This is a genomic window from Asticcacaulis currens (assembly GCF_028550395.1).
Classification (GTDB): Bacteria; Pseudomonadota; Alphaproteobacteria; order Caulobacterales; family Caulobacteraceae; genus Asticcacaulis; species Asticcacaulis currens.
Genome location: NZ_JAQQKW010000009.1, coordinates 1 through 114,329, shown reverse-complemented (window position 1 = coordinate 114,329; position 114,329 = coordinate 1). Strand labels below are relative to the sequence as shown.

The 114,329-nt window shown below is 61.9% G+C and carries 106 protein-coding genes and 1 pseudogene (1 of these 107 running past the window's edge); 75 read left to right on the top strand and 32 right to left on the bottom strand.

Features of this window, described 5'->3' with window-relative positions; genetic code table 11:
• Positions 1-181 carry the 5' portion of a catalase gene (locus PQU94_RS14685; RefSeq protein WP_272742186.1) on the bottom strand. Its footprint begins 1,286 nt before the window's first position, so the window shows 181 of its 1,467 coding nt (coding positions 1-181); its start codon is at positions 179-181; its stop codon lies off the left edge, out of view.
• 270 nt (positions 182-451) lie between these two features.
• Between PQU94_RS14685 and PQU94_RS14680 the strand changes: the two genes are divergently transcribed.
• Entirely contained in the window at positions 452-1,345 is an 894-nt protein-coding gene (locus PQU94_RS14680; RefSeq protein ID WP_272742185.1) for a DMT family transporter, read from the top strand.
• A gap of 89 nt (positions 1,346-1,434) precedes the next feature.
• Here PQU94_RS14680 and hemN read toward each other — a convergent pair whose 3' ends face one another.
• From hemN to PQU94_RS14645, 7 genes are all read right to left on the bottom strand, one after another.
• Positions 1,435-2,772 carry an oxygen-independent coproporphyrinogen III oxidase gene (gene hemN / locus PQU94_RS14675; protein WP_272742229.1) on the bottom strand — a complete coding sequence of 446 codons (1,338 nt, stop codon included), beginning with the start codon at positions 2,770-2,772 and terminating at the stop codon, positions 1,435-1,437.
• 203 nt (positions 2,773-2,975) lie between these two features.
• Positions 2,976-3,584: a hypothetical protein gene (locus PQU94_RS14670; RefSeq protein WP_272742184.1), complete on the bottom strand. Its 609-nt coding sequence runs from the start codon at positions 3,582-3,584 to the stop codon at positions 2,976-2,978.
• A gap of 17 nt (positions 3,585-3,601) precedes the next feature.
• Positions 3,602-4,909, bottom strand: coding sequence for a M48 family metallopeptidase (locus PQU94_RS14665; RefSeq protein ID WP_272742183.1), 1,308 nt, complete (start codon positions 4,907-4,909; stop codon positions 3,602-3,604).
• Entirely contained in the window at positions 4,909-5,637 is a 729-nt protein-coding gene (locus PQU94_RS14660; RefSeq protein WP_272742182.1) for a hypothetical protein, read from the bottom strand. The genes PQU94_RS14665 and PQU94_RS14660 overlap by 1 nt, the downstream gene beginning before the upstream one ends.
• Positions 5,638-5,798: 161 nt before the next feature.
• Positions 5,799-6,737, bottom strand: a complete 939-nt coding sequence (locus PQU94_RS14655; protein ID WP_272742181.1) for an alpha/beta fold hydrolase — start codon at positions 6,735-6,737, stop codon at positions 5,799-5,801.
• A gap of 26 nt (positions 6,738-6,763) precedes the next feature.
• The gene (locus tag PQU94_RS14650; RefSeq protein ID WP_272742180.1) at positions 6,764-6,976 is read right to left on the bottom strand and encodes a helix-turn-helix transcriptional regulator; all 213 of its coding nucleotides are present in this window, start codon (positions 6,974-6,976) and stop codon (positions 6,764-6,766) included.
• A complete protein-coding gene (locus PQU94_RS14645; RefSeq protein ID WP_272742179.1) occupies positions 6,973-7,362 on the bottom strand; it encodes a hypothetical protein in 390 nt (129 codons plus the stop codon). The genes PQU94_RS14650 and PQU94_RS14645 overlap by 4 nt, the downstream gene beginning before the upstream one ends.
• Positions 7,363-7,548: 186 nt before the next feature.
• On the opposite strand from PQU94_RS14645, the gene PQU94_RS14640 reads away from it, so the two are divergent.
• From PQU94_RS14640 to ybiA, 12 genes and pseudogenes are all read left to right on the top strand, one after another.
• Complete coding sequence (locus PQU94_RS14640; RefSeq protein WP_272742178.1) at positions 7,549-8,178, top strand: TetR/AcrR family transcriptional regulator; 630 nt, start codon at positions 7,549-7,551, stop codon at positions 8,176-8,178.
• Positions 8,175-9,110 carry an HlyD family secretion protein gene (locus PQU94_RS14635; protein ID WP_272742177.1) on the top strand — a complete coding sequence of 312 codons (936 nt, stop codon included), beginning with the start codon at positions 8,175-8,177 and terminating at the stop codon, positions 9,108-9,110. The genes PQU94_RS14640 and PQU94_RS14635 overlap by 4 nt, the downstream gene beginning before the upstream one ends.
• 182 nt (positions 9,111-9,292) lie before the next feature.
• Positions 9,293-10,210 (top strand): ABC transporter ATP-binding protein, encoded by a 918-nt coding sequence (locus tag PQU94_RS14630; protein ID WP_272742176.1) that lies wholly within the window; start codon positions 9,293-9,295, stop codon positions 10,208-10,210.
• Positions 10,211-10,301: 91 nt separating this feature from the next.
• Positions 10,302-11,432: an ABC transporter permease gene (locus PQU94_RS14625; protein WP_272742175.1), complete on the top strand. Its 1,131-nt coding sequence runs from the start codon at positions 10,302-10,304 to the stop codon at positions 11,430-11,432.
• A gap of 222 nt (positions 11,433-11,654) precedes the next feature.
• The gene (locus tag PQU94_RS14620; protein ID WP_272742174.1) at positions 11,655-13,268 is read left to right on the top strand and encodes a methyl-accepting chemotaxis protein; all 1,614 of its coding nucleotides are present in this window, start codon (positions 11,655-11,657) and stop codon (positions 13,266-13,268) included.
• A 132-nt stretch (positions 13,269-13,400) separates the two neighbouring features.
• Entirely contained in the window at positions 13,401-14,030 is a 630-nt protein-coding gene (gene pgsA, locus PQU94_RS14615) for a CDP-diacylglycerol--glycerol-3-phosphate 3-phosphatidyltransferase (protein WP_272742173.1), read from the top strand.
• Between the two features lie 230 nt (positions 14,031-14,260).
• Entirely contained in the window at positions 14,261-14,917 is a 657-nt protein-coding gene (locus PQU94_RS14610; RefSeq protein ID WP_272742172.1) for a flagellar basal body-associated FliL family protein, read from the top strand.
• Positions 14,918-14,964: 47 nt separating this feature from the next.
• On the top strand, positions 14,965-16,131 hold the full coding sequence (gene fliM, locus PQU94_RS14605; RefSeq protein ID WP_272742171.1) for a flagellar motor switch protein FliM: 1,167 nt from the start codon (positions 14,965-14,967) through the stop codon (positions 16,129-16,131).
• A 9-nt stretch (positions 16,132-16,140) separates the two neighbouring features.
• A complete protein-coding gene (locus PQU94_RS14600; RefSeq protein WP_272742170.1) occupies positions 16,141-17,043 on the top strand; it encodes a DUF6468 domain-containing protein in 903 nt (300 codons plus the stop codon).
• Between the two features lie 93 nt (positions 17,044-17,136).
• On the top strand, positions 17,137-18,003 hold the full coding sequence (locus tag PQU94_RS14595; RefSeq protein WP_272742169.1) for a MotE family protein: 867 nt from the start codon (positions 17,137-17,139) through the stop codon (positions 18,001-18,003).
• 341 nt (positions 18,004-18,344) lie between these two features.
• Positions 18,345-21,365 carry a tetratricopeptide repeat protein gene (locus PQU94_RS14590; protein ID WP_272742168.1) on the top strand — a complete coding sequence of 1,007 codons (3,021 nt, stop codon included), beginning with the start codon at positions 18,345-18,347 and terminating at the stop codon, positions 21,363-21,365.
• 131 nt (positions 21,366-21,496) lie between these two features.
• A pseudogene (gene ybiA / locus PQU94_RS14580) lies at positions 21,497-21,793 on the top strand (riboflavin biosynthesis intermediates N-glycosidase); the annotation flags it as partial.
• Here ybiA and PQU94_RS14575 read toward each other — a convergent pair.
• A complete protein-coding gene (locus tag PQU94_RS14575; RefSeq protein WP_272742166.1) occupies positions 21,794-22,432 on the bottom strand; it encodes a DsbA family protein in 639 nt (212 codons plus the stop codon). It abuts the pseudogene before it with no gap.
• 454 nt (positions 22,433-22,886) lie between these two features.
• On the opposite strand from PQU94_RS14575, the gene PQU94_RS14570 reads away from it, so the two are divergent.
• The 5 genes from PQU94_RS14570 to PQU94_RS14550 all read left to right on the top strand — a co-directional run bounded on the left by PQU94_RS14570 (position 22,887) and on the right by PQU94_RS14550 (position 26,525).
• Entirely contained in the window at positions 22,887-23,768 is an 882-nt protein-coding gene (locus PQU94_RS14570; protein ID WP_272742165.1) for an SPFH domain-containing protein, read from the top strand.
• A gap of 209 nt (positions 23,769-23,977) precedes the next feature.
• Positions 23,978-24,895, top strand: a complete 918-nt coding sequence (locus PQU94_RS14565) for a hypothetical protein (RefSeq protein ID WP_272742164.1) — start codon at positions 23,978-23,980, stop codon at positions 24,893-24,895.
• Positions 24,896-24,945: 50 nt separating this feature from the next.
• Entirely contained in the window at positions 24,946-25,929 is a 984-nt protein-coding gene (locus PQU94_RS14560; protein WP_272742163.1) for a nucleoside hydrolase, read from the top strand.
• 51 nt (positions 25,930-25,980) lie between these two features.
• Entirely contained in the window at positions 25,981-26,241 is a 261-nt protein-coding gene (locus PQU94_RS14555; protein ID WP_272742162.1) for a type II toxin-antitoxin system ParD family antitoxin, read from the top strand.
• Positions 26,241-26,525, top strand: a complete 285-nt coding sequence (locus PQU94_RS14550; RefSeq protein ID WP_272742161.1) for a type II toxin-antitoxin system RelE/ParE family toxin — start codon at positions 26,241-26,243, stop codon at positions 26,523-26,525. Before PQU94_RS14555 ends, PQU94_RS14550 begins: the two co-directional genes overlap by 1 nt.
• Positions 26,526-26,551: 26 nt before the next feature.
• Here the strand turns inward: PQU94_RS14550 and fliP are convergent, their stop codons facing one another.
• Entirely contained in the window at positions 26,552-27,358 is an 807-nt protein-coding gene (fliP, locus tag PQU94_RS14545) for a flagellar type III secretion system pore protein FliP (protein ID WP_343684682.1), read from the bottom strand.
• Positions 27,358-27,678, bottom strand: a complete 321-nt coding sequence (locus PQU94_RS14540; RefSeq protein WP_272742160.1) for a flagellar biosynthetic protein FliO — start codon at positions 27,676-27,678, stop codon at positions 27,358-27,360. Before PQU94_RS14540 ends, fliP begins: the two co-directional genes overlap by 1 nt.
• A 136-nt stretch (positions 27,679-27,814) precedes the next feature.
• Between PQU94_RS14540 and flgB the strand changes: the two genes are divergently transcribed.
• From flgB to cckA, 9 genes are all read left to right on the top strand, one after another.
• Complete coding sequence (flgB, locus tag PQU94_RS14535; protein WP_272742159.1) at positions 27,815-28,228, top strand: flagellar basal body rod protein FlgB; 414 nt, start codon at positions 27,815-27,817, stop codon at positions 28,226-28,228.
• 16 nt (positions 28,229-28,244) lie between these two features.
• Positions 28,245-28,667 (top strand): flagellar basal body rod protein FlgC, encoded by a 423-nt coding sequence (flgC, locus tag PQU94_RS14530; protein ID WP_272742158.1) that lies wholly within the window; start codon positions 28,245-28,247, stop codon positions 28,665-28,667.
• An 11-nt stretch (positions 28,668-28,678) separates the two neighbouring features.
• Positions 28,679-28,987, top strand: coding sequence for a flagellar hook-basal body complex protein FliE (fliE, locus tag PQU94_RS14525; RefSeq protein ID WP_272742157.1), 309 nt, complete (start codon positions 28,679-28,681; stop codon positions 28,985-28,987).
• Positions 28,988-29,191: 204 nt separating this feature from the next.
• Positions 29,192-29,389 (top strand): type II toxin-antitoxin system RelE family toxin, encoded by a 198-nt coding sequence (locus PQU94_RS14520; protein WP_272742156.1) that lies wholly within the window; start codon positions 29,192-29,194, stop codon positions 29,387-29,389.
• Positions 29,390-29,400: 11 nt separating this feature from the next.
• A complete protein-coding gene (locus PQU94_RS14515) occupies positions 29,401-29,787 on the top strand; it encodes a helix-turn-helix domain-containing protein (protein ID WP_272742155.1) in 387 nt (128 codons plus the stop codon).
• A 105-nt stretch (positions 29,788-29,892) separates the two neighbouring features.
• Entirely contained in the window at positions 29,893-30,156 is a 264-nt protein-coding gene (gene fliQ, locus PQU94_RS14510; protein WP_107870319.1) for a flagellar biosynthesis protein FliQ, read from the top strand.
• A gap of 42 nt (positions 30,157-30,198) precedes the next feature.
• Positions 30,199-31,005 carry a flagellar biosynthetic protein FliR gene (fliR, locus tag PQU94_RS14505; protein WP_272742154.1) on the top strand — a complete coding sequence of 269 codons (807 nt, stop codon included), beginning with the start codon at positions 30,199-30,201 and terminating at the stop codon, positions 31,003-31,005.
• A complete protein-coding gene (flhB, locus tag PQU94_RS14500) occupies positions 31,006-32,073 on the top strand; it encodes a flagellar biosynthesis protein FlhB (RefSeq protein WP_272742153.1) in 1,068 nt (355 codons plus the stop codon).
• A gap of 166 nt (positions 32,074-32,239) precedes the next feature.
• Positions 32,240-34,426 (top strand): cell cycle histidine kinase CckA, encoded by a 2,187-nt coding sequence (gene cckA, locus PQU94_RS14495; protein WP_272742152.1) that lies wholly within the window; start codon positions 32,240-32,242, stop codon positions 34,424-34,426.
• Here the strand turns inward: cckA and PQU94_RS14490 are convergent.
• Both PQU94_RS14490 and PQU94_RS14485 read right to left on the bottom strand, forming a co-directional pair.
• On the bottom strand, positions 34,404-34,934 hold the full coding sequence (locus PQU94_RS14490; protein WP_438263745.1) for a DUF6968 family protein: 531 nt from the start codon (positions 34,932-34,934) through the stop codon (positions 34,404-34,406). The two genes, cckA and PQU94_RS14490, sit on opposite strands and share 23 nt — an antisense overlap.
• A gap of 49 nt (positions 34,935-34,983) precedes the next feature.
• A complete protein-coding gene (locus tag PQU94_RS14485; RefSeq protein ID WP_272742150.1) occupies positions 34,984-35,691 on the bottom strand; it encodes a FadR/GntR family transcriptional regulator in 708 nt (235 codons plus the stop codon).
• Between the two features lie 505 nt (positions 35,692-36,196).
• Between PQU94_RS14485 and PQU94_RS14480 the strand changes: the two genes are divergently transcribed.
• Both PQU94_RS14480 and PQU94_RS14475 read left to right on the top strand, forming a co-directional pair.
• Positions 36,197-37,858, top strand: coding sequence for a GH35 family beta-galactosidase (locus tag PQU94_RS14480; RefSeq protein WP_272742149.1), 1,662 nt, complete (start codon positions 36,197-36,199; stop codon positions 37,856-37,858).
• A 133-nt stretch (positions 37,859-37,991) separates the two neighbouring features.
• Entirely contained in the window at positions 37,992-40,865 is a 2,874-nt protein-coding gene (locus PQU94_RS14475; RefSeq protein WP_272742148.1) for a glycoside hydrolase family 31 protein, read from the top strand.
• 230 nt (positions 40,866-41,095) lie between these two features.
• Here the strand turns inward: PQU94_RS14475 and PQU94_RS14470 are convergent, their stop codons facing one another.
• Positions 41,096-41,938, bottom strand: coding sequence for a DUF1365 domain-containing protein (locus PQU94_RS14470; RefSeq protein ID WP_272742147.1), 843 nt, complete (start codon positions 41,936-41,938; stop codon positions 41,096-41,098).
• A complete protein-coding gene (locus tag PQU94_RS14465; protein ID WP_272742146.1) occupies positions 41,935-43,311 on the bottom strand; it encodes an NAD(P)/FAD-dependent oxidoreductase in 1,377 nt (458 codons plus the stop codon). The genes PQU94_RS14470 and PQU94_RS14465 overlap by 4 nt, the downstream gene beginning before the upstream one ends.
• A 247-nt stretch (positions 43,312-43,558) precedes the next feature.
• Here PQU94_RS14465 and PQU94_RS14460 point away from each other — a divergent pair, with 247 nt between their 5' ends.
• The 8 genes from PQU94_RS14460 (at position 43,559) to dxs (ending at position 50,796) form a co-directional block, all read left to right on the top strand.
• Positions 43,559-44,197: a sigma-70 family RNA polymerase sigma factor gene (locus PQU94_RS14460; protein ID WP_272742145.1), complete on the top strand. Its 639-nt coding sequence runs from the start codon at positions 43,559-43,561 to the stop codon at positions 44,195-44,197.
• Positions 44,194-44,847, top strand: coding sequence for a ChrR family anti-sigma-E factor (locus PQU94_RS14455; RefSeq protein ID WP_272742144.1), 654 nt, complete (start codon positions 44,194-44,196; stop codon positions 44,845-44,847). The genes PQU94_RS14460 and PQU94_RS14455 overlap by 4 nt, the downstream gene beginning before the upstream one ends.
• An 80-nt stretch (positions 44,848-44,927) precedes the next feature.
• Complete coding sequence (locus tag PQU94_RS14450; protein ID WP_272742143.1) at positions 44,928-45,353, top strand: DUF2177 family protein; 426 nt, start codon at positions 44,928-44,930, stop codon at positions 45,351-45,353.
• A 54-nt stretch (positions 45,354-45,407) separates the two neighbouring features.
• Entirely contained in the window at positions 45,408-46,640 is a 1,233-nt protein-coding gene (locus PQU94_RS14445; protein WP_272742142.1) for an SAM-dependent methyltransferase, read from the top strand.
• Positions 46,641-46,906: 266 nt separating this feature from the next.
• Positions 46,907-47,509 (top strand): histidine phosphatase family protein, encoded by a 603-nt coding sequence (locus tag PQU94_RS14440; RefSeq protein ID WP_272742141.1) that lies wholly within the window; start codon positions 46,907-46,909, stop codon positions 47,507-47,509.
• A gap of 62 nt (positions 47,510-47,571) precedes the next feature.
• Positions 47,572-47,826: an exodeoxyribonuclease VII small subunit gene (locus tag PQU94_RS14435; RefSeq protein WP_272742140.1), complete on the top strand. Its 255-nt coding sequence runs from the start codon at positions 47,572-47,574 to the stop codon at positions 47,824-47,826.
• A 4-nt stretch (positions 47,827-47,830) separates the two neighbouring features.
• Positions 47,831-48,739: a polyprenyl synthetase family protein gene (locus tag PQU94_RS14430; RefSeq protein WP_272742227.1), complete on the top strand. Its 909-nt coding sequence runs from the start codon at positions 47,831-47,833 to the stop codon at positions 48,737-48,739.
• A 131-nt stretch (positions 48,740-48,870) separates the two neighbouring features.
• Complete coding sequence (gene dxs / locus PQU94_RS14425; protein ID WP_272742139.1) at positions 48,871-50,796, top strand: 1-deoxy-D-xylulose-5-phosphate synthase; 1,926 nt, start codon at positions 48,871-48,873, stop codon at positions 50,794-50,796.
• 41 nt (positions 50,797-50,837) lie between these two features.
• Here the strand turns inward: dxs and PQU94_RS14420 are convergent, their stop codons facing one another.
• Positions 50,838-51,239 (bottom strand): RcnB family protein, encoded by a 402-nt coding sequence (locus PQU94_RS14420; protein ID WP_272742138.1) that lies wholly within the window; start codon positions 51,237-51,239, stop codon positions 50,838-50,840.
• Between the two features lie 265 nt (positions 51,240-51,504).
• Here PQU94_RS14420 and PQU94_RS14415 point away from each other — a divergent pair, with 265 nt between their 5' ends.
• Positions 51,505-53,106, top strand: a complete 1,602-nt coding sequence (locus PQU94_RS14415; RefSeq protein ID WP_272742137.1) for an AbgT family transporter — start codon at positions 51,505-51,507, stop codon at positions 53,104-53,106.
• Here the strand turns inward: PQU94_RS14415 and PQU94_RS14410 are convergent.
• On the bottom strand, positions 53,088-54,170 hold the full coding sequence (locus PQU94_RS14410; RefSeq protein ID WP_272742136.1) for an alpha/beta hydrolase fold domain-containing protein: 1,083 nt from the start codon (positions 54,168-54,170) through the stop codon (positions 53,088-53,090). The two genes, PQU94_RS14415 and PQU94_RS14410, sit on opposite strands and share 19 nt — an antisense overlap.
• 386 nt (positions 54,171-54,556) lie before the next feature.
• On the opposite strand from PQU94_RS14410, the gene PQU94_RS14405 reads away from it, so the two are divergent.
• The gene (locus PQU94_RS14405; RefSeq protein ID WP_013478897.1) at positions 54,557-54,760 is read left to right on the top strand and encodes a cold-shock protein; all 204 of its coding nucleotides are present in this window, start codon (positions 54,557-54,559) and stop codon (positions 54,758-54,760) included.
• A 78-nt stretch (positions 54,761-54,838) separates the two neighbouring features.
• Here PQU94_RS14405 and gluQRS read toward each other — a convergent pair whose 3' ends face one another.
• Positions 54,839-55,666 (bottom strand): tRNA glutamyl-Q(34) synthetase GluQRS, encoded by an 828-nt coding sequence (gene gluQRS, locus PQU94_RS14400; protein WP_272742135.1) that lies wholly within the window; start codon positions 55,664-55,666, stop codon positions 54,839-54,841.
• A gap of 33 nt (positions 55,667-55,699) precedes the next feature.
• Between gluQRS and PQU94_RS14395 the strand changes: the two genes are divergently transcribed.
• The 12 genes from PQU94_RS14395 (at position 55,700) to PQU94_RS14340 (ending at position 67,774) form a co-directional block, all read left to right on the top strand.
• Positions 55,700-57,682 (top strand): M48 family metalloprotease, encoded by a 1,983-nt coding sequence (locus tag PQU94_RS14395; protein ID WP_272742134.1) that lies wholly within the window; start codon positions 55,700-55,702, stop codon positions 57,680-57,682.
• Positions 57,683-57,824: 142 nt separating this feature from the next.
• The gene (locus PQU94_RS14390) at positions 57,825-58,385 is read left to right on the top strand and encodes an HNH endonuclease (RefSeq protein ID WP_272742133.1); all 561 of its coding nucleotides are present in this window, start codon (positions 57,825-57,827) and stop codon (positions 58,383-58,385) included.
• A 44-nt stretch (positions 58,386-58,429) separates the two neighbouring features.
• Positions 58,430-58,747, top strand: coding sequence for a hypothetical protein (locus PQU94_RS14385; protein WP_272742132.1), 318 nt, complete (start codon positions 58,430-58,432; stop codon positions 58,745-58,747).
• Between the two features lie 440 nt (positions 58,748-59,187).
• Entirely contained in the window at positions 59,188-59,802 is a 615-nt protein-coding gene (locus PQU94_RS14380) for a hypothetical protein (RefSeq protein WP_272742131.1), read from the top strand.
• 194 nt (positions 59,803-59,996) lie between these two features.
• The gene (locus PQU94_RS14375) at positions 59,997-61,352 is read left to right on the top strand and encodes a replication-associated recombination protein A (RefSeq protein ID WP_272742130.1); all 1,356 of its coding nucleotides are present in this window, start codon (positions 59,997-59,999) and stop codon (positions 61,350-61,352) included.
• Between the two features lie 2 nt (positions 61,353-61,354).
• On the top strand, positions 61,355-61,846 hold the full coding sequence (locus PQU94_RS14370; RefSeq protein WP_272742129.1) for a hypothetical protein: 492 nt from the start codon (positions 61,355-61,357) through the stop codon (positions 61,844-61,846).
• A gap of 96 nt (positions 61,847-61,942) precedes the next feature.
• Positions 61,943-62,425, top strand: a complete 483-nt coding sequence (locus tag PQU94_RS14365; protein ID WP_272742128.1) for a DUF805 domain-containing protein — start codon at positions 61,943-61,945, stop codon at positions 62,423-62,425.
• Positions 62,426-62,564: 139 nt separating this feature from the next.
• The gene (locus tag PQU94_RS14360) at positions 62,565-62,828 is read left to right on the top strand and encodes a hypothetical protein (RefSeq protein ID WP_272742127.1); all 264 of its coding nucleotides are present in this window, start codon (positions 62,565-62,567) and stop codon (positions 62,826-62,828) included.
• 43 nt (positions 62,829-62,871) lie between these two features.
• Positions 62,872-63,771, top strand: a complete 900-nt coding sequence (locus PQU94_RS14355; RefSeq protein ID WP_272742126.1) for an RluA family pseudouridine synthase — start codon at positions 62,872-62,874, stop codon at positions 63,769-63,771.
• Between the two features lie 103 nt (positions 63,772-63,874).
• Entirely contained in the window at positions 63,875-65,581 is a 1,707-nt protein-coding gene (locus tag PQU94_RS14350) for a VWA domain-containing protein (RefSeq protein WP_272742125.1), read from the top strand.
• A gap of 94 nt (positions 65,582-65,675) precedes the next feature.
• Positions 65,676-67,145, top strand: coding sequence for a TadE/TadG family type IV pilus assembly protein (locus PQU94_RS14345; RefSeq protein WP_272742124.1), 1,470 nt, complete (start codon positions 65,676-65,678; stop codon positions 67,143-67,145).
• A 215-nt stretch (positions 67,146-67,360) separates the two neighbouring features.
• Positions 67,361-67,774 carry a DUF805 domain-containing protein gene (locus PQU94_RS14340; protein ID WP_272742123.1) on the top strand — a complete coding sequence of 138 codons (414 nt, stop codon included), beginning with the start codon at positions 67,361-67,363 and terminating at the stop codon, positions 67,772-67,774.
• A gap of 73 nt (positions 67,775-67,847) precedes the next feature.
• Here the strand turns inward: PQU94_RS14340 and lipB are convergent, their stop codons facing one another.
• Positions 67,848-68,597: a lipoyl(octanoyl) transferase LipB gene (gene lipB, locus PQU94_RS14335; RefSeq protein WP_272742122.1), complete on the bottom strand. Its 750-nt coding sequence runs from the start codon at positions 68,595-68,597 to the stop codon at positions 67,848-67,850.
• 42 nt (positions 68,598-68,639) lie between these two features.
• Between lipB and PQU94_RS14330 the strand changes: the two genes are divergently transcribed.
• From PQU94_RS14330 to PQU94_RS14310, 5 genes are all read left to right on the top strand, one after another.
• A complete protein-coding gene (locus tag PQU94_RS14330; protein ID WP_013478892.1) occupies positions 68,640-68,921 on the top strand; it encodes a FliM/FliN family flagellar motor switch protein in 282 nt (93 codons plus the stop codon).
• Positions 68,922-69,013: 92 nt separating this feature from the next.
• Entirely contained in the window at positions 69,014-69,370 is a 357-nt protein-coding gene (locus tag PQU94_RS14325) for an ArsR/SmtB family transcription factor (RefSeq protein WP_272742121.1), read from the top strand.
• The gene (locus PQU94_RS14320) at positions 69,357-69,845 is read left to right on the top strand and encodes an SRPBCC domain-containing protein (RefSeq protein WP_272742120.1); all 489 of its coding nucleotides are present in this window, start codon (positions 69,357-69,359) and stop codon (positions 69,843-69,845) included. Before PQU94_RS14325 ends, PQU94_RS14320 begins: the two co-directional genes overlap by 14 nt.
• Before the next feature lie 89 nt (positions 69,846-69,934).
• Positions 69,935-70,264: an endonuclease domain-containing protein gene (locus PQU94_RS14315; RefSeq protein ID WP_272742119.1), complete on the top strand. Its 330-nt coding sequence runs from the start codon at positions 69,935-69,937 to the stop codon at positions 70,262-70,264.
• 158 nt (positions 70,265-70,422) lie between these two features.
• Positions 70,423-70,971, top strand: coding sequence for a DUF3916 domain-containing protein (locus PQU94_RS14310; RefSeq protein ID WP_272742118.1), 549 nt, complete (start codon positions 70,423-70,425; stop codon positions 70,969-70,971).
• A 133-nt stretch (positions 70,972-71,104) separates the two neighbouring features.
• Here PQU94_RS14310 and groL read toward each other — a convergent pair whose 3' ends face one another.
• The 7 genes from groL to PQU94_RS14275 form a co-directional block, all read right to left on the bottom strand.
• Positions 71,105-72,748 (bottom strand): chaperonin GroEL, encoded by a 1,644-nt coding sequence (groL, locus tag PQU94_RS14305; RefSeq protein WP_272742117.1) that lies wholly within the window; start codon positions 72,746-72,748, stop codon positions 71,105-71,107.
• A 52-nt stretch (positions 72,749-72,800) separates the two neighbouring features.
• The gene (gene groES, locus PQU94_RS14300; RefSeq protein WP_013478704.1) at positions 72,801-73,091 is read right to left on the bottom strand and encodes a co-chaperone GroES; all 291 of its coding nucleotides are present in this window, start codon (positions 73,089-73,091) and stop codon (positions 72,801-72,803) included.
• Between the two features lie 277 nt (positions 73,092-73,368).
• On the bottom strand, positions 73,369-74,196 hold the full coding sequence (locus tag PQU94_RS14295) for an endonuclease/exonuclease/phosphatase family protein (RefSeq protein WP_272742116.1): 828 nt from the start codon (positions 74,194-74,196) through the stop codon (positions 73,369-73,371).
• A gap of 52 nt (positions 74,197-74,248) precedes the next feature.
• Positions 74,249-75,202, bottom strand: coding sequence for a TraB/GumN family protein (locus PQU94_RS14290; RefSeq protein ID WP_272742115.1), 954 nt, complete (start codon positions 75,200-75,202; stop codon positions 74,249-74,251).
• Between the two features lie 60 nt (positions 75,203-75,262).
• Positions 75,263-75,499, bottom strand: coding sequence for a helix-turn-helix domain-containing protein (locus PQU94_RS14285; RefSeq protein ID WP_272742114.1), 237 nt, complete (start codon positions 75,497-75,499; stop codon positions 75,263-75,265).
• A 1-nt stretch (position 75,500) separates the two neighbouring features.
• Positions 75,501-75,989 (bottom strand): hypothetical protein, encoded by a 489-nt coding sequence (locus PQU94_RS14280; RefSeq protein ID WP_272742113.1) that lies wholly within the window; start codon positions 75,987-75,989, stop codon positions 75,501-75,503.
• A gap of 148 nt (positions 75,990-76,137) precedes the next feature.
• A complete protein-coding gene (locus PQU94_RS14275) occupies positions 76,138-76,812 on the bottom strand; it encodes a hypothetical protein (protein WP_272742112.1) in 675 nt (224 codons plus the stop codon).
• Between the two features lie 130 nt (positions 76,813-76,942).
• Here PQU94_RS14275 and PQU94_RS14270 point away from each other — a divergent pair, with 130 nt between their 5' ends.
• From PQU94_RS14270 to PQU94_RS14190, 17 genes are all read left to right on the top strand, one after another.
• A complete protein-coding gene (locus tag PQU94_RS14270) occupies positions 76,943-77,620 on the top strand; it encodes a peptidylprolyl isomerase (protein ID WP_272742111.1) in 678 nt (225 codons plus the stop codon).
• 213 nt (positions 77,621-77,833) lie between these two features.
• Positions 77,834-79,468 (top strand): TldD/PmbA family protein, encoded by a 1,635-nt coding sequence (locus PQU94_RS14265; protein ID WP_272742110.1) that lies wholly within the window; start codon positions 77,834-77,836, stop codon positions 79,466-79,468.
• Between the two features lie 24 nt (positions 79,469-79,492).
• Positions 79,493-80,827 carry a TldD/PmbA family protein gene (locus PQU94_RS14260; RefSeq protein ID WP_272742109.1) on the top strand — a complete coding sequence of 445 codons (1,335 nt, stop codon included), beginning with the start codon at positions 79,493-79,495 and terminating at the stop codon, positions 80,825-80,827.
• Positions 80,828-80,902: 75 nt separating this feature from the next.
• Positions 80,903-81,646: a DUF4159 domain-containing protein gene (locus tag PQU94_RS14255; protein WP_272742108.1), complete on the top strand. Its 744-nt coding sequence runs from the start codon at positions 80,903-80,905 to the stop codon at positions 81,644-81,646.
• 48 nt (positions 81,647-81,694) lie between these two features.
• Positions 81,695-82,678 (top strand): AAA family ATPase, encoded by a 984-nt coding sequence (locus tag PQU94_RS14250; RefSeq protein WP_272742107.1) that lies wholly within the window; start codon positions 81,695-81,697, stop codon positions 82,676-82,678.
• Between the two features lie 4 nt (positions 82,679-82,682).
• Complete coding sequence (locus PQU94_RS14245) at positions 82,683-83,642, top strand: DUF58 domain-containing protein (RefSeq protein WP_272742106.1); 960 nt, start codon at positions 82,683-82,685, stop codon at positions 83,640-83,642.
• The gene (locus PQU94_RS14240; RefSeq protein WP_272742105.1) at positions 83,642-84,775 is read left to right on the top strand and encodes a BatA domain-containing protein; all 1,134 of its coding nucleotides are present in this window, start codon (positions 83,642-83,644) and stop codon (positions 84,773-84,775) included. The genes PQU94_RS14245 and PQU94_RS14240 overlap by 1 nt, the downstream gene beginning before the upstream one ends.
• Positions 84,772-86,871, top strand: a complete 2,100-nt coding sequence (locus PQU94_RS14235; RefSeq protein WP_272742104.1) for a DUF4175 family protein — start codon at positions 84,772-84,774, stop codon at positions 86,869-86,871. The genes PQU94_RS14240 and PQU94_RS14235 overlap by 4 nt, the downstream gene beginning before the upstream one ends.
• Positions 86,868-88,652, top strand: a complete 1,785-nt coding sequence (locus PQU94_RS14230; RefSeq protein WP_272742103.1) for a hypothetical protein — start codon at positions 86,868-86,870, stop codon at positions 88,650-88,652. Before PQU94_RS14235 ends, PQU94_RS14230 begins: the two co-directional genes overlap by 4 nt.
• Before the next feature lie 137 nt (positions 88,653-88,789).
• The gene (locus tag PQU94_RS14225; RefSeq protein WP_272742102.1) at positions 88,790-90,586 is read left to right on the top strand and encodes a histidine kinase famiy protein; all 1,797 of its coding nucleotides are present in this window, start codon (positions 88,790-88,792) and stop codon (positions 90,584-90,586) included.
• Positions 90,587-90,729: 143 nt separating this feature from the next.
• A complete protein-coding gene (locus tag PQU94_RS14220; RefSeq protein WP_272742101.1) occupies positions 90,730-91,737 on the top strand; it encodes a LacI family DNA-binding transcriptional regulator in 1,008 nt (335 codons plus the stop codon).
• A 77-nt stretch (positions 91,738-91,814) separates the two neighbouring features.
• Positions 91,815-94,715 (top strand): TonB-dependent receptor, encoded by a 2,901-nt coding sequence (locus tag PQU94_RS14215; RefSeq protein WP_272742100.1) that lies wholly within the window; start codon positions 91,815-91,817, stop codon positions 94,713-94,715.
• Between the two features lie 235 nt (positions 94,716-94,950).
• A complete protein-coding gene (locus PQU94_RS14210) occupies positions 94,951-96,372 on the top strand; it encodes a glucoamylase family protein (RefSeq protein WP_272742099.1) in 1,422 nt (473 codons plus the stop codon).
• Positions 96,372-99,380, top strand: coding sequence for a discoidin domain-containing protein (locus PQU94_RS14205; RefSeq protein ID WP_272742098.1), 3,009 nt, complete (start codon positions 96,372-96,374; stop codon positions 99,378-99,380). The genes PQU94_RS14210 and PQU94_RS14205 overlap by 1 nt, the downstream gene beginning before the upstream one ends.
• A complete protein-coding gene (locus PQU94_RS14200) occupies positions 99,377-100,108 on the top strand; it encodes a carboxylesterase family protein (protein ID WP_272742097.1) in 732 nt (243 codons plus the stop codon). Before PQU94_RS14205 ends, PQU94_RS14200 begins: the two co-directional genes overlap by 4 nt.
• 30 nt (positions 100,109-100,138) lie before the next feature.
• Positions 100,139-102,415: a beta-glucosidase BglX gene (gene bglX / locus PQU94_RS14195; RefSeq protein WP_272742096.1), complete on the top strand. Its 2,277-nt coding sequence runs from the start codon at positions 100,139-100,141 to the stop codon at positions 102,413-102,415.
• Entirely contained in the window at positions 102,416-103,696 is a 1,281-nt protein-coding gene (locus tag PQU94_RS14190; RefSeq protein WP_272742095.1) for an MFS transporter, read from the top strand. It begins immediately after the preceding gene.
• A gap of 41 nt (positions 103,697-103,737) precedes the next feature.
• On the opposite strand, the gene PQU94_RS14185 is transcribed toward PQU94_RS14190, so the two are convergent.
• Positions 103,738-107,202, bottom strand: a complete 3,465-nt coding sequence (locus PQU94_RS14185) for an EAL domain-containing protein (RefSeq protein WP_272742094.1) — start codon at positions 107,200-107,202, stop codon at positions 103,738-103,740.
• Positions 107,203-107,352: 150 nt separating this feature from the next.
• Here PQU94_RS14185 and PQU94_RS14180 point away from each other — a divergent pair, with 150 nt between their 5' ends.
• Together PQU94_RS14180 and PQU94_RS14175 are read left to right on the top strand one after the other, a co-directional pair.
• Positions 107,353-108,594 (top strand): TadE/TadG family type IV pilus assembly protein, encoded by a 1,242-nt coding sequence (locus PQU94_RS14180; protein WP_272742093.1) that lies wholly within the window; start codon positions 107,353-107,355, stop codon positions 108,592-108,594.
• A 9-nt stretch (positions 108,595-108,603) separates the two neighbouring features.
• Positions 108,604-109,218, top strand: coding sequence for a response regulator (locus tag PQU94_RS14175; RefSeq protein WP_272742092.1), 615 nt, complete (start codon positions 108,604-108,606; stop codon positions 109,216-109,218).
• A 6-nt stretch (positions 109,219-109,224) separates the two neighbouring features.
• Here the strand turns inward: PQU94_RS14175 and hfaB (PQU94_RS14170) are convergent, their stop codons facing one another.
• The 5 genes from hfaB (PQU94_RS14170) to PQU94_RS14150 form a co-directional block, all read right to left on the bottom strand.
• Positions 109,225-110,181, bottom strand: coding sequence for a holdfast anchoring protein HfaB (gene hfaB, locus PQU94_RS14170; RefSeq protein WP_272742091.1), 957 nt, complete (start codon positions 110,179-110,181; stop codon positions 109,225-109,227).
• Entirely contained in the window at positions 110,178-111,026 is an 849-nt protein-coding gene (gene hfaB / locus PQU94_RS14165) for a holdfast anchoring protein HfaB (protein ID WP_272742090.1), read from the bottom strand. Before hfaB (PQU94_RS14165) ends, hfaB (PQU94_RS14170) begins: the two co-directional genes overlap by 4 nt.
• Before the next feature lie 38 nt (positions 111,027-111,064).
• Positions 111,065-111,487 (bottom strand): holdfast anchoring protein HfaA, encoded by a 423-nt coding sequence (hfaA, locus tag PQU94_RS14160; protein WP_272742089.1) that lies wholly within the window; start codon positions 111,485-111,487, stop codon positions 111,065-111,067.
• A 58-nt stretch (positions 111,488-111,545) separates the two neighbouring features.
• The gene (locus PQU94_RS14155) at positions 111,546-112,187 is read right to left on the bottom strand and encodes a hypothetical protein (protein ID WP_497006777.1); all 642 of its coding nucleotides are present in this window, start codon (positions 112,185-112,187) and stop codon (positions 111,546-111,548) included.
• A 352-nt stretch (positions 112,188-112,539) separates the two neighbouring features.
• On the bottom strand, positions 112,540-114,329 hold a 1,790-nt coding region (locus tag PQU94_RS14150; RefSeq protein WP_272742087.1), incomplete at its 5' end, for a glycoside hydrolase family 2 TIM barrel-domain containing protein.

The window sequence follows — 114,329 nt, the reverse complement described above, 5'->3', positions numbered from 1 at the left end:
CGACGCGCTCCGGGATGCGTTCACGGTTCTGATGCGCCAGCTTTTCGATGAGCTGATAGTCCTGCATCAGAAGCGGCCCGCGCGGCCCGGCGCTCAGGCTGTTCTGATTGTCCGCCACCGGCGCGCCCGCAGTGGTGGTCATGGTCTTGCCGTGTATTACGGGGCACTTGCTCTCGCTCATCATCTTGTCTTTCTTAAGCCTTTTGCCCTCTGTGGGACGTAAGGCGACTATGGCGAAGCTACGGAAATAAATGAAATAGATAGTCTTTGAATTTTGAATAAGAAAAACTTTAGCGCGGGTGAGCGCCATGCTGACGGGAACTGGCAGGATAGATGCGGTGAATGGCACCCTCGCCACTGGACGTGCGATCGTTTCCACCGCAAGAGACGGGACGCTTGTTCGATGCGTTGCATACATCCTCCCATGCGAAGTGGGGGATTTGAGGTATTTATGTCTGTTGCCAGCCTGATACGTCTGTTGTCTCTGGCCGCCATCTGGGGCGGGTCGTTCCTGTTCATGCGCCTGAGCGTCGGGCCGCTGGGGCCGGTATGGCTGATCGCGATTCGGGTGCTGCTGGCCGCGGTGTTTCTGACCGGCGTGGGTATTGCGACGCGCCAGACGCTACAGATCAAGGGGTTTTACAAATATTTTCTGATCCTTGGCCTGTTCAATTCGGCGGTGCCCTTTGTGATGTTTGCCTTTGCAGCCGAGAGCCTGACGGCCTCTCTGCTGTCGATCCTCAATGCCATGTCGCCTCTGTTCGCCGTCATCATCATGGCGGTATGGTCGCGGCGCATACCCGATATAAAGACGGTGTGTGGTCTGTTGCTGGGGGTGGCGGGGGTCGGTGTGCTGGTCGGGCTTGATGCCACGCACCTCAGCGTGCGCGAAGCCATAGCGCTACTGGCGGGGCTGGTTGCGGCCCTGTGCTACGCCATTGCCTCGGTTTATGCCCGTCACGCGCCGCGCACGCCAGATCCGTTGTCGAATGCCCACGGCGGCATGTGGGCTTCGGTCGTGCTGATCGCGCCCTTTGTACCGGTCTTTGCCCCCTCAACGGCGCAACTGATGACGCTGACGCCTGTGGTGGTCGCCGGTGTGGTGGCGCTGGGCGTCGTGTGCAGCGGTATCGCCTATACGATCTATTTCCGCCTGATCAATGACATAGGCGCGGCCCCCGCCCTGACCGTCACCTTCCTGATCCCGGTCTTTGGCACGCTATGGGGCTGGCTGTTCCTGCACGAGGCGGTGGGCCTGAGCACACTGATCGGCGGGGCGCTTGTCCTGTGGGGTACGGCGCTGGTGGTCGGGTTCGACCCGCGCGCCCTGTTTAGAGCGAAATGATTTCTCCTGGACTCATTCCGTTCAAGCCGCCATTGAGGCGGTGGCCAAGGTGGCGAAGCCACCGCCCGGCGAGGGGCTAAACAAAAATCTCAGGCGACCTTGGAGTAACGGTTCGGCGCTTCGGATTGCCGCGCATAGGTGTCGAAGGCGCAGGCGACATTGCGCGCCAGCATCTTCAGCGGCGAATGGAAGCGCACACGGCGGTATTCGACGCTCACCAGACCCGCCGCCACAAAGTCGGACAGCCCGGCTATATCGGCATCGAGATAGTCCGCCGCATAGCCATGGCGTTCCAGTATGGCCGGAATATCGGCTTCGAAATAGCACATCAGGTCGCTGATCACCGCCTTGCGCAGCGTGTCATCGCCCTGATAGGCCCAGCCGCGCACCGTGGCCCAGTCGCCGGCCACAAGGCGGTTCTGATAGGTGGTCGATTGCGGGATATTCTGCATGATGCCGCCGTCCAGTTCCCCGATGGACGAGGCCCCCAGGCCCAGCAGATAGTCATTGGGCAGGGTCGAATAGCCCATAAAGTTGCGACGCAGCGTCCGCGCCTCAAACGCCCGCGACATCTCGTCGTCCGGCTTGGCGAAGTGGTCGATGCCGATGGCGCGGTAGCTGTGCGACGTCAGATAGTCCGACAAACGCAGGAACATGGCTACCTTCTCTTCGGTGCCGGGCAGGCGGGCTTCGTCAATCAGGGTCTGGTGTTTTTTCACCCACGGCACATGGGCGTAGGAGAAGGCCGAGATGCGGTCGGGGTCCAGTTCGGACACGTGGGCGAGAGTGGTGTCGAGGCTGTTCAAAGTCTGGCCCGGCAGGCCATAGACCAGATCAATGCCGATGCGATTGAGGCCATTGTCGCGCAGGTGGCCCATCACCGTCTTGACCTGCTCCAGCGGCTGGATGCGGTTGATGGCGGCCTGCACGACGGGATCGGTGTCCTGAATGCCCAAAGAGACGCGGTTGAAGCCGAAGGCGGCATAGGCCTTGATCTTGCTGAGCGTAACGCGGCGCGGGTCCAGTTCGATGGCGATTTCGGCGTCGGGCCGCAGGTCGAACGCCTGATGCAGGGCCTCAAAAAGGCGGCCCATATCAGCGGGTTTGAGCATGGAGGGCGAGCCGCCGCCGAAGTGCACGCTATGTACCGCCGGGCGAAAGCCCAGATGCGCACCGACCATTTGAATTTCGGCGACCAGCGCCCCGACATAGGCCTCGACCGGCGCGTATTTCAGCGTCGCGCGCGTATTACAGCCGCAGAAATGGCACATCTGTTCGCAGAAGGGGATGTGCAGATAGAGGGCAATGGGCTGATCCGGACGCAGGGACGAAAGCCAGCCCTTGTAGGTCTCCGGCGTCAGGGCCCCGAAATGATGCGCCGACGGGTAAGAGGTGTAACGCGGGGCTTCGCGTCCCATAAAGCGCATCACATCGTGCTCTTGCCACGATTTTTCTGGCCACGATTTTTGAACGAACGACGGAGTGGGAAATGCGGTGTCGGGCATGAGCAGCGTCCTGAAGCGGTACGGTCTGCTCTTACGCCGGTTTGCCCCAAGGCTTTATGTGGTTTTTCGTCGCAGCTTGCGAACTCTACCTCCCGGCCTCAGGCGGGGAGGTATGAGAAGGCGCGTTACGGCAGTTTGGCGCTGTCCATCGTCGCCAGCACATCTTTCAGACTCGCGTCGTAATAGTGTTCGGCCGGGGCGATATAGACGATGTAGTAGCCAAGGCCGCCCTTGGAGGCGGCCTGCGCCACGCCGCGCAGCAGCAGGCCTTCCGAGGTCTTGGCGGTAATGTCGAAACGCACGGCGCGCTGACCGTTCAGATCGACCGGTTTGGGTGCCGAAGCCTCGACCTTCTGATAATCGAGGGCAGCTAGCGAGTTGGTGACAAACTCGATCTGTTCCGAATAGGACATATTGGCCTTGCCGCGCGGAGCAGGGGCGTTTTTGTTGTCGCCTTTGGTCGGGTGGACCATCAGCGGGTCGGCAGCGCTCAGCCCTTCGGAGACAAACAGGCGATTGAGGCCCGGCCCGTCGATCGACAGGATTTTGACCTTCTTGGCGCGGCTGTAATAGAGCGGCGAGATGTCGGACCAGTCGCGGCTGAGGCTTACGCTGTATCCCGTGCCGACGGCCAGAGCCCCCTTGGGGGCCAGGGTCGCGCCGCCACAACCGGCCAGAAGCGCGGCCGCAAGCGTGGCGGCGGCGATGGTTTTCAGAGCGGTGAATTTACGCATGAGTGTCCCCCTATAAATCAGTTCTTGGCAGGTGCAGGCGGCGGGGCTGCGGGTGCAGACGTCGTCTTCAGGCCGTTAAGCAGGTCTTCGACCATCCAGGCGTCTTCCGCCTGAGGATAGGTCCTGAGATAGGTTTCGTAAGCCGCGATGGCTTCCTGCGTGCGGCCCATGCGGCGATAGACCTCACCCAGTTGCCGGCGGGTTTCCGGCGGCGCGTCGGGCAGGGCGGCGGCGTCGCTGTAGGCATTGGCGGCGGCCAGCAGGTCCTGAGACCCGAGATTGTCCTTGGCCCGCAGGCGATAGGCCTCACCGGCATAGAAGGTGAGCAGGCCGCGATCGAGGCCGTCCTGCTGGAGTTCACCGATCAGGAACAGGGTCTGGCCGTAGTCCTGACGGCGCAGATCGTCTTTCAGCCAGCGCCCGAGATAGGGGCGGATGTGGGTGCGATAGGCGGCGCGCTTCTCTTTTTGCACCTCATCGGAGTCGCCCTTGACCTTGAACCCATCGGCCTGCTGGCTGAGGGCATCGACGCGCTCGCTTTCCAGCGGGTGCGAGCCGAAGACATTGATTCGTCCGCCGCGTTTGCGCGTGCGCTCATAGTCCGACGCCTTGGTCTCGTCGATCAGATAGGTCCAGATGCGCACCGAGGCATAGGGATCGTAACCGGCCTTCAGCGCATAGCTATTGCCGAAGCGGTCGGCCTCGCTCTCATTGTCGCGCGAATAGGCGAAGTAGGACGCGATGGCCCCCAGATAAACCGCGTCGATCAGCCCGCCCGTCAGGTTCGATATGTCGCGGGCCGCCGAATAGCTGCCCGCATTGGCGGCGGCTCCGGCGCCGATGATGGCGATGACCATGCCCGCGGCGGCGGCGGCGTTCTGGTTCGACTTGACCGTCTCAAACGCTGCCGTCGAATGGTTGTGACGGTAATGGGCAAATTCGTGCCCAAGAACGAAGGCCACCTCATCCTCGGTCTGGGCCCGCAGCAGAAGGCCGGTCCACACCTCGGTATAGCCATTGGGGGCCATGGACGCGTTGAAGAAGGGGCGATCCATCACATAGAGGCGCAGGTCGCCTTTGTAATCTCCGGCCACCCGGTCCAGCACGCTGCGCACATAGGCATTGAGCGCTTCATCGTGATTGCGTTCCCCGGAAGTGCGGGCGTCGCGTTCGGCTTTTTTGGTCTCTTCCCAGATGGAAAATTCCAGCGTTCCGGCCACAGGCGTCTGGCCCGGCTGGCGCTCCGGATATTTGTCGGCGGCCACGACCGGTTGCGCGGCCGTCATCAGCAGCGCGCCGGTGAGAGCTGTGAGCGCGCGGCGCATCAGAGCGGCAGGTCCTTGAACAGTTTTTCGACCGCCGCCGTCGCCCCTTCGGCTTCGCGGATGTCGGTGCCAGAGGCCACCATGTTGAACTGATACCACACGATCTGACCGGTATCGAGATCGACCAGTGTGGACTGAAGGCCCTGACCGCCGAACTGCATCGGCCCGCCCAGAAGCGCCATGCCGACGTTCAGCGCCGCCTTGGCCGAGCTTTGATAGCTGCCTTTACAATTCAGGAACAGGGCATAGCGCGGTGCCTTATCCGCCATTGCGGCGGGGACCAGCGTGCGCGCCCCGGTGCCCAGCGTCCAGTCGAATGTGGTCTTGGTCGGCAGGCGCAGCATGGGTAACTGCTGCCAGGCGATGGCCGACACCACCTCGTCGTTCAGCTTCAGCATCTGAAGGGCGCGCGGGTCTTCGTAGGTATCGAGCGCCACTTCGCTGACGGCGTATTTTTTGGCTTTGAGAGCGGCGGTCAAGGCGGCCGACAGGTGCCCCTGCGCCGCCTTCGACCAGTCCGAGCGCGGCTCCTGAACGCCGCCGGCGGTCAGCAGGGACAGGCTGACTTCGGGGGTGACGATCAGAAGCGGCGCGCCTTCGGCGGGCTTGTCGATCTTGACGAAGGATTTGATCGTTTCAGCCTGGGCCGCGACCGGGGCGACGGCCGGAGACAGCGCGCAAACGTTCAGGACGGCGAGCGCAGCCGCCGCAAACAGGTGCTTTTTCATCTGGATTCCTCCCCCCGAAGGCAAATAGAGCCAGCCCGAACCTTGGGCCAATCAATCATGAGTGTCACAATTGCAAGCACAAACGCTAAACGAAAACGGACGGCTTCGCAAGCGGCCATCCGTCTTGAAAAAATTTTCAACTACAAGGCGTTGTGCGTGTTCTACTTCTGCAGCGCCGCTTCCAGCGCCTCGGCAAAGGCCTGCGGCTGATCGTACATGATGAAGTGGCGGCTGTCTTCGATGCCGACGATGCGGAGCTTGGGCGTGCCCTTATATTGCTGCTCGTAAAAGCCGTAGGTCTGCGGTGCTGTAAACGGCATGGAGGCGTGGTGTGGGACAAGGACCGTCACCGGAGCCGTGATCTTCGGAAGCTCAGGGCGCAGATCCAGGGTCATGTCGTCATAGAAGGCCTGAGCCGAGACGCGGCGGTCGCTCAGTGCCGTCCACAGGGCGATGCGGCGCGGGTTGCGTTCGGCGTCGGTGGTGGCCGCCGTCAATGCGGCGCGGGCGGCGTCCTGCTGGGCCTTATAGGTGGCGTCATCGACGTTCCGCATGGCGTCGCGCATCCGGGCGGCCTGCGGGGCGATCGTATCGACCGTGGCGACTGGGTTGAACAGCACGCCGATAAACGGCAGGGCATCGACGACGACCAGCTTTGACAGGGCCTGCGGGTGGCTTGTGGCCAGCTTGAGCCCCATCAATCCGCCCAGCGAATGACCCACCACGATGGGGTCTTTCAGCTTGTTTTGCACGATATAGGCGTTCAGCGCCTCGACGGACGGGGTGATGACCGGGCCCTCGGCATTGCCGGCGGCGGGCTCACCGGCAAAGCCTGCGATGTGCAGCAGGTGCAGGCGATAGCGACCTTTGAGGCGTTCGGCCGTGGCCTCCCACACCTCGCGGGAGCAGTTGAGGCCGGGGATAAGGATCAGGTCGGGGCCCGTGCCCACCACCTCAACCGAAAAACGCGCCGTGGGGGCATCAGGGAAAGGGGTGGCGGCCTTCACGCCCGACGCGCAGGCGATAACAATGGCGAAGGCGATGGTCAGCCAGAAGACAAGGCCGGGGCGCGAACGCGCGCAGGGGCTGCGTTTGAACATGGTGTTTTCCTTTTTAAATCTGAGTCTTATTCGCCTGTGTTCAGGCGGTGCGGATTTTCAAAAATCGCTTCGACGGCAAGGTCGAAAATGGCGGCGATGCGATAGGCCAGATCGAGCGACGGATCATGTTTGTCGGACTCGATGGCGATAACGGCCTGCCGTGAGACGGTGAGGCGGGCGGCCAGATCGGCCTGGGTCAGACCGGCCTCGGTGCGCAATTCTTTCAGACGGTTTTTCATTTCACGGTGCGGATGAAGGCGCAGGTGACGCCGTAGCAGGCCCAGAACAGGGCATAGACGAGGTAGAGCGGCATGATCTCTAATTCAGCGAAGTTTTCGACAAAGCCAATAGCTGTGCAGATAAACAGGGTCAGTCCGGTGGCAACGATGAACCGCTTGCTCAGAAGAAGGCGGAAATATTCATCGACCCGATCCAGAAAACGCAGGGCCGTGAAGATGGTGCCGCCAATGGGCAGGGCGGGCAGCACGGCCAGTCCATACAGCAGCGGACCGGTCGGGTGATTGGCCTTGATATACAGAATCGCGCCGATGAGCAGGCCGGCATAGAGCGCCATCCAGACCATCATGTGGATCGTGTATTCGGTGGCAGGGTTTTTCAGAGTCATGGGTGTCGTCCTTGAGGCAGATAAAAGGACATCTGGCCGGATGTAAGGTGTAGCTTACATCGCAAAAATGTAATGTCAACCTGACATGAAGAAAAATGTCAGGTTTGTATTACATGTCAATCTGTCGCGGTTGTCGAAGCGCGAACGCCGTGATATTAAGTACTGACCAGTCAGTCAGTAACGCCCATGCCCGACCTTCTGTCCAAAAAAAGAGTGCGCCTGTCGCCCGATGTCCGCCGTGACGCCCTGTTGCAGGCGGCGCACGACCTGTTCAGCCGTCACGGCTATGCCGATACGCGCATGGACGATGTGGCGGCGGCGGCGGGCGTGTCCAAAGGCACGGTCTATCTCTATTTCCCCACCAAGGAAGCACTGTTCGAGGCCCTGTTGCGGCGCGACGTGCTGCCGCGCGTCGGACGCATCCTGTTTGTGCTCAACCATTATAACGGCCCGGTGGGCTGGCTGTTGAAGCGGGTGGCGCACTTCATCGGCGGCAAGATCGACGCCGGTACCGTGCCCCTCTATCCCAAGCTGCTGGTCCGCGAAGCCTCGCGCTTTCCTGAACTGGCGCGCTTTTATCATGAAGAGGTGATCACGCCGGTTCTGGGGGCGCTCGAAGACCTGTTCCGGCGCGCCATAGGCCGCGGCGAACTGCGGGCGGGGGATGCGAAGCTCTACGCCCATCTGTTTATCGCCCCGATGGTCAAGGCGGCCCTGTGGTACTTCACCTTCGGTGAGATCAGCGCCCCGGCGGTCAAGGCGCGCCCCTATCTGAAGGCCCATGTCGAGACGTTTCTGAGAGGAGTGAGGCCATGAGCCGTCGTTGTGCGCTTTTGTGTCTGCCGCTAGTGCTAAGTGCCTGTGCCCGCGAAGAGGCCGGGCACTATACGGGCTATGTCGAGGCGCAGTCGGTGGCGGTGGCCGCGCCGCAGTCCGGCTGGCTGACGCAGGTCTATGTCGATGACGGGGCGGCGGTCAGCGAAGGCCAGCCCCTGTTTACGCTCGATGCGACGCAGCAACAGCAGGCCTTGAGCGGCGCCGAGAGCCAGAGGCGGGCCGCCGAAGCGACCGCGAGCGACCTCAGCAAGGGCGCGCGCGAGGTGGATATCGCGCCCCTGCTGAAAGAACGCGATCAGGCGCGCGCTTCGCTCGACCTCGCCCGTTCCGAAGAGGCGCGCTACGCCAGGCTGGCACCGCAGGGCTATGTCTCTCAGGCCAAACTCGATCAGTTGAAAGCGACGCGGCAGGCGGCGGAGGCCAATGTTGCTGCCATTGAGCGCAATATCGAGGCGCGGCGTCAGGCGGCGCGCACGGATCAACTGGCCGCCGCTCAGGCACAGGCGCAGGCCGCCGGGGCCGAGGTCGCTCAGGCGCAATGGGTGCTGGACGAACGGGCGGTGAATGCGCGCCTCAGCGGGCAGGTCGAGCGGCGTCTGCGCGAGGCCGGGGAATTTGTCGCGGCGGGCACGCCGGTGCTGAGCGTCTATCCCAAGGGGCGAGAATTTGTGCGCTTTTACGTGCCGCAGGGCGATCTGCCTAAAATCAAGGTCGGGCAGTCGATCCGCCTGTCCTGCGATGGCTGTCAGGAGCAGACGGCGAAGGTGCGCTACGTGTCGCCGGAGGCCGAGTTCACACCGCCGGTCATCTATTCGGTGCGCGAGCGCAAGAAACTGGTCTTTCTAATCGAGGCGACGCCGCAAAAACCCAACGCGCTCAAGGCCGGTCAGCCGGTGGATGTGGCCTTATGAAGACGGGCAATTCCCAAGTTTCAGTAAGTCAGCGAGGTACAAGAGATAAGGGCCTTTCTCCCTCCCTGCGCAGCGGGGAGGGGGGACCGCGAAGCGGTGGGAGGGGCAAACCGCGCCTATACGCCCCCCTTTGTGGGCGACTGCGCACTGACACCGCCTCAGTAAACCGGGGAGAATAAAGGATGACCGACCTTGCCATTGACGTGCACGGCCTGACCAAGCGCTTCGGCGATCGCGTGGCGGTCGATAATGTCGCCATCCGTATGCCCAAAGGGCAGGTCTGGGGCTTTCTGGGGCCGAACGGGTCGGGCAAGACCACCACGATCCGCATGTTGTGCGGCCTGCTTAAACCCGATGCGGGACAGGGCACCTGCCTCGGCTACGACCTCATCGCCGACAGCCGCCAGATCAAGCGACAGGTCGGCTATATGACGCAGAAATTCTCCTTCTGGGAGGATCTGTCGATCCGCGAGAATCTGGAGTTCGTGGCGCGGCTTTATGAGTTGAGGAATATAAAACAAGTCGTTGATCAGACGCTGGAAACGCTTGGCCTGAGCAGCCGTCAGAAGCAACTGGCCGGCACGCTTTCGGGCGGCTGGAAGCAAAGGCTGGCGCTGGCCGCCTGCACCCTGCACAACCCCGCCATGCTGCTGCTGGATGAGCCGACGGCGGGCGTCGATCCGCAGGCGCGCCGCGACTTCTGGGACCAGATTCACCGGCTGGCCGCCGAAGGCCTGACCGTGCTGGTTTCGACCCACTACATGGACGAGGCCGAGCGCTGCGACGAGATCGTCTATATCGCCTATGGTCAGTTGATGACGCAGGGGCCGGTCAGCCGCATCATCGACGAGAGCGGTTTGCACACATGGGTGGCCGAAGGGCCCGGTGTACGGGCGCTGGCCGACCGTCTGCGTGGCCGCGACGGGGCTGAACACGTGGCCTATTTCGGCTCGGCCCTGCACGTGTCCGACAGCGACGCCGCCAAACTCGACGCCCTGATCGCCAGTGAAGGCGGGGCGGGCACGCAGTGGCGACGCGAACGCCCCAGCCTTGAGGACGTCTTCATCCATCTCATGGGTCAGGCGGAGGATAAATCATGAAAAAAGACCCTGTGTTTGCCGCTCCGCCTTTCTATTCCATGTTTTGTCCTCTTTTCCTCACGGAAAAAGCGGACGGGGCGGAAGACAAATCATGATCGCCCCGCTGAAACGCATCCTCGCCATACTGGCCAAGGAATTCATCCAGATGCGGCGTGACCGCATGACTTTCGGCATGATGATCATGGTGCCGATCATCCAGTTGACCCTGTTCGGTTTTGCCATCAATTCCGATCCGCGCCACCTGCCGACCGCCGTCTATCTGGAGGAAACCAGCCCTACCGTGCGGTCCATCGTTGCCGCCATGCGCCAATCGACCTATTTCGACATCAAACAGCAGGTGTTCGACCCGGCGGAGGCCGATCGCCTGCTGCAAAACGGCGAGGTCGCCTTTGTTGTCGAGGTGCCGTCGGGCTTTACGCGCGGCCTGTTGCGCGGCGACCGGCCCCAACTGCTGCTGTCGGCGGACGCCTCTGACCCTTCGGCCGCGTCCGGGGCGGTAGGGCAGATGAACGAGATTGTGCGGCGGGCTCTCAATGAAAGTCTGGGGCGCGGCTGGTCCAGCTTGCAAGGGCAACCGCCTCTGGTCGATGTGGTGGTCCATCGCCGCTATAATCCCGAAGGCATCACCCAGTACAATATCGTGCCGGGGCTTCTGGGCGTCATCCTGACCATGACCATGATCATGATTACCTCCATGGCCATGACGCGCGAGCGCGAGCGGGGCACGCTGGAGAATCTTCTGGCCATGCCGGCGCGCCCGTGGGAGGTGATGGTGGGCAAGATCACCCCTTATGTCGGGGTGGGACTGATCCAGACCGGTATCGTGTTGCTGGCTTCGACCTTCGTGTTCGGTGTGCCGTTTCTGGGCTCGCCATGGCTGCTTCTGGCCTGTGTCGGCCTGTTTATCATCGCCAATCTGGCCGTCGGGTTCACCTTCTCAACCATTGCCCGCACCCAGATGCAGGCCATGCAGATGACCTTCTTCTTCTTCCTGCCGTCGATCCTGTTGTCGGGATTTATGTTTCCCTTCCGTGGGATGCCCGACTGGGCACAGTGGATTGGTTCGGTCTTTCCGCTGACCCACTTTCTGCGCGCCGTGCGGGGCATCATGCTTAAGGGGGCCGACGCAACAGCCGTCTGGCACAACATCTGGCCGCTGCTGATCTTCATCACGGTGGCCAGCTTTATCGCGCTCAAGCGTTACCGGGTGACGCTGGATTGATACCCAAGAGGCATTGAAAATGACCCTTGGGTATGCCTTTCGAGACTGTCTCATCTTTTCGAGACACATGAGACAGTCTCGAGTTTTCAACGGCCGGAGGCGGTCAGCCTTTTCGGCCGTTGGTATAAGGATGAATTTTTTTATATGCGGCGCAAAATTTACTCAAATTAACCGTTAGAGTCGTAAAACGCTCCTTAGTTTCTTTTCAGAACGAGGCGGAAGATGACGGTTCAGGGTATCAAGCCCCTGCGCGACGGCGTGCTGGCGGGCGCATTGGTATTTGGTGTGGCGCTGGTGGCGTCGCTGGCGGTCTATATGACGGCGCAGCACGGCATGAAGACCGAGATCCGCGACAACCTTGTTGGCCTGTCCAATCAGGCGGCGGTGCTGCTGGATACGGAAACCCTGGCGACCTTCAAGTCGGGTACGGACAAGGCCGGGGTTGATTATCAGAAGGTCGCTGCGCCCTTTCAGAAGCTCATCAATGCCGACAAGCGGCTGGCCTATATCTACGCCATGGTCGAGCGCGACGGTAAGATCTATTTCGTCATGGACGTGCAGCCCACCGGCAGCAAAGGCGAGCCTTCCGCCGTAATGGAAGAATATGCCGATGCGTCGCCCGCCCTGCATCAGGCCTTCCGCGACCGCAAGGGTGCCACCGAAAGCGAACCGGTCAGTGACAAGTGGGGCACCTTTCTGTCGGGCTATGCGCCCTATACCAATGCCTCCGGCCAATTTGCCGGCATGGTCGGGGTGGACATTACGCTGAAAGAATATGAGGCCAGCCTCAACCGCATCCGTCTGGCTCTGGTCATCGGTCTGGGGCTGGCGGCCCTGTGCGCGGCGGGGGTCGGCCTCGGCGTCTATCGGGCACGTCAGGTCATGGCCCGCTCGCGGCAGGCCGCCGCCGAGCAGGCACAGCGCATCAGCGACATGGAGCGCCAGCGTCAGGAAACCGAGGCGCACGAGGCCGAACGCGCGGCCCAGCTACGCCGCCGCACGCTGAATGCCCTGGCCGACGAACTGGAAGCCTCGGTGACGACGGTGGTTAGCGAGGTGGTCTCGGCCACGGCCCTGCTGAAAGGCGAGGCCGATAACGTCACTCACATCGCGCAGGACACCAAGACGCGCACCCATCGCGTTTCGGGCATTTCGCAGAACGCCGCCTCCAACTCGGCTCAGGTGGCCGCCGCGGCCGAAGAACTGACGGCCTCCATCGCCGCCATCCGCGAACAGGCCGAGCACGCCGCCGCCGTGGTGCGCGTGGCGTCGGACAAGGGCGATACGGCCAAGTCGGTGATTCAACGCCTGAGCGAATCGTCGGGGCGTATCGGTGATGTGGTCGGGCTGATCAACACCATTGCCGGTCAGATCAACCTCCTGTCGCTCAACGCCACCATCGAGGCGGCGCGCGCCGGTGAGGCGGGCCGCGGCTTTGCGGTGGTGGCCTCTGAGGTCAAGGCCCTGTCCAATCAGGTGTCGAAGGCCCTGGGCGATATTTCGGCGCTGGTCGGAGCCATTCAGTCCGAAACCCAGTTGTCGGTTGAGGCGATGAACGACATCCTGCGCACCATTGCCGAGATCGAGGCGGGCACTGGCGTCATCGCCGAGGCCGTCGGTCAGCAATCGCAGGTGACGGCGGAAATTTCGCATACCATCCACGCCACGGCGGCCGGGGCGCGCGAAATCGCCGACAATATGCAAAACGTCACCGACTCGGCGGAAAACACCGGCCTGACGGCGCAGAAGGTCGCCGGGGCAAGCGTTGCCTTGCAGGGCCGCGCCCGCGAGCTGAGCGACAAGGTGGACGGGTTCGTGCGTCAGATCCGTGCCTGAGGCACGGCGCGGGAGGGAAAAGGCCTGCGGCGGTTTCGTCCGACGGGCTTTTTCCTTTGAGATTTGGCGTCAGAAGTGCCAAACAGTGCGCCGGTAAAAAGCCAAGGCCGATAAAAACCCAAGGTATCTGTGATGACGAACGAACAGGTCAACCCCATCCCCAACATACTGACGGCCACCCGTCTGGTGCTGGGGATTGCCATGTTTGTGCTGATGGCGGTGTCGGCTGACGCCATTCCGATGGTGTCGGTCATGCCGGACATGATCTTCGGGCTGCAACGCTGGGCCTTCTATCTGTTCGTTCTGGCCGCTGCGACCGACTATTTCGACGGCTATCTGGCGCGTCGGCTGAATGCCGTTTCGGTCTGGGGCTCGATCCTCGACCCCATCGCCGACAAGATTCTGGTCTGCGGCACGCTTCTGGGCCTGTTCGCCATGCACACGGGCGACCCCATCTTCGTGCTGCCCGGCGCGATCATCCTTTTCCGTGAATTCGCCGTCTCGTCCCTGCGTGAAGCCACTGCCGGGCGCAGCCTGTCCCTGCCGGTGACCCTGCTGTCGAAGTGGAAGACCGCCATTCAGATGACGTCGCTGGGGGCTTTGCTGATTACCGAAAGCTGGGCCGCCTTTGGTTTGGAAAAGCTGCTGCCGCTGTGGTACGATCCCTTCTTCACCATCGCCTATCTGGCCCTGTGGTTCGCCGCTCTGGCCTCGATCTGGACGGGCATTACCTACTTTATCCAAACGCGCCGCCAACTCTAAAAGGCTTTTCTCCGGTGATCTGGTGCGTCGGCGTCGCTTGCCCGTATTCATATACGGGCAGCGCTAGCCTCCTGCCATCTCATCCAAATTGAGGGCTGCGCGCCGTGCAGCAAGACGGTGTTCGTCTGCCTGACGAAAAAGTTAACGCGCTAACCGTAATTCCAAACGCTTCGTTAACCATGTTTTGAGAGGGTTGGGGCCTGTTTTGGATTTAGGGTGTCGGGCGGGTAATGGCCAAGAAAGAGAAACCCAAAAAGGAAGAGGCGCCGCCGGTTGACGGTGCCGAGGGCGAAGAGGGCGAAGCCCCAAAGAAAAAAGGCTTGCCGATCATGCTGATTGCCATTGCCGGCGGTGCCGTGGTGCTGCTGGGCGGAGGCGGAGCTGCGGCCTATTTCCTGTTCCTGAAGCCCAAGCCGGCTGCCGAAGCCGGTGCGCATGGCGAAGAGGCGAAGGGCGGCCATGGCGAGGAAAAGAAGAAGGATGATGGCCACGGCAAGAAGAAGGAAGAGAAGGGCGGCCACGGCGGCGGCGGCGAAAAGGTTGATCCCAAGACCCAACCGGTGATTGCCGAAGGCCCCGACGGCATCACCTACTTCACCCTGCCGGACACGCTGGCCAATATCCAGACAACCGACGGCAAATCGACCTATCTCAAGCTGAAGCTCACCTTTGAGGTGGCCGATCAGGAGACGGTCGACCTGCTCAATGAGAGCCTGCCGCGCATCGACGATGTGCTTCAGGGCTTTCTACGCGAACTGCGCCCTGAGGATGTGACCGGATCGCAGGGCAGTTATCAGTTGCGGCTGGAGATCCTGCGCCGCGTCAATCTGGTGCTGGCCCCGCACAAGATCAATGCGGTGCTGATTGAAGAGATGCTGATTACCTGAATCAGGGTAACAGCAGGTTTCGGGTAAGAGTCGGGAAGCAGGAGTTCATGGCGGAAGTCGATCAGGAAGCCTTGATGGCCCAGTGGGAGGCCGAACTGGCCGCCGAGGCCGAGGCGGCGACCTCCGGCGGTGGCGGCGACGGCGGTGCGGGCGATCTGGCGGCCGAGTGGGAAGCCATGGTTGGCGGCGGCGGCGGCGACTCGCGCATGGCCTCGCCCACCGGTGCCGAACGCATCCTCAATCAGGACGAAATCGACAGCCTGCTGGGCTTTGACCTCAGCGACGACGACTACAATGAGCGGTCGGGCATCCGCGCCATCATCAATTCGGCGATGGTGTCCTATGAACGCCTGCCGATGCTGGAAATCGTCTTCGACCGCCTTGTGCGCCTGATGACGACCTCCTTACGGAATTTCACCTCCGACAACGTCGAAGTGTCGCTGGATAATATTTCGTCTATCCGTTTCGGCGACTACCTCAACTCGATCCCGCTTCCGGCCATTCTGGCCGTGTTCCGTGCCGAAGAGCTGGATAATTACGGGCTTCTGACGGTCGATTCCAACCTGATCTATTCGATCGTGGACGTGCTTCTGGGCGGGCGTCGCGGCACGGCGGCCCTGCGTATCGAAGGCCGTCCCTACACCACGATCGAGCGTGTGCTGGTCCAGCGCATGGTCGAGGTGATCCTGCACGACGCCAAGATGGCGTTTGAACCGCTGACGCCGGTCAATTTCAATCTGGACCGTCTGGAAACCAATCCGCGTTTTGCCGCCATTGCGCGTCCGGCCAATGCCGCCATTCTGGTCAAGCTGCGCATTGACATGGAAGACCGCGGTGGCCGCGTCGAGCTTCTGCTGCCCTATGCGACGCTGGAACCCATCCGCAAGATGCTGCTTCAGCAGTTCATGGGCGAAAAGTTCGGCCGCGATAATATCTGGGAAAGCCACCTGGCCACCGAACTGTGGACGACTCAGATGGAAGTGCGCGCTGTGCTCGACGAACAGCAGATGCCGCTGTCTGAGGTCTTGAACTTGAAGGTAGGTGAGACCATCGTGCTCAATGCAACGGCTGATTCTCCCATCGAGCTGAGGTGCGGTACGATTCCGCTGACCAATGGCAAGATGGGGCGCAAAGGCCATAATATCGCTGTCCGCGTCGAACACCCGCTGGCGGCCTCCACCAAACGCCGATTGACGCAGATCAGGAAGAAGTAATCCGTCACCATGCCCGCCGCCGCCGGACTGATCATGGATATGGTCCTTATGGGCCTGCTGCTGGTGGCCCTGTGGTACGGCATGCGCCTCAATGCGCGCCTGAAGGCGCTGCGCAACGGGCAGGACAGCTTCATCAAGGCGGTCGCCGAACTGGATCAGGCCGCCATCAAGGCCCACGCCTCCCTGCGCGAACTGCACACCAATGCCGATGAATCGCAGGAACTGCTGCACGGGCGCATTCTGGCGGCGCGCGACCTGTTGTCGAAGCTGGAAAGCCAGATCAGCCGCGCCGAACGTGCCCGCCGCGATCTCGAAGAGGTAAATGTCGCCCCGGTTACGCGCATCGTCGAACCCGAGCCGGAACCGCCTCTGTCGGTCGCGCGCACGGCGCAACGGGACACCTGGGCCGGGGCGCGCGGTGCCGAAGGACGTCAGACCTATGCCGGACGCGGCCGTCCCGCCTATGAGGACGATGACGCCGTCGATGAAGGCCTTAACCTGCCGCTTTCGGGGCGTCTGCGCGACATGAATGATCGCCTGTCGCGCGGTCAGCGCTCCGAAACGCCGCCTGCATCGCGCCCGGAGGCCGATGAAGAGGCCGCCGTCAGCGCCATCGGGCTGGAAGCGATTAACGAAATGTTGAGAGCGTTCGCCGATCCTGAGGACCGGCAACCCCAGCGTCCGGCCCCCCGTGTCCCAACGGAGGCCCCGCCGCTACGCAATGAAGGCCGCAGAAGCGCGCCGCCCGTTTCCCGTGCTGACTCTCTGCGGCTGTCGCGTACGCGGCTGCCGTCGGCGCTTGATGACGAACTGTTCGACGGAGGCCTTACCGCTGAGCCGGACAGGCCCGCACCTGAAGCCGCAGAGGCGGCCCCCAAACCCGCGCGCCCCCTGTTCCGGCGGCTGCGTTGACCCAAGCACATTCCGAAACGGAGTTCGGCGAAGCCAAAAGGTGAAGCGGTTTTCGGATTCAAATGCGCGCTAAAGCAAAAGTCTGAGTAAGTAATGGCCAATAATCTTCGCCTCCTGCCGCTGATCGCCGTTGCCGTCGGCGGCGTTATCGCCGTCCGGGCCGTCGGTTCCATCGAGGCCATGCCGGCCTTCCTCAAGAGCGCCACCGCCTGGGCCGAGGCCCCGAAGGCCGATGGCGCGGCGAAGACCGCCGAGGCGAAGGATAAGTCCAGGGGAAAGGCCGAAAAGGCGACCTCTGCCGATGATACGGCAGCCGATGCGGCGGAGGCGGCTGCCGATTCGCCGTCTGGCGACGACAAGGCCCTGTCGGTGCTGGATACGGCTCAGCCCGCCGCGGCTACGGCCAAGGCGGCCCCGGTCTGCGCCACCTCGGTCGATGATCTGGCCAAGCAGGCGGGCATGTCCCCCTCGGAGTTGAAGGTCATTCAGGCCCTGGCGCAGCGTCGCGCCGAACTGGACGCCCGCGAAAAGCAGATGGCGACGCAGGAGCAACTGATCGCCGCCGCCGAAAGCAAGCTCGATGGCCGAATCAAGCAACTGGGCGACCTCAAGACCCAGGTGCAGGCCCTGCTCGATCAGGCCAACAAGACCGGCGACGAAGACGTGGCGCGCATGGTCAAGGTCTATGAATCCATGAAGCCGAAGGACGCCGCTAAGGTCATGGAAACGCTCAAGGACGAGGTACGCCTGCCGATCGCCGCCAAGATGAAGGAGCGCAATCTCGCCGCTGTTCTGGCGCAGATGCAGCCGGACAAGGCGCGCGATCTGACCGAAAAGCTGGCGCAGCGGATGAAGCGCGCCGATGATCTGCAAAACCGTCTCGATAAGGTCAATGCCGCCGGCGGGGCCGCTGCGCCCGCGCCGGCCAAACCCGCCGCGCAGGCCCCGGCGAAAAAGTAACCGGTGCCGTATGGCCTCCGGCGGGCTTTATTTGCCTCCGGCGGGCAGGGGCATGGCCCCTGCACCCGACTATTATACCTCCCCAGTTTACTGGGGAGGGGGACCGCACGAGCCTGATGAGCGTAGCGAAATCAGGTAAGATGTGGTGGTGGGGGCTTTGGGACGTTCCGGTGCGACCGTTAACCTTATGCAGCGTGTCCCCCTTTCTTTTTTTGCGCTCCGCGCAGCGATTTACCATCGGTTACCCGACAAACTGACGGATCATTGACTCCAAAAATCAATCTTCGTTACCCTGTCGTTAACCGTGCCTTAAGCCCAATCAGGGCAAGGATTCGAGCGTCATGACGCGCCCACCTCACGACCTGTCACGGCTGAAAGCCGCGCTGAACGCGGAAACGCTGATGCGTTACCCGTCGCGCGGGGCCGCGTCTGCGGGATTCACGGTGCGCAACATCCGCTTTGCCGCCGCGGCGGTCGCCCTGACCGGGCTGGGGGCCGCCGGTCTGGCCGTATCGGCACCTCTGGCCGATCAGGTGGCCGCCGCTCTCGCTTCCAAAAGTGAAATCGACCTGCGCGTCGGGCGCAATGGGGGCGTCAGCCGCGTCGAACTCTATGGCTCCGTCGGGTCGCGCGCCTCGGTGCGCAGCGACAAGGGGCAGGTGATCATCCGCCTGCCGGGACAAAAGACGCCTGATATTGGCGATTTGCGCGTCAATCCGCCGACGGGCATCAAGCTCGTGGAGATGCGCCGCGACGCCCGGGCCAGCGAAATCGTCCTGACCCTCGACGATGGGGCCAAGGCGCGTTTCGGCCGGTCCGACGGGGCGGTCTTCGTGCAGATCGACAGCAAGGACGATCACGGCGAAGCGGCACAGGTTCTGAAAACCGTGGCTGCCGAAGACCGCAAGGACGGCGAATTGCCGCCGACCCCGGCCACCGAAACCAAGGTCAGGGTCGCCGTGCCCGTTGTCGCGCTCAAACAGGTGCGCGTTCAGGATGGGGTGCAACTCGATTTTCCCTTCCCCGAAGTCACCGGAGCGGCCGTCTTTCGCCGCGGTGAAGCCGTGTGGATGGTGTTTGACCGCGAGGTCGATTTCCGTCTGCCGGCGGGCCTGAAAGACGGCAGCGTCGTCACCGAGGCCAACTGGGTCAAGAATGACGGCTTCACCGCCCTGCGGCTGGTGGCCCCGTCGGCGGCGGGCCTGTCGGTCGATACAGAAGGGGCGACCTGGCGCGTGCGGGTCGGCGGGCGTCCGCTGACCGCCGAAGCCAGTGAGGTCGCGGTCAAGCGCGACGACACCACCGGCTCACCCACCCTGACCCTCAATCTGGCCGGGGCCAAGCGCGTGGCGTGGATTCGTGACCCCATGGTCGGCGACCGCATCGCCGTTATTCCCGCGCCCGGTCCGGCCAAGGCTGTGCGCGACGATCGCACAACGCTTCAGGCCTCCATCGGGGCCACGGCGCAAGGCGTGATGGTCGAGCGCATGACGCCCGACATTCTGGTCACGGTCGAAGGCGATCGCGTGGCGGTCACGCGCCCCGGCGGTCTGCTGTTGTCGTCCAACGGCGAAGGGGTGCAGAAACCCGACCGCGCGGGTTTTAAGCCCGCCCTGTTCCCGACCCTGCCTGACCCGTCGTGGAGCCAGATGCCGGCGGACGGTTTCCTCAAGACCTATAACCGCCTTCAGGAGGCCGCCGCCGAGGAGCAGGGGGCCGGGGCCGAAGGGCCCTATGCCGCACGCCTTGATCTGGCGCGTTTTCTGATCGGGCAGGGGATGAATTTCGAGGCGCAGGGCGTGCTTGATCTTCTGACCAAAAACAACCCGCGCAGCCTTGGCGATCCGCAGGTGCGCGGTCTCAAGGTGGTGGCCAAGGTGATGGCCGGACGTTTGTCCGATGCCCAGGTCGATCTGGACTCCTCGGCCCTGCAAAACGATCCGGCGGCCAATCTGTGGCGCGGCTATATCGCCGAACGCGGTCGTCAATACGAAGAGGCGCGCAAGGCCTTTGCCGAGGGCGTATCGGCTATGGAGGGTTTTGCGCCCGAATGGCGCACGCGCTTTGCCACGGCCAATGCCCGCGCCGCTCTGGCGCTGAAAGATACCACGACGGCCTGGGACCTGATCGTTTTTGCGGCCTCGCAGGACGTGCCACCGCTCGACCGGCTGGAGGCGCAGCTTGTGCAGGCCGAAATCATCGAGGCGCAGGGCGACAAGGCGCGCGCCTATCGCGTCTATGCCGCCATCTCCAAGGCGACCTCAGACCGCATCAACACACCGGCGCAACTGCGCGCGGCGCGTCTGAAGCTGGAACTGGGCGAAGCCAAGCCCGATGCGACGCTGCAACTGCTCAGTTCCTTGCGCTTCCGCTGGCGTGGCGACGAGACGGAGCTTGAAACCATCCGCACCATGGCCGACATCTACCTCACCCAGGGCCGCTATCGCGAGGCCCTTGAGGTGCTACGCGGGGCGGGGAGTTCCTTCTTCAACCGGCCCGATGCGGTTGATATCAATCAGAAACTTACCACCGCCTTCCGCAGTCTGTTTCTGGACGGTATGGCCGATGGCCTGCAACCCATCGAAGCCCTTGGCCTTTATTTTGATTTCAGGGACCTGACGCCGGTCGGGGCCGACGGCGATGCCATGGTGCGGCGCATGGTCCGCCGTCTGGTCGAGGTCGATCTTCTGTCTCAGGCCGCCGACCTGCTGCAATATCAGATCGACAATCGCCTTCAGGGCGTTGCCAAGGCGCAGATGGCGGCCGATCTGGCGGCCATTCACCTGATGAACCGTCAGCCCGAAAAGGCGCTTCAGGCCATCTGGAAAACGCGCAACACCCTCTTGCCCAAGCCCGTCCTGACCGAGCGTCGCGTGCTGGAGGCGCGGGCGCTGAACGAATTGAACCGCCCCGATCACGCACTGGAGGTGCTGGGCACCGACATGTCGCCCGAAGCGCTGGATGTGCGCGCCGACATACTGTGGCGGCAAAAGGACTGGGCGAAGGCCGGGGCGCTGCTGGAGCGGCGTCTGGGCGACCGCTGGAAGAAGGACGGCGCGCTGGCCATCGGCGAAGAGGCCAATCTGATCCGCGCCGGGGTGGCCTACAGTCTGGCCAGTGACCAGAAATCGCTGGACCGCCTGTCGCAGCGCTTTGGCAAATACGCCGATACGGCCCAGAATGGCGATGCGGTGCGCGTGGCTCTGGCCGGTCTGGATAACGGGCCGCTGCGCGCCTCGGACTTTGCCACCGCGGCCGCCCAGACCGATAGCTTCACCGCCTGGGTCGCGGCCATGAAGCAGAAGTTCCGCACGCAGAATGCGCCACCCGCGCCTGCGGCCCCGGCCCCCAAGACGGCATGACGATCTGGTTTTATGGGCAGACGGATGCCTACGCCGAATTTTCCAACTTCTCGCCGCACGGCTTCCAGATGGAGGGTGTGTGGTGGCCGACAGTGGAGCACTATTTCCAGGCTTAGAAGTTTGTCGATCCAGACTATCGTGCGCGCATAGCCAAGGCCTCGACGCCTAAGATGGCCAAATCAATGGGGCAGTCTCGGGCTTTTCGATTGTGGCCGGACTGGGATGAACGGCGTGACATGGTCATGCTGGCCGCACTGAGGCAAAAGTTTTCGACGCATTACAAGCTCAAGGCCCTGCTCCTGTCCACGGGAGATGAGGAACTGGCGGAGGCGTCGCCCCATGATTTCTACTGGGGTATCGGCGGAGACGGCAGCGGTCAGAACCGTCTGGGTCAATTGCTGATGCAAGTCAGGGCAGAGTTAAGGTAGCTATTTCTTCAGCAGCGGGTCGATTTGCGCCGAAAGCTCGTCGATCTCATAGCGGTTAAGCTGAACCGTCTTGCCATTGATCAGGAAGGTCGGCGTGCCGGTGACGCCGTCTTTCAGCGCCTGCTGGTTCAACTCATTGAGGGCATTCAGTCCCGCCGGATCGGTGACGCAGCGGTTAAAGTCGGCCTCGCTCAGGCCCGCCGATTGTGCGATACGCAGCAGGACCGGGCGGGCATTGGCGTACTGTTCCGGCGCGCCGCCCTGATCCATTTCCGGCTGAGCGCGCATGATCGCGTCGATCACTGTCAGGGCCTTGTCGCGCGACACGCAGTTGGCCAGCATGTGCCCGGCAGCCGCGACCGCCGCATTGCCGGTCATCATGGGGCGATAGACATAGCGCACCTTGCCCGTTTCGACATATTTGCTTTTGAAAGCGGGCATCATCTTTTCATTGACCTGCGCGCAGATGGGGCAGGCCACAGAGGCGTATTCGACCACGGTTACCGGCGCGTCGGCCTTGCCTTCGCTCAGTTCATCGACCTTGATGGCCCCCTTTGACCCGGACTGACCACAGGCGGCCAGGCCCAGCATCAGGAGTGCCGCCACCGTCAGGCGCAGAGCGGAAAAGGTTTTGGTCATGAGGGCCCCCAAAGGTGCAACGGGTGTGTTTTGCCCTTTATCCATGATGAAAATGGCGGCGAAAGTGTGTCATGCGTCTCCCCTGATCACATCCGCGTTATCGTTGTCCGGATTCGCTTTGTGGCAAAGCTGTGACCCTGTAATATATCCACATTCTCCGGTGTAACGGAGTGTAACCAACGCAAAGGTCAAGGATCGCCAAACAAAAAGCATAGCCGCTCTGAACAGATGCGCGGCCCCTGAATGAAGATGGACAGGCTGGATTTGATTTATCTTACGCCTCCGTCTGCTAGTCGAAATCTCGGCCCAGCCCATATTTGCTTTACTTGCGATCAAGCCCCGAAACCCAGACGATGCCACCCCTTTTTCAGGGCGCGTATCCTTTTGTCTTTAAACCCGCTCTCAATCCTGGAAAGGACGGATCGCGCCGGCTACCGGCGGACCGCAAACGCTTATGAATCTGAATAATCTGAACTCCGTGCCTAAACTTCCGGCCCGCTGGAAGGTCTATGCGCCTCTGGGTGCCGTGGCGCTTTTGACGCTCATCGGTCTCGCCTCGTGCGGTCAGACGATCCAGCCCGGCAATGTCGGCGTGAAGATCCGCACGCTGGGCCCCAATGCCGGGGTGGACAAGGCCGCCCTGCCGTCGGGCTGGCACCTCAACCTGATCGGGGAGCGTATCATCGAATTCCCGGCCATTCAGCGCACCTATACCTATACGCGCGAAAAGGATGAGCGCGGCCCGGAAAACGAGGAGATCAACTTCTCGGACAACAACGCCCTGCCCATGACGGCGGACGTGCAGCTTGTCATGCGCATCGACGCGGGCAAAGCGCCAGAGCTTTACAAGCGTTATCGCCTGACCTTCGATCAGATGTTCGAAGGCCCGATCCGCAACGATGTGCGTTCGGCCATTGCGGCGGAAACCGAGCTGGTCAGTGTCGAGTTCCTCTATCGCGGCGGTCGTCAGCAGGTGATCCAGAAGGCGCTGGCCCGCGTCAACCGCAAGTGGGAGCCGCAGGGCGTCAATATCAGTCAGCTCGACTGGATCGGCACCATTCGCTACCCGCAGGTGATCCTTGATTCGATTCAGGCCAAGACCAAGGCCGACGCCGACGCGGCCGCCGCTCAGGCGCAGGTCGCTGTGGCCAAGGCGCAGGCCGATGCCAGGATCGAAGAGGCCCGCGGTCAGGCCGAGGCCAACCGCCTGATTGCCCAGTCGATCGCCGCCAGCCCCGGCGTGGTGCAGCTTCGCGCCATCGAAAAGTGGGACGGCAAACTGCCTCAGGTGACGGGTTCGGCCACGCCGTTCATCGACCTGAAAAAGGCGGATTAACTGTACTCAAAGCGGAAGGGTCTCTTTGGGATCATTCCGCTCAAGCCGCCAGTGAGGCGGTGGCCAGGGTGGCGGTGCCGCTGTCGGCGAGGGTCAAAAGATAATCCAGATCATTATGTTTCCGTCGGAAACCCTGATGATCCGGAGAGGGGCCTTGCGTCCCTCTCCATTTGCGCTAGGTTTGAAACCTCTGAAAGGGAGGGGGTATTATGAAACTTTCCATTGATTTTGCCTTTGCGGGCATCGAAATCATCAAGAAGAACCCGCTGGCGGTGCTGGTCTGGGGGCTGGTCTATCTGGCGGTCAGTGTGGTGTCGTCGCTGGTTCTGGTCGTGATGGCAGGTCCGGCCCTGACGGCGCTCCAAAACTATCGGACCACGCCTGATGCCGACCCTATGCAGGTGTTCGGCTATATGGGCAATCTGGCTCCGGCCTACCTGATTCTCATTGTGCTGGGTCTGGTCGTCGCGGCCATCATCCAGTGCGCGGTGTTCCGCAGCCAGTTGCAGCCGGGTGAGGGCGGTTTTGCCTCTTTAAAACTGGGGGGCGATGAGTTACGTCAGATAGCGGTCGGGATCTTGTGGGCGCTGGCCTTCTTTCTCTTCTATATCGTGTTCGGCATTGCGCTGGCCATACTGATCGGGATTGTTTCCATCGTGGGCCAGTTCAGCGAGATTGTGGCCGGTATACTGATCTTTCTGCTGGTCGTTGGGGGCATTGGTGCCTTTCTGTACATCATCAGCCGCTGGTCGCTGGCGGCGGTACAGTCTTTTGCGGAGAAGAAGATCAATATTTTCGGCAGCTTCAAACTGACCAAGGGGCAGGGCTGGAAGCTGCTGGGCGGCTATCTGCTGCTGGGGCTGGTGATGATCGTCATTGCGATTATCGTCTATTGCCTGATCTTCGCCCTGATGATCGGGACGAGCGGGGGCTGGACGCAGGCCATCACCCAGATGAGCCGCCCCGACTTCAGTTCGCTCAGTGCCCTTCTGACTCCGATGTATCTGGTACAGACCCTCGTAAGCGGTCTGCTGATGGGCGGCTTCTACGCGCTGATCTATGGCGCCTCGGCAGCAGCCTACCGTGCCCTAAGTGACAAGGGTACGCAGTCGGTTGACGTGTTCTGACCTTGATGTGACGGCGGTCGGACGATAGGCTCTGAGCAAAGGAGCCTTTCATGTTCGACCGTCGCACCCTGCTCTTATCGTCTCTGGCCCTGTCGGTGGCAGGGCCTGTGGCCGCCAGGACGCCCAAGCCTGTGCCGGTTATTTTCCATACCGACATCGGCGGCGATGTCGATGACACCTTCGCGCTCTTATACCTTCTGCGGCGGCCGGAACTGGCGCTCAAACTGGTGGCGACCGATGCGGGCAGCCCGCAGTACAAGGCCCGCCTGACGGCCAAACTGCTCACCCTGGCCGGGCGCAGCGACGTGGCCATCGCCATGGGCCGTCCGAAGGGCGAGGAGACGGGCGCACAGGCCGAATGGCTGGGGGATTACACGCTCGCTTCCTATCGTGGTGTGGTACGCAAGGACGCCGCTCTGGCCATGATCGACACGGTGATGGCCTCACCCGATCCGGTGACCATTATCAGTGTTGGCCCGGCCACCGAACTGGCCGAAGCCTTGCGCCGCGAGCCGCAACTGGCCCGGAAAGCGCGCTTTATCGGCATGTTTGGCTCGGTTCGTATCGGCTATAAGGGCGTTGCGCCGGCCGATGCCGAATATAATGTCAAGGTCGATCCGGCGGCGCTGCGCACCATCTTCGAAGCCGACTGGCTCGGCTGTTCGATCACGCCGCTCGATACCTGCGGTCTGGTGACGCTGGACGGGGCGGACTGGCAAAAGCTGTGGCATAGCCGTGATCCCTTCGCCGTGGCCTGTATCGAAAACAGCAAGGTCTGGCTGCCCAATGCGCCGTGGATGGCCAAGGACTTCGACCTGACGCAGCAAAGCTCGGTGCAATTCGACGCTGTGGCGGTTGAAATGGCCTTTGATGAGTCGAAACTGGCGATGGAGACCCTGCCGCTCCGCGTGACGGATGAGGGGATGACCCTGATCGACCCCGGCAAGGGTCGCCCGGTACGCGTGGCGACGCAGTGGAAGGACCTGCCCGGCTTCAAACGGCAACTGGTCGGGGGCCTGACGCGTGGCGCTTGAGAGCAGCGGCGAGCGATGTTACTATCAGTTAGTAACAGATAGGAACCTGCTATGCCGACCTCGGTTGCTCTCAGTCCGCATTTCGAAGCCTTTATCAAGGCGCAGATCGCCACCGGCCGCTACAACAATGTCAGCGAGGTGATCCGCGAAGGCCTGCGCCTGCTGGAAGACCGCGAGCTGGAGAAACAGCGTCAACGCGAAGCCCTGCGCGCCGAGATTGCCAAAGGGATGGAGGGTGAAGGTGTTGACTTGGACGCAGCCTTCGCTCAGGTGCGCACACATATCGATGCCGTTAGCCGAAAAGCGGGCTGATGAAGGTCATTCTCTCGCCCCGCGCTCTGAGTGACCTGATGGATATTGCGGGTTACATAGCCGCAGATAACCCACGCCGCGCGGTGAGCTTTACAGATGAGATTGAGGTCCGTTGCCGCAAGTTGGGCGATATGCCGTCGGCAGGCCTGCTCCTCGACGAAGAGTCAGGCGTGCGTCGCGTCACCCATGCCCGTTATAATATCTATTACCGCATCAATATGGATCATGTGCGTATCCTGCGCATCCTGCACGGCGCGCGGCAAGTCGGTGAAGACGATATCTGACAGGCGCCGGCCGATAAGACCGTCGCCTATCCCCCCGCGCCACCAGCCTTGGTGAAACTTTCGACCAGCGAGCCGCACACCAGCCGCCAGCCATCAACCAGCACGAAGAAGATCAGCTTGAACGGCAGCGACACCACCACCGGCGGCAGCATCATCATCCCCATACTCATCAGTACCGAGGCGACCACGAGGTCGATCACCAGAAACGGGATGAACAGCAGAAAGCCGATCAGAAACGCCGTCTTCAGTTCCGAGATCATAAAGGCCGGGGTGATGACCGTGATCGGCAGGTCCATATTGTCCTTGGGCTTTTCGACTTTGGACAGGCGGATAAACAGGTTGAGATCGCCAGCATTGACCTGAGACAGCATAAAGGTCTTGACCGGTTCGGAGGCCGCATCGAAGGCCTGCGGCATTTCCATCTCCTGATCCATCAGGGGGCGGATACCGGCGTCATAGGCCGCCTGATAGGTCGGGGCCATCACCACCGCCGACAGGAACATGGCCAGCGAGATCAGAACCGCATTGGGCGGGCTCTGTTGCAGGCCTAGCGCCGTTCTGAGGAGGGACAGCACCACCACGATGCGGATGAACGAGGTGGTCATGATGACGATGGACGGTGCCAGCGACAGGACGGTCAAAAGCCCCAGCATCTGCACAACGCGCGCCGTAAGCGTGCCGCCTTGCCCCAGGTCGAGATTGACCGATTGCGCCAGCACGTCGCCGGGGAAGATCATCAGGGCGAAACCGACAATGCCACCCAGCAGGGTCAGAGCGTAGTCACGCTTGCGCATCGGCTTGCCGAACTGGCGAAAGAGGTCGGGCATAGCCATTACGACACCGAACGGCTGACGGTGGGGGCGGGGGCCGGTTTGGGCTTGGGTGCCGGCAGTTGCCGCGGCTCGATCAGCTCCTGACCTTCGCCCAGCAGCAGCAGGCGTTCCTCGTCATCGACGCGCACCAGCACCAGACGGCGCGCCGGGTCCAGCACAAGGGTTTCGACCACGCTCAGGCGGCGCTCTCCGCGCTCCCCCTGAAAGCGCGCCAGCAGTTGCGGGGCGTAGCGACGTAAGCCATAGGCGAGACCCAGTACCAGCCCCAGAACGATGGCCAGCGCGAAGGCCGCCCGCAACAGACTTAAAAAGACATCCATCGGGCCAATCCCTCCATCCGCGACCGTCCCCCGATATGTGTCGCAAGGTCTTAAAGTCCCATTAACCAACAAGGGGGCATATTTTGCCTGCCGCTCTGCATAGGCTGAGTCGCAGCGGACAGGTAAGGCATCGCGCATGAGCACGGAAAATATCGGTCTCCTTGGGGCCCTGAAGCAAAAGATGACCTGGCTGGGTCAGCGCCAGAAGCTGGTGGCGCAGAACGTGGCCAACGCCTCGACGCCCGGCTTCAAACCGCGCGACCTCAAATCGCTCGACTTCGCGGCGGTCCTCAAGGGGCAGCAGGAGCAGACGGGGCTGGGCCTCAGCCTGACCAATGCCGGGCATATGAATGTCGAAGGCGGCGGGAGTTTCGCCCCCAAGGCGGTGGTTTCACCGGACTCCGAAACCACCATGGACGGCAATTCGGTCGTGCTCGAAGAACAGATGCTCAAAATGGCCGAGAGCCGCATGCAGTATGAAGCGGCTCTGGGCTTTTACCAGAAGTCTCTGGGCCTGATCCGCATGGCGGGCAAGGCACCGGGTAGATAAAGGCTAAGGGCGCATCATGCCGATCAACAAAACCACCGACACCCATCCCACCCTTTCGGTCGCCGCCAGCGCGCTCAGGGCGCAGCAGGCGCGGATGCGGATTATCGCGGAAAACATCGCCAATGCCGACTCGCTGGCCAAGACCCCCGGCGGTGACCCGTACCGCGGTCAGATTCCGGTGTTCGAAGCGACCAAAATCGACGGGGCCATGGGGGTGAAGCTGGCCTCGGTTCGCCCGGATTCCAAACCCTTTCCGGAAGAGTACGACCCCAGCCACCCGGCCGCCGATGCGCGCGGCTATGTCAAACGGCCGAACGTCGAAAGCCTTGTCCAAAGCATGGACATGCGCGACGCGCAGCGGGCCTATGAGGCGAATCTCAATGTCATCGAGACGACTCGCTCTATGGAGCAGAAGACCCTCGATATTCTGAAGCGTTAGAGGCTCGATAAATGAACCCCATGCTCGTCGCCAAGGCCTACGGGGCCGTTCAGAAGCAGGTCTCCGGCCTGCACGAAGAGGGCTCGCGCACGCACGACGTGGGGGCGGCTTTTTCCAAGGTCCTCAACGGGGCCATGGAACAGACCATGAAGTCCACCCAGAATGCCGAGTCGCAGATGATCGCGCATTCGCAGGGCAAGGCCGAGTTGATCGACGCCGTGACCGCTGTGGCTTCGGCGGAGGCCTCTCTGGAAAGCGTGATCGCTATCCGTGATCAGGTCATCAGCGCCTATCAGGAAATCCTGAGAATGCCGATCTGAGGCTTAGCGGCTTTTGGCGGCTTTGGCCGGCGCGGGCGTGGTTTGCCCCGGCTGTTGGTCTCAAAGCCACCGATTTCCACTTGAGCCCTCAAGACCCTATGTTTAAATAGCAATTTGCTATTTTCCTTGCAGTGGTCGTAACGGAATGCTATTTCCATGAAGACGATAAGCTACGCTATGGCTGCGGAGAAAGCGCTCGATCGAATGGCAGCCGATGATAAGGCGCGCATCGAAGACAGGCTCGAAGTCTATGCGATAACGGGTCATGGCGATGTAAAGGCCCTCAAAGGGTCTGCGGCTTTGCGCCTGCGTGTGGGCCATTTCCGGGTTATCTTCACCGAAGATTTGCATGTGGTGTCGGTCGAAGAGGTTGGCAACCGGCGTGAAATCTATTTGCGATAAAGGGCAAAGACATGGCGACGCACACCTCTCTTATCCTTGATGGCAAGGAATATGTGATTATCCCTCGTGATGAATTCGAAGCCTTGCTTGAGATCGTGGAAGATGCCGAGGACGAACTGGCGGGTATCCGCGTCATGAACGAGGTGAATGCCACCAAGGCGCGCGGTGAATATATCGCCATGACCAAGGGTGAATGGGCGCGCATACGTGCCGGTGAATCGCCCGTTCGGGTAGTGCGTGAGCACCGGGGCCTGACGCAAAAATCTTTATCAGACATGAGCGGCGTGGCCGCGCCGGAGATATCCGCCATAGAGGCGGGTAAACGCCGCGGCAGCGTCGATACGCTTAAGGCCCTGGCCAGGGCTCTGGGTTGCCCGCTGGATGTCGTTGCCGGGTAATGACCCCGAAAATACCATGCCGTTAACGACAAATTTACCGCACTCCCGGCAAAATCTGCCCAGCGGATCGGTGGGGTCCGTGGTTTAAGTGTAGGGCGATTTTTCATGACCGGTACAGAAGTTCTCAGCGTCGGGCGCGACGCCATCTGGCTGACTATTCAGTTGTGTGCACCGGTTCTGATCGTCGGCCTCATCGTCGGTGTGGTGATCGGCCTGTTTCAGGCCCTGACCCAGATTCAGGAACAGACCCTGATCTACGCCCCCAAGATTATCGCCGTCTTCGTGACCCTTCTGCTGGTCCTGCCGCTGATGGGGGCGCTTCTGTCGGGCTTTATGAAAGAAATCGCCACCAAGATCGCGGGCATCTGACGCGCTGTCTGAGCGGCAAGAATCGCGTCATAGGTGGCGGTTATGATCCCCGTTACGCCCGCTCCGGATTTCCCGACCGAAGTGACCTCCTTCTTCGGTACGTCGCAGGTGGTGTTTACCGCCATGCTGATCTTTGTGCGCGTAGGTTCGGTGGCCATACTCATTCCGGGGCTGGGTGATCAGGCGGTGCCGCCGCGTATGCGCCTGTCGTTTGCCTTTGTCTTCACCCTGATGCTGTTGCCGGTGGTGCAGTCGCAAATGCCTGCCCTGCCGCCGAAACTCGGGGCCATGGCCGGGCTGATCATCCATGAGGCGGTGATCGGCCTGATGCTGGGGATGCTGATGCGCACCTTTCTGGGGGCACTGGCCATTGCAGGGGAGGTGGTGTCGCTGCAAACCACCCTGTCCTTTGCCCAGACCGCCAACCCCGCGCAGGCCCAGCCCTCGACCTCGATCGGCACTTTTCTCGCCATGCTGGGCCTGGTGCTGATCTATGCCACCAATCTGCACCACCTGTTCATCGCCGGGATGCGCGACTCCTACTGGGTGTTTCCGCCGATGCGCCCGGTCATGGTCGGCGATGCGACGCAACTGATGATCCGCACGGTGGGCGATACCTTCATGCTGGCCATCCAGATGACGACGCCCATTCTGGTGTTCGGCCTGATTATCAATATCGCGGCCGGCTTTATCGGCCGCATCATGCCGGCTTTTCCCATCTTCTTCGCGGTCACCCCGGTCAGCGTTCTGCTGGGGCTGGCCATCTTCGCCCTCAGTCTGGGCGGCACCGGTCTGGTCTTCCTTCAGCACTATGAGGAATTCCTGCGCCTCTTCGTCAGGGGGGCGTAGATGGCCGAAGAAGGCGAAGACAAGACAGAAGAAGCCTCGGCCCGAAAACTCGAAGAGGCGCGAAAAAAGGGCGATGTCGCCAAATCCAGCGACATCCCTCAGGCCCTGTCGCTGATCGCGGCCTGCGCGCTGGTCATGCTCTATGGTGACAAGATCGCCCTGTCGCTGAGCGAGACCTTAAGGGTCTTCATTGCCGCGCCGCATCTGTTGCGCGACTCGCTGATGGGCGATGGCGGGCTCAGCATTGCCCACCATCTGATGGGGCAGGTCCTGCCCATTATCGCCCTGATCCTGCTGGTGGCCGGTGCTGCCGGGGCCATAGGCAGTCTGGCCCAGACCGGGCTGATGTTCACCACCGAAAAGCTGAAACCCGACTTCTCCAAACTCAACCCCATGGCCGGGTTTAAGCGTCTGTTTGGCGTCGATGCGCTGATCCAGTTTGCCAAGACGGTGATCAAGCTGATCGCCGTCGGCGTCATTACCTGGATGATCCTGAAAGGGCGCGCGGTCGATGTGGCGGGCCTTGCCGGGGCGTCGCCGCTGATGGTGCTGCCCTATGCCAAGGAGGTCTTCTTCTCTCTGGCGGTGGCGGTGTGTCTGTTCATGTTGCTGGAAGGCGGGGCCGACTATTTCATCCAGAAATTCCGCTTTGCGCAGCGCATGAAGATGTCGAAGACGGAATTGAAGGACGAATACAAGCAGACCGAAGGCGACCCGCACGTCAAGGGCCGCCTGAAACAGATCCGCATGGAAAAATCGCGCAAACGCATGATGGCCAATGTGCCCAAGGCGACGGTGGTGATCACCAACCCGACCCACTACGCCGTGGCGCTGCGCTATGATGAGGAAACGCCGGCACCGATGTGCGTGGCCAAGGGGGTGGACACGCTGGCCTTGAAAATCCGGGAAGTGGCGGGGGAGCACGAGATCGCCATTGTCGAAGACCCGCCGCTGGCGCGCGCCCTCTATGCGGCGATCGACGTCGATGAGATCATCCCCGAAGCGCATTTTCAGGCCGTGGCCAAGATCATCTCCTTCGTCATGGTGCGCAAGCGACGGGGATTTTAGAGCGCTTGCCGAAAACTGTGACGCCCTTTTCGGATAAAAAAGCGCGTCAAAAACATAGGGCCATGAGGCGGCTCATCTGAGCCGACGAATGCTCTAAGCTAAATCCGGGCAGGATTCGCAAATTAGGTTAAACTCTGGCGATTCGTTTTGGTGAAAGGTTTCCACCTTGTCTTCGTCTCCCGCCCAGACATCTACACAGACACCTACCCAATCACCTGTGCAGAAACCCACCGCTGCGGCGGCTCCGAAAAATCTGCTGGAGCGGCTGCGCGATTTTGCGTCGCCGGCGGCCCTGACGGTGGTGGCGATCATCGTGATCTGCGCCTGTGCGGCCTTCTGGTTCATTGCGGGAGAATTGCCGGTCGGCGTCGTCCTGACCATTCTCGTCATCGTGATGGGGGCGGTGGTGTCGGTGGCCCTGTTCGCGTTCAGCAACGACGAAGAGACCGAAACGCGCGGACCGGGGGTCACCGCCCTTGTCGAGGCTCTGGCCGAGCCCGCGGCCATTGCCAGCTTCGATGGTCGCCTGAACGCCACCAACCCCGCCTGGCGCGATGCCGGGGGGAATGAAAAACGCCTGCCGGGCGGTGAGGGCAGCGCCGCCCTGTTTGTCGCCATGCGTGAGGCGCGTGCGCAGGGCAGCAGCCGTGCCCTTGTGCGGCTGGGGAGCTTCGATTTTGAGATGCTGCTGGCGCGGCTGGGCGATGAGCAGGTGCTGGTCCGTGCCGCGTCGCCGGGCGTTCTGGGCACCGGATTGCTGCTCAATCACGAACTGCCCGCGACGGAGGGCATGGAACCCGTTGTTGAAACCGAGGTCGTCGCACCGGCAGTGTCCCCGGTCACTCCGGCCTTTGACGGCTCCGACGCGCCCTTTGGTCAGGCCCTGCTGGAGGGCGACGCCCTGCTGACGGCGAAAATCACCCGTATCAACCCGGTGTTTGCCCGCCTTATGGGGGTTTCTGTCGCCGAGCTGACGGGCAAGGTGTGGGGCGACCTGATCGACGCCGCCTCGCGCGAAGAGGCGCAGGCCAAGCTCGATGCGAAAAAGACCGCCTTTGAGGTCAAGTTGCTGTCCAATAAGGACCTTCCCTTACAGGTGCGTCTGGCGCACACGGCGGGGGGCTTTATGCTCTATCTGTTCGATATCAGCGAGCAGAAGCAGCTTGAGCAGTCTCTGGCGCAGGTACAGAAGATGCAGGCCATCGGGCAGTTCGCCGGCGGTGTGGCGCACGATCTCAATAATCTGCTGACCGGGCTCAAGCTGCGGGTTGAAGACCTGCTGCACAACCATCCGCTGGGGGACCCCTCCTATGGCGGGCTGAACGAAATCCGTCAGATTTCGACGCGCGCCGAGGACCTGGTGCGCAAGCTGCTGGCCTTTTCGCGCAAGCAGACGGTCAAGCGCGTCACGCTCAATCTCGGCGAACTGATCTCCGAGTCGGAGGTGCTGCTGCGCCGTCTGATGCGCGAAGACGTGAAGCTCGAAACCGAATATGGCCGCGATCTGCCCGACATCCATGCCGACAAGGGCCAGATGGAAATGGCGGTCATGAACCTCGTCGTCAATGCGCGCGATGCGGTGCATTCGTCTGGCGGCGGGCGCGTCAAAATCCGTTCGGCGGCGCTGACTCAGGCCGAGGCTGTGGCGCAAGGCTGGGCCGACGCTCCGGCGCAGGGCGCGGCCCTGATCGAGGTGTCGGACAATGGCCCCGGCATCCCGCCGGAGATCATGACCAAGGTCTTCGAGCCGTTTTTCACCACCAAGCCGCTGGGCGAGGGGACGGGGCTGGGGCTGGCGACCGTCTATGGCATCGTCAATCAGGCCGATGGTCATATCGCCATTACCTCGGTGGTCGCTCCCGACGAGGGGCATGGGGCGACTTTCAAAATCTTCCTGCCGATCAAGGTGCACGTGGCAAAGCCTGACGCCCCGAAGGTCGAAGCGGCGGCGGCGTCTCCGCCCAAGGTGACGCCGAAGGACATGTCGGGTGCCGGGCGCATCCTGTTTGTCGAGGATGAAGAAATCGTGCGCGGCATCGCCGCCCGCCTGCTGCGTCAGCGCGGCTATGAGGTGACCGAGGCGTCGGACGGTGAAGAGGCGCTCGACATCATCCAGAGCGGCGACAAGTTCGACCTGCTGATTTCCGACGTCATCATGCCGGGGCTGGACGGGCCGTCCATGCTCAAAAAAGCGCGGCCCTTCCTCGGCAATGTGCCGGTGATGTTCATTTCGGGCTATGCCGAGGCCGAATTCTCGGACCTTCTGGAAGACGAGGTGGGCGTGTCCTTCCTGCCCAAGCCGCTTGATATCAAGACGCTGGCCGAACGGGTCAAGGCGCAACTGGCGGCGTGAGTTTGGCGTTCGCCTTATACCACGCCAGTACGCTCTCAAGACCCTCAACAATGTGGGCCAGCCCCGCCGCCCGGTACGCCAGGCTGATGTCGCGTAGCTGCGCGGTCAGACGCGCCAGCCTGTCGCCGGGGAAGGCGATATAGGGCAGGGGGCAGCCGGGGATAGCCAATACGGCAGATTGTCCAGCCGTCGTCAGAAGCTGTGCCTTTCCGAGATCACCGGTTGCGGGGTCCAGACCTTCGATCATGGGTAAGCCGAGATCGCGGCTGCCCAACCAAGCCAGACGGCCCTTCTTATAGGCCTCGGAAGTATAAAGATCGGTAGAGGCCATTATCAGGCAAAGACACAAAGCCTGAGCGGCGTCAACGCCGTAGGCGTTCTTCGGCTTTTTTGCGCCTAAGCCTTCGATGAGGAAGGTACAGGCCCATCTGGCGTCCGTCTCCGCAAAGGGCCGCCAGACATAGAGATCAACACTCCCGTCCTCGTCCAGTTCAAACTGGCGATGCAGGATGGCGTCTTCTTTGCGATGGTCGATCGTCCCACCCCCCGGACCGTGCTTACTCTCCGACCGCCGGATCGTAGGTCTTGATCAGTTCCAGCGATTCCAGCAGGATGGCGCGCATGGCGTGCAGGGCCCCGTCGGCATCGCCTTTTTCAATGGCGATCAGCACGGCTTCGTGGGCCGGGATGGAGGCGGTGTGGCCGGAAATCTTGTTGGTGACGCCGATCGACAGGCGCAGGGCCGTATTGATCAGTTCGCGCAACTGCCAGAAGAAGGGGTTGCCTGACGCGCGCAGGATGGCAACGTGGAATTCGATATCGGCGGCAAGCGCCTGATCGTGTTCGGCCGCGTGCTCGCGCATTCCGTTCAGGCCGTCGCGGATGGCCTTGATGTCCTTGCGGTCGGCGTGCTGGGCGGCCAGAGACGCGGCCACGGGCTCGATAGCCAGCCGCACCTCGGTGAATTCGCGGTAGATGGTGTTGGAGAAGGGGCGTTCCATCAGCCAGCGCGTGACGTCCGGATCGAGCAGGTTCCAGCGGCTGACGGGTTCGACCTTGGTCCCCTGACGCGGCCGGGCGCTCAGCAGGCCCTTGGCGGTCAGCATCTTCACCGCTTCGCGCGCGACGGTGCGGCTGGCGGCGAAGCGCAGGCACAGTTCGGCCTCCGTCGGAAAGCCGGTGCTGTCATAATGACCGGCCACGATGGATTGACCGAGCGTTTCCAGAAGTCCGTAGGTGAGGCTGACGCCGTGTTGCGTACGCATGAATAAGGGGCCTGTAGGCATATCTGAGTCTTGTTATAAGATGAGTAATCACCGATGTTTCCGCCGCTTGTCCAGCATTAATGACAAATAAGACCAAGGGTCATTGAAAATGACTCTGGGTATGCCTTTCGAGACTGTCTCATGTCACTGAGACATATGAGACAGTCTCGTGTCTTCAACGACCGGATGCGGTCAGCATCTTCGGCCGTTGGCATAAGACGCGACAGAGGGGGCCGGACACGCGCGCACATGTGAAAACGGTTGAAAATGATAGCGTTATCATTTTTTGCCCTTGCGCCCTAATCCGATGATGATTAAGACAATTGTATAATAAAAAAAATGCCGCTTTGCTCAGCGGCGTACAAGGCGAGGGAACAGTGCGGTGCAGACGCACCGTCTAAAAAAAGGCGGGCGGCTGTTTATCCCTCAAGCGAAGTTCAGACGCGGACCTCAGGTGTCCGTCAAAAAGCCGCTGCGTCGCATCGGCCAGTCAGGGGAGCCGTGCATGGGTATAAGAGTATCGCGCCGTCTGTGGATGTCCGTCGCTGTGGTCAGCGCGGCCTTGTCTCTTGTGCCCGCCGTTGAGGCATGGGCGCAAAACAAGCCATTGCCGCAGGTGGTCAAAAAGAACGGCAAGGCGGCGCTGATGGTCGATGGCGCGCCGTACCTTATTCTGGGGGCGCAGGCCAATAATTCGTCCAACTACGTGGCGCAACTGCCCAAGGTGTGGCCGGCGATCAAGGATATTCAGGCCAATACGCTGGAAATTCCGGTGGCCTGGGAGCAGATCGAGCCCAAGGAAGGCCAGTTCGACTTCGCTTATGTCGATGAGCTGGTGAAACAGGCGCGTCAGAACCATGTGCGTCTGGTGCTGTTGTGGTTCGGGACGTGGAAAAACACCTCGCCCAACTATACGCCGGACTGGGTGAAGCTCGACAACAAGCGCTTCCCGCGTATCACCAAAAAAGACGGTACGATGTCCTATTGCCTGTCGCCGATGGAGCGCACGACGCTGGAGGCCGACAAGAAGGCCTTTGTCGCCCTGATGACGCACCTGAAAAAGATCGACGGCGACCAGCACACGGTCATCATGATCCAGCCGCAGAACGAGTCCGGCACCTATGGCAGTGTGCGCGACTATTCGCCCAAGGCGGAAAAGGTCTTCAACGGGCCGGTGCCTCAGGCGCTGCTCAAAAAGAAGGGGATCAGCAAGGGCGGCACGTGGAGCGTGGTGTTCGGCAAACACGCCGACGAATATTTCCACGCCTGGCATATCGCCAGCTATATCAATGAGATCGCGGCCGCCGGTCGCGCCGTCTATGACCTGCCCATGTACGTCAATGCGGCGCTGCGTGAGCCGTTGATCGAGGTGGGGCCGGAGACCTATTCGTCAGGTGGGCCGACCCACAATGTCATCGACATCTATCAGGCGGCAGCCCCGGCCATCGATATCATCGCCCCCGATATCTATAAGCGCGACTCGGCCAATTACGAGGCTGTGCTGAGCCTCTATTCGAAGTTCGAGAATCCGCTGTTTGTGCCGGAAACGGGCTCTGATACCGAATTTGCCCGCTATATTTTCAGCGTCTTCGGCCGCGGCGGCATCGGTTTCTCGCCGTTCGGTATCGACTATACGGGCTATACCAACTACCCGCTGGGCGGCAAGGACATGTCGCCGGAGGGCCTGAAGCCGTTTCGGGAAAAATACGCCCTGTTTGCGCCGATGATGCGCGACTGGGCCAAAATCGCCTATGAAAACCCCGTCTGGGGTGTGTCGGAGGCCGATGACCGCAAGCCGCAAACGATCGACCTGGGCGGCAAGTGGAAACTCGACGTGCTCTATGGGGAGTGGCAGTTCGGCCTGACCGAATGGACGTGGATGGGCAAGGTCGATCCGGTGCCGGGCCGCGAAAAGCCCAATGGCGGCGTGGTCGTGGCGCAGCTTTCCGAAGACGAATTTCTGGTCACCGGCGTCCACGCCCGGCTGAATTTCGGGCTTGGCCCCAAAACCAAGGGCAAGAACCTGATCTTCCGTTCGGTCGAGCAGGGGCACTTTGAAAACGGCCAGTGGGTCGTCGATTTCGTGTGGAATGGCGACCAGACCGACTACGGCCTGAACCTGACCGGCCAGCCGGCCGTGCTCAAGGTCAAACTGGCGACGTATTAATGTTCAACCCCCTCTCCCCTGCGGGGAGAGGGTTGGGGTGAGGGGACGCTCAGGCCGTCCTGAATGCCCCCTCATCCGGCGCTGACGCGCCACCTTCTCCCTCAAAGGAGAAGAGATATTCGGGAGAAGACAGATGAAACCCTATATCTACGCCTCGACGCTGGCCGTCGCCCTGATGGCCTCCACGGCGCTGGCCGGGACCTACAGCCGCACCGATACCGGCATTGTGGTCAAGCCGGATACCGGCACGGCGAAGGAAATCCGCCTCAATGTCATCAGCGACTCGATCATTCAGGTGGTCGGCGTCGATGACCCGGCGCGCGAACAACTGCCGTCGCTGATGGCCGTGGCCAAGCCGGAAGGCAAGTTCACCGTGTCCGATGGCAAGGGCACCGTGACCGTTAAAGCCGCTGCCGCCTCAGCGCAGGTCAATCTCAGCACCGGCCGCCTGACCTTCTTCAACGCCAAGGGCCAGCCGGTCCTGAAAGAGGTCAGGAGCGCCATCACCCCGGTGACGGTCGAGGGTAAGCCCTATGTGGCGACCAGCGCCCAGTTCAACCCCGGCACGACCGAGGCCTTTTACGGTCTGGGGCAGCACCAGAACGCCCAGATGAACCTCAATGGCGAAGACATCGAGCTGCGCCAGCACAATATGGATATCGGCATCCCCTTCGTGCTGTCGGACAAGAATTACGGCGTGCTGTGGGACAACAATTCGGTCACGCGCTTTGGCAATCCGGTGCGCTTCGGTCTGGCCAGCCGCGATCTGAAACTGACGGCGCTCGATGGTTCCAAGGGCCTGACCGCCAAATATTACGTTGATGACAAACTGATCCTGACGCGCGTTGAGCCCGACATCCGCTATCAGTTCCTGAGCGATGTCGATAAGTACTGGCCGACCGATCCGGCGCTGAGCAAGGCCGCGACGACGGGCAAAAAAGTTAAGGTCGTCTGGGAAGGCTCGGCCGCCTCGGACACGCCGGGCGTGCACAAGATGCGCCTGTTTGCCTCGGATTATGTGACGATGAAGGTCGATGGCAAGACGATCTTCGATCACGGCATCTGGCGTATGGGCTGGAACGCCTGGTACAACAATTTCGAGCAGACCTTCGCCAAAAACAAGCCGGTGAAGCTTCAGGTCGAGTGGCTGCCGTCGGGCGGCCTGATCTCGCTGCACCATTCCAACCCGGAACCGGCGGCGGACACACACTCGCTGCGCTTCACCTCAGAGGCGGGCACGGGCCTGACCTATTACTTCATCTCCGCCGACAGCCTTGAGGGCGTCATTTCCGGCTATCACACCGTCACAGGCAAGCCACCGATGATGCCGAAATGGGCCTATGGCTTCTGGCAGTCGCGCCAGCGCTATGAGACGCAGGATCAGCTTCTGGGGGTGCTCAAAACCTATCGTGACAACAGGTGGCCGATCGACAATATCGTGCAGGACTGGTTCTACTGGCCCGAAGACCAGTGGGGCAGCCACACCTTCGACCCGGTTCGCTTCCCCGATCCGCAAAAGCTGGTTGATGAGGTGCACAAACAGAACGCCCACATCATGATTTCGATCTGGGGCAAGTTCTATCCCAATACCGCCAACTACAAGGAGCTGGACGCCAAGGGCTATATGTGGCGCCGCAATGTCGAGCTGGGCTTTAAGGACTGGGTGGGGCCGGGTTACCTCAACAGCCACTATTCGCCCTATAACAAGGAAGCGCGCGACATCTATTACCGCCAGATGAAGGAAGGTCTGGTCAAATACGGCTTCGACGCCTGGTGGATGGACAATACCGAGCCGGACGTGCGCTCCAACACCAGCCCGGAGGAGTTTGCCGAGCTGATCACCCCGACCCAGATGGGGCCAGGTGCGCTGGTCCACAACGCCTATGCGACCATGAATTCTCAGGCCATGTATGACGGCCTGAAAGCCGATCAGCCGGACAAGCGTCAGTTCATACTGACCCGTTCGGGCTTTGCCGGCGTGCAGCGTAACGCCGCTGCCGTGTGGTCGGGCGATGTGGTCGGCACCTGGGACAATCTGTACGATCAGATTTCGGCGGGCGTGCAAACCGGCTTCTCCGGCGTACCAAACTGGACGCATGACATCGGTGGCTATGCGCAGGAAACGCGCTTTCAGGGCAAGGATGTCGGCGGACTTCAGGAAAACCGCGCCGCCGGTGGCACGGGCACGGCGGAGGACCTGAAGGAATGGCGTGAGCTGAACCAGCGCTGGTGGCAGTTCGGGGCCTTCTCGCCGCTCTTCCGCTCGCACGGCGAAGGCGTGAAGCGCGAAATCCACGAAATCTCGCCCCCGGGTTCGCCCATGCGCGCCAATATGGTGTGGTTCCTTGAGCTGCGGTACCGCCTGATGCCGTACATCTATTCGGCGGCAGCAGACGCCCATTACGAGTCGGCTCCGATCATGCGCGGCTTCGCGCTGGACTTCCCGACGGATGCCAGGGGCAAGGACGTCAAGGACGCCTATATGTTCGGCAAGTCGATACTGGTCGCGCCGGTCACCAAGTATCAGGCCACGTCACGCAGCGTGTATTTCCCGGCGGGCACCAACTGGTACAATGCCTATACGGGCGAGACGGTGAAGGGCGGTCAGACGCAGACCGTCGCGGCTCCGCTCGATCAGTTGCCGCTGTTCGTCAGGGCCGGGGCGATCCTGCCGATGGGTCCGGTCATACAGTATGTCGATGAAAAGCCGGACGCGCCGCTGACGATCAATGTCTATACGGGTGCCGATGGCCGCTACAGCCTCTATGAGGACGATGGTGTGTCGAATGGCTATGAGAAGGGCAAGTTCACCCGCATCCCGTTCAGCTATAATGACAAGACCGGCGAACTGACCATCGGGGCGCGCACGGGCCAGTACGACAAGATGGTGGCGGCGCGGACCTTCAAGGTGCGCTTCCTGAAGGCGGGCGACAAGACGACCGACTTCGACGCCCCGGCCATCAGCGTCGCCTATTCGGGCAATGCGGTGAAGGTGAAGCGGCCGTAATCACGCATGTCTTATACCTCCCCGGCTTGCCGGGGAGGGGACCATCAAGCGAAGCGTAGAGGGTGGTGGGGGCTTCTTCAGAGCGATGTGCGGAAAAGTGTGAGCGGTTTTCCGCAAAAACACCGCGACAAAACAAAAATTTAGAGCGAAATGACGATTCCACTCAAAGTCATTTCGCGCTAGCTTCAACGATCAGAGGATATGTTGAAACACTCGCGACGCCCCCTCCGTCATCGCGCTTCACGCGGTGCCACCTCTCCCGGCACACCGGGGGCGTAGGAAGAGGGGAGCGGCTGACCCACGCTGAACACGTCCGGGGCATGTTTGGGGCCGGGGCGGTATTTGACGCCCTTGAGCCAGATTTTCAGCGCTTCCCAATGGATGCCCCACACGACCTTTAAGGTCATCAGCGGCATGGTGAGGAAGTATTTCATCAGCACGCGGTCGTTCAGCGCCTCGCGTTGGGCATTGAAGCTGGCGACCAGCATCTTTGCGCGGCCTTCGGGGCGCACCTGCTCCAGCAGGATGCGCAGACCAAAGCGCGCCTCCGGCGGGGTCAGGTCGAAGCTGTAGGCCATGTCCATATCCATAAACGGCGAGACGTGCAGCCGCTTGCCCGCCGCCTGATGCAGGCGGCCCTTGTCCTGCACCGGCAGGACGTAGCAATGGCGGTCGCCGAAGGTGTTGTTGACCTGATAGACCACGGCGCGCAGGTCGCCATCGGCCTTTTCGACGAAATAGAGGCTGATCGGGTTGAATACGAAGCCCAGAACGCGCGGCATGGCCAGCAGGAACAGCCGGTCGCCCGCCTCGTAAAGACCCTGTGGCGTCAGGAAGGCGATGATCCGCTCGCGCAGCGGTGTAGCCGTGTCGCCCCTGACCGGGCCGTGATCACGCTCATAAAAACCCAGCAGATTGAGACGGTTGAAGCCGAGCGTCTTTAAGGGTTTCAGGCTTTGGTCGAGGTGGTCGAGATCGAACAGGATCTGAAACACTGAATATTCCAGATGGTGCACCTTGGGCGCAAAGCGGTGGTGCATGACGGGGCCAGCATAGAGGGCCGGGCGCATCATTCCGCCGCCTCCAGCAGGGTGCGGGCCGGTTGCCAGAAGATGCGCGAGCGGCCCCAGTCGAAGGCCCACGGACGCGAAACGCCGCTGATGGCCTCGGCGACGGCCAGCCCCGATTGCAGGCCGTCCTCGTGGAAGCCCGCGCCGAAATAGGCCCCGCAGAACCAAGTGCGGTTGACGCCCTGTAAGGCTCCCAACTGCGTCTGGGCGGCGATGGCGGCCTGATCGAACAGGGGATGGTCGAACATCATGCGCTTGATCACCTTGTCTTCGGCAATCGGCGTGACGGGGTTGAGCGTCACGAACACGTCCCGACCCGGCAGGTTTTGCAGCAGGTTCATCCAGTAGGTGACGCACAGCATACGCCCCGCCGTCATCTCGTCCTTGCGGCCAATATAGTTCCAGCTCGCCCAGGCGTGACGGCGTCGCGGCATCAGGCTGGCGTCCGTGTGCATCACCACTTCGTTGTCGGTGTAGCGGAAGGCCGACAGCACCTTCGCTTCCTGCGGTGTGGCATTGTCGCCCAATATACGCAAGGTGTCGTGCGCGTGCGTGGCGAACACCACCTCATCGAAGTGATGAGCCTCGCCGCGCGTATCGGTCAGGGTGACGCCCTCGGCGTGGCGTTCGGCCGTCACAATGCCACAGTGGGTGCGGATGCGGTGTCTGAACGGGGCGGTCAGACGCTCGACATAGGCCTGCGAGCCGCCGGTGACGGTGCGCCACTGGATGCGTTCGGCCAGATTGAGCTTCAGCAGGCCGTGGTTTTCAAAGAAGGTCATGAAGGCGCGGAACGGATAGTCCATCACCTCGGCGGCGGAGGTGGACCAGATGGCAGCGGCCTGCGGCACCAGATGATCCTCGATAAAGGGCCGTGAATAGCGCCGGCTGATCAGATACTCGCCCAGGGTCAGGCGCTCGTCCTGACGCGCCTTGTGATCGAGCGGGGCGGTCTTGTAGAAGCGTACCAGATCCCACATCAGGCGCAGGAAGCGCGGGCGCACTACATTGCCCCATTGCGCCAGAAGCCCGGCCAGAGACACTGAAGCGTATTCCAGCCGCCCCTTGTCGATGGAGACGCCGAACGACATGTCAGAGGACTGATGCGGTGCGCCGATATGATCGAGCAGGGCCGTCAGATTGGGGTAGCAAGGGATATTAAAGACGATAAAGCCCATATCGACCCACAGCGGGCTTTCGGTGCTGCCGATATTGACGCTGTGACTATGGCCGCCGGGCCGATCTTCTTTTTCAAACACCGTGATGTCGGCATAGGTATCCAGATGCCACGCCGCCGACAATCCGGAAATCCCGGTGCCCACAATGGCGATGCGAGGGCGGTCGCGGGATTCTACCGGGCGGCTTGCGTCGTACATCAGCATCTCCTGTAACACTATAGAAACGCTTACGCTAGGCGACGGGCGCTGGATCAGCCTATCCGATTTTCCGGAAATGGTATGCTCTTTAATGACGACGGCTGAAGATGCGGGTGGCATCCGGGCGAAGCGCCGCTTAAAAAGTCATTTTCAAATGACCCCCGGCATAAATCCAAATGTGTGGTGGCGGCGTAAAAGCATCATGACCACAGCCAAGTCCACATCGACTCCTTACGGGCGGCCTCAAATGTCCTTTGACCGCGACGATATAATCGGGTCTTCTGCGCGGATGATCGTCGCAGAGACTGGCCTGAGCCGGGGAGGGCGCCCCTTGGGCGTGCCCGAAGCCCTGATTTTACGCATCGCCGAAGGGCGTGACCGTGCGGCCTATGCGCAATTGTTCAGTCAATACGCGCCCAAACTCAAGGCCTTCATGATGGGCCGCGGTCTGACCGCCATCGAAGCGGAGGATCTGGCGCAGGATGCCCTGCTCAATGTGTGGCGAAAGGCGTCGTACTTTGACCCGTCCAAGGCGTCGGCGACAACGTGGATCTATTCCATCGCGCGCAACCTGCATATCGACGGCGTGCGCAAGCAAAAGCGCGCCCAGACCCTGCCGGAAGACCTGTGGGCCCCGGAACCGGAACAGGCCCCGGATACGCACCTGATCGGGGTGCAGGATGCCAAGACGATTGGCGTCCTGATGCAGACCCTGTCGCCGGAGCAGCGCGAAGTGGTGCGGCTGTCGTTTTTTGAGGACCTGTCGCATGGCGACATCGCGCAGGCCCTGTCCATCCCTCTGGGGACCGTGAAATCACGTCTTCGGCTGGCGCTTCTGCGGCTGCGGGCGGCCTTTGAAACCCGTGCTGAAAGTAAAAGCGTATGACGTCGATTAATCACCACCTCGATGAGGTTATCCTGCTCGACTATCACCGTGGCCGTCTGAACGCCGGTCAGTCCCTGCTGGTCGAAACGCATCTGGAAATGTGCCCGCATTGCCGCACCTCTCTGCGCCTGTTTGACGCCATCGGCGCCTCCATGCTCGAAGAGGTCGTGCCGGTCGATATGGCCGAGGACGCGCTGGAGCTGGCGCTGGCGCGTATCGAGCGTCCCGAAGAGGCCCCTGAGCCGCGCGTTGCGCCCGAACTTCCCGCCTATCTTAAGGGTATCGACCTGCCGGAATCTGTGCGCGCGGCGGCCTTCAAGCCGCGCTACTGGGGCGCGCCCGGCGTGTGGATGGCGCATCTCGATGCCCCGAAGGACGGGCGCGGCCTGACCTATCTGATGCACGTCAAGGGCGGCATGCAAATGCCGGTTCACGACCACCAGGGCCTTGAAATGACGCTGGTCCTGACAGGGTGTTTCAGCGACGATCGCGGGGCCTATCACCCCGGTGACTGCGTGTCGTGTGAGGCGGGGGATCACCATTCGCCGCTGATCGCGGCCGATGATTGCCTGTGCCTGATCGCGGCGAACGCGCCCATCGCGCCCCGTACACTTTTGGGTAAACTGTTGCAGCCTTTCGCGCGTATCTAAAACACACACCCTCTTGCCGATGCGGGATATCCTGCGCCGGCAGGGGTGCCCATCCCAACCCACAGTCCCGAAGGTGAGGCATGAAGATGTTTCTGAGCGCGCTCGTCCTGACCCTGATCGCTTTTGCGGTGATAGACACCGTGTGGCTGAGCCTCACCGCCGGTCCGGTCTATAAGCCGCTGATGGGCGATCTGATGGCCACGCGCATCAACATGCCTGCCGCCATTGCCTTCTATCTGCTCTATGGCCTCGGCGTGACGTGGTTTCTGACCTTTCCGGCCCTTTCCGGCCAGTTGCCAGTGCAGGGCCTGCCGGCGGGATGGTCGCTGACGGTCAGTGCGGCCCTGCTGGGGCTGATGGCTTATGGCACCTATAATCTGACAGCCATGGCGGTGATCCGCGACTGGTCGCCGAAACTGGTGGCCATTGACATGATCTGGGGGGCGGTTTTGACTACGGCGGCGTCGCACCTGGTCGTGTTCGCCGGGCGGCTGCTCAAGATATAGATTTTTTGCAGCGCATATTTCCAATATAATAAAAAACTCAGACGGAGGCGGCCCATGTCCAGCACCTCGACATCCCTTGGTCCCCATTTCGCCACAACGAGTGCCGACCTGCATCTGGTGCCGAAGGCCCTGCGCCGGCCGTTGAAGACGCTGCGCCACAACTGGCACCGCGGCAATCTCGACATTATCCTGCCGAGCGGTACACCGTTTGAAATCCGCGGCCGCGAGCCGGGCCCGCACGGCGTCTTGAAGGTCAATGATTTCCGCTTTCTGCGCCGCGTTCTGGCGGCGGGCGATGTCGGCTTTGCCGATGGCTATGTCGCGGGGGAGTGGGACACGCCCGACCTGCCCGACCTGCTCGAAGTCTTTACGCTGAATATCGACCGTCTGACGCGCTTCTTTATCGGCAATCCGTTCATGCAGATGATGAGCCGTCTGCTGCACAGCTTCAACCGCAACACCAAGGAAGGGTCGCGGCGCAATATCTTTGCACATTACGATCTGGGTAATGCCTTCTATTCGCAGTGGCTCGACGCCACCATGACCTATTCGTCCGCCCTGTTTAAAGGCACCGAAGACCTTGAGCGGGCGCAGACGGCCAAGTACGCGGCGCTGGCGAGGCTGGTCGATCTCAAGCCGGGGCAGCGGGTGCTGGAAATCGGCTGCGGCTGGGGCGGCTTTGCCGAATACGCGGCGAAACTGGGCGCCAGGGCCACCTGCCTGACCATTTCACCGTCGCAGCACGACTATGCGGTCGCGCGTATGCAGCGGCTGGGTCTTTCCGATCAGGTCGAAATCAAGCTGCTCGATTACCGCGATGTGACGGGCGAATACGATGCCATCGTCTCTATCGAGATGTTCGAGGCGGTCGGGATGGAATACTGGGACACCTATTTCCGCAAGGTGTCGGACTGCCTTAAGCCGGGCGGCAAGGCGGCGTTGCAAATCATTACGATCCGCGACGAGCTGTTCGAAGATTACCGTCAGCGCCCGGACTTCATCCAGCGCTATATCTTCCCCGGCGGCATGTTGCCGTCGCCGTCAAAGCTGCGCAGCCACAGCGCCAAGGCTGACCTGTCGGTCCTGTCGGATCAGTCGTTTGGCCACGACTATGCCCGCACACTCAATATGTGGGCACGGCGGTTTGATGCCGCCTGGGCGGAGGGGCGCATCAGCGGCTTTGATGAAGCCTTCCGCAAGATGTGGCTGTTTTATCTGGCCTATTGCGAGGCAGGTTTCCGCACCGAGCGCACGGATGTGGTGCATTTCACCCTCCAGAAGGCGTGACGTCGGCCGCGTCACTTCGACAGTCGCCAGCCTCGCTACGGTGATTTAGGCACTTGTCTCCCCCCATGCGGCGGGCTACCAAACCTCTCAATGAAACGGAACCGGAATCGTTTGCGATTCCTATTATACCACGTGTCACTGAAAATGACACTTGGTATTCGTTTCGCGAAATGTCTTATGCCTTTGATACATATAGGACATTCGCGATTTTTATAACGGCCGGATGCGTCAGCATCTTCGGCCGTTGGGATTAGAGAGGCAGCGGTTTGGCCAAGAGCGGCGCAGCGCAGACACGAAACGGGGCGATTACCCTCGTGCGGCACGGCGAACCGGCCCTGTCGCGGCGCGTCCGGCTGACGGCGGCGGGCTATCGCGACTGGTGGGGGCGCTACACGCTGGCCGGTCTGCTCGAAGGCCAGATTCCGCCGCCGCAGCTGATCAAATGGGCCGAAGAGGCCGGTTTTGTCTATTCTTCGACCCTGCAACGCTCCATCGAAACGGCGCGCGCGGTGTGCAAGGGCAAGCCGTTCGAGTCGCTCGACCTGTTCGTCGAAGCGCCCCTGCCGCCGCCGGATTTCCCGACCTTCCTGACCTTTTCACCCAAATACTGGGGCGGGATTTCGCGCTTCTGGTGGTGGGCCTTTAATCACCACGCGGGCGAGGAAACGCGTAAAGACGCCGAGGCCCGCGCCACCGAGGCCGCGCGCTTCCTGCACGAAAAAGCGCAGACGGGCGAAGACGTGCTGCTTCTGGCGCACGGCTATTTCAACTGGATGATTTCGCTCGAACTGGGAAAATTAGGCTATAGCCAAACCTGTGAGCAGGGGTTTAAGTACTGGGGCTGCCGTCGCTATGAACGGCGTGCCTGAGCGGCCGCTCCCGGACGCCGCCATCCTCCGTACCCTGTCGAGTGCGTAACGAAAGGCCGATCATGACCGAAACCCCAGCGACCCTGCCCCCTGAGACAATGTCCTTCGAAGAGGCGCTGAGCCAGCTTGAGCGCATCGTGGCGGAGCTTGAGTCCGGTCAGGCCCCGCTGGAAAAGTCTCTGGAACTGTATAAGCGCGGTGCGGCCCTGAAGGCCCTGTGCGAGGAGCGCCTTGAGGCCGCCCGCCTTCAGGTCGAAAAGATCACCCTGACCCGGACCGGTCAGGTCGAAGGCACGGCCCCGGCGGAGTTCAACTGATTTGATGCCGGTCGCCGCCAATTCCGACCTGCCGCCCCTGCATCAGCGGATGCAGGAGACCGCCGATCTGGTGACGATGGCGCTCGATGAGCTTCTGCCGCGCGCCGAAGGCTTCGAGTCGCGCCTGACCGAAGCCATGCGTTATGCCGCCCTAGGGCCGGGTAAGCGCCTGCGGCCCTTCTTTGCGCTGGAAACCGGGCGTCTGTTCGATGCGGATTCTCAGGCCGTGCTGCGGGCGGCGTGCGCGCTGGAATGTATCCACGCCTATTCGCTGGTGCACGACGACCTGCCGTGTATGGACGATGACGATATTCGCCGCGGGCAACTGACCGTGCACCGCGCCTATGATGAGGCGACGGCGGTTCTGGCCGGGGATGCGCTGCAGACGGTGGCGTTCGAGATTCTGGCTTCCGAAGACACCCATGAAGACCCGCGCGTACGCGTTGAGCTGATCTCGCGGCTGGCCCTGGCTTCGGGTGCGCAGGGCATGGCCGGCGGTCAGATGATCGACCTCATCGGGGTGTCCGACGATCTGGGCGGCGTGGCGCGGATGCAGCGCATGAAAACCGGCGCGCTGATCGTCCATGCCTTTGAAATCCCGATTATTATTGCCGATGCGCCGGAAAAGGAGGCCAATGCCCTGATCCATTTCGCGCAGGATCTGGGGCTGGCCTATCAGATTGCCGACGACCTTCTGGACGTCGAGGGCGATCCGGACCTGCTGGGCAAGGCGGCGGGCGGCAAGGATGCGGCCAAGGGCAAGACCAATTTCGTCACGCTGCTGGGGCTGGATGAGGCCAAGGCGCGGGTGCGGCTCCTGTCCGACCAGTGCAAGGCGCGGCTGGATATTTTCGGGACCGATGCCGACATCCTGCGCGACAGCGTGGATTTTGTGCTGAAACGGCAGAGTTAAGCGGGTACGTCTGCGCCGCCACAGGCAAAGTCTTCGCTACTGGACAAAACCGCCTCACAGTTTTATGTCGGTTGCGGTAGAGACGAACAAAACCATTGCCGGTTCTGATCCCGCCTGTGAGTGCACCGCTTATGCCCCAACCCGAAACGCCGGTCCTGGACACGCTGACGGTCCCGGAAGCGATCCGCCATCTGTCCGCCGCTGAGCTGAAGACGCTGGCGGATGAAGTGCGCGCCGAAACCATTGATGTGGTGTCTAAGACGGGCGGGCATCTGGGCTCGGCGCTGGGCGTGGTCGAACTGACCGTGGCGCTGCACCATGTGTTTGAAACCCCGCGCGATATCCTGATCTGGGATGTCGGGCATCAATGCTACCCGCACAAGATTCTGACCGGGCGGCGCGACCGCATCCGATCCTTACGTCAGGGGGGCGGCCTCAGCGGTTTTACCAAGCGCTCGGAAAGCCCCTACGATCCGTTCGGCGCAGCCCACGCGGCCACCTCGATTTCGGCGGCGCTCGGCTTTTGCGCGGCGCGCGACCACAAGGGCGAGACGAATAAGGTCGTGGCGGTGATCGGTGACGGCTCGATGTCGGCCGGCATGGCCTATGAGGCGATGAACAATGCCGCCGAAACGACCAAAAATCTGACGGTTATCCTCAACGACAACGACATGTCGATCGCGCCCCCGGTGGGCGGCATGAGCGCCTATCTGGCCAATCTGGTCTCCGGCGGCGCCTATCAGGCCGTGCGCCGCTTCGGTAAGAGCGTGGCCGAACGTCTGCCGCGCCCGCTATTTGAAATGGCCAAGAAGTCGGAAGAGTTTTCGCGCACCTGGTTCACCGGCGGCACCTTTTTCGAGGAACTGGGCTTCTACTATGTCGGTCCTATTGACGGGCACGACATGGAAAACCTGCTGTCGGTCTTAAAGCGCGTGCGCGACATTACCGACCGTCCGGTGCTGGTGCACGTCGTGACGCAGAAGGGCAAGGGCTATGCCCCGGCTGAGGCTGCCGCCGACAAGTATCATGGCGTGGCGAAGTTCGACGTCATCACCGGTGAACAGGCCAAACCCAAGGCCAATGCCCCCAGCTATACCGAAGTCTTTGCCGCCGAACTGATTAAGCAGGCGCAGATCGACCCGAAGGTGGTGGCCATCACCGCCGCCATGCCGTCGGGCACCGGGCTTGACCGCTTTGCCGAGGTGTTTCCGTCGCGCTGCTATGACGTGGGCATCGCCGAACAGCACGCCGTGACCTTTGCCGCCGGTCTGGCGGCAGACGGCATGAAGCCGTTTTGCGCGCTCTATTCCACCTTCCTGCAACGCGGTTACGATCAGGTGGCGCACGATGTGGCGCTTCAGGACCTGCCCGTGCGCTTTGCCATCGACCGCGCCGGTCTGGTCGGGGCCGATGGGGCGACTCACGCCGGGACGTTCGATATCGGCTATCTGGGCACCCTGCCCGGTATGATGATCATGGCCGCTTCGGATGAGGCGGAGCTGGCGCGTATGATCGCCACGGCCACCGCCTATGATGATGGCCCTTCGGCGTTCAGATACCCGCGCGGTGAAGGTGTCGGCGTTGAAATCCCGGCCGTGGCGGAAACGCTGGCTATCGGGCGCGGGCGGATCGTGCGCGAAGGCTCAAAGGTGGCCATCCTGTCGCTGGGGGCGCGCCTGCCGGAGGCCTTGAAGGCTGCCGATCTTTTGGGGGCGCGCGGGCTTTCGACCACGGTGGCCGATGCACGTTTCGCCAAGCCGCTGGATAAGGCACTGATCCTTCAACTGGCGCGCCACCACGAATGCCTGATCACGGTCGAAGAGGGCGCCATGGGCGGCTTCGGAGCCTTTGTGCTGCACTATCTGGCGGCTGAGGGCGCGCTGGATAACGGCCTGAAAATCCGCACCCTGACCCTGCCGGACCGCTTCCAGGACCACGACAAGCCGGAAAAAATGTATGCCGATGCGGGCCTTGACGCGCAGGGCATAGCGGCTTCGGCCATGAAAGCGCTGGGGTTCAGCGAGGCCGATATCGCCAAGGCAGCGGTGCAGGGATAAAGAAACGGCGCCCCAATGGACGCCGTTTCTCATTCAATGCCTTAATTACTAAGCACGATGGCCGCAATCAGGCCCGTGGCCACAGCCGCCAGCACGTAGCGGTCATCGACCTGACGCCACTCATAGCCGCGCGGTGGCGCGTAGAGCTGGCGGTGGCGGCGGTAATCCACCTCATAGCCGCGATCCCAATCGCGATAGGCGACATAGCCACCGCGACGCCATTCGGAACGCTCGCGCCAGCCATAGTGGCGGCCGCGATCATAGCTGCGGTAATAGTCGTAACGCCCGCGGCGGTCGTCGCGTTCCCAGCGCTCGTACCGGTCATGGTGACGTTCGCGACGATCATAGCGGTCGTGGTCGCGCGGGTGAGCGGTGGCCACGTCGGCCATCAGCAGGGAGCCAGCCATCATGGCCAGCAAGGACGTAGTCATTATGCGTTTCATAACGGTCTCCTGTCTTGCCCCATCCCTATGCTACCCACACTAGTGCGGCGTGCCTGAACCGTGCATGAACGCAAACGGGTCGGCGTTATTCAGTCATTTCACCGAAGGATAAAGATGTTATGCCCGAAAGCCACGCGGCGACGAAGCATAGCCATCTTTATCGGTTTTCTATTTTTTGACGATTGCCATCGTTTGCACGAACACGGAGCGGTTTACAGGCGGAAAACCTCCGCTAACCTGTGGCTTTGCAGTAAAGGAGCGCAGGGTGAACGGGCCGCAATCGCAAGACGCCATACGGCGATCCAAAGGTTTTCTGGGGCTGGTCGAAAAGGCCGGCAATCTGCTGCCTGACCCGGTGATGATTTTCGTCTGGCTGATACTGGGCCTGATGGTGCTTTCGACCATCGGCGCGCATTTCGGCTGGTCGGCCTCCATCCCCTACAGCGGCGACGAAGCCCCGCACTGGGCAACGCTCGACAACGGCGTGGTGACCTACACGGCGACCAGCCTGTTTACTGCCGAAAATATCGGGCGGCTTCTGGTCGATATGCCGAAGACCCTGACCGGTTTTGCGCCGCTGGGCGTGGTGGTCGTGGTCATGTACGGTGCGGCCGTGGCCGAACGCTCAGGCCTGTTTTCGGCGCTGATCCGCTCCTCTCTGCGCAATGCCCCGCGCGCCATCCTGACCCCGTGCGTGATCATAACCGGCATGGTGTCGCATCATGCGTCCGATGCGGCCTATGTGGTGTTCATCCCTCTGGCCGGGCTGATCTATGCTTCGGTCGGCAGGCACCCGCTGGTGGGGATCGCCGCAGCCTTCGCCGCTGTGTCGGGCGGCTATGCGGGCAATATCACACCGGGGCAGATTGACGTGCTGCTGTTCGGCTTCACTCAGGAGGCCGCCCGCATCATCGACCCGGAATGGACGATGAACCCGCTCGGCAACTGGTGGTTCATCCTCGCCATTGTCGGCCTGTTCACCCCGGTGGCGTGGTTTATCACCGATAAGGTAGTCGAGCCGCGTCTGGGCAAATGGGGCGGTTCGCCGGACACCGAACTTCAGGCCGAACTGGCCAAGTCCGAAATCACACCCGCCGAGACAAAGGGCCTGAAACGCGCCGGGATCGTCGCGGTGCTGGTCGTTGCCGGATTCGCCGCTTTGGCGTTGTGGCCCGGCTATACCCCCCTGATCAACGAAGAGGCCACAGGCCCGGCGCAGCTTCAGCCCTTCTATGCCGCCCTGATCGCCGGCTTCTTCCTGCTGTTTATCACCACCGCCATCGCCTTTGGCACAGCGGCCGGGACCATCAAATCCGACAACGACGTAGTGAAGATGATGGGTGAGGGGATACGCTCGCTGGCGCCCTATCTGGTCTTTGCCTTCTTCGCCGCGCACTTTGTGGCCATGTTCAATTGGTCACGGTTGGGGCCGATCACCGCCATCAATGGTGCCGAAATCCTCAAGGCGTGGGGTTTACCCGCTCCGCTGCTGCTGGTCAGCGTGCTTTTATTCTCGTCGATACTCGACCTGTTTATCGGCTCGGCCTCGGCCAAGTGGTCGGCGCTCGCCCCCGTGGTGGTGCCGATGTTCATGCTGGTCGGTATTTCGCCGGAAATGACCACGGCGGCCTACCGCATGGGTGACAGCTACACCAATATCATGACGCCGCTGATGTCCTACTTCCCGCTGATTCTGGCCTTCACGCGCCGGTGGGACAAGAGCATGGGGGTAGGGTCGCTGCTCGCCCTGATGCTGCCCTATGCCCTGAGCTTCATGGTGGCGGGGATAGGCCTGACGGCGGCCTGGGTGGCGCTTGACCTGCCGCTGGGGCCGGGCGCACAGGTGCACTACACCCCGGCGTCCTGATCCGGTGAGGTGGTCAGTTCACTCCACAGCGCCGCCATATCGCGCACGGCGGCCTGAGCGTGATCGACCACCCCGGCAAACAGCGGAAAGCCCAGAGGCAGGGTGTCATAGCGGCGATAGAGGGTGTGCGTGCGGCCTTCCATCAGACGCCGCGCATAGCGTTCGGCCTGAGCCGCCAGCGGATCAAGCCCGCCGGAGACGATCAGGGTCTTGGGCTGACCATTGATCACCTCTTCGCGCAGGGGGGACAGGGCGACATCGCTCAGGCCCGTGCCCGCGCCGGCATAGTGGCCGATCATGATATCAAGATCGGCGGCGCTGATCGGCCAACTTCGAGCGAAGCGGCTCGTTTTCAGGTCTGGGTCCGACAGGTCAAGCAGCGGCGTGACCAAAAGCTGCGCCACGGGCAGGGGCTTGAAATCGCGGCGCAGATCCAGACACAGGCGCGCGGCCATATTGCCGCCCATACCAATGCCACCGATGGCCGCCTGACCCGAGGTCGCGCCTAATCGGCCCAGATTGGCCAGCGCCCAGTCCCACGCCATTCGCGCGTCGTCATACCCCGCCGGAAAGCGGTGTTCGGGGGCCAGGCGATAGGCGGGTAAAAACACCGGACAGCGCGCCTCATGCGCCAGCAGGCTGGCGAAGGCGAGGCTCAGTTCGGGGCCGCCCAGCACGCCGCCCCCGTCATGGAACAGCACCAGCAGCGGGGAATTGTGGTCGATACGCTGCGGCCGGATCAATTGGCCATTGACCAGCCCGCCATCTCCGGCGGTTTCGACCTTCACCCGGACCTCAGACCCCGCGCTCATCAGGGCCGCTGCTTCCTGCCAGTCTTCGCGCGCCCCTTCGACCGAGGTGCCGGTCAGGCTGAGCGGCGTGCGCTGATCCTGACGCGCGAAAAAAGTCTTCCAAAGAAAGGTGATCTGCGTGTCGAGCGTGCGCCCGTCTACGTGGACGATGCCGCCGCCGGAGAGGAATTTCAGCACGGCAAACGGCAGGCGCAACACCTGACGCAGAAGCAGGCGTCTCAGGACGGATTGACGGGGCGGCGACAAACGCATGGCAGCCTTTGAAAGCAATAGGCGGCTATTGTTAGGCGTGTTCGTGCGAACCGACAAGCACCTTGGCGGTGTCAAGGGAGGGGCGGCTCTCATCTCATGCGGTAAAGTAACACATGATGGCCCAGAGTAAGTATTAATAATGAACTTTAACTGTCCGTCCCCGTAACAGCGATTTATTGCCGCATCCGAGGAAATATATGGGATTTTTATTTGACCGCTTCCGAAAGCTGCGTCTTAATCTCTGTCGCAATTCGTGATCTGGCTGCCGACTGCTCGGAAGCGGGATTTCCCGGTTTCCTGAACTCAAACTGCGCTACCGAGAACGACGATTGTAGGGGAGGTTTGCTCCCGAACACCTCGATACTGCTTTTGACTAAGGAGAGCACATGGCCGAAGGTACGGTTAAGTGGTTCAATGCCACCAAGGGTTTTGGTTTTATTCAACCGGCCGAAGGCGGTAACGACGTCTTTGTCCACATCACCGCTGTTCAGCGCGCGGGCCTGCAAGGGCTGGCGGACGGTCAGAAGCTCTCCTACGAGCTTCAGACCGAGCGCGGCAAGACCGCCGCTGTCAATCTGCAACTGCTGTAATTCCCTTATCTTTAAGGGTTTTCAAAAAGGCCGTCCCGTTCTGCGGGGCGGCTTTTCGTTATCCGTGGTGAGACTCTTTCACGCCTTCGGCGTCGCTGCGATCAGGGCTCTTATCGCTTCGGCGTCCATGCCTTCGTGCCGGTAGTCACGTAGGCTTTTGGAGTCCTTGCGTTTGGCAAGTCGTCTTCCCTGATCGTCGAGCAGCAAGGCGTGATGCCGATACACCGGCGTCGGCAAACCCAGCAAACCTTGCAGCAGAACCTGCGTATGGGTGGCGGCAAACAGATCGTGGCCACGGTGGATGTGCGTAATGCCCTGCCGCGCATCGTCAATCACCACCGCCAGATGGTAGGCGACGCCGATATCCTTGCGCCCCAGCACCACATCGCCATTGACCTCAGGCCGCGCCGTCTGCGGGCCGGTTTCGCCGTCGGGTCCGTGACCGTTTTCGACAAAACCCAGGCGGTCCCACTTTGCGCACAGCGCTTCACGCGCCGCCGCCAAGGACAGACGCCATGAGGGTTCGCGCTCAGCTGGTCCATTCTCCGCTACAGCGTCCCCTTCCTGCGGGGCCCCCTGCGCCGCCTGCGCCAGCTCCTTGCGCGTCTTGTAACAGGCATAGACCAGCCCGCGTGCCCGCAAGGTCTCCAGCGCCGCCTCATAGTCGGCCAGATGATCGGATTGCCGCAATACCGGTTGCGGCCACCCCAGCCCCAGCCCGCGCAGGTCTTCATACACCCCCGTCTCGTATTCCGAGCGGCAGCGCGTGCGGTCTATGTCTTCGATCCGCAACAGGCACTCCCCGCCCGCCTGCCGCGCCGCTTCAAACGCCGTCAGGGCCGCATAGGCATGACCCAGATGCAGGTAGCCGGTCGGCGAGGGGGCAAAACGGGTGCGGTAGGTCATCCTCTTGATCTATCAGATTAAACAGGTACGGTCATGGTGAAAGCGCGGTGGAAAGGCACCGTCGTGGCAATTAGGGGGGAGTTTATGGGGCGGACAATTGAAATTCCCAAGGTGCAGACGCCCTGGGGTTTGGGCGGTGTTATTGAAGATCGCTATCGGCCTATGGTCGAGCAACTGGAGGCCTTTTCACGAGATCATCCGGAGGCCTACCGCTGGCGGGTGCTGGGTGCGGCGCTGATGGGCTACGCCTTTCTGGCGTTGGTATTGGGCGGGCTGATCGTACTGACTGTAGGGGTTGTCGTCATTGCCATAGCCACACATCTGGTGGCGTTGCTGGCCAAGGTGGCAATTGTCTTTCTGGTAATGGGTTTCTACCTGGTGCGCGCCTTGTGGATAAGATTTGAAACCCCAAAAGGTGTCGTTGTCGCCGCTCGTGAGGCTCCGGCTTTGTTTGCTGCACTTGAGGAGATTCGCCGCCTGACCAGAGGTCCCAAGGTTAAAAAGGTCCTGGTCACTGACGAGTTCAACGCCGCTATCGTGCAGGTTCCGCGTTTAGGTATATTCGGTTGGCACGACAATTATCTGTTGCTTGGCTTACCCTTGCTGATGGCCTTATCCGAAAGCGAGGTGAAGGCGGTGATCGCGCATGAGTACGGCCATCTGGCGGGTGCGCACGGTAAGTTATCGGCTTGGATTTATCGGGTGCGTCAAACGTGGGCGCGCCTGTCCTATGCCTTTGAGACCGGTGGCATGGCGTCTGTGCTTAAGGGCTTTTTCAACTGGTATGGTCCTTGGTTCAATGCCTACAGCTTCGTCTTGGCGCGCTCGAATGAATACGAGGCCGATCGGTGCGCCGCTCTGGTGGCGGGTCCGGCAACGGCGGCGTCGGCTCTGGTGCGAGTCAGTGCGGAAGGGCATCGCTTTGCCGCGCACTGGGACGCCCTGCAAAACTATAATCGCACGGCGAAAGCACCGGCGACCTTACCCTATGCAGGACTGGCCATGCGTTTCGCCGAACAGCCCGCAGAGGCCGATCAGGCACAGGCCTTATCTGAGGCGCTAAAAAGACAAACAGACTTGCACGATACGCATCCCTGCCTCTCAGACCGGTTGGCCGCCCTTGGAGAAGCGACACCGGCACTTGCAGTCGTCGAGTATAGCGGCGCTAAGGGATTTCTAAGCGACGCGCTTACGACGCAACTGGTGGAACGTTTTGACGCCGAGTGGTGGCGCGAAGCGGCGCCGGTATGGGAGGATATTTACAAGCAAGCCGAAAGTATGCGTGCCCGTCGGCGGGAACTCGATACGATGGCGGCGCAAGGCTCGCTTGATGAAGAGCCTTATTGGGAGCGTGTCAACCTTATCGAGTATGAAGGCGATGTGGCGACGGCACAGGCTCTGGCAGAAGCTTGGGCGCAGTCTCATCCTGACGATCTGATTGTGCGGCGCCGTGTCGCACAATTCTACCTGGATCAAGGGGATGCAAAGGGGGTTGAACACATGCAACCCGTACTTGACGGTGCCGATCATGGTCAACGCGAACAGGCTTTGTACGGTTTAGCCGCGTATTATGCGCAGTTTGATCCGGACAATCCGAAAAACGCGCAGATTATCGAAGGCATAATAGAGGCCGAGCGTTTCAGGGAGCGTGTACAGGATCATTTTTCGCGGTTACCACCCACCACGACGCTTGAGCCACCGCATCTGCCGGAAGCTACACTGAGCGCGCTCAAGCGGGTCCTTGCCGTACATTATGCCATCAAATCCCTATGGATCGCCAAGCGCAGCTTCCCGGATGATCCGGCGATCGTGCAATATATCGCCCTATATATCTGTCGTGACCGTAAGGCGGAGATGGATATCAAAAACGCATTTATGGACGACGTGCTGAGGGTGCTTCAACCGCACGGGGCGGCACTGGCAGTTGAAAGTGTACCGGCATATGACTGGTTGCGCAGACGTTTGGTTCATCTTGAAGGCTCGGAGGTCCGCCGCCACAGTACATCTGGGGCGTAATCCTGCCTGTCATGCAAAGTTCACTGTTTTCTTTTTGTGGAATCGGGTTCTTACTGAGCTTGTGGATAAGCTTCTCAGCTAGAAGGAGTTCGGTCTTCCGGTACGATTATCCCGTTGCATCTCCGATCGCATGGAGGCGTCCATGCAGGTCCTGAAAAATCCGCCCTCTGACTGGCGGGCCCTGGTCCTGAACGCCGATTTCAGGCCGCTCTCCTATTACCCGCTTTCGACCCGGCCGTGGCAGGATGTCGTGAAGGCGGTGTTCGAAGGTCGAGTCGATGTGGTTTCGACCTATGATGTCGAAATCCGCTCGCCCTCGATGACCATGCGTCTGCCCAGCGTCATCAGCCTCAAGACCTATATCGACCAGAACCGTCCGCCGGCCTTCACGCGCTATAATGTCTTCCTGCGCGATCAGTTCAGTTGCCAGTATTGCGGCTGCCGCCACGACCTCACCTTTGACCATGTGCTGCCCGTTTCGCAGGGCGGCAAGTCCACCTGGACCAATATCATTACCGCCTGCGCCCCCTGCAACTTGCGTAAAGGGGGAAAAACACCCCAACAGGCACAGATGGCACTGGCCAAAAATCCACACCGCCCGACAATGTATCAGCTTCAGGAGCTGGGACGGCGTTTTCCGCCTCACTATCTTCACGAAAGTTGGGTAGATTACCTGTATTGGGATACGCTGCTCGAACCCTGACGGGGTGAGGGGCGTATATGGGTATTCTTCGGGCTGAGTAAGACATGTCGCAGCGCGTGCGCTTTGAGTTGGATCGCCGGAACTTCGGCGTGATACGCTTTCCCCGTGACAAGGGACAGACGGCCATTTCCCTTAAGTCGATTGAGGCGGCGCTGGCCCGGACGCTGGACGTGCAGGTCGAGGCGCGGCGTGAGCGCCTGTTCGGCCCCAAGGTGCCGCGCTTTGCCTATATGGGTGAGGTGCTGGCGGTGCGTGTGCTCGAGTCCGGCGATGCGGTGCTGGACCTGTCGCACGCCGATGATGAGGCGCGTGAGACGATCATCGAACATATGCGCCTGTCGGAAGATTTCGAGAGTTTTTGAGGGGTTTTAAACCACGGATAGACACGGATAGCCGCTGGCGCGGCCTCACGGATATTCATTGTGCGCCTGAGAGGTTCGGTGCGCGGATCATCTGTGTCAGGCGGGCTTTGCCCGCCGCATCTGTGTCATCTGTGGAGATTCTCTGCTTTGGAGTTTCAAACGCCGGTGCGGACGTCTTCGCTCTTATTTGTTTGGGCGAAGCCCTTTGTTTTTTTTAACCACGGATAGACACGGATGGCCGCTGGCGCGGCCTCACGGATATTCATTGCGCAACTGAGAGGCACAGAGCGCAGAGCATCCGTGTTCGGCGGGCGAAGCCCGCCATCCGTGTCTATCCGTGGCAAAAATCTATCCCCGCTGAGACATGCACAATTTCAATCACTTAAGCGCGTTTTCTCACAATCTGTCCCCGCAGCGTGAACCTCTGTCATGCTGAGCCCATGACACAGATCGCCGCTCACATCCCCGCCGCCCACACCGCCGCCTATGACCGCCTGATTCGCCTTGCGGATCAGATTCTGACCGCGCTCGAAACCGCGCCGCGTCCGACGACGGCTATCGAGATTGGCCGAACGGCCCGCGCCATCATGGCCGTCGAGCGGATGTTGCGGGGAATATACACGCCGTTGCTGAAGGCGAAACCGAAGCCGGTCAAAGAAGCAACAGCCGAGACGTCCGCTGCGTCTCGCCGCCTTCGCGCCGATCCGCCGCCGCCGCCGTTGCGCCCCGGCGGGCTTACAGGAGAGGAGAGAGACAGCCCCGTAACGCGAGGGGCGGCGGTCCTCGAACCGTCAGAGGCGGCGAAACCTCAGGCAACGCCCGCGACATCTCCACACGGTGAGTGGTCAAAGGGCTGGGCCGATAAACAGGCTCAGATGCGCGAACAACGCGCAGCCCGCATTGGCAAATGGCCCGACGGTACGCCGTATAAAAAGTCAGGCGAACTCTCCTCCCTGCGGCCTTGCCGCGGGGATCGGGCCGCCGGTGCGGGTGGCCGCGAACGCCGTGAGCGGACGGAGGGGAGACTCGGAAGAGGAGCCTGCACTGGCTTTTGAAGTGCGTACCTCCCAAGTGCCGTGTATGTGACTACTAACGGCGCAATCCTCCTCCGTCTCCTCGTTTCACTCGCATCCACCTCCCCATCGCTAACGCGACAGGGAGGAGAGGACGGAGCCAGATCGAGAAAAAACCCGAGGATGGTCCATTTCACGGCTTTTCCTGTCCCGGCAACATGTTCTATACATGTTCCATGTCTTCTGCGCCCCATGACCTGTTTCAGGCGGCTGGCCTGACGCCGTCCGCCCCGACCCTGACCGCCGCGCCCGAAGGGTTCAAGCCGCTGGCTGAGCGTTTGCGGCCGCAGGCCCTGTCCGAGATCGTGGGGCAGGATCATCTGCTGGGCGAAGGCGGGGCTATTGCGCGCGCCGTCGATCGCGGGTTTTTGCCGTCGCTGATCCTGTGGGGGCCGCCGGGCGTCGGCAAGACGACCATTGCGCGGTTGCTGGCCGCCAGCGTCGGCTATGAGTTTCAGCAGATTTCGGCGGTTTTTTCCGGCGTCGCCGATCTGAAAAAGGCCTTTGAATATGCGCAGGCCCGTCGCAATCAGGGGGTGCGCAGCGTCCTGTTTGTCGATGAAATCCATCGCTTTAACCGCGCCCAGCAGGACAGCTTCCTGCCCTATGTCGAAGCCGGCGTGGTCACCCTGATCGGGGCGACGACGGAAAACCCGTCGTTTGAGCTAAACGGCGCGCTTTTGTCGCGCTGTCAGGTGTTTGTGCTGAAACGCCTCGACGATGAGGCGATGGACAAGCTCATCACCCGCGCCGAAACGCATCTGGGGCACGCCCTGCCGCTGATGGACGAGGCGAAGGAGATGCTGAAAGGCCTGGCTGACGGCGACGGGCGCTATCTGTTGACCCTGATCGAGTCTCTGGCGTCTATGGGTTTTGAGGCGCCGCTGAACAGCGAGGCCCTGCTGCAAAACCTGCAAAAGCGCCGCCCCAATTACGATAAGGACCGCGAAGGCCACTACAACCTGATCTCGGCCCTGCATAAGTCGGTGCGCGGGTCCGACCCCGACGCGGCGCTCTACTGGTTCGCGCGGATGCTTCAGGGGGGCGAAGACCCGCTTTATATTGTGCGGCGGATGCAGCGCATGGCCTCCGAAGACATCGGAAATTCCGATCCCATGTCGCTGATCATGACCAATGCGGCGCGCGAAACCTATGAGGTGCTGGGCTCTCCGGAAGGCGAACTGGCCATTGCTCAGGCGCTGGTGCACATGGCCTCGGCCCCCAAATCGAACGCCGTCTATACGGCCTTCAAGGCGGCGATGAAGGCGGCGAAGGACACCGCGACGCTGGACCCGCCCGAAGTCATCCGCAATGCCCCGACGAAATTGATGAAACAACTGGGCTATGGTGAAGGCTATATCTACGACCCGGATGACCCCGACGGGTTTTCGGGGCAGAACTATTTTCCGGACGGTATGGCAAGGCCGCGTTTCTACGATCCGAAGGGCGAGGGGCACGAGGGAAAGACGCGACAAAGGCTTGAATACTGGGCACAATTGCGGGAAAAGAAACAACAGCAAAGGGGGGAATAGCTATGCAAACCGATCAGACATCTGCCAAAAGCGTGACGCCTTATGATATCGCCTTCATATCCGTCCGCCTGTTGGCGATATACGTATTCAGCCGATTGCTTGAGTTTTTGGCCGCGTTTGCTCTTTTGCCGACAATGGATGCACAGTCGAGGGGCGTGGTGTTTTTTTCCATAGCGGCCCTTCTGTCGGTCGCGTCCGGTCTGTGGGTGATGGCAGGCTGGATGGCACGACAGATTATACCCGCCACGGGGCTATCCTCTGATAACGCTGGCAGTGTCGAAGTGTGGCAGTCTGTTGGCTTGCGTCTGTTCGGTTTTTATCTGATCTACGGCAGCATGATACGGCTGGGGCCATGGCTGGGTATGATTGCGGGCGAAGCATCGGGGGAGAAAGTAATGGAGCAAGGCTGGAAGATGGGCGTCAGCGCCATTCTAAGCCTGGTACTGATTCTAATCCCGCATAGGGTGATTAAAGTCTTACCGAACCTGCGCTGATAGTCACGCTGTTCTCTCACTCCTGTGATAATCGCTCCCCATTTCCGGCCCATTTCGCGCCCAGACTGGCCTTCACGCTGATGAAGGAGGCGCGCTATGTCACCGGAAACCCTGCAACAACTGGCCGTTCTGCTGCTGTGGATTGCGCCGGCCTTTCTGCCGTTTGTCATTCATCCTAACGGACCCAACCGCTTTGGTGCGCCGCGCCGCACGGAAGGCTTTGAAGCGGCGGTACGCAGCGGCCTTGCGCGCGCCTTCGATTTCAAAGGCCGGGCGTCGCGCGGCGAATATGGTGGTTTCCTGCTGCTGTTTGTCGGCGTCTATTGCGCCGCCGCCCTGATGGACGGTGCTTTTGGGCTGAGCGGCTTTTATATCGCGCCCATGCTGCTGCTGGTCCCCTACGTGGCGGTTACCACGCGGCGTTTGCACGATCTCAACCGGTCCGGCTGGTGGCAGTTGCTGGCTCTGGGGGCGGGCGTCTTCGTGCTGTTTTTCCTGCTGGCGCAACCGTCGCCGCAGCCTTTGCGCCAGACCCTGCGCCGTCCCGTGGGGCCGGTCCGTATGGCTGGTCATCGTTAGATAAAGCCTGTACCGTCGCCGATCGGAGCGGGATGATTTTCAAGCGGAAATCATCCCGCTCTAAATTTTGTTAGGTCGCGATATTTTTGTCGAAAACCGCTTACCTTTTTCGACATATCGCTCTGGCGAGAGGTGACGAATGAACCGGGTCAGACAGGTTCTGAAGATACTGGCGTGGGGCGTAGCGGCAGCGTTTGCCGCTGTGGTGCTTGTGGCCCTCTATGCCCCGTATGAGGCCGGGCAGGTGTTGCGCGCCCTCAATATCGGCATCAGCGGGCAGGGACTGGCCGTCTGGGCCGCCTTTGCGCTGGGGGCGCTGATCATCCTTGCGGCCCTGTTCGGTTCGCTGAGCGGCTCCGGCTTTCAGGGCCGCCGCGGTGCGGGCAAACGACGTGAGGACTGAAAGGCCTATGGGCAAGCGCACACGGCTATAGTATGAGCCGCGCATGACCCCGAAAAAGCAGGACAAGCTCAACCGTAAAAAGGCCTCGCGTCAGTCGCCGCAGCACAAAGCCGCCATTGCCGAGCGCGAAGCCAGGGGGTGGGCGCGCCCCGTCCAGACGCCCAAAAACCCCAAGGCCATCGACCGGCCGCTGAAACTGTCCGACGAAGAGATCGTGTGGGTGAAGTCCATGCTGATCCACGAAGACGGGGTGATTATGGGCTTCAACAAGCCGTCCAACCTGTCGTCACAGGGCGGGCGCGGCAATTTCCATAATCTCGATGACATGCTGTGGGCCTTCGCCCGCTCGAACTGCAACAAGCCACGCCTGCTGCACCGGCTGGACCGCGACACGTCGGGCATTATTCTGGCGGCCAAAACGCGCACCTCGGCGGCCTTTGTCGGCAACGCCATTGCGGCGCGCGATGTGCATAAGACCTATGTGTGCATCGTCGCCCATCCGCACAACCTCAAAGACGAGGGCGTTATCGACGTGCCTCTGCGTCGTGAAGAGATCGGGCGCGAAGCCTATAGCCGCGTCTGCGCCGCCGATCATCCCGAAGCGCTGAGCGCCCGCACCACCTATCGCGTGCTCAGCCGCACGGACACGTCGGCGCTGGTGCAATGTGAACCCTTTACCGGGCGGATGCATCAGATCCGCGTGCATATGGCGCATCTGGGGTGCCCCATTGCGGGCGATGTGCGGTATGGCGGCGCGCTCAGCCTCGACGGCGTGCGCGTCCCGCGCCTGATGCTGCACGCCCGCGCCATAGAGTTTCCGCATCCGGATGGCGGCCGCCGTCGCTGGGAAGCGCCGCTGAGCCCCGACCTTCAGGCGCTATGTGCACAGGCCGGGCTGAATCTTGACAAAAATCTAGGTAAGCCTTTCATTTATTTACCATAAATCCGCATTTGCTTAATGCGTCATTAGGCAGATTTCTTACCGCTTCGTTAACGTCCCAACTGTCATAGCTGCGCGGGTATGTGTATCTGACGGGCTGAGTGACATGCTGGAACCATTGCGCAGAGGTTGGCGTCAGTTGGAGCAGACGGCGCGGTCGTTGCTGTTCTGGCGCGATGTCCGGGGCAATACCGTCATCGTCTTCGGCCTGATCGCGGCGACTCTGGCGGCAGCGACAGGGGCGGGCGTCGAGTTCAGCCAGGCGCATGAGCAGACCAACCGTCTTCAGGACGCCGCCGACGCGGCGGCCCTGCGCGGGGCCTTGATGGCGAAGGACGAGACGGCGGCCAAAAGCGCTGCCGATACCGTCTTTGCCCTTAATCTGATCGACAGCGGCATTACGCCGACGTCCAAAGGCCTGAGCTTTGAAACCAGCGGATCGCACAAGACCGCCATCTATGCGGCCCGCGCGCAGATACAGACCTCTTTTCTGCGGTTGATGGGCATCAATACGCTTACTGTTGCCGCGACCTCGACCGCCGAAGCCGAACTGCGCAAATCCGAGATCGCCCTGGTGCTCGACTCCACGGGGTCCATGTCGCGGGATTCGCGCATGACCAATCTCAAGGCTGCGGTCGATAGCGTTCTGGCCTCCCTGCTGGTCAACGGCCAGAATGTGTGGGGCGCCAAGGTCGGCATCGTCCCTTTCGATACGCAGGTCAATATCAAGGGCGTGCCGGCGAGCGGCATTGCCGGGGAGTTCGGCGAAACGCCCTACAGCTATAGCTGCACGGGCAGCGGCATGAACGCCGATAGCTGTACGTCTTTGGGGACGACGCGCGATCTGATGTGCAGTGGCAGCGCCGATGTGGCGGCGTGCAAGGCCAATGCCCGTCTCTATGCCTATACCTATAACGGCAGCTATCGGGTCTTCGTGACCTCCTACTTTGCGCAGAACAACGGCTATTGCTGGGTCAATTACAGCTACAGCTATTGCGGTTATACGGTCGTGTCGCGCACCGACGCCTATTCGACGACCAACTGGGCGCGGACCTCCAGTTCCAGCAATTCGACGCCGTGGTCCTATGCGGCCTATTACAGCCGCCCCAACAGCAGCTACGCCCAGTATACCGGCACGATCACCGCTACACCGACCAGTGCCGGGGGCTACGGGTCGGGCTCGACGACCACCATCAAGGACAACAGCACCATTACGGCCAATGCCGACCTTTTGGGTGTCGGCACCGATAGCTGGAATGGCTGCGTAATCGACCGCAAGCAGCCCTATGACGTGTCGGGGCAATCCCCGATCGCCAGCACGCCCGATACCCTCTACCCGGCGGCAAAATGCGCCACCAACAACCTGCTGCCCGTCATGGGTCTGACGACCGATATTGCGGCCGTGCGCGCCCATGCCCAGAAACTCACCCCGGCAGGCAATACCAATATTACCATCGGCGTACAGTGGGGGATGGAGCTCCTGTCGCCGGAACTGCCATTCAATACGGCACAGTCCTACAGCGACAAGAGTAATTACAAGTATATGATCGTCATTACCGATGGCGAGAATACGCAGAACCGCTGGACCACCTCGGCGACCTCGATCAATCAGCGCACGCTTCTGGCCTGTCAGGCGGCGAAGGATCTGGGCATCACGGTCTATACGATCCGCGTGATGGAGGGCAATTCCGACATGCTGAAGGCCTGCGCCAGCCGCCCTGACTACTTCTACGACGTGACAGCGGCCAGCCAGCTTACCTCCACCCTGGCCAAGGTTTTCTATTCGATCCAGAGCACGCGTCTGACGAAGTAGAGGGCGCAGCGCTATCGGCGGGCAGTAGAATGAATATTAAGTTTTGGCCCATATATTGCACAGTTGATGCCGATGCGAATAACCGGATAAGCCCATGCGCCTGCCTGCCTTTCTCTTAGATCGTCGTGGAAACACGGCCGTTATGTTCGGTCTGTTTGTCTTTGTTCTGGCGGCTGCGGTGGCCGGAGCGGTCGATTTCTCGAACGTCGTGAGCCGCCGGAGCAAGGCGCAGGATGCGCTGGATGCGGCGACCCTGGCCGTGGCCATTCTGCGGCCGACAACGGTTGATCAGGCCAAGGCAGCGGTGACCCTGCGGCTGAAGCAGGAGTTGGGGGACAATCCGGACGGCGTTCAGATTGATCAGTTCAATTATGACACAACCACGCGCACCTATTATGTGACGGCCAAGGGCACGTACAAGCCGTATCTGCTGGGTGTGGTGAATATCACAGCGCTGCCGTATCAGGTGCTCAGCAAGACGGTTCAGGCCGCCAACGGCACGCTGGAACTGTCGCTGGTTCTCGATAACACCGACTCGATGGGACAGGCGCTTGACGGCACGAAGACCCGACTGGATGTACTGAAGACCGCGGCGACAAACCTCGTCAACACGGTGATGACCACGGCCAACAAGGATTATGTGAAGGTCGCCATCGTGCCCTATGCCGATTACGTCAATGTGGGGCTGGCCAATCGTGGTCAAACCTGGATATCGGTCGGGGCCGACTATACGGTACCTGCGGCGGCTCAAAAATGTAATACGATTTCGACCAAGCAGGTGTGCACGGGCGGCGTTTGGGGAACGTGTGATTCCATCAAGGATGGGGTGCCGATTAAGGTCGGTTGCTGGAAAACGCCGCAAACTTGTACCACTGTAAATATAACGCCTTATCAGTCATGTGATAATCCGCAACCGACCTACTACAAATGGTACGGCTGTGTGCGCCATCAGGTCGATTCCAAGACCAAGCTACTCATCATGCCTGATCCTCTGACAGCCTACACAGGCGTCCTTGAAACGGCTCAAAGATGCCCTACGGCTATACAACCTCTGAGCAATGACAAGACTGTGGTGACTAATGCGATCAATGGTCTGGTCAATAAGATTGGCAGCTATCAACCGGATACCTTCATTCCAGGCGGGCTCGTCTGGGGCGTCAATACCCTTTCGCCGCCCGCGCCCTTCAAAGAAGGGCAAGCCTATGATGCCAAAAATAAGGAGCCGAAGAAGGTTATTGTTCTGATGACGGACGGTGCGAATACACTCTACACCAACGCTTCCGGTCAGACGGTATCGGCAGCGACGGGTAGCCCGCCTACGATCAGCACGTCGCTGATTACGCCGACCTACACGGTTCAGGCCAATGTCTGTAATTATGCCAAGGGCAAGAATATCGAAATCTTCGTTATCGGCCTTGGGGTTACGGATGCGACCGCGCTGGCGTCCCTCAAATCCTGCGCGACGGATGCTCAGCACTATTTCGATGCGCAGAACGCCAATGACCTGATCAATGCTTTTGAGGTCATCGGCGGCAAGCTCAGCGTGGTGCGCCTGATGCAGTAGAGCGATATGTCGAAAACTGTGAGCGGTTTTCGATAAAAATATAGCCACAAAGCAGACACATAGAGCGGGAAGATTCTTCCATCGGAAATCCTCCCGCTCCAGCCGTGACAGAAAAGCGGCGCTGCCTCAGATAAGCGTCTTTTCTCAACCGGTTGACGGTGTTAAGCGAAGAGGGGAAAACGACGGTTTCCGCCTCTTTTGCTTTTGGATAGCCCATGACTCAGAAAATCGACTGGAGCGAACTGTTCTTTTCGTCCACTGGACGGGTGCGTCAGACGCCGTTTCTGATCGCGCTGGCGGTGCTGGTCGGGCTGTTCATGATCTATGACTCGGCCATTACCGGCGCACCGCGCGTCCTGACCGGGTGGGTGGTCTATCCGGCGCTGCTGTTCTGCGCGGCGTGCGTTTTGTCGAAGCGCCTGCACGACCGGGGGCGCTCCGGATGGTGGGCGGCGGTGATCCTGATTGCCTTTATGATGGTGTGGCCACGCCCGGATAATTTTCTCGATTTTGTCGGCGCGCTGGTGCTGCTGTGGGCGGCTATTGACTTGGGCGCGATGCCCGGCGAGAGGGGCGCGAACAGGTATGGGCGTTCCATGCGGTTTGCATCGCCCATCGAGCAAAACTAAAAAAGCCGAGAGGGGCGCGAACAGGTACGGGCGTTCCACGCGGTTTGCCGAACCCATTGAGGCGGTTTGACGCTTATTCGGCCAGATCAACCGGCCCAAAGCGTTCGATAAATTCCTGACGCAGGGCGTAGTCCACCTCATCCATGGTCACCGGCAGGCCCAGATCAATCAGGCTGGTCACCCCGTGTTCCGAGATGCCGCACGGCACTATGCCATTGAAATGGCTGAGATCCGGCTCGACGTTAAGGCTGATGCCGTGGAAGCTGACCCAGCGGCGCAGCTTGATGCCGATGGCGGCTATTTTATCTTCGGGAATAGGGGTAATCCCCCGGTCGCGGCGTTCGACCCACACGCCAACGCGCCCGTCGCGGATATGACCTTCGACATTGAACTGCCACAGGGTGCCGATGATCCAGCCTTCCAGCGCCTTGATAAAGGCGCGGATGTCCTTGCTGCGCCGGTTGAGGTCCAGCATCACATAGATCACCCGCTGACCGGGGCCGTGATAGGTGAACTGCCCGCCGCGCGCGCTGTCGAATACGTCGAAACGATCAGGTTCCAGCAGGTCTTCGCGTTTGGCTGACACGCCGGCCGTATAGAGGGGCGGGTGTTCGATCAGCCAGATCAGCTCGCGCGCCTCGTTCTTGAGGATGGCTTCGACGCGCGCCTCCATCGCGGCCACAGAGTCGGGATAGGCCACCTGACCGGCAGAGACGCGCCATTCCGGCAGACCGTTCTCAGGGTCTTTCAGGAAAAAGTCCGGCGACACAAAATCGGACGGAGTGTCATTGGAATCGGCGGGGCTTAACCTGTCGTTCAGCATGTTCGGCCATTCTGCGGCGGATGGGGTAGGACTCCTCCCTATATGGGTATTCAAGGGATCAAGTCGAGCGTGTCGTCTCAGGTCAATTCCGTGCCGGTGGAAATCTCAGTGCTTCTGGGGCGATCCGTCCTGCCGATGCAGCAGCTTCTGCGCATGGGCCGCGGCGCGGTCATCCCGCTGGACGCGCGTGAGCACGATGAGGTGTGGATACTGGCCAACAACCACCCGGTGGCGCGCGGCGAAATCCAGATTTTTGAAGAGAAGATCTCGATCGTGGTGACCCGCCCGGCCAATGTCTATGACTTTATGGCCCTGGGGAATTAACCCCCCTCTGCTCTGCATTTTTCCGTTTGCCTCAGACGATTCAGTCGTAAGGCGCTTGCGTTTTACGTTTGTTCGGCTTAATGCTGAACCAAATGGCTCAGTATTCCAGCGCGCGCCTTGATGCTTCTTTTGCCGCTCTTTCGGACCCGACCCGCCGCGGGGTTCTGGAGCAATTGGGGCGCGCGGACGCGTCGATTACGGACCTAGCTGACCGGTTTCACATGACCCTCACCGGTATGAAGAAGCATATCAGCCTGTTGGAGAAGGCCGGCTTTGTCACGACAGAGAAGGCCGGACGAGTGCGCACATGCCGATTAGGGCATGAGCGGATGGCGGAAGAGGTCGCTTGGATCGAAAACTACCGCCGGCTTTGGGACGCCCGCTTTGAGGCACTGGATCAGGTGGTCGCGGAATTGAAGCAGAAGGAGGCAGATAATGACGCAGGCTAATCAGACTGCAATGGAGCGCATCTCCGATCGCGAATTTGTGGTGAGGCGAACCGTCGATGGTTCAGTGCGGCTGGTGTTCAAGGCGTGGAGCGAACCGGAGTTGTTCCGGCGCTGGTGGACGCCGAAATCGTTCGGCATGACCATCCATTCCTGCGAGATGGACGTGCGCACCGGCGGCGGCTACCGGCTGGTGATCAGCCATCCGTCGATGCCGGAGCCGATGGCCTTCTTCGGCAAATATATCGAGGTAGTCCCCGGCGAGCGTATCGTCTGGACGAATGAAGAAGGCGGCGAAGACGGGGCCGTGACCACGGTGACCTTCGAGGGGCGCGGGGAGCAGACTCTGGTCGTCTGGCGCGATCTTTACCCGTCGAAAGAGGCGCTGGACGAGGCCATGGTGTCGGGGGCCACAAGCGGCTTCGACGAGCAGTTCGATCAGTTGGATGAGATGGTTGCGGAACTGGGGGCGGAGTAAATCATACATCCCCGTCAATGCCGGGGAGGGGGACCGCACGAGCCACGAAGTGGTGAGATGTGGTGGTGGGGTATCTTGAGGGGGATAGAATGAACGACGCCGTTAAGCGCAAGACTGCGTCGGCGCGGCAGATGCGCAAGGCTCTGACCACTCCGGAATGGTTGCTGTGGGAACACTTGAATCACCGCACCGATGGTCTCATCTTTAAGCGCCAGTTTGCGATAGGTCCGTATATCCTTGATTTTTATAGCTTCAAGGCACGGCTGGCTGTGGAAGTGGACGGCACCTTGCGCAGTCTGGATGACCGCGCGAAAAAGACGCGGCGCGCGATGCGTGGTTACACTTGCAGGGCCTTGAGGTTTGCCGCGTGGCCGCCGCTGATTTGTGCCGGGATGCTGACGGCGTCGCGGATGGGGTGAGGCTGCTGGCTTTGGAGCGAGCGGCGCGCTTTTCAAAGATATAAGAACCCCCACCACCTCATCTCACCGCCTTCGGCGGCTCGTGCGGTCCCCCTCCCCAGCAGAGCTGGGGAGGTATAAGATAGGTATTTCAACATAGTAGAACGTGGAAGACGGTTATGACCAAACGATACATTTCCGACTTTCTGTATCGCCGTCAGCGTCGAACCAAGACAATAATGCGAAACACGAAGGTGTGGTCGCAAACGCTTGCCGATGAATGGCCAGAGGCAACACCGCGTGGACGGGGATTTAATAACTGGAAAACGCCTGTTTGGAGCGGGCTGATCAATCCGCCTCGATCCTCGCTGCATACCCAGCGTCGTTATATAGAGCTTATCCTGCGCGCAGCGGCAAAGATGCAATCCAGCAAACCTGAACACCTCCGTCATGCACGGGTAACGGCCATAATCTCTTATCCAGACCTGTTTCGCAGTAGCGTCGATGTGTTTTTCGATCAGGATTATTGGGCGGCTTTCGCAATCCGTTCGGATGTGAATGATCTATGGGTGCCCATACCGACCTCGCGCAGTCTGATGAAGTCTTACGGTCTGAAAGTAAAAGCAGGCTTTAGGGAGCAAGGCTACAGCACCTACTGGCGCGACGATGACTTTGATCCGCCGTATGAAAATCGTCAACAGGTCTGGATTTACAGCGAAGTGATGTAAAAAAGAGCGGGTCTCACGACCCGCTCTTTCCACATAAGACTCGAAAATTTTTCGAAGAACCGCTTCGAGAAAAATTTTCTCGCTATGGACCTTTGTCCACGTCCCGATCCGCAGGATCGGGACGTGACCCAAATTAGAAGTCCATACCGCCCATGCCGCCCATGCCGCCGCCGGGCATAGCCGGGGCCGCTTCCTTCTTCGGGGCTTCGACCACGGCGGCTTCCGTCGTGATCAAGAGGCCCGACACCGAAGCGGCGTCTTGCAGAGCGGTACGCACAACCTTGGCCGGGTCGATGACGCCATCGGCGACCAGGTCCACGTACTTTTCGGTCTGAGCGTTGAAGCCGAAGTTGGCTTCGTTCGATTCCAGCACCTTGCCGACGACGATCGAGCCTTCGACGCCTGCGTTTTCCGAGATCTGACGGATCGGAGCCTGCAGAGCCTTGCGCACGATGGCGATACCGGCGGTCTGATCGTCATTGTCGCCGGTCAGGTCGGCCAGCTTCTTCGACGCCTTCAGCAGAGCCGTACCACCGCCCGGAACGATACCTTCGTCCACGGCCGCGCGGGTCGCGTTCAGGGCGTCATCGACGCGGTCCTTCTTTTCCTTCACTTCGACTTCGGTCGAGCCGCCGACGCGGATGACCGCGACGCCGCCGGCCAGCTTGGCCAGACGCTCTTGCAGCTTTTCCTTGTCGTAGTCCGAGGTGGTTTCTTCGATCTGTTGCTTGATCTGAGCCACGCGGCCTTCGATTTCCGCCTTTTCACCGACGCCATCGACCACGGTGGTGGTTTCCTTGGTGATCGTCACCTTCTTGGCGCGGCCCAGCATGTCGAGGGTCACGGTCTCAAGCTTGATGCCGATGTCTTCGGAGATCACCTGACCGGCGGTCAGGATGGCGATGTCTTCCAGCATGGCCTTGCGGCGGTCGCCGAAGCCCGGAGCCTTGACGGCGGCGACGCGCAGGCCACCACGCAGGCGGTTGACGACGAGCGTGGCCAGAGCCTCGCCTTCGACGTCTTCGGCGATGATCAGCAGCGGGCGGCCCGACTGAACCACGGCTTCGAGGATCGGCAGGATGGGTTGCAGGGTCGAGATCTTCTTGTCGAAGATCAGGATGTACGGGTCTTCGAGGACCGCTTCCATCTTGTCCGGGTTGGTGACGAAGTAGGGCGACAGGTAGCCGCGGTCGAATTGCATGCCTTCGACGACGTCCAGCTCGGTTTCGGCGGTCTTGGCTTCTTCGACGGTGATCACGCCTTCGTTGCCGACCTTGGCCATGGCGTCAGCGATCATCTGACCGACTTCGGTGTCGCCGTTGGCCGAGATGGTGCCGACCTGAGCGATTTCCGAGTTCGAGGTGACGGGCTTGGACGAAGCCTTGATTTCGGCGATGGCAACGGCCACGGCCTTGTCGATACCGCGCTTCAGGTCCATCGGGTTGCGGCCCGAAGACACCGACTTCAGACCTTCGACGGCGATGGCCTGAGCCAGAACCGTGGCGGTCGTGGTGCCGTCACCGGCCTTGTCGTTGGTCTTGGAGGCAACTTCACGGATCAGTTGCGCGCCTAGGTTTTCGAACTTATCGGCCAGTTCGATTTCCTTGGCGACCGAGACGCCGTCCTTGGTCGAGCGCGGCGCGCCGAACGACTTTTCAAGGATGACATTGCGGCCCTTGGGGCCAAGCGTGACCTTCACGGCATTGGCGAGGACATTGACGCCGCGCAGGATCTTGTCGCGCGCGTCCGAGGAAAACAGTACGTCTTTAGCAGCCATTTCGGGTGTTCCTTTGGTTGCGTATTATCGGGATAGGGAGGGACAGAGCGGATTAACGCTCAACCACACCCAGGATGTCGGATTCTTTGAGGATCAGCAGGTCTTCGCCGTTCAGCTTGACCTCGGTGCCGCCCCACTTGCCAAACAGCACGCGGTCGCCGACCTTCACGTCCAGAGCGACTTGCTCGCCCTTTTCGTTGCGGGCGCCCGGCCCGACAGCGACGACTTCGCCTTCTTGCGGCTTTTCCTTGGCCGTATCAGGGATGATGATCCCGCCCTTGGTCTTGGCTTCTTCTTCAACGCGCTTCACGAGAACGCGGTCGCCCAGCGGACGAAAGCTCATATGATGTCTCCGATGTTATTCAGATGAATGTTAGCACTCAGTATGTCCGAGTGCTAACGCGCCCCTGAGTTAGGGTCGGTACCGGAGAGAGTCAAGAAGTGCCGCAGCGAATTCGTGTGAAATTTTTTCGCCGGGCTTGAGGTGAAATGAGTGGGTCAAACCACAGTTTTCACAGACGGCGCAGATTAAGGGACTTAGGCCGAAAGCGCTTCGGTTGCCACCTCACAGGCGCGAAGCGCCCATCTGTGAAATCTGTGTCACCTGTGGTTACCTATACCTATTTCAGCTCGATATCGGCCACGATGGGGAAGTGGTCGGAAATGACCTTGCCCGAAAAGCTGTCGGTTAGGGTGGCAAAACGGGTCACAGTCAGAGCGCGTTCGACAAAGATGTGGTCGATGGCGTCGCCATCGGTCTGACGGATATCAAAGTCGTTGAAGGTGCCCGTCGGGCCGAAGCGGCGCAGGCTGGCGACGCGGGTATCTTTCAGCGGGCTGGTGTCGGCGGTGAAGCGCTTATAGGGCGCGCTGGTGAGGCCGCTGTTAAAGTCGCCCAGCACGATCAGATGCGCGCCCGGCACAGTCGGCAGGCTCAGAATCTGCGCCGCACAGTTTTCGCGCGCCTTGACACCGACATGGTCGAAATGGGCATTGCGCACATCAAAGACCTGACCACTGCGTTTGTCCTTGAGGATCAGACGGGTGAAGGTGCGCGGCAGGGCGGCATCGGCGTCCTTCGATGGCGTATCGGGCGTCTGACCGCACCACTGCGTCACGGCTGAGACTTTTTCAAAGCGGCTGCGGTGCCAGAAAACGGTTGTGCTTTCGCCGGCCTTGGCGCCGTCATCGCGACCGACCCCGTAATGGTCATAGTCTTCAAGGGCCTGCGACAGGTCATCGACCATCGGCAGCAGGGCCTCCTGTAGGCCCAGCACGTCGGGCTGAACAAAGGCGATCTGCGCCGCCATGCGCGGGCCGCGCTCCGGCCAGGGCGGCACGTCCTGCGGATTGGCGTAGCGGATATTGTAGCTCATCAGGCGCAGGGTCTCGGCAGAAACCGGTGAGGCGATAAGCAGGGCGGCGGCGAGGAGGGGTAGCAGCTTCATGGGGTCAGTTTAGGGCGTGGGATGCGCGGGGTCCAATGACATTCATATGACGTCAAAGCGCGGGTGTGGTTACGGTCGCGCCCTGCTGTTCCAGTTGCTGCAACGCTCCGCCGGGGGTGAGCAGCGCCGACAAGGGCAGAACCATTATCGACTTGCCCGGTGTTTCCAGCGCCTTGTTGATCGCTCGAACCGTCTGTTCGACGGACTGCCCCAGCATGGCCTTGGTGGACGGTGCGCCTTCGAGGCAGGCCAGTAGCGCCGAATCCGGTGACAAACGCTGCACGGCCTTAAGGTCGCCAATGGCCCAGGCCTTGGTGGCGGCGCGGGCGTTTTTGACCGCAAAGTCGATCTCATCCAGCGTGGCGGCGACGCAATACGCCTCCTGTTGCGCGCTGAAATCGTCGATGCGCCCCAGAGTCTTGGCCACGGAGAAGCTGCCCGACGGTCTGGTCTTCAGCTTCTGCGCCTTGGCAAACCGAAGCAGCGTCTTTTCCGGGTCGCGCGTGGCTATCCCCGCCTTGTCATAGACGTCTTCGCGCAGTGTGGCTGCGGCCCAGATGGGCGACAGTTTTTTGTACTTTTGGCGGTCCAGACCGTAGGTGTCGGCCAGCGCATAAAAGCGCTTCGACAGATCGGGCCGCAAGACTTCATCCAGCGTTTTGCCCAGCGGCAGGCGGCGATCCATCAGCAGTCGCGCGCCGCCGATCAGCCCGCCTTTGGCTTCGGGCGCGGTGAGCAGTACATTCGACAGGCCGATAACGCGCTCGACGCGCTTCGAATCCCACGGAATACGCTTGGTCATCACCGGCATGGCCCCCAGCACATAGACCTCACTATCGCCCTTGCGCACCCGCCACAGGGCCGGACCGGGCAGGCGCGCGGTCACCACCACGTCGGTGACCCACGCTTCGCCGTCCCTGACGGTGGAACCTTCGCGGAGTGTTTCCTGTGCAAAGGCCATGGGCGCGCTCAGGACCAGCACAGCGAACAGGACGGGTTTGAACATGGTGAGGCTCCTTGTCACCCCTATACAGGCCGCACGGACGTGACCGGAATGGGGCAGGGCTCAGTCGCCGGCCTTAAGGGACAGATCCGCTGGGTCGGGAAGATATTCCATGATATCGGCGGGCTGACAGTCCAGCAAAAAGCAGATTTTCGACAGGGTATCGAAACGCATCCCCTTCACCTTTCCGGTGCGCAGAAGCGACATCTGGGTTTCCGAGATGCCGACCTGTGCGGCCAAATCCTTGGCGCGCATCTTGCGCCGGGCCAGCATCACATCAAGCGTTACATTGACCGGCATATCAGACGTACTGCTCCAGTTCCGCCGACAGGGCCTCGCGCGCCGTCTGAAGCGCGCGGATGCGCTGGCTTAGGCCAAGCAAGATGAGGCCCAGAGCCACAAAAGTCAGGGTCAGCAGGACGTCATTCGTGACGCCGGGCTGCCGACCGGTATTGTTATAGACCTCGCCCCATACCCAAGGTGTGGCGTTCAGACCTATAGCCAGACCGCCAAGCATCAACCCCGCCCCGCTGCGGCCTAGCCCTTTGCACAGGACCGGCTCCCGCGGTGTATGCGGACGAAAACGGGCGATCGTGTCGGCGGCGAACCACAGGGCAATCGCGAAGAAGCCATATGGCAACAGTGGTAAGCCGCCCTGCAACAGCGCCAGACCGAAAACGTCGGGCCGATGGCCGGTATGCGCCCACAGTTTCGGCGACTGAACGATCATCAGCAGAGCCATGATCCCCATCGGCAGGCCGATCATGATTTTAAGAAAAAGGGCCTTCATACGAAGCTCTCCATATCGGTTTGCAGCTTCGCCCCGGCCTGCGTAATCAACCACAGCATCAGGCCGATCAGCAATCTGAATGAAGACATAACGACATGCCCCCGAAAAATTAATCCCGGGGGTATATAAATTTAAAGCAGAATTAATGTCAAGAGCCGGTGAGCCGCAGGCCCAATGCCTGTTTGACCTGCCGGGCCTGACGCGCCAGATCGGTCAGGGCCCAGCCTGGCACGACCATCAGCACCACGGAGGCCACGGCAAAAACCAGTGTCCGCAAGGCGCCATTATCGCCAAACATAAAGCTCAGGGCCGCCATAGCCAGCCACCCAACCGAGGGCACAATCATCCAGTCGCGGCGGCACGCCGCTCCGGTCACGGCGCTGATCAGGGCAAACACGATCGCCAGAAAGGCCATGTTTGACACAGGATTGTAGCTGTTGGCGAGGACATTGCCGATCGAATAGACGAAGATACCGGCGGCGGCGAACAGCCATGCCGCTGAGACCGCCTCGGTTCGCCAGTTGGACAACAGGCTGTGTTTGCGCACGCGCAGGGCGATGACCACTGTGCCGATCAGTCCTGCGGTAAAATAAAAGAGGCCATAGGGCAGGGCCGGCAGAAGTCCGGCATAGGCCAGACTCAGGCACAGATGGCCGATCCCCAGCACACTGCCCCACCACAGCAGGATCGGTCCCCCCGCCAGCCCGGCCGATTCTCCACGTTCCATCAGCCGTCGCAGCCGCGTCAGCTCGTCATCCATCCCGGCGACATCCTCCGCCGTCAGGGGCGGTAGCAGGTTATCGAGCCTTGGGCCCTGGATCATGGCGCGCTCCTCTTTGTTAGTATAAGCGTTACCACTGATTGCCTGAACGTAAAGCGGAATCGTGAGGGTGAACCCGGTTGCCAAGCCCGCCCGCTTTCCGATAGTTTTACCGCCATACAGGGAGCACAGTATGACGCAGCGGCGGCAATGGATGATCGGTATGGCGGCACTAATGGGGGCGACGCTCCTGCAAGGCTGTTTTCCCTCCCAACAGAAACCGGCTGAAAACGCCGAGGCTGCCAGGCCCGTGCCTGCCAAGCCCAAGCCGCTCTATCGTGACCTGCCTGTGCCACCGGACAGCGTGCGCGTACTGATCCAGACGACCAAGGGCGATATTGTGGTGGAGCTCGATGGTAAGCACGCGCCCATTTCGACCGCCAACTTTTTGCAATATGTCGATTCCGGCAAGATGACCGACGCCCAGTTCTGGCGCGCCATGAAGTCGGGCAAGGGCGGCTTCATTCAGGTCGAGGCGGCGGGGCATCGCTATCAGCCGATCCCGCACGAACCGACCTCGCAGACCGGCCTGTCTCACACCGACGGTACGCTGTCCACGGCGCGCTATGCGGTGGGCACGGCCAGCAATCAGTTCACCATCTCCGTCGGCGACATGACCTATATGGACGCCGGGCGTGATCCGGAAGGCGACAATCAGGGCTATGCCGCCTTCGGCAAGGTGGTGTCGGGCATGGACGTGGTGAAGAAAATCCTCAACGGCAAGATCACCAAAAAGAAGATCGAGGGCGGCTGGGATGGGCAGAATCTCGAAAATCCGGTGAAGGTGCTCTCGGCTAAGCGGCTGAATTAGGCGGCGGCGTCCTCGCCGTTTTTTGAGCCTTCCTCTACGCAAAGGGGATGAAGACTAAAAATCTGTATAAAATATCTCCAATCCGCCTTTATTAACAAAAAGCAACTTGACGCTTTTTTGACGGGGTGATCGTCTCAGCCGTAACGGGGCGGGCGCGATGCGTGGCGTTCCGGAGCATCCTTTCATTCCGGACATCTTTTAAGGAGATACGCCGTGCACAGACGCGACTTTCTGGCCATGACCGGCCTGACGGCGGGCACCCTGCTCGTGCCGTCGCTTTACGGGCGGGCCGTCGCCGCCGAAGCGCTTCAGGAGACGATCGACGTCAAGGTGAAGAAGACTCTGGCCGATGCCGGGCTGAACGCCGCGACGGCCTCCGGCGCCAGCTATTGCGACGTGCGCGTCGGGCGCTATCTGCGTCAGTTCGTCATCACGCGCGAAGACCGCGTCGAGAACGTGGTCAATACCGAGTCGCTGGGTGCCGGTATCCGCGTCATCGCCGACGGCGCCTGGGGCTTTGCGGCGACCAACGACCTGACCACCGACGCCGTGGCGAAGGCCGCCAAACAGGCCGTCGCCATCGCCAAGGCCAATGCAAAGATCCAGACCGTTCCGGTCAAGCTGGCCCCCGTCAAGGGCGTTGGTGAGGTGTCGTGGAAGACGCCGATCAAGAAAAACAGCATGGACGTGCCGATCAAGGAAAAGGCCGACCGCCTGATCGACGTCAATACCGCCGCGCTGAAGGCCGGGGCCGACTATGTCAATTCGATGATGTTCCTCGTCAACGAGCAGAAGTATTTTGCCTCGACCGACGGCTCCTACATTGATCAGGACGTGCACCGCATTTGGGTGCCGATGACGGTCACCGCCATTGACAAGCAATCGGGCAAGTTCCGCACGCGCGATGGCCTGTCGGCACCGATGGGTCTGGGCTATGAATATCTGGATGGCGAAGCCAAACACAAGTTCACCGATCCGGCGGGCGTCACCGGCTATGGCCTCAGCTATGATATGAAGGAAGACGCCATCGCCGCCGCCAAACACGCGCGCGAAAAGCTGAAGGCCCCTTCGGTCAAGCCGGGCAAGTACGATCTGGTGCTCGACCCCAGCCACCTGTGGCTGACCATCCACGAATCGGTGGGGCACCCGACCGAGCTTGACCGCGTTCTGGGCTACGAAGCCAATTACGCCGGCACTTCGTTCGCCACGCTGGACAAGCGCGAAGCGAAGTTCCAGTACGGCTCGGAAAACGTCAATATCGTTGCCGACAAGACGCAGTTCGGCTCACTGGGCTTCGTCGGTTACGACGACGAAGGCGTCAAGACGAAGAAGTGGGACATCATCCGCGACGGTAAGCTGGTCGATTATCAGGCCATCCGCGATCAGGCCCATATTCTGGGCAAGACGGAGTCAGACGGCTGCTGCTACGCCGACTCGTGGTCGTCGGTGCAGTTCCAGCGTATGGCCAATATCTCGCTGGAGCCGGGTAAAAAGAAGCTCAGCGTCGCCGACATGATCAAGGGCGTCGAAAACGGCATCTACATTGTGGGCGATGGCTCCTTCTCGATCGACCAGCAGCGCTACAATGCGCAGTTCGGCGGACAGCTCTTCTATGAGATCAAGAACGGCAAGATCACCCAGATGATCGAGGACGTGGCCTATCAGATCCGCACGCCGGAATTCTGGAACGCTTGTTCAGCGGTCTGCGACGAAAGCGACTATCGTCTGGGCGGCTCCTTCTTCGACGGCAAGGGGCAGCCGGGTCAGGTGTCGGCGGTGTCGCACGGCTCCTCCACCAGCCGTTTCAACGGCATCAATGTCATCAACACCGCGCGTTCGCTCGGTTAATCGGCCGATTGGGAGATTACAGATATGGGCATCCTTACCGAAGCCGAAGCCAAGGCCATTCTCGACAAGGTTATCAAGCTGTCGAAGGCCGACGAATGCACCGCCACCCTGTCGGGGGCTATCAACGGCAATATCCGCTTTGCGCTGAACAATGTCTCGACCAGCGGCGTCGTGACCAATACCGAGCTGGGGGTTCAGGTGGCCTTCGGCAAGCGCGTCGGCATCGCCACCATCAACGCCTTTGACGACGCCTCTCTGGAGCGCGTGGTGCGCCGGGCCGAAGACCTGGCCAAACTGGCGCCGGAAAACCCGGAATTCATGCCGGCCGTGGGCAAGCAGACCTACACGCCGACCAACACCTTCAGCGAAGCGACCGCCGCCATCACGCCGGCGCAGCGCGCTGAGGTGGCCGCCAAGTCGATCACCCCGTGCAAGCAGGCCAAGCTGATCGCGGCGGGCTTCCTGTCGGACGGTCAGGGCTTCTCGGCCTTTGCCAATTCCAACGGCAATTTCGGGTATCAGAAGGCCACCTCGGTGGACTATACCTGCACGGTGCGCACCGAAGATGGTCGCGGTTCGGGCTGGGTGGCGCGCAACCTTCAGAACGTCGCCGACTTCAAGCCGGACACAGAAATCCAGATCGCCATGAAGAAGGCCGCCGACTCCGCCGACGCCAAGGCGCTGGAGCCCGGCAAATATACGGTCATTCTGGAACCGGCGGCCTCGGCGGGCCTGATCTCGTTCATGATGAACTATTTTGACGCGCGCTCGGCCGACGAAGGCCGCAGCTTCCTGTCGAAAAAGGGCGGCGGCAACAAGCTGGGGGAACAGGTCTATGACCCGCGCGTCACCGTCTATGCCGACCCGTCGCACCCGGACGCCGCCGTACTGCCATGGGACGGCGAAGGTCTGCCGCGCAAGCGCCTGCCCATCATCGAAAAGGGCAAGGTGGCCAGCCTGCAATATTCCCGCTACTGGGCGCAAAAGCAGGGCAAGACCGCCGACGCCTCGCCCGGCAACCTGATCATGGAAGGTGGCTCGAAATCGACCATGGACCTCGTGCGTTCTACGCAAAAAGGGATTTTGGTCACCCGCACCTGGTATATCCGCATGGTCGATCCGCAAACCGTGCTGCTGACGGGTCTGACGCGCGACGGCACCTTCTATATCGAAAACGGCCAGATCAAGTATCCGATCAAGAACTTCCGCTTTAACGAGTCGCCGGTCATCATGCTCAACAATATCGAAGAGCTGGGCAAGCCGGTACGTGTCGGCGACGATGAATCGCCGTTCGTGATGATGATCCCGCCGATGAAGCTGCGTGACTTTACCTTCACGTCCTTGTCGGATGCGGTGTAGTTGCAAACATCCCCTCTCCCTTGAGGGAGAGGGTGGCGCAACGCGCCGGGTGAGGGGGAGGTCAAAAGACTCGGTATGCCGTCTGTGACTCCCCCCTCACCCCAGCCCTCTCCCTCAAGGGAGAGGGGGCTGAATCGTGCAGCGTTTCTGTCTCTGCTTGCCGGGGGGCTGGCGGCGGCGCTGGTACGTCCGGCGCGGGCGGCCAGCTATGATTTCTGGTTCACGCGCCTGAAATACGCCTCCGGTGACTGGGACGTCGATCAGCGGATGCCGGCCAATCTGATCACCTCCCTGATCGACTACACGACCCTGCGCGTTGATCCGAAGGAGCACGTGATCGACCTGTCCGATCCGAAGATGCTCAGCGCACCCTTCTGCTACATGGCCGGGCACAAGCTGGTCGATTTCAGCCCGGCAGAGCGGCGCAATTTCGAGACCTATGTCAGAAATGGCGGGTTTGTCTTTGTCGATGACTGCAATCACGACATTGACGGCCTGTTCGCCAAGTCGTTCGAGCGGCAGATGGCGACGATCTTCGGTCCACAGGCGCTGAAAAAACTACCCAATACGCACGCCATTTATAAGAGCTTTTTCCAGTTCGACGGCCCGCCCAATACCTCGTTTGAGTTGAACGGCTGGGGCGACGATCTGGTTCACGACTATCTGAAGGGCATAGAGATCAATGGCCGTCTGGGCGTCCTCTATTCCAACAAGGACTATGGCTGCGAGTGGGATTACGACTGGCGCAACAAGCGCTTTCTGGCCGAAGACAATACCAAATTCGGCGTCAATATTGTCATCTACGCTTTGTCGAGTTGAGACATCAGACGGCCTTCGCCTCCGGGGCCGGATTATGGGGATTATGATATGTCGATCAGTGAAACCGAGATCAGGGAAAGGCTGGCCCGCCTCGGCCACCTGCGTCAGGCCATCGCTCAGGCCATTGTCGGTCAGGCCGATGTGGTCGAGCAACTGCTGATCGGGCTCCTGGCCGGCGGGCATTGCCTGCTGGAGGGTGTGCCGGGGCTGGGCAAGACGCTGCTGGTGCGCTCCCTAGGGCAGGCGCTGGAGCTGCAATTCCGCCGCGTGCAGTTCACTCCCGACCTGATGCCCAGCGATATTCTGGGGACCGAGCTTCTGGAAGAGGATCACGGGACCGGCCACCGCCATTTCCGTTTCCAGCCGGGGCCGGTTTTTACCCACCTGCTGCTGGCCGACGAACTGAACCGCACGCCGCCCAAGACGCAGGCCGCCCTGCTGGAGGCCATGCAGGAGCGCACCGTGTCCTACGCCGGGGTGACGCACACCCTGCCGTCGCCCTTTTTCGTGCTGGCGACGCAGAACCCGCTGGAGCAGGCCGGGACCTATCCGCTGCCCGAAGCGCAACTCGACCGCTTTCTACTGCATATCCGCGTCGATTACCCCACGGAATCCGAAGAACACGATATCCTGCGCCAGACGACGGGTGCGGGCGGCGGGGCCGTGCCCAAGGTGATGGGGGCCGAGGACGTGCTGGTGCTGCAAAAGCTGGTGCGTGATGTGCATGTGGGCGAAGACCTGCTGCGCTGGATCACGCGGCTGGTGCGCGCCACGCGGCCGGGTGAGGCCGCCCCGCAGGCCGTCAACACCTATATCAAATGGGGGGCGGGGCCGCGCGCCGGGCAATCTCTGGTGCTGGCGGCCAAGGCGCGCGCCCTGTTGCAGGGGCGACTGGCGGCGACGCGCGACGACGTGATGGCGCTGGCGGCCCCCGTCATGCGCCACCGCCTGCTGATGTCGTTTGCCGCTGAGGCCGAGGGCGTGGCCCCCGATACGGTCGTGGCCGCTATTCTGAGCGCCGTAAAGCTCTGAACGCATGGTGTACGACCCGATCCCTCCTGAGGTGCGCCACAGGCTGAAAGGCCTGCGCCTGTTCGCGCGCCGCGCGTCCGGGGCGTCGGGGATCGGGCTGCACGCGTCGCGTTCACGCGGCGCAGGGCTGGAGTTTGCGCAGTACCGTGCCTATGAGCCGGGCGACGAACTGCGTCAGATCGACTGGAAGCTCTATGCGCGCTCGGACAAGTTTTTCGTGCGTGAATCCGAGCGTGAAAGCCCGCTCAGGGTGTGGACCGTGCTCGATCTGTCGGCCTCGATGGGGCAATCCGACGGAGCATTTCCAGAAAAAGTAGGTACCGGTTTTTCGCCCGGAAATGCGACCACTCAAAAAGCCCTCAAGCCCGGTTGGAGCCGCCTTGAGGCCGCCAAGGCCATGGCGGCCTGCGTCGGCGAACTGGCCCTGCGTCAGGGGGACGCCTTCGGCCTGATCACCCTCAGCGATCGCGGCGTGGCGGTGGTCGAGGCCGCGGCGGGGCTTAAGGCGCGCGACCGTCTGCGGCTGGAGTTGTTCAAATTGAAGACCGAGGGCGGGTTTCCGTCACTGGCGCAGTTGTCGCCGGTGTGGGGTCGCATCCGCGCGCAGGACATGGTCATGGTGTTCAGCGACGGCTTTGACGAGGGCTGCACTGAGCTGATGACGCGCCTGTCGGCGGCCGGGCGCGACGTGCTGATGGTGCAGACCCTGACGGCCGAGGAGCGCGATTTTCCGTTTCAGGGCGGCTATCGTTTCGATGATCCCGAAGGCGGGGCCGAGGTGCTGGGTGACGGCAAGGCCCTGCGCACTGATTTCCTCAAGCGCTTTGCCGCCGCCCGTCAGGCCTTTGAGGCGCGGCTGTTCGCGGCGGGGGTGCGGCACACGCCCTACTGGCTGGATGAGCCGGTGGATGCGCCGCTGTGGCGACTCTTTGGCCAAAAGCCATCAGGAAAGGAGACGGCCTGATGCCCGCCCTCCTGTTCCCGTTAGGTCTGGCGGCCCTGCTGGCCGTGGTCGTGCCGCTGGTCATCCACCTGATGCGGCGCGACGAGCTGCGTCCGGTGGTCTTCGCCGCCCTGCGCTGGCTCGATCCGCGCCCCAAACCGCGCCAGCGTATCCGGTTCAGCGAATGGCCGCTGCTGTGGGTGCGGCTGCTGCTGATCGCCGTGCTGGGCCTGCTGCTGGCGCGGCCGGTCCTCACGGCACCGCTCAGCGACAAGCCCTATGTGACTGTGGTACCGGGGGCTGATCCAAAGGCGGCGCAGCAGGCGGCAAGGGAAGACGCCGAGGCGCATTGGCTGACGGCGGGTTTTCCACGCTTAAGCGACACGCCGGGAGCAGTGGGCGAGGTGAGCAGTCGTCTGCGGCAGCTCGATGCGCAATTGCCGCAAGGGGTAAAGCTGACCGTCGTGGTGCCGCAAACCCTTCAAGGGGTGGATGCTGAGCGCCCGATCCTCAGCCGCACGGTCGATTGGCGCATCGTGGCCGGGGCCATGCCCGCCGCTCAGTCCATGACGACGAAACTGCCCGTTCTCAGCCTGCGCTATGCGCCGGACCGCGCCGCCGATGTGCGGTGGTTCCGCGCCGTCTCTGCCGCCTGGCAGACTCCGTTCGAAGCCGCCGGGGCGGATGCCGCCCTGCCGCCAAAGGATCGGGTTTTGGTGTGGCTGGGCAGCGGTAACGTCCCGTCTGCCGTCAGGGCGCGGGTGCATTCCGGTGGAACGGTCCTGTTGGGGGCGCAAACGGTCTGGCCTGCGTCACCGCAGCGCCGCGTCGCGTGGCGCGATGCCACCGGCGCACCTTTGATGGAGGCCCAGGGCGAGGGGCGGGGGCAGTGGCTGCGCCTGACGCGGCCCCTCGGTCCGGCGGTTTTTACGGAATTGCTGGAGCCGACCTTTCCGGATCAACTGGCTGCCGTTCTCAGTCCGAACCCATCACCGGCGCGTGTCGAGGCGCGCGATTTGATCCCGGTCGTGGGGCGCTCTATTTTCACCCGCCCGTCTGAGGAACTGACGCCGTGGCTGGCCCTGCTGGTGGCGGTCTTGTTCGGGGTTGAGCGCCTGCTGGCCACCGCCGCCCGCCGGAGGGCCGCGCCATGACGACTCAGCGCTTTACCGGCCCGGCGCGTTTGCGCAGCCTGTTGAACGACGGGCTGACGGCCCTGCCGCTGATCGTCGCTATGGCCTTTGCGGGTTGGGCCGTGGGCGCAAAGGCGGGGCTTTTGATGGCCCTGTGCCTCGGCCTGTTCGTGGCCTTCGGGCTGGCTTTGTGGCGATTGCGGCGCTTTGACCGCGCCTGGGTGATTGCGGCGCTCAATGCTCACCGTGCCGAGATGGAAGACAGTGCCGATCTGTTGTTTGCGCGCGCCGAAAACCTCAACCCCTTGCAGATCCTGCAACGGCAACGCCTGATCGAGCGCCTGCCGTCTCCGGCGGTGCTGACACCCCCGTGGCGCTGGAAGCCGGTCAGCTTTGCAGTGGCGGCAGGGTTGGGGATAGCGGCCCTGACGGCGGCGTTTGTCTGGTGGCCGCAAATTCGCGTGACGCCGGTTGCGCTCAGACGCGCTGAAGCGGGCGCGCCCAAACTGATCTCCGCCGAGGTCGCCGTCACCCCGCCCGCCTATACGCGGCAGGCGGCACACCGCGAAACGACCCTCGATCTCAAAGTGCCGCAAAACACCCGGCTGACTTGGCGGCTGCGTTTTGCGCCGGACGCCGCCAATGAGCGGCTGGTCTTCCATGATGGTCAGAGCGTGGCCCTGCGCCGCGACGGCAACGGATGGACCGCTACCCTGAGCGCCGACCGCTCGCGCCTCTATCGCCTCGCCGCCGACGGCCTGCCGGCGCAACCGTTGCATCGGCTGGAAGTCACGCCGGATGCGCCGCCAAAGGTCGAGGCCGTCCTTCCTGACCGCGCCCTGACTCTGGTCACGCCGGGTCAGACCCAGTGGCCGCTGGTCTTTGGCGCCAGTGACGATTACGGCGTCGCGCCCACCGCCGAACTGCGCATCATTCAGGCGCAGGGGCAGGGCGAAAACATCACCTTCCGTGAACGGACGATGACCTTGAGCGGCACTGGCGGCGCAGCCGATAAGCGCTTTGCCACGCGGCTGGACCTCAACTCACTCGGTTTTGCCGTGGGCGACGACCTGATCGTGCAGTTGACCGTGCACGACAATCGCACCCCCTCACCGCAGGAGGTGCGCTCCCCCAGCCTGATCCTGCGCTGGCCGTCCGATCTGGGGGCCGAAAGCACGGGGCTGGAGGCCCTGGCGCGTAAAACCCTGCCGGCCTATTTCCGCAGCCAGAGGCAGATCATTATCGACATCGAAGCCCTGCTGAAGGAGAAGCCGCGCCTCAAACCCGATACCTTCCTCAGCCGCTCGGACTCCATAGCCGTCGATCAGCGTCTGCTGCGCCTGCGTTATGGGCAGTTTCTGGGCGAAGAGGCCGAGGGCGAACGCGAAGCCCCGCCGGGTCAGGAGGGGACGCACGGCGATGAGCACAGCGCCGGGGACGGTCATGATCATGGCGAGTCAAAGGGCAATGCCGCACCCGTGTTTGGTGACGGCGGCAATGTGACGGCGGAGTACGGCCACACGCACGATGAGCCCGAAGCCGCGACCCTGCTCGATCCGGAAACGCGCGCCACGCTGAAAAAGGCGCTGGATGAGATGTGGCAGTCGGAACTGCATTTGCGACAGGGGAACCCGCAAACCGCGCTGCCGCACGCCTACAAGGCGTTGGGCTATATCAAGGAGGTGCAGCAGGCGACGCGCATCTTCCTGTCGCGCGTCGGGCCGGAATTACCGCCCATCGACAACAACCGCCGCATGACGGGCAAGCGTGAGGGCATTGCGCCCGTGCCCTTCGCGGTGACGGCGGCCCCGTCACCGGATGCCCCCGTCGTGGCCCTCTGGACGGCACTGGCCGAGACACCGGGGGCGAAAAGGGATATGCCACTGGCGGCGCTCGATGGCTGGCTGCGCGCCAATGAAGGCCGGGTTAGCGACCCGCTGTCGCTGCTGGCGGCGGTCGAGGCGGTGCGCGCCGATCCCGGCTGTACCTCGTGCCGTCAGACGCTGCGGGGGCAGTTATGGCGCGTCCTGACCCGCCCGCCTGCGGGTGTCGTGCGCCGCCCGGCGGTGACGGCGTCCGGTGGCCGCTATCTGGATGCCCTGGAGCGACCGAGATGACCCCGTCTGTGATCGTGGCTCTTATGCTTCTGGCCGCCGTGGTTTTATCCACGGCACGGCTGGGTCTGTGGTGGCGAAAGGCCGAGGCGGCCGAACGCTCCCTGCCGCGGCTTGTGATCCTTCTGGCCCTGACGCCGGTGTCGGCGCTGTTGCTGTATCTGATCCTGTTCCCGCCGCGTCTGGCCGCCGCCCCCGGCACGCTGATCGTTGCCACGCGCGGGGCGCAGGCGGTCGATGCGCAGGCGGGCGACCGCGTCGTCGCCCTGCCGGAAGCCAATGTGCCGGGGGCTGAGCGCGTGCCCGATCTGGCCACGGCGTTGCGTCTCCACCCCGAAGCGACGCGCCTGACCGTGGTGGGCGACGGCCTGACGCCACGCGACCGCGCGGCGGTCGAAGGGCGAGCCCTGCGTTTTGTGCCGTCAGCCCTGCCGCGCGGCGTGGTGCGGCTCGATACGCCGGAGCGGGTGGCCCCCGGTGGCGCGTTTCAGATCGGCGTGACGGTCAATGGGATGAAGGGGGGCATGGTCGAGCTGCTCGATCCGGCGGGCGCGGTGGTCGATACCCAGACACCGGATGCCAGCGGTCTGGCCGTCCTCACGGGCACGGCCAAGGCGGCAGGGCCGGTGTCTTTCACTGTGCGGGTGCGCGATTTCACAAAAGCCGTGGTGGAAACCGCCGAAGCGCCGGTGTGGGTCGATGAGGCGCTGACGGCGCGGGTGCGGGTGATTGGCGGCGCGCCGGGGCCGGAGATCAAATATCTGCGCCGCTGGGCCGCCGATGCCGGTATCGACATGCAGGCGCAATTCGCTCTGGGCGGCGGTGTAGCGGCGGGCGATGCGCCGCAGCCCCTGACGGCCGCCACGCTGAGCCAGGCCGACCTGCTGGTCATAGATGAACGTGGCTGGGAAGGTTTGGGCGACAGTGGCCGCGCCGCCGTGGTCAGCGCTGTGCGCGGCGGTATGGGCCTGTTGCTGCGGCCCACAGCCCTGCCGTCGGAAGCGACGAGCGCCCAGTGGGCCGCGCTTGGCCTGCGGCTCAGCGGCACCGGTGATCCGGTGACGGTCTCCCTGCCTGTAGCGGCGGGCAGCAAGGACAAGGCTCCCACCGTGACGCGACTCAACCTGCGCCTCGACAGCGCCGATGCGGTGCCTCTGGCCGTGGACAGCAGCGGGCAGCCTCTGGGCCTGTGGCGGGCCGAAGGGCGTGGGCGGGTGGGCCTGTGGAGCGTAACCGACAGTTTCGCCCTGACCCTTAGCGGTGAGGGCGGTCGGCATCAGGCCTTGTGGAGTGGCCTCTTTTCAACTCTGGTTCGCCGTTCAAATGCCGCCCTGCCGACCGTCACCGCAGGCCGAGTGCATCAGCGCGTCAGCCTGTGCGGCCTGAGCGGTGCGGCCGAGGTGCTCGACCCGCAGGGCGGTGTCAGCCACCCCGTCGTAGATACGGCCACGGGGGAGGCGCGTTGCGCGGCCGTGTGGCCTGCGCAGGCCGGCTGGCATGTGCTGCGCGTGACGACCTCGGATACGGTGCAGGCCGTGCCTTTTTACGTCCTGTCGGACAAGGCCTTGCCGGGCGTACAGGCGCTGGAGGCGCGCGAATCCACTCAGGCTCTGGTGGCTGATGACGCGCGACCGACAGAGACAAAGGGAGAGGGCCGTCGCGGCACCGCCGGGCCGTGGTTCCTCGGCTGGTTGCTGGTCAGCGCGGTCCTGTGGTGGGTGGAGCGCAATCCGATAAAGGGAGTATCCCTTTTCGGAAAAAAGGCGCGACCAACAAAAAGCTGACACGTAAAAGCGGTCCGCAGCCCTGATCTGCATATCAGAGCCATCGACTCATATTTTATCCTTATCTCCATAGCGGCAGAACCAAGGCTCAATGTGAGTAGTGCGCCCGGACAGTTGAACCTCCGGCGGATGGATATATGTCGGACGATCAAACACCCAAGACACAAGCCTCTACCCCGTCAGCCGATGACCGGCAGACCCTGCACGATCTGAACAATATGTTCGGTGCCGCCAAGGGCAGCGTGCAACTGATGCAGATGCGGCATAAGGACGACCTGCAAAGCCTTCGCATCACCGACATGGCCCTGCAAAGCCTTGAAAACGCGCAGACCTATGTCTTGCAAAAGCTGGTCCGCACCGATGTGCGCGACACCTCAGGCGGCATTTCGGACTCGCCGGAACGTCTGGCGGCGCGCCACGGCGTTGTGGAGTCGAACGACCGTCACGACCTGTTTTTTGCCGCGATCGAAATGACGCGGATGCCGATGATCGTCACCGATCCCAACCGGCCCGACAACCCCATTGTCTTTGCCAATCAGGCCTTCCTCAACACCACGGGCTATCAGATGGAAGAGGTCCTGGGGCGCAACTGTCGCTTCCTGCAGGGCGAGGGGACCGATCCCCAAATGATCGCCAACCTCAGCCGTGCCATCCGCGACCGCACCGATATTGCGGTGGAAATCCAGAACTTCCGCAAAGACGGCACGGCCTTCTGGAACGCCCTCTTTGTCAGTCCGATCTTCGACCGCGACGGCAAGCTGCTCTATTTCTTCGGCTCGCAGTTGGATGTCACGCGGCGGCGGGAGGCCGAGATGGCGCTGCGCCGGGCGCAGAAGATGGAGGCCATCGGTCAGCTCACCGGCGGTATTGCCCACGATTTCAACAACCTGCTCCAGGTGATCATCGGCAATCTTCAGATGGCGCGCACCGTTACCGAGCAGCCGGACAAGCTCAATCGCTACCACGAGGCGGTGATGCAGGCGGCTCAGAAGGCGCGCGTCCTGACGCAGCAATTGCTGGCCTTTTCGCGCAAGCAACCGCTGGAGGCGCGCATCGTCAATCTCAACCGCGTGGTGTCTGACCTCAACGACCTTTTGTCGCGCACCCTGGGCAGCTTTATCGAGATAGAGCTTGATCTCGACCCTGATCTGGCCAATGCCCGCATCGACACCGTGCAGCTTGAAATGGCGCTGATCAATATTCTCGCCAATGCGCGCGACGCCATGCCGGAAGGCGGGCGGGTGACGATTCGCACCGCCAACCGCAGCGGGCCGGAGGGCGAACAGGTCGAACTGTCGGTCAGTGACACCGGCGAAGGGATGCCGCCGGAAGTGCTGAGCCGCATCACCGAGCCCTTTTTTACCACCAAGGAGGTGGGCAAGGGGACGGGGCTGGGGCTGGCCCAGGTCTATGGTTTCGTCAAACAATCCGACGGCGGTTTTGAGGTCGAGAGCACGCCGGGTCAGGGCACGACGGTCCACCTCTATTTCCCTATGGTACAGGGGGCCGACGACAAGGCCCCGGCGCCTGAACGCACCTCTCAGACGCGGGGTAAGGGCGAGCGAGTCCTGCTGGTTGAAGACAATCGCGAGGTGCGCGAACTGGCCTGCGCGATACTGGAGGCCGATGGCTATGAGGTCGTGGCGCGTGAAAACGCTTCGGCGGCGCTCGACTATCTCAAAGGGCCGGACGGGGTGGACCTTCTGTTCACCGACATTGTCATGCCGGGCAAGATGAACGGCGTCGCCCTCGCCAAGGAGGCGCGGCAACTGTTTTCCGACCTGCCGATCCTGATTACCACGGGCTTTGCCGACGATGTGCACGGCCACACCAATGCGCGTGAGTTTGAAACCATCTACAAACCCTACATGCCCGACGAACTGTCCACGCGGGTGCGCGGTGTGCTGAACCGCAAGGATGATCACGGAGCCTGACCGGCTCTTTTCGGAGTGTGGCCCGAATGTCGCATTGTCTGTAAGCGCTTACATGATGAATTGACAGCGCTGTTGTAAGCGCTTACAGAACGCAAAACGGCGATGTAAGCGCTTACATAACAGGCAACAGGGTTTCGGTTCTTATGGCAGCAGGCGTAACGCTCAATGACGTGGCCAAGGCGGCGGGGGTGTCCATCGCGTCGGCATCGCGCGCCATCAACGGCCTCGACAACGTCACCGAAGAGGTGCGTGAGCGCGTACTGGAGGCTGCCGGCAAGCTGAAATACGTGCCGCATGGCGCGGCGCGGGCTCTGGCCATGAGCCGCACCAATACCATCGGCGTCATCCTGCCCGATATTTATGGCGAGTTCTTCTCGGAGATCATTCGCGGTATTGACGTTGCCGCACGCGCCAGCGGTCTGCACATTCTGGTGTCCGGGTCGCACGGCGACGTAAAGGAGGCCGTCAAGGCGGCGCGCGCCATGGCCGGTCGCGTCGATGGCCTGCTGGTCATGGCCCCCTATGCCGATGCCGACGACCTGTCCGGCAAGCTGCCGTTCAACCTGCCGCTGGTCATGATGGGCGGGGTGGGCGGTCAGGCCGACCTGCCGAGCCTTGTCGTTGACAACTATTCCGGCGCGCTGGAGGCCGTGCGCCACCTGCGTGAACAGAGCTGCCGCCGCATCGCGCACATTGCGGGCCCTGAGAGCAATCTGGAGGCGCAGGACCGTCTGCGCGGCTATCTCGATGGGCTGAAAGAGGCCGATCTGTCGCCGCAAGTGCTGCCTGGCGACTTCACCGACGCGGCGGGTTATGCGGCCGTGCAGACCCTTCTGGCGCAGGAACAGATGCCCGACGGCCTGTTTGCCGCCAATGACATGATGGCGCTGGGGGCGACCCTGGGCCTGCGTGAGGCGGGCGTGTCGATTCCGGACGACATCGCCATCATCGGTTTCGACGACATTCCGGTGACGCGCTACGCCTCGCCGCCCATCTCCACCCTGCGCGCCGGCGTCTTCGATATAGGGCGGCGCAGCCTCGAACTTTTGTCCGTGTTGATCGAACGGGGCTCTGCCGAGGCCTCGACCTCGGCCGCCAGCCTGATCGTGCGGCCTGAACTGGTGGTGCGAGCGTCCAGCCGCCGCCGTTAAAGCGTTTCTGCAAACGCTGTAAGTATCGCGTTTTATACAAATAAAACAGTCCTTTGGGAGAACAGGATATGCTTCATATGTCTCGTGCACGAGGTCTGAGCCTCGGGGTTTCGGGCGTCGCTCTGGCGGCCGCCCTCGTGATGGCGGCCCCGGTCTTTGCCGCGGAATCCGATGCCACGCTTCAGGGCCGCGTCTCGGCGGCTCCGGCGGGGACGGTGGTCACCGCGACCGATGCCAATACGGGTGCCAAGGCGACCGCTACGGTGCGTGCCGATGGCCGCTATGTGATCGTTGGTCTGCGTCCGGGCACCTATACTGTGACCTTCCGCGCGCCGGACGGCACGACGCGCACCGAACAGGCCGTGCTGCCCGTCGGTCAGACGATCGAAGTCGATGCCGACCTCGCCGCTGCTGAAGCGCCGGTGCAGGAAGTCACCGTCGTCGCCTCGCGCCGCAACAATCCGCGTCAGTCGGAAGTCTCCACCTCCATTTCGCGCGCCCAGATCGAAAACCTGCCGCAGAACGGTCGCAACTTCCTCAACTTCGCGGCTCTGGCCCCCGGCGTTGCGGTGTCCACCGACCCGGAGCGCAAAACCTTTCAGGCCGGTGCGGTCAACGCCAACCAGGTCAACGTCTTCATCGACGGTATGAGCCAGAAGAATCAGGTGCTGCAAGGCGGAGTGACGGGTCAGGACGCCTCGCGCGGCAACCCGTTCCCGCAACTGGCCGTGCAGGAGTTCAAGGTTTCGACCCAGAACTTCAAGGCGGAATATGAACAGGCGGGTTCCGCCATCATCACCGCCGTCACCAAGACCGGCGGCACCGAATTCCACGGCACGGTGTTCGGCACGCTCCAGACCAAGAGCATGATCGGTCAGAACTATTATGACACCGGCCCCAAACAGGATTTCGAAAACAAGGAATACGGCTTCGACATCGGCGGCCCGATCATCAAGAACAAGCTGCACTTCTACATGTCCTACGAAGGCCGCAAGGACGCGCGCCCGTCGGATTCGGTGGATATGCGCAACAATGGCAGCTTGAATACCCTGAACCCGACCCTCGTTACGGCTCTGTCTAATGCCTATAACGGCAGCTATGCCAAGAACTTCCAACAGGATATGGTGTTCGGTAAGCTGACCTGGTTTGCCGATGACAACAATACGGTTGATCTGACGGTCACCAACCGTAAGGAAGACGATGTTCGCAACTTCGGCGGTCTGACGGCCTATGAGCGCGGTTCAACCCTCAATCAGGAAATCAAGGCCGTTGGTGTCAAATGGCGTCACCGGGCGGGCAATCTGCTCAATGACATGCAACTGAATTATCAGGATGCGCAATGGCGTCAGGCACCGCTGTCCACCAACCCGGCTATCACGCTGATCAATGGGCAAAATATCAATAACCAACTCGCCTTCTTCGGCGGTACGCCCTATTCACAGGTCAAGGCGCAGGAAAGCGTTACCCTGCGCAATGACCTGACCCTGACCGGTATCGAATGGTACGGCACACACGTGATCAAGGGTGGCTTCAAGCTGGCCAACTATAAGTACACGGCTGAAGAAAACGATCGTAGTCGGAACCCTGAATATTTTTATGATGCGGCGACCTACGTTTATGGCGGAACCAATACGCCCGTAGCCGTGAAAATCGCCGACGGTGATCCGCGGATCACGTCTAACAATATGCAGTTCGGGGCCTATATTCAGGACGACTGGACCTTTGACGATCACTGGACCTTCAATCTGGGCGTGCGTTGGGACTACGAGTCCAACATGCTCAACAACGAATATACGACGCCTGCCGATATTGCGACGGTCATGCGCAACACGGCGGGCTTCAACAAGGCGTTCAACCCTAATGACTTCATTTCAACGGGGTCGAACCGCAAGGGCTTCAAGGGCGCTATCCAGCCGCGTATCGGCTTTGCATATGATGTAAATGCTGACCGTGATCTGGTCATCTTCGGCGGCTATGGTCGCTATTATGACCGGACTATCTACGATACGGCGCAACTGGAAACCCGTCGTGCCCAGATACACGTGGCCACCATCTATTTCCCGCAGGTTGCAGGGCAGGCTAACACAGCGAACTGGAATGCCAGTTATTTCGGCAATCCGACGGCTCTGGTGGCGCTCGCCAAGTCTTTGGGCCTGAAGGGCGAAGTGTTCGCGCTGAACAACGACGCCAAGGTGCCCTATTCGGATCAGTTCAATCTGGGTGTCCGCAAGCGTTTCGGCGAGATTTCGACCTCGGCCACCTTGTCCTACATCAAGTATCAGAACCTGTTTAACTGGGTGCTTGGTAACCGTCTGCCGGACGGCAGCTGGTGTCAGTACGGCCCGCAATATGCCTGCCAGCCGTGGGGTAATGGCCTGCCGGGCTATGGCAGCCTGATTATCTCGACCAATGAGCGTCAGGCGCGTTACAAGGCCCTGTATCTCACCGCCGAGAAGCCGTGGACGCCGGCGTCAAAATACGGCTTCAGCACCACCCTGACCCTGACTGACGCCGAAATGACCGGTCATAACGACCCGTTCATCTTCGACTATGCCAGCCCGTCGGCCACCGGCTGGCACAAGGCGGAAGGCGTCGATAAGTGGCGCTTCGTCGGTTCGGGCATCCTGTCGGGGCCGTGGGACACCCGCGTCTCGGCCATTGTGACGCTGGCTTCGGGTACGCCCTATGGCCGTGTGCTCGATACCGCTCCAGCGCTTCAGATTCAGGAAGGGTACTTCTGGCCGGGCAAGACCTTCAAGCAGGTCGATCTGCGCGTCTCCAAGGACTTCAAGCTGTGGAACGGTCAGACGGTCACCGCCGACGCGCAGGTCTATAACCTGTTCGACACGTGGAACCGCGCCTATTCGCAATGGACCGGTGGCTATGACAACGGTACGGGCGCCAAAAAGATCCCGGACCCCAATGCCCAGATCGGTCCGTCGCGCTCCTTCCAGGTCGGCCTGACCTATAAGTGGTAACGCTTCTGGCGCGGTGGTTTCCGTCGCGCCGCTCCCCATGCCCAGCGGTGTCTCATCCCCTGACGCGCCGCCGGACATCTGCCCGCCAGCCCTTTTCTTCCTCGGCTTATGCGGCGCTGACTTGCCTGATACCGGGGGCTTCTCCTCCCGTTGGAGCCCCCGGTTTTTTTTGGTTTTGTTGTCCCTGATGGACCGCCGGTGTCACCCACAGACACCGTGTCGAAGGGAGTTTTTTATGTCCTTGTTGCATCCGTCCCGTCGGGCTCTTGGCCGGGGTCTTCTGGGGCTCAGCCTGTTGCCCCTGGGGGCCTGCGCGTCTCTGCGGAGCCTGTCGCGGGCACCTGCGAGCGACCCGCTTCTGAGCGATCTGCATCGGCGCACGTTTCAGTTCTTCTGGGACGTGACTGACCATCGCACTGGCCTGACGCCGGATCGCTGGCCCACGCGCACCTTTGCCTCGGTGGCCGCTATCGGATTTGCCTTCAACGCCTATATTGTCGGTGCGGAGTCCGGCTATATCCGCCGTGAGCAGGCGGCGGAGCGTACCTTTAACACGCTGAATTTCCTTTATAACCTGCCGCAGGGCGAGGCCGCTTCGGGCACGGCGGGCTATAAGGGCTATTTCTATCACTTTCTGCGTTTCGACGACGGCACGCGCTACAAGACCTGTGAACTGTCGTCCATCGACACCTCGCTTCTGCTAATGGGGGCCCTGTGCGCCGGGCAGTATTTCGACCGCGACACGCCTGTGGAACGCGATATCCGCCGCCTGTCCACCGCCCTTTATGAGCGCGTGGACTGGACCTTCATGATGCGCCCGTCGGGGCGGCAGACCATGGGCTGGCACCCCGAAGACGGCTTCATCAAGGCCGAATGGCGCGGCTATAACGAAGGCATGATGGTCTATCTGCTGGCTATGGCCTCACCGACCCACCCGATTGACCCAAAGGCCTATCAGGTGTGGTGTTCGACCTATGATGAGACATTTGGCCCCAATCACGGGGAGCCGCATCTGGGCTTCCACGCTTTGTTCGGCCATCAGTACAACCACGTCTGGATCGACTATCGCGGCATAGCCGACGCCTATATGCGCGCCAAAGGTCTGGATTATTTTGAAAATTCCCGTCGCGCCACGCTGGCGCAGCGCAACTATGCCATTCAGAACCCGATGGGGTTCAGGGACTATGGCCCGGACATCTGGGGCTTTACGGCCTGCGACGGCCCGGCGGATGTCAAGCTGACGCTTGACGGCGTCGAGCGGCAATTTCGCAGCTATTCGGCGCGCGGACCGGGCGATCTGCACCCGTTCGACGACGGCACGATTGCGCCCACCGCCGCGCTGGGCTCGATTATGTTTACGCCGGTGGAATCTCTGGCCGCCGCCAGGGCCATGCAGGCGCGCTACGGCGCCGATATCTATGGCCAATATGGCTTTTTCGACAGTTTCAACCCGACCTTTGTCACCGACTATCCGTCGCGTGAAGGCCATCAGACCCAACGCGCCGGCTGGGTGTCCAACGACTATATCGGCATAGACCAGGGGCCGATCCTGTGCGGTATCGAAAACCTGCGTTCAGGTCTGTTCTGGCGGCTGATGAAGGGCTGCGCGCCGCTTCAGCGCGGCCTGAAACTGGCCGGGTTTGAGGCGGTAGCCTGATGCGCCGTCATCTGTCCAAAAGGGCGCTGATACTGGCCGCCGGGCTGCTGGCCACACCCGTGGCGGCGCAAACCGCCCTGATCGCGCCGACACCGTGGACTGCGGGGGCGTCAGAGGGCGTCGCCTCAAAGGCCAACGGCGTCGAAACCGCCCGGCTGGACTATGGGTTCAAAGGGGCGGGCTATGCCTTTATGGTGCATGGACTCGACTTTGTGGCCCCCGATAACTTCGTCATCGACATCCCTGTAAAGGGTGAGGGGGCGGGTAATGATCTTCAGATCAAGTTCACCGATGCCTCCGGCGACAATGTGTGGTGGGTGACGCGCCCGGCCTTTGTGCCGACACCGCAGGGTACGGTGCTGCGCATTCGCCCGCGCCATATCGAATTTGCCTGGGGGACGACAAATGATCGCACCTTCCGGGGGGGCAAGCGCATGGAGGTCGTGGTCGTCAAGACGGCCAGGGGGGCGGCCTCCGGCTGGCTGGAGGTCGGGCCGATCCGCTGGCGTGCCGAGGCGCCGGAACCGAAGACCGAAGCGCCTTTAAAGGCCGATGTGACGGCGGCCGTGGATGGCGATGCCCGAACCGGTACCCCCGCGACATCGGTGACGCTCGACCTGTCGCGTGTGCGCGCCTTTGGCGGATTGAAACTCGACTGGGGCCGGGTGCCCGCTCGGTATAGCCTCGCGGTGTCCGATGATGGACGGAGCTTCCGCGAGTTGCGCACCGTTGCGGGCTCCGACGGCGGGACAGACTATGTGACACTGGGTGAGGTCGATGCGCGCTATGTCCGCGTGAGCGGGCAGGGGCAACTCAATGAGGCCACTGTACTGCCACTGGAGATGGGGCTTAAGCCGAACGCCTTGCTGAGCGAACTGGCGCGCACCGCCCCGCGTGGCGACTATCCGCGCGGCTTTACGGAGCAGGCCTACTGGACCGTGGTGGGTGTGGCGCATGGCGGCCCGCGGGCGGCGCTGCTGTCCGAAGACGGGGCGGTCGAGTTGGGGCCGGAGCGCCCGTCGCTGATGCCTGTGCTGAGGGTCGGCGGCAAACGTCTGACCTGGGCGCAGGCCACGGTCACACAGGGCATGGACGCCGAGCGCCTGCCCTTGCCGACGGTCGAATGGCAGGGGGAGGGCGTGCAGATGCGCGTTGCCCCTCTGGCCTTTGGCGAGGGCAAGGCCCCCTATGCGCTGGTGCGTTATGAGGTAAGCTCCGATACGGCGCAGACGGTGCGGCTGGAACTGCACGTGCAGCCGATGCAGGTCAATCCGCCGACGCAGTTCCTGACGCGGCCGGGGGGCTATGCGCCGATCCGCCGCCTCAGCCGTGACGGCGATACGGTCAGCGTCGATGATCAGCCGCTGTGGCTGCTGACGCCGCCGAAGGATTTTACGGCAGCGGGCTTCCTGAGCGGGCCGCAGGGGGCCAGTGCCTCCGATACGGACGGTCTGGCCTCCGGCGTGATTGGCTATGACCTGAACCTCACCCCCGGTGTGGCGCAGAGCGTCATTGTCGCCTTTCCGCTGGGCGGGCAAACGGCGCGCCCCGTCATCACCGGGGACGCGGCGAAGTGGGCCGAAGCGCAGGCCGAAAGCGTCAGGGCCGACTGGCATCAGCGGTTGGGGGATACCAGGCTTGTTCTGCCGGCCGGTGCGCCGCCCATTGCCGACAGCGCGCGTCTGGCGCTCGCCTACCAACTGATCCTGCTTGATGGCGACTGGCTGAAGCCCGGCGCGCGGTCTTACGACCGGTCGTGGATACGCGACGGTGCCATGATGTCCGAAGGCCTGCTGCGAATGGGTCTGCACAAGGAGGCGCTGGCCTATTTCAAGGCCTATGCCCCGATGAGCTTCGAGACAGGCAAGGTGCCGTGCTGCGTCGATGCGCGCGGGGCCGATCCGACACCGGAAAACGACTCCAACGGGCAACTGCCGTGGCTGGCCGGGGAACTGATCCGCTTTGGTGTATCGCCCGCCGAGATCGCGCCCTACTGGCCTCAGGTGTCCGGTGCCATCGCCTATCAGGAGGGCCTGCGTCAGGCCAATCTCACGGCGCAAACCGAAGCGCGCTATCGCGGCCTCATGCCGCCGTCGATCAGCCATGAGGGCTATTCGGACAAGGCGGCCTATAGCTACTGGGATAATTTCTGGGCCCTGAAAGGCTATCGCGGGGCGGCGGTGACGGCCCGCGCTTTGGGCAAGACGGCAGAGGCCGAACGTTTCTCTGCGCAGGGCGAGGCCTTTGCCCGAGACCTGAAAGCCTCGATCCTTGCCACCGCGGCGCACTATGGGCAGGCCGTGGTGGCCGGGGCCGCCGATCGCGGCGATTTCGACCCGACGTCAACGACCATGGGGCTGACCTCCGGCGCGCATACGGACGACGTTCCTGAGGCATTGAAGCGTCAGACCTTTGAGTTCTACTGGGCGGATATTCTGATGCGCCGCCGTCAGACGCCCAACAGCTACACGCCCTACGAACTGCGCAATGTCGGGGCCTTTCTGCGGCTGAAACAGCCCGAACGGGCGCGTCAGGCGCTCGATATGTTCTTCGCCGATCAGGCCCCCAGGGCGTGGTTTCAGTGGGGGGAGGTGGTCACCGTCCCCTATCGTCAACCGTTGTTTATAGGCGATCTGCCCCACGGCTGGGTCGAATCCGACTATCTGCGGGTGGCGCTTGACCTGTTTGCCTATGAGCGGGCCGAGACGGCGCAGATGGTGCTTTTGTCAGGGTATGACCCGAAATGGGCCGACAAGGGCGAAACGCGGCTGGAGCGGCTGCGCACGCCATGGGGCCCGTTATCGCTTACGATTAACATGGCGGGTTCGGGCCTAAAAATCAATATTGATTCTGATGCACCGCCCTCCGGTGGCTATGTCATTGACGTACCCTCCCTGATGGGGCGAGATGTTCGTGCGCGGGTGGGAGGTCAGCCCATGGCCTTGCGCGATGGCGAACTGATCATCAAAACGGCAAAAGCCGAGATTATTCTGGGAGATGGCCTATGATCTTCACGCGGTTCCCCTCAAGGGCTCTGGTCGCCCTTTTTAGCCTCTTTGTCCTCACCGCCTGCGCCAGCCTGCCTGTAGCGGACCTGCCGCGTGGCGAAACGCCCAAATCCCTGACGCTGAAAGATGGCACCCGTATCGGCTATATGCAGTACCTGCCGGCCGATCTGAAAGGTAAGGCCCCGGTGCTGGTCTTCCTGCACGGATCGGGTGAGATCGGCACCGACGTGACCCTGACCACGGTGCACGGGCCTTGGGCTTACAGCCGCGCCCATCCGAACAAGGCCCCTTTCATCATTCTGGCCCCGCAACTGAGCGAAAAGGTCGAATGGAACCCGGCGACGCTTGACGCCTGGCTGAGCACGGCTCTGAAAGGCCTGCCCGCCGACCATAGCCGCCTATACCTGACCGGCCTGTCGCGCGGTGGTCGGGGCACCTGGAGCTGGGCGATTGCCTATCCGCGACGCTTTGCCGCCATTGCGCCGGTGTCCGGAGACTCGCTTTATCGTGACGGGGCCTGCGCGCTCAAAGATGTGCCGGTGTGGGCCTTTCACGGGGCAAAGGACGACATCGTCTTCTATCAGCCCGAAGTCCAGTTTGCCGATGCCGTCCGCGCCTGTGGCGGTGAGGTCAACTACACCCTCTATCCCGAAGGCAATCACAATGCCTGGGATGCCGCCTATGCCACCCCCAGCCTCTATGCGTGGCTGCTCAAACATAAACGTTGAATTTTTCCCCGCAGATACCAAGGATAACCCATGACCGCTTTCACGCCTTCACGCCGGTTCTTCCTCAGGGGCGCCGTCGCCACGGCCGCCTTCCTTCCTGTCGTCGCCCCCGGCCTCGCCAAGGCCGTGGCCGCGCCGGACCCCTTTATCGAAAAGCTGATCGCGTCGCTTTCGCTCGAAGAAAAAGCCGGTCAGCTCAGCCTCTATGCCGACCTGACGCGGCCGGACTTCGGCAATGTCAATCCGGCCGCCGTCGCCCAGACGAAGGACGAGGTGAAGGCGCGCATCCGTCGCGGCGAAATCACCGGCCTGTTCAACGGGATCGGTGTCGCCGGGGCGCGCGAACTGCAAAAGGTGGCGGTCGAGGAATCTCCGCATAAGATTCCGCTGATCTTTGCCGCCGACATCATCCACGGTCTGCGCACGACCTTCCCGGTGCCGCTGGGCGAAGCGGCGGCGTGGGACGCCGATCTGGCTTACCGCACGGCGCGCGCCGCGGCTATTGAGGCGACCGCCGTCGGCCTGCACTGGACCTTTGCGCCGATGGTGGACATTGCCCGCGATCAACGCTGGGGTCGCGTCGTCGAAGGGGCGGGCGAAGACACCTATCTCGGCAATGTGCTGGCCGTCGCCCGCGTCAAGGGTTTTCAGGGCAATGACCTGAAGGACGGGCGCAACATGCTGGCCTGCCTCAAGCACTTCGCCGCCTATGGCGCGGTGCAGGGCGGCATGGAATATAACACGGTCGATATACCGGAAACCACGCTGTGGGAAACCCACCTGCCGCCGTTCAAGGCCGGGCTGGATGCCGGGTGTTTGTCGGTAATGTCGAGCTTCAACGACATTTCGGGCGTGCCCGCGACGGCCAACCGCCACCTGCTGACCGAAATCCTGCGCGAGCAGTGGGGCTTCAGGGGGCTGGTGGTGTCCGACTACACCTCCGAGGAAGAGCTGATCCTGCACGGCTATGCCGCCGATGGGCGTGACGCCACCAAAAAAGCCATTATGGCTGGGTGTGATATGTCCATGCAATCAGGTCTTTATTTCAAACACCTGCCATCGCTTGTGAAGGACGGCGAAGTGCCCCAGGCGGTGCTGGATGAGGCGGTGCGCCGCGTCCTGCGCGTCAAGAAGGCGCTGGGCCTGTTCGATAATCCGTACCGTTCGATGGACGCCAAACGCGAAAAGGCCGATGTGCGCAGCGACGGGATCGTCGCCCTGTCGCGCGAAGCGGGTCGCCGCTCGATCGTGCTGCTGCGCAATGAAGGCAACCTTCTGCCGCTCGCCAAAACGGGCAAGAAGATCGCTCTGATCGGACCCTTGGGCGCGGATCGTCACAATCTGCCGGGGCCGTGGTCGGTCTTCCCGGACCGGGCCAAGGGCGTCACCATCGAGGAAGGCCTGCGCGCCGTGGTGAAGGACCCGGCCGCGATCACCGTCGTCAAAGGCGTGGACTTCGAAGCGGCCATTCCGGGCGGCATCGACGCCGCCGTTGCGGCCGCCAAAGCGTCTGACATCGTGGTGCTGGCCATGGGTGAAGCCGAGAACATGTCCGGCGAAGCGCAGGCGCGCACCGATATCTCGCTGCCCGCACCGCAACTGGCGCTGATCGAAGCGGTGAAGGCGACCGGCAAGCCGACCGTGCTGCTGCTGCGTCACGGACGGGCGCTCGCGCTCACCGGCGGGGCGCGGGAAGCCGACGCCATCCTCGCGACCTGGTTCCTAGGGTCAGAAACCGGCAACGCCATTGCCGACATTCTGTTCGGCGACTACGCCCCCTCAGGCCGCCTGCCGGTCAGCTTCCCGCAGGCGTCGGGCCAGCAGCCCTACTATTACAATCACCGCATCACCGGGCGGCCGCAGATTGATCCGAAGGTAAAGGAATATAAGGCGCGCTACCGCGAAGTCACGAACGAAGCGCTATATCCGTTCGGCTATGGCCTGACCTATTCAACCATTGAATACGGTCCGACCATGGTCAGCGCCCCGGAACTGGGCTGGGACGCCACCCTGACGATCAGTGCCGAGATCGCCAATACGGGCCCGCGCGACGCCGATGAGGTGGTGCAACTCTATATCCACGACAAGGTGGCGAGCCTCGTCCAGCCCATCCGACAACTCAAGGGCTTCAAGCGTATCAGCCTGAAGGCCGGGGAGCGCAAGCGCGTGGAATTTACCCTCAGCCGCGCCGATCTGGCCTTCGTGCACCCTGATCTGAAACCCGCAGCGGAGCCGGGCGCGTTCAATGTGTGGCTGGCCCCGTCGGCGGTGGGCGGCACGCCCGCTGAATTTACGCTTAAGGCATAGATGACGCGCAAACCCAGCGAGATAGGCTTAGGCGGCGCTGCGGTTTACGGGCTGGGTGATTTTGCCTGTAACCTCTACTGGCAAAGCCTCAGCCTGTTTCTGCTGTTTTATTATACCGAGGTGGTCGGGCTTGAACCGGCCACGGCGGGCCTGATCTACCTGATTGCCTCGGTGTGGGACGGGCTGATCGACCCGCTGATAGGCGCGGCGGCGGACAAGACGCGCACGCGTTTTGGGGCCTATCGCCCCTATCTGCTGGTCGGCGGGCCGTTGTTGGGGCTCAGTTTCTGCCTTCTCTATTATCGCCCGCCGCTGGAAGGCACGATGCTGACCCTGTGTTTGCTGGCAACGCATCTGGTCTTTCGCACCTTCTATGCGCTGGTCAATGTGCCCTATGCCGCCCTGTCGGGACGTATCACCAGCGATCCCGACCGACGCGCGCAGTTGTCCGGCTTTCGTATGTTCTTTGGCGCGCTGGCGGCGGTGCTGGTGTCGCTGATCACCCCGGCGGCGGGGTCGGGCGGCTATCTGCTGACGGCGGCGGGGTTTGCGGCGGTGGCCACCTGTGTGTTTCCGCTGGTCTTTATGGTGACGCGTGAGCCGCCGGTGCAGGCCACGTCGCGTCCTCCGGCCCTGCGGACCCTGATCCGCAGCCTGGCGCGCAATTCAGCCTTCTGGCGGCTGAATCTGGGGGCGCTGGCCTTCGCCATTTCCGGCACGGTCCTCACCAAGTCGGTGCTGTATTATTTCAAATATCAGCTTCATGATGACCGCCGGGGCGCGGTGGCGCTGGCGGTGATGGGCATGGCCGGGCTGGCGGCCATACCGGCCTGGACGCTACTATCCCGGCGCATCGGGCGACGCGGTGTATGGATCGCGGCCAGCGCACTGGGGCTGATGGGACTGGCCGCCCTGCGCTTCGTGACGGCCGGGCCGTCGCTGACCACGGCCTTCCTGATCGCGATCAATAGTGGATTTCTGGGGCTGTTCTTCGCCTTCTGGTCGCTGCTGCCCGATACGGTGGACTATGGCGAACAAACCACGCAGGTGCGCGCTGACGGCTTTGTCTTCGGCGTGGCGGGGATGATTTCCAAGATCGCCATGGGGCTGGGCGCGGGCCTGTTCGGCTGGGGGCTGGGTCGTACCGGCTATCAGCCCAATGTCACCCAAAGCCCCGACACACTGGCGGCGATGAAGACTCTGATGACCGGCCCACCGGCGCTCGGCTTGTGCCTGTGCGCGGCCCTGATGCTGTGGGACCTGTCGGCCCGCCGGCGATAGAGCGGATTTCGTAAACCCTCGCACATTTTCTGGAATACGCTCTAACCGGCGATACGCGACCGGCCGGGTGATAGACGTTCGGACAAGGCGTCGGCGCGCAGCGGGCGGGAGAAGAGGTAACCCTGCATGGCGTGTACGCCGGCGGCCTTGAGGTGCTGATGCTGGGCCGGGGTTTCCACGCCTTCGGCCACCACCTGCATCCCGAAGGCGCGCCCTATGCCGGAAACGGCCTGAATAATGGCCAGGGCCTCCAGCGCCTTGCGCGGCTCACCGTCCAGACCGCGCACAAACTCCTGATCAATCTTGATCTTGTCGAAGGGGTGGCGGTGCAGGGCCGTCAGGGAGGAATAGCCGACGCCGAAGTCATCAAGCGCCAGTTTAAAGCCGTGGGCCCTCAGCCGTTCGAACAGCCGGTTCATATTCTCCGGATCGCCGAGAATGGCGGTTTCGGTAACTTCGATGACAAAGCGCGAAGGCAGTAAGCCTGCGGCCCGGACGGCCGCCAGCAATTCCGCCTCAAATTCGGGCTGATCCAGCTCGACCGGCGACACATTGATGGCCAGCGGCACTTCGCCCAGACGTGCGGCATCGGCAAAGACCATGGTGCGCACCAACTTCCCGACCTCGATAATGCGACCTGTGCGTTCGGCCAGTGGTACGAAAATGGCCGGGGTGACGGGGTTCGGATCTTCACCCGGCCAGCGGACCAGACATTCGGCGGAGATAATCGCTTCGCCCATCCGGTCGTAGATCGGCTGATAGACCACATCCAGACGACCGCGGGCAAGAATGGCGTCCAGACGCGTCAGCAAGGCCGTATCTTCGTCATCTAAACGAAGCGGGACCGCAGGCGCGGGGGCGGGCAGGCGTTGGGCAATTTCGGTGAGAGTCGCGGTCAGGGCGTCGGTCAGGGCCTCGCCATCGCCCAGCCGCAAGTCCTGGGGCGTCTGACGCGCCAGCGCCTCGATACTGCCCGCCAGATCGGCCAGCCGCCGCGCCCCCAGATTGAGGCTCATCGAGCGCAGAGCGTGGGCGGCCGAGGCCACCTGCGCGGCGTCCTCATCCCTCAGCGCCGCCACCAAGGCTTTCAGGGTGAGGGGAGCATGGGCCCGATAAAGCGCAATGACGCGGTCGCGGAAGGGAGCGGCCTCGCGCAGCAGGGTGGCGAAGGTCTGATCCAGCCAGTCACTTGTCAGGGGGGTGGCCGCCGATGCGGCGTCTTCGGACCGGGGGGATGGCCCTTCGACGGCCAGAGGCGACAGGAAGCGGTCGAGCACCTCACCTAAGGCCTGAAGTGTGAAGGGCTTATGCAGAACGCCGTCCATATCGGCCTGACGCCATTCCTCGGCGGCCTTGCCCACCACATGCGCCGTCAGGGCGACGATAGGCAGTCGGGTGCCGTCTTCCTGCGCCCGCCAGCGTCGCGTTGCCTCGAAACCGTCCAGTTCCGGCATCGAGCCGTCCATCAGCACCAGATCGAAGGGCTGGGCGGCCATCTGAGCCAGCGCCTCCGCACCATTACTGACCGTGACGCAGGTCATACCGAAGCGGCTCAGCGCCTCGCGCGCCACCTCCAGATTGACCTCGGAGTCGTCGGCCACCAGCACACGGGCCTGCGGATAATGGACGGTGGCGTTTTCCGGCGCCGTCGGTGCCGCCTGATGCAGGGGCGCGCTCTCGGCAAAGGCGTGGATCAGACGGTCGAGATCACCGTGACGCAAGGGCAGGCCAAGCACCGCCGCGCAGCGTCCATCCTCGCGCCAGACTTCGGCTTCCGCGTCGCGTATATCGGCCAGCAGGACCAGCGGGATTGTCGCACCGGTGAAGGCTTCACGGGCGTCGGCATCGGCCAGTATGAGGTCCGGCGCGTCCGTGTCGATGACGAACCCGGCCGCCTCCAAGCGCACCTTCAACAGGCCTGCCAGTGCCGGGGCCCGGACGGCCAGATGCAGCCGGGCGGGCGCCGGGAGACGCGGCGGCGCGGCGGTCGGTGCGTTAGCCTGACGCGGCAGGCGCACATGGAACGACGTCCCCTTGCCCTGTTCGCTGGTGACGGCAATGGCCCCGTGCATGGCCTCGACCAGCCGCCTGGCGATGGACAGGCCCAGCCCCGTGCCGCCGAAGCGCCGCGTCGTGGTCTGGTCCTCTTGGGTGAAGGCGCCGAACACGCTGCCGAGCTTGTCCGCCGCAATGCCGATACCGGTATCGCTGACCACCAGCCGCCAGTACTGCGGGTTTCGGTCGGGCACGAGTTTAAGCACGACCTGTCCGCGTTCGGTGAATTTGACGGCGTTGGAGACCAGATTGGCGACCACCTGCCCCAGCCGTACCGTATCGGCCGGCACAAGGCGCGGCGCGTCCGGGTGCACCAAGGCCACCAGTTCCAGCCCCTTTTCGCGTGCCCGGTCATAGAAGAGGGCGATGACCTCGTCGATCAGGTCAACGATATCGACTTCGCCGATTTCGACGTCCATGCGCCCGGCCTCGATCTTGGAAAAATCGAGAATGTCGTTGATGACGGCGAGCAGGTTACGCCCGGACCGCACAATGGTGTCGGCGTGGCGGCGGGCCTTCGGCGGCAGGGGTTCGCTGGCCAGCAGTTCGGCCATCACCATGACGCCGTTCATCGGTGTGCGGATTTCATGGCTCATGGTCGCCAGAAATTCCGACTTGGCGGCATTGGCGGCATGGGCCTCGTCGCGGGCGAGGCGGTAATCTTTGGTGCGCGCTGCAACCTCGTCTTCAAGGTGCTGCACCTGCGCTTCAATCTGACGGTCGCGTTTGTCGATCGCTTCCGCCATCAGGTTGAAGCCGTCTACCAGCGTGCGCACCTCGTCCTCGGCCTCAGTGTCCACGCGGGTGAAGGTACCGCTTTGCGCCACCTGCGCGATGGTGCGCGTCAGGTCGCTCAAGGGCCGGACGAGGCGGCGTTGCAGCTGGTTGGCGACGACAAGCGCGATGACGGCCGCAGCCACGGCCATCAGTCCGATCCCGGCCAGTGTGCTCAGAAGCCCCGCCGAGATGCCAGTGGCCTTGTGAACGACGACCACATGGCCAAGGGTCCGGTTGTCGTGCCGGATGGGCGCGCGGATTTCGATGGAGCCGGTGCTGAGCAGATGACCGAGCGAAGGCCGTGTCCCGTTGTCGTCAATACTGACGTCGGACCTCAGCCGCACGCCCGCGCCGGTTTCGGCCAGTACGCCGTGCGGCGTTTCCACCCGCGCATAGACGATTCCGGGCGTGCGGGTGACGGCGCGCAGGGCGCGAAAGGCCCCCTGAGCATCCCCCGTTTCGACGCTTTCGGTGGTGCTGGAGGCCAGCACATCGGCGGCGGCCTTCAGGGTGGACCAGCGGTTTTCGCCATAGCGACTGGCCTCATTGGCCACGAACAGGGCCACGACCGGCAGGCAGGCCAGCAGCACGCAGCCGATAACCAGCCGGTTCAACCGGCTGTGAAAGCCCGGCTGGCGTCCGTGGGGCGTGCTGATTCGGGCGGGTTTACGCATGATACGACGCTAATAGATGTACCTTGAAAGAGGAAACCGGATTTTCGCCCGTTTCGTCGGGCTGAGGCGAAAAAATAAAAAACCTGTAAAGAATATAGAGGTTTATCCTGTGGAAAGGCCCTGTTAACAGCCCTGTGTTACAACGCAGACATGAAATCCGGCTGGTTCGATCACCAAACGCGCATTCTCCGACGCTTTGCGGCGACGCAGAAAGGCCACGCCGGGATCACGGTCGCCATGGTGGCCGTGCCCCTGATGCTGGCCGCGGGTGGTGCCATCGAACTGAGTGCCTATAACCGCGACAAAAGCGCCTTGCAGGACGCTGCCGATGCGGGGGCGCTGGCCGGAGCTGGTCGTCTGACCCTGGCGACCTATGGCCAGAACACGACCGGCATCACAAACTTTGCCGTCCAGACCGCTGCCATGCAGGCCAAGGGCTTGCCCGACGGCGTGAGTGTCGAGTTTTCCGCCACCGCGGACCTGCAAAAAGGCATGGTTGAAGTGACAGGCGTTGCGCATCGCAAGCCGATCTTCAGCGCCATCGACTTCGGTACCGAACTGAGGGTTAAGGCGCGGGCCGAAAATATGCAGAAAACGCCCCTGTGCGTCCTGCAAACCCAGGACGGTGGCCTGTCGGTGCAGAATACGGCGCAACTGCGCGCGCCCGGCTGTGCGGTTCACGCCAACCACAATATTACGGTTGAGTCGTCCGCCATGATCGAGGCAGCGCGTATTCAGGCCTCCGGCACCGTCAGCGGAGTGACGCGCCCCAGGGCGGGTGAGGGGGCCATGACCATTGCCGACCCCTTCGCCAATCTGGATCTTAAGCCGCCCTATCCCTGCCCCCGTCTGCCCGTGCAGATACAGGTGCTGAACAATCAGTCGGTTATCCTGCCGCCGGGCGTGCATTGCGGCCTGATCACGGTGGGCGGGTCCGGTCGGATACACCTGCTGCCTGGCGAACATTACTTCATGTCCAAGGTGCAGATGTCCAATGTGGCGCAACTGACGGGGGACGATGTGGTGCTGATCTTCGGCGGCGATGACAAGATTGATATTGCCGACAAGGGCGAGGTGCGTCTGACCGCGCGTAAATCCGGGCGCTTTGCCGGCTTCCTGATGGCGACGTCACGCGACAATACCGAAACCTTCAGCATTCGTTCGGACCGCGTCAGCCAGCTTCTCGGGACCATCTATATTCCCAATGCCGAGCTTCAGATCGAGACGTCGGGCAAGGTGGCGCAGGATTCCGCCTGGAGCGTTATCGTGGCGCGCACCCTGACCCTGCGTAAGGACCCGGTGCTGGTGATCAACAAGAACTATGCCGGTTCCGGCGTGCCGGTGCCCGAAGGGGTGGGCCCCAACCGCTCCCTGCCCGCCCTGACGCAGTAAGGAGGGACAATGAGCTATTTCGTTACCTTCGAAGCGGCCCGCCTGCTGGTCGTTGATGACGACCCCATCCTGCGTGAATTTGCCCTGACGCATCTGGCAACGCCCGAAGTCAGCGTCGAGGTGGCCGAAGACGGCGCCGATGCGTGGACGAAGATGGGCCGCGCCACCTATGACATCGTTCTGCTCGATCTCGACATGCCGCGCATGGACGGGTTTGAGCTGCTGAGCCTGATGCGGGCGGACCCGACCCATCGCCATGTGCCGGTTGTCGTGGCGACGGGCCGTGAAGACATGCTGGCCGTCGATAAGGCCTTTGCCAACGGGGCGACGTCGTTCGTCATCAAGCCGCTCAACTGGCGGCTGGTGTCGCATCAATTGTCCTATGTGCTCAAGAACGCGCGCGAAGAAGCCGCCCTGCGCAAAACCCTGCGCACGCTTCAGGACGGCAATCGCCTGCGCACCGAAACGGTGAGGCTTGCCCTGTTAAAGCTGGAAGAGTCGGCCAAAGACCTGGTGGATATGCTGGCGCGGCCCGAAGCGGTCGAACTGGAAGAGGCGCAGGCGGCGACGGTGCGTGTCGCCCGTCTGTGCGAGGCCCTGACTCAGGTGGCGAAGGCGGGCTGAACCGCCTTACCGGCGCGTCGGCGTCCCCCAGCGGCTGCGGTCCAGATACGGGCCCTGATAAGGCGGGCGCGGCTCCACCGCGTTGCGGCTGTCGGGGTGGTTATCCGGGCTTTCGGCGGCGGGAACCCCGCCATTGCGGCACACGGACGGGCCCATGCCGTAGAGCCCGGCGGCAAAGTCATAGACGCTACGTTCAACCAGGGTGCGCACCCCCAACTGGATAGGCTCCATTTCGCTGAACCCGCCCGACAGGTCGAGCATAGTCCCGTCGAGCAGGGTGAATAAGCCGGGCTTCACCTCGCGCCCCACAATCTGCTTCTGATAGGCGGTGACGCGCCGGATCTCCTGAGAGCGCGTGTCGATCAGGCGCAGATCGAGCGCGATATTCATCACGAAGCGCCGCGATACGAAGCTGCCCGCCGGATCGTCGCTGCCGGTGCCACCGGCGCGCAGATCGACGCCGTCGGAGCGGATATTGTAATTCAGTTCGGTCAGGCCGCCGGAGATATAGTAGTCTGAACCGGCGATCTGACCCGCATAGACCTTGCGGAAATTGTCCGGCTCGTTACCCGCCTGATCCGGTGTGTCGGACAGGACGTGCTCCATGGCGGCCTTCAGTTCATAGTCGGAGATGTCGCGGTCACCGCGCTCCACCTGTGGCAGGCCGGCGCGCGACAGGGCCGACTGCGCGAACAGGGCGATGCCCTGCGTGATATTGGCCCCTGTGTAGAAGTCGCGCTTGCCCGTCAGGTCGTCGATGCGGCCCACCGCCACGCGCGGCCGGGTCTTATGGCTAGTCAGCGCCGCCTGCTGAAGGCAGATCAGATCGGGGCTATAGGGCGTCAGATTGGCCGTCGCCGGAGCATTGCCCACCGGCCTGGCATAAAGGCCCGTCTGCGGATCGGCGGTAACGCTGGCGCAGGCCGAAAGCAGCAGCGGCAGGGCGATCACAAGGCGTCTCATGGCTGCGTCTCCTTCAGTCCGGCCTCACCAAGGCAGGCGCGTCCGTCGGCGGCGGTCCACAGCGGCGCGATCAGATGATAGACCGAGCGTTCGACCAGTTCGCGCACCGACATTTGCAACGGTTCCTGACGGCTGTTGCCGCCTTGCAGCAAAAGGCCGATATCCTCGCTGCCTCCAGTGAGGCGACGGTCGTTGGTGACGCCGATCACCTGCTGCTGAAAGGTGACGGTGTCCACCACCTGCTGGGTCTGGGTGTTGACCAGCCGCAGATCGACGGCGACGTTGAGCACATAGGTGCGGCCGCTGATCTGGCCCTGTGCGCCGGGCAGCGCCTGTGAGCCGATGGCCGCGTCGTAGCCGTCGGAGCGGATATTGTAGTTCAGTTCGGTAATGCCGCCGACAATGTAATAGCGCGACCCGGCGATCTGCCCGGCCAGAATGGGACGGAAATTGTCGCCGCTTTGCCCGGCGCGCTCCGGCGTATCCGACAGCAGCTTTTGCCGCGCATAGTTCAGTTCAATCTCCGCCACGGAATTGTCGAGGCGTTCGACCACCGGGACCCCGGCATAGCCCAGCGCACTGACGGCAAACAGCGACGCACCCTGGGTAATCTTGGCTCCTGTGTCGAAATCGACCTTACCCGTCAGGTCGCCAATGCGCCCGACCGCCAGACGCGGCAGGCCGTTCAGAGATGGGCGGCGGGCGAGGCAGCGCAGGGCGGGCGTCACCGGCGTCTCATTAAGCGTCACCGCGGCCGGCGGCGGTGGGGCGGCGGTGGCCAGACCCGGCATGAGTGCGCCTGTGGCGCAACTCAGGGCGAAGAAAAGGCGAAGGGAAGGTGTCATCAGCGCGTATCCGGGTGGGGGTGAGGGCGGGGAGCGTCTTATTCACCGGTCGTTTTGCGTCCGTTGAGGACAGCAGAAACCGTGCCGGAATTGTCCTGACGGCTATTGAGAATGACCGTGTTGTGGCTGCCGCTGACCGTGACCGACAACAGGTTGCCAATGGCTGTGGCCGTAGCCATGCCCTGTGTCGTCAGGGCATCGGGGGCGGCCAGGAGCGTGCCGCCGCTACCGTTTGATGGGATGTAGCGGTTGTTGGCGTCGTCGTACTGGATGATGCCGTTGACGATCAGGCGGTTGCCATTGGCATCCCGCGTCGTCGGGGTGAAGGGCTGGTTTTCCAGCCGCCGGCTGTTGCCATAGCCGTTTTCCAGCGCCCGCAGGTCCGAGGTCTGGGCCGTGGCCGCAAAGGCCACGAACGGGCAGGAAAAGGCGAGGCTGGTGAGGAGATAAGGCTTGCGCATGGTGGTTGCTCCGCGAAGGAGAAGAGGAGCCCGCCTGTGCGGCAGGCTCCCTTCCGGATCAGAAGCCCTTAACCGTCAGGGTGTTGCCGATGGCGGCTGCGGTGGCGTCCACCTTGCCAGCCACGCCACCGATGGTGGTGTTGGCATAGGCATTGACCGCGGCTGTATTGACCTGAGTCGAAGCCAGGCTGCCGAAGTCGGTGGTGAAGGTGGCCGAGTTGCTGATGGCGGCGGCGGTGGCGCTGACCGACTTGTCCGCATTATAGACCGTGGCGTTCAGCACCGCCGTCGGGTCGTAGTTGACGTACTGGGTGTTCGAAACGGAACCGACCCACTTGGTATTCACCGTCGCCGTATTGGCAATGGCCGCTGACGTCGCGCTGACGTCGCCCGTCACATTGGTGATGGTCGTCGAAAGGTTGGACGTCGCATCGCCGAAGAAGCGCTGATAGTTGTTCAGGCTGTTCAGGCTCGACCCGTCGGCGGTGAAGCTGTTGCCGATGGCGGCGGCGGTCGCCGACACGTCATTGGTGACATTGTCGATCTTGGCGTTCAGTTGCGCCTTGATGTTGGACGAATTGTTTTGGTTGTTCGAGGCGGTCTGCGCCTGAGCCGAACCGGCCAGAACCAGACCGGCGACAGCGATTACGGAAAGATATTTCATCTGAGTCTCCTGTGTATTTGCCCCCAAGCGGGCCACAGAAGAAAAGCAATAGATAGGCCGTTGAGCGCGGTTAATTCTTTATTATAAAGTGAATTAAATGAATTATGAATATATTATTATTTAGGAGAAATTAACTTTTATTAAAATTTTAATTCGCCACAGTTTTGATTTATTAACGAATGGCAAATCATAATTTTTAATTTTCAAATGACCTTATATTGTTTCGTCTTAATACATGTATTTATTTGGGAAAAACCCATGGATGCGTCGGGGCTGCACGCCCTTCAGTCGTGTATCAAACCGGGACGCCAGTGGTAAAAAGTTACGGGTCTGTGCCGGCGGAACGGGAGGAGAGCAGAGGCCTTACGGCTCCTGCTGTTGCACCGTCTCAGGGCGCGAGGGTCTCGATGGTGAAGCTGTAGCTCTGCGGCTTCAGCGGAATGCGATACTTGACCAGAGACCGCGCCTCCAGTGACCAGCCCGTATCCCCACCGACACCGATCTGTACCAGGTCGATCAGCAGGGTCCCGTCGCCGTGCGGCGTGATGTCGGCTGAGCGCCGTTCACCGCGCGGGCGGGCATAGAGGTCTTCATAAGGGAAGGCGAGGGCATTGGCGCTCAGGGGCTGAGCGCCCGTGACCTTCACGCCCTGACCCGACGGGTCGGAAAGGGCAATCCAGCGCACATCGGTCTTGTTGCCGGTTTCCTGCGGGCGGGCATAGTCGTGGAACTGCTCAGCCACCGTGCCCTTGTAACGGCCAATGGCATAGCCGGTCTGACGATCGACGTAGGATTCCTGCGGGCCGCGCCCGTACCATTCCAGATTGGCCAGAGACGGATCGGTGTCAAAGCGCAGGCCTACGCGCAGCGGATCGGGCAGGTCATCCTTGACCGGATCGAAGTCGGTGGTAACCATCAGCTTGCCGTCGGTGCGCAGGCGGTAGGTGACAGTGACCTTCACCTGACCGGGGCCGTGCACGAACAGCACCTGTACGCGGTCAGCCTCGACCTTGAGATCGCGCACGCGGCGGTTTTCGGTCAGCCCCTTCCACACGCCGTGGCTGCGCGCGACGCCTGCCCCTTCGTCGTTGTCGGTCAGGCCGCGCCAGAAGTTGGGTGTGCCCCCTTTCAGCAGGGGCTTTCCGCTGCTGTTCAGCGCGATCAGGCCGGTATCGGCGTCGATGCTCAGCGTGCGACCGGCGGCGCTCAGGGTGATGGCCTTGCCCTTCTGTTGCGGCTTGACGAAGGCCGTGGCCTCCACCGGGGCCGAGGCTGGGCGCAGTACAAACTGGCTCCAGCCGACCGTCGCGCCCGCCGGCACGCCACGGATGCTGTCGCTCTTGGCGATGGCGGCCAGGGTCAGGATATATTCGGCCCCGTCCTGCGGCAGGGGCGGCAGGGCCAGCGGCACGTCGGAGGTCGCATCGGGGGCGGCATTGACGCCGCGCAGCGTGCCGCGATCGGCGACCACGCCGTCCTTCAGAAGGGTCCAGCCAAAATCGAAGCCCGACAGGTCGCGGAAATTATGACGGTTAACGACGGTTACCTTGCCCGACTTCGGATCGCCTTCGAACACCACCGGCGAATAGACCTTCTGAAGCTCGTAATATTCCGGGTCCGGCGTGCGGTCGGCCTGCACCACGCCGTCGCCCACCACCGAATTGTCGCCGCGTTCGGGGTTTACATCGAAGCCTGAAGCCCAGTAGTGACGGCCTTTGGAGTCCGTTCCATCCACGAACTGATCAATGAAATCCCAGACGAAGCCGCCTTGCAGCTTCTTTTTGGCGCGGATGGCGACCCAATAATCCTCCAGATTGCCGAGGCTGTTGCCCATGGCGTGGGCGTATTCGCACTGGATCAGCGGCTGGGTATAGCGCGGGTCTTCGGCATAGTCGTTGATGCGGTCGATATCGTCATACATTGGGGCATAGATATCGACATAGGGGTTGGGCTGATGGTCACCATACAGGGTGCCGTGGCCCAGATAGGAGATCAGCCGTGTGGGGTCGTTCTGGCGAATCCACCTGGCGGCGTTTTCAAAGTTCGGCCCGGTCCCGGCCTCATTGCCCAGTGACCAGAAGATGATAGAGGGGTGGTTTTTGTCGCGCTCGACCATGCGGCTGACCCGGTCGAGATGCGCGGCGGCCCAGTGCGGCTTATAGCCCAATTGCACGCTGA

Coding starts and splice junctions, on each gene's coding strand:
- PQU94_RS14590 (WP_272742168.1), top strand. CDS start 18,345: ATGACGCGCCCACCTCACGACCTGTCACGGCTGAAAGCCGCGCTGAAC.
- fliP (WP_343684682.1), bottom strand. CDS start 27,358: ATGGCTATGCCCGACCTCTTTCGCCAGTTCGGCAAGCCGATGCGCAAG.
- bglX (WP_272742096.1), top strand. CDS start 100,139: ATGACCGCTTTCACGCCTTCACGCCGGTTCTTCCTCAGGGGCGCCGTC.
- PQU94_RS14325 (WP_272742121.1), top strand. CDS start 69,014: ATGGCTCAGTATTCCAGCGCGCGCCTTGATGCTTCTTTTGCCGCTCTT.
- PQU94_RS14345 (WP_272742124.1), top strand. CDS start 65,676: ATGCGCCTGCCTGCCTTTCTCTTAGATCGTCGTGGAAACACGGCCGTT.
- PQU94_RS14470 (WP_272742147.1), bottom strand. CDS start 41,938: ATGATGCGCCCGGCCCTCTATGCTGGCCCCGTCATGCACCACCGCTTT.
- PQU94_RS14360 (WP_272742127.1), top strand. CDS start 62,565: ATGAACCGGGTCAGACAGGTTCTGAAGATACTGGCGTGGGGCGTAGCG.
- PQU94_RS14200 (WP_272742097.1), top strand. CDS start 99,377: ATGATCTTCACGCGGTTCCCCTCAAGGGCTCTGGTCGCCCTTTTTAGC.
- PQU94_RS14485 (WP_272742150.1), bottom strand. CDS start 35,691: ATGCGTACGCAACACGGCGTCAGCCTCACCTACGGACTTCTGGAAACG.
- lipB (WP_272742122.1), bottom strand. CDS start 68,597: ATGCTGAACGACAGGTTAAGCCCCGCCGATTCCAATGACACTCCGTCC.
- PQU94_RS14175 (WP_272742092.1), top strand. CDS start 108,604: ATGAGCTATTTCGTTACCTTCGAAGCGGCCCGCCTGCTGGTCGTTGAT.
- fliR (WP_272742154.1), top strand. CDS start 30,199: ATGATCCCCGTTACGCCCGCTCCGGATTTCCCGACCGAAGTGACCTCC.
- hfaA (WP_272742089.1), bottom strand. CDS start 111,487: ATGCGCAAGCCTTATCTCCTCACCAGCCTCGCCTTTTCCTGCCCGTTC.
- PQU94_RS14665 (WP_272742183.1), bottom strand. CDS start 4,909: ATGCGCCGCGCGCTCACAGCTCTCACCGGCGCGCTGCTGATGACGGCC.
- PQU94_RS14680 (WP_272742185.1), top strand. CDS start 452: ATGTCTGTTGCCAGCCTGATACGTCTGTTGTCTCTGGCCGCCATCTGG.
- pgsA (WP_272742173.1), top strand. CDS start 13,401: ATGACGAACGAACAGGTCAACCCCATCCCCAACATACTGACGGCCACC.
- PQU94_RS14235 (WP_272742104.1), top strand. CDS start 84,772: ATGACGACTCAGCGCTTTACCGGCCCGGCGCGTTTGCGCAGCCTGTTG.
- PQU94_RS14410 (WP_272742136.1), bottom strand. CDS start 54,170: ATGCGTTTGTCGCCGCCCCGTCAATCCGTCCTGAGACGCCTGCTTCTG.
- PQU94_RS14560 (WP_272742163.1), top strand. CDS start 24,946: ATGTTCGACCGTCGCACCCTGCTCTTATCGTCTCTGGCCCTGTCGGTG.
- PQU94_RS14645 (WP_272742179.1), bottom strand. CDS start 7,362: ATGACTCTGAAAAACCCTGCCACCGAATACACGATCCACATGATGGTC.
- PQU94_RS14215 (WP_272742100.1), top strand. CDS start 91,815: ATGTCTCGTGCACGAGGTCTGAGCCTCGGGGTTTCGGGCGTCGCTCTG.
- PQU94_RS14205 (WP_272742098.1), top strand. CDS start 96,372: ATGCGCCGTCATCTGTCCAAAAGGGCGCTGATACTGGCCGCCGGGCTG.
- PQU94_RS14240 (WP_272742105.1), top strand. CDS start 83,642: ATGCCCGCCCTCCTGTTCCCGTTAGGTCTGGCGGCCCTGCTGGCCGTG.
- PQU94_RS14395 (WP_272742134.1), top strand. CDS start 55,700: ATGGTGAAAGCGCGGTGGAAAGGCACCGTCGTGGCAATTAGGGGGGAG.
- PQU94_RS14310 (WP_272742118.1), top strand. CDS start 70,423: ATGACCAAACGATACATTTCCGACTTTCTGTATCGCCGTCAGCGTCGA.
- gluQRS (WP_272742135.1), bottom strand. CDS start 55,666: ATGACCTACCGCACCCGTTTTGCCCCCTCGCCGACCGGCTACCTGCAT.
- PQU94_RS14565 (WP_272742164.1), top strand. CDS start 23,978: ATGAAACTTTCCATTGATTTTGCCTTTGCGGGCATCGAAATCATCAAG.
- PQU94_RS14450 (WP_272742143.1), top strand. CDS start 44,928: ATGAAGATGTTTCTGAGCGCGCTCGTCCTGACCCTGATCGCTTTTGCG.
- PQU94_RS14295 (WP_272742116.1), bottom strand. CDS start 74,196: ATGAAGCTGCTACCCCTCCTCGCCGCCGCCCTGCTTATCGCCTCACCG.
- PQU94_RS14180 (WP_272742093.1), top strand. CDS start 107,353: ATGAAATCCGGCTGGTTCGATCACCAAACGCGCATTCTCCGACGCTTT.
- PQU94_RS14270 (WP_272742111.1), top strand. CDS start 76,943: ATGACGCAGCGGCGGCAATGGATGATCGGTATGGCGGCACTAATGGGG.
- PQU94_RS14465 (WP_272742146.1), bottom strand. CDS start 43,311: ATGTACGACGCAAGCCGCCCGGTAGAATCCCGCGACCGCCCTCGCATC.
- PQU94_RS14555 (WP_272742162.1), top strand. CDS start 25,981: ATGCCGACCTCGGTTGCTCTCAGTCCGCATTTCGAAGCCTTTATCAAG.
- PQU94_RS14640 (WP_272742178.1), top strand. CDS start 7,549: ATGCCCGACCTTCTGTCCAAAAAAAGAGTGCGCCTGTCGCCCGATGTC.
- PQU94_RS14435 (WP_272742140.1), top strand. CDS start 47,572: ATGACCGAAACCCCAGCGACCCTGCCCCCTGAGACAATGTCCTTCGAA.
- PQU94_RS14600 (WP_272742170.1), top strand. CDS start 16,141: ATGCCCGCCGCCGCCGGACTGATCATGGATATGGTCCTTATGGGCCTG.
- hfaB (WP_272742091.1), bottom strand. CDS start 110,181: ATGAGACGCCTTGTGATCGCCCTGCCGCTGCTGCTTTCGGCCTGCGCC.
- PQU94_RS14420 (WP_272742138.1), bottom strand. CDS start 51,239: ATGAAACGCATAATGACTACGTCCTTGCTGGCCATGATGGCTGGCTCC.
- flgB (WP_272742159.1), top strand. CDS start 27,815: ATGAGCACGGAAAATATCGGTCTCCTTGGGGCCCTGAAGCAAAAGATG.
- PQU94_RS14260 (WP_272742109.1), top strand. CDS start 79,493: ATGGGCATCCTTACCGAAGCCGAAGCCAAGGCCATTCTCGACAAGGTT.
- PQU94_RS14650 (WP_272742180.1), bottom strand. CDS start 6,976: ATGAAAAACCGTCTGAAAGAATTGCGCACCGAGGCCGGTCTGACCCAG.
- PQU94_RS14285 (WP_272742114.1), bottom strand. CDS start 75,499: ATGCCGGTCAATGTAACGCTTGATGTGATGCTGGCCCGGCGCAAGATG.
- PQU94_RS14625 (WP_272742175.1), top strand. CDS start 10,302: ATGATCGCCCCGCTGAAACGCATCCTCGCCATACTGGCCAAGGAATTC.
- fliQ (WP_107870319.1), top strand. CDS start 29,893: ATGACCGGTACAGAAGTTCTCAGCGTCGGGCGCGACGCCATCTGGCTG.
- PQU94_RS14275 (WP_272742112.1), bottom strand. CDS start 76,812: ATGATCCAGGGCCCAAGGCTCGATAACCTGCTACCGCCCCTGACGGCG.
- PQU94_RS14355 (WP_272742126.1), top strand. CDS start 62,872: ATGACCCCGAAAAAGCAGGACAAGCTCAACCGTAAAAAGGCCTCGCGT.
- PQU94_RS14220 (WP_272742101.1), top strand. CDS start 90,730: ATGGCAGCAGGCGTAACGCTCAATGACGTGGCCAAGGCGGCGGGGGTG.
- PQU94_RS14570 (WP_272742165.1), top strand. CDS start 22,887: ATGAATCTGAATAATCTGAACTCCGTGCCTAAACTTCCGGCCCGCTGG.
- PQU94_RS14520 (WP_272742156.1), top strand. CDS start 29,192: ATGGCAGCCGATGATAAGGCGCGCATCGAAGACAGGCTCGAAGTCTAT.
- PQU94_RS14430 (WP_272742227.1), top strand. CDS start 47,831: ATGCCGGTCGCCGCCAATTCCGACCTGCCGCCCCTGCATCAGCGGATG.
- PQU94_RS14210 (WP_272742099.1), top strand. CDS start 94,951: ATGTCCTTGTTGCATCCGTCCCGTCGGGCTCTTGGCCGGGGTCTTCTG.
- PQU94_RS14350 (WP_272742125.1), top strand. CDS start 63,875: ATGCTGGAACCATTGCGCAGAGGTTGGCGTCAGTTGGAGCAGACGGCG.
- groL (WP_272742117.1), bottom strand. CDS start 72,748: ATGGCTGCTAAAGACGTACTGTTTTCCTCGGACGCGCGCGACAAGATC.
- PQU94_RS14405 (WP_013478897.1), top strand. CDS start 54,557: ATGGCCGAAGGTACGGTTAAGTGGTTCAATGCCACCAAGGGTTTTGGT.
- PQU94_RS14445 (WP_272742142.1), top strand. CDS start 45,408: ATGTCCAGCACCTCGACATCCCTTGGTCCCCATTTCGCCACAACGAGT.
- PQU94_RS14185 (WP_272742094.1), bottom strand. CDS start 107,202: ATGCGTAAACCCGCCCGAATCAGCACGCCCCACGGACGCCAGCCGGGC.
- PQU94_RS14230 (WP_272742103.1), top strand. CDS start 86,868: ATGACCCCGTCTGTGATCGTGGCTCTTATGCTTCTGGCCGCCGTGGTT.
- PQU94_RS14595 (WP_272742169.1), top strand. CDS start 17,137: ATGGCCAATAATCTTCGCCTCCTGCCGCTGATCGCCGTTGCCGTCGGC.
- groES (WP_013478704.1), bottom strand. CDS start 73,091: ATGAGCTTTCGTCCGCTGGGCGACCGCGTTCTCGTGAAGCGCGTTGAA.
- PQU94_RS14330 (WP_013478892.1), top strand. CDS start 68,640: ATGGGTATTCAAGGGATCAAGTCGAGCGTGTCGTCTCAGGTCAATTCC.
- PQU94_RS14390 (WP_272742133.1), top strand. CDS start 57,825: ATGCAGGTCCTGAAAAATCCGCCCTCTGACTGGCGGGCCCTGGTCCTG.
- PQU94_RS14550 (WP_272742161.1), top strand. CDS start 26,241: ATGAAGGTCATTCTCTCGCCCCGCGCTCTGAGTGACCTGATGGATATT.
- PQU94_RS14250 (WP_272742107.1), top strand. CDS start 81,695: ATGTCGATCAGTGAAACCGAGATCAGGGAAAGGCTGGCCCGCCTCGGC.
- PQU94_RS14635 (WP_272742177.1), top strand. CDS start 8,175: ATGAGCCGTCGTTGTGCGCTTTTGTGTCTGCCGCTAGTGCTAAGTGCC.
- PQU94_RS14280 (WP_272742113.1), bottom strand. CDS start 75,989: ATGAAGGCCCTTTTTCTTAAAATCATGATCGGCCTGCCGATGGGGATC.
- PQU94_RS14255 (WP_272742108.1), top strand. CDS start 80,903: ATGCCGTCTGTGACTCCCCCCTCACCCCAGCCCTCTCCCTCAAGGGAG.
- PQU94_RS14375 (WP_272742130.1), top strand. CDS start 59,997: ATGTCTTCTGCGCCCCATGACCTGTTTCAGGCGGCTGGCCTGACGCCG.
- PQU94_RS14385 (WP_272742132.1), top strand. CDS start 58,430: ATGTCGCAGCGCGTGCGCTTTGAGTTGGATCGCCGGAACTTCGGCGTG.
- PQU94_RS14290 (WP_272742115.1), bottom strand. CDS start 75,202: ATGTTCAAACCCGTCCTGTTCGCTGTGCTGGTCCTGAGCGCGCCCATG.
- flhB (WP_272742153.1), top strand. CDS start 31,006: ATGGCCGAAGAAGGCGAAGACAAGACAGAAGAAGCCTCGGCCCGAAAA.
- PQU94_RS14610 (WP_272742172.1), top strand. CDS start 14,261: ATGGCCAAGAAAGAGAAACCCAAAAAGGAAGAGGCGCCGCCGGTTGAC.
- hemN (WP_272742229.1), bottom strand. CDS start 2,772: ATGCGCTTTATGGGACGCGAAGCCCCGCGTTACACCTCTTACCCGTCG.
- PQU94_RS14480 (WP_272742149.1), top strand. CDS start 36,197: ATGGGTATAAGAGTATCGCGCCGTCTGTGGATGTCCGTCGCTGTGGTC.
- dxs (WP_272742139.1), top strand. CDS start 48,871: ATGCCCCAACCCGAAACGCCGGTCCTGGACACGCTGACGGTCCCGGAA.
- PQU94_RS14620 (WP_272742174.1), top strand. CDS start 11,655: ATGACGGTTCAGGGTATCAAGCCCCTGCGCGACGGCGTGCTGGCGGGC.
- PQU94_RS14670 (WP_272742184.1), bottom strand. CDS start 3,584: ATGCGTAAATTCACCGCTCTGAAAACCATCGCCGCCGCCACGCTTGCG.
- PQU94_RS14630 (WP_272742176.1), top strand. CDS start 9,293: ATGACCGACCTTGCCATTGACGTGCACGGCCTGACCAAGCGCTTCGGC.
- PQU94_RS14225 (WP_272742102.1), top strand. CDS start 88,790: ATGTCGGACGATCAAACACCCAAGACACAAGCCTCTACCCCGTCAGCC.
- PQU94_RS14320 (WP_272742120.1), top strand. CDS start 69,357: ATGACGCAGGCTAATCAGACTGCAATGGAGCGCATCTCCGATCGCGAA.
- PQU94_RS14190 (WP_272742095.1), top strand. CDS start 102,416: ATGACGCGCAAACCCAGCGAGATAGGCTTAGGCGGCGCTGCGGTTTAC.
- PQU94_RS14340 (WP_272742123.1), top strand. CDS start 67,361: ATGACTCAGAAAATCGACTGGAGCGAACTGTTCTTTTCGTCCACTGGA.
- hfaB (WP_272742090.1), bottom strand. CDS start 111,026: ATGACACCTTCCCTTCGCCTTTTCTTCGCCCTGAGTTGCGCCACAGGC.
- PQU94_RS14540 (WP_272742160.1), bottom strand. CDS start 27,678: ATGGATGTCTTTTTAAGTCTGTTGCGGGCGGCCTTCGCGCTGGCCATC.
- PQU94_RS14655 (WP_272742181.1), bottom strand. CDS start 6,737: ATGTTCAAACGCAGCCCCTGCGCGCGTTCGCGCCCCGGCCTTGTCTTC.
- flgC (WP_272742158.1), top strand. CDS start 28,245: ATGCCGATCAACAAAACCACCGACACCCATCCCACCCTTTCGGTCGCC.
- PQU94_RS14475 (WP_272742148.1), top strand. CDS start 37,992: ATGAAACCCTATATCTACGCCTCGACGCTGGCCGTCGCCCTGATGGCC.
- fliE (WP_272742157.1), top strand. CDS start 28,679: ATGAACCCCATGCTCGTCGCCAAGGCCTACGGGGCCGTTCAGAAGCAG.
- fliM (WP_272742171.1), top strand. CDS start 14,965: ATGGCGGAAGTCGATCAGGAAGCCTTGATGGCCCAGTGGGAGGCCGAA.
- PQU94_RS14245 (WP_272742106.1), top strand. CDS start 82,683: ATGGTGTACGACCCGATCCCTCCTGAGGTGCGCCACAGGCTGAAAGGC.
- PQU94_RS14460 (WP_272742145.1), top strand. CDS start 43,559: ATGTCCTTTGACCGCGACGATATAATCGGGTCTTCTGCGCGGATGATC.
- PQU94_RS14380 (WP_272742131.1), top strand. CDS start 59,188: ATGACACAGATCGCCGCTCACATCCCCGCCGCCCACACCGCCGCCTAT.
- PQU94_RS14515 (WP_272742155.1), top strand. CDS start 29,401: ATGGCGACGCACACCTCTCTTATCCTTGATGGCAAGGAATATGTGATT.
- PQU94_RS14660 (WP_272742182.1), bottom strand. CDS start 5,637: ATGAAAAAGCACCTGTTTGCGGCGGCTGCGCTCGCCGTCCTGAACGTT.
- PQU94_RS14575 (WP_272742166.1), bottom strand. CDS start 22,432: ATGACCAAAACCTTTTCCGCTCTGCGCCTGACGGTGGCGGCACTCCTG.
- PQU94_RS14370 (WP_272742129.1), top strand. CDS start 61,355: ATGCAAACCGATCAGACATCTGCCAAAAGCGTGACGCCTTATGATATC.
- PQU94_RS14315 (WP_272742119.1), top strand. CDS start 69,935: ATGAACGACGCCGTTAAGCGCAAGACTGCGTCGGCGCGGCAGATGCGC.
- PQU94_RS14455 (WP_272742144.1), top strand. CDS start 44,194: ATGACGTCGATTAATCACCACCTCGATGAGGTTATCCTGCTCGACTAT.
- PQU94_RS14365 (WP_272742128.1), top strand. CDS start 61,943: ATGTCACCGGAAACCCTGCAACAACTGGCCGTTCTGCTGCTGTGGATT.